General features: G+C 38.3%; 89 protein-coding genes. 57 read left to right on the top strand and 32 right to left on the bottom strand.

Going from position 1 to position 115,343, the window contains the following annotated elements; genetic code table 11:
• The first annotated feature begins 161 nt into the window (after window positions 1–161).
• From ACSQ6I_RS18400 to ACSQ6I_RS18370, 7 genes are all read left to right on the top strand, one after another.
• Window positions 162–362 carry a hypothetical protein gene (locus ACSQ6I_RS18400; RefSeq protein WP_015215709.1) on the top strand — a complete coding sequence of 67 codons (201 nt, stop codon included), beginning with the start codon at window positions 162–164 and terminating at the stop codon, window positions 360–362.
• A 347-nt stretch (window positions 363–709) separates the two neighbouring features.
• The gene (locus tag ACSQ6I_RS18395; protein WP_438891737.1) at window positions 710–1,942 is read left to right on the top strand and encodes a GNAT family N-acetyltransferase; all 1,233 of its coding nucleotides are present in this window, start codon (window positions 710–712) and stop codon (window positions 1,940–1,942) included.
• A gap of 1 nt (window position 1,943) precedes the next feature.
• A complete protein-coding gene (ruvX, locus tag ACSQ6I_RS18390; RefSeq protein ID WP_438891736.1) occupies window positions 1,944–2,420 on the top strand; it encodes a Holliday junction resolvase RuvX in 477 nt (158 codons plus the stop codon).
• Between the two features lie 131 nt (window positions 2,421–2,551).
• A complete protein-coding gene (locus tag ACSQ6I_RS18385; protein WP_438891735.1) occupies window positions 2,552–3,124 on the top strand; it encodes a DUF3727 domain-containing protein in 573 nt (190 codons plus the stop codon).
• A gap of 358 nt (window positions 3,125–3,482) precedes the next feature.
• Complete coding sequence (locus tag ACSQ6I_RS18380; RefSeq protein WP_438891734.1) at window positions 3,483–4,022, top strand: YqeG family HAD IIIA-type phosphatase; 540 nt, start codon at window positions 3,483–3,485, stop codon at window positions 4,020–4,022.
• Between the two features lie 260 nt (window positions 4,023–4,282).
• Window positions 4,283–5,392 (top strand): glutamate 5-kinase, encoded by a 1,110-nt coding sequence (proB, locus tag ACSQ6I_RS18375; protein WP_438891733.1) that lies wholly within the window; start codon window positions 4,283–4,285, stop codon window positions 5,390–5,392.
• A 73-nt stretch (window positions 5,393–5,465) separates the two neighbouring features.
• On the top strand, window positions 5,466–6,848 hold the full coding sequence (locus ACSQ6I_RS18370) for a hypothetical protein (protein ID WP_438891732.1): 1,383 nt from the start codon (window positions 5,466–5,468) through the stop codon (window positions 6,846–6,848).
• A 122-nt stretch (window positions 6,849–6,970) separates the two neighbouring features.
• On the opposite strand, the gene lysS is transcribed toward ACSQ6I_RS18370, so the two are convergent.
• Window positions 6,971–8,554, bottom strand: coding sequence for a lysine--tRNA ligase (gene lysS, locus ACSQ6I_RS18365; protein ID WP_438891731.1), 1,584 nt, complete (start codon window positions 8,552–8,554; stop codon window positions 6,971–6,973).
• Window positions 8,555–8,627: 73 nt separating this feature from the next.
• On the bottom strand, window positions 8,628–9,524 hold the full coding sequence (locus ACSQ6I_RS18360) for an MBL fold metallo-hydrolase (RefSeq protein ID WP_438891730.1): 897 nt from the start codon (window positions 9,522–9,524) through the stop codon (window positions 8,628–8,630).
• A gap of 236 nt (window positions 9,525–9,760) precedes the next feature.
• On the opposite strand from ACSQ6I_RS18360, the gene ACSQ6I_RS18355 reads away from it, so the two are divergent.
• Complete coding sequence (locus ACSQ6I_RS18355) at window positions 9,761–10,774, top strand: cyanophycinase (protein ID WP_438891729.1); 1,014 nt, start codon at window positions 9,761–9,763, stop codon at window positions 10,772–10,774.
• Window positions 10,775–11,161: 387 nt separating this feature from the next.
• Here ACSQ6I_RS18355 and ACSQ6I_RS18350 read toward each other — a convergent pair whose 3' ends face one another.
• The 7 genes from ACSQ6I_RS18350 to ACSQ6I_RS18320 all read right to left on the bottom strand — a co-directional run bounded on the left by ACSQ6I_RS18350 (window position 11,162) and on the right by ACSQ6I_RS18320 (window position 27,760).
• Window positions 11,162–11,965 (bottom strand): SDR family NAD(P)-dependent oxidoreductase, encoded by an 804-nt coding sequence (locus tag ACSQ6I_RS18350; RefSeq protein WP_438891728.1) that lies wholly within the window; start codon window positions 11,963–11,965, stop codon window positions 11,162–11,164.
• Window positions 11,966–12,124: 159 nt separating this feature from the next.
• Window positions 12,125–13,642: a thioester reductase domain-containing protein gene (locus ACSQ6I_RS18345; protein ID WP_438891727.1), complete on the bottom strand. Its 1,518-nt coding sequence runs from the start codon at window positions 13,640–13,642 to the stop codon at window positions 12,125–12,127.
• 2 nt (window positions 13,643–13,644) lie between these two features.
• Window positions 13,645–15,315 (bottom strand): PfaD family polyunsaturated fatty acid/polyketide biosynthesis protein, encoded by a 1,671-nt coding sequence (locus ACSQ6I_RS18340; protein WP_438891726.1) that lies wholly within the window; start codon window positions 15,313–15,315, stop codon window positions 13,645–13,647.
• Between the two features lie 117 nt (window positions 15,316–15,432).
• Window positions 15,433–18,774 (bottom strand): PfaB family protein, encoded by a 3,342-nt coding sequence (locus tag ACSQ6I_RS18335; protein ID WP_438891725.1) that lies wholly within the window; start codon window positions 18,772–18,774, stop codon window positions 15,433–15,435.
• Window positions 18,771–20,132, bottom strand: a complete 1,362-nt coding sequence (locus ACSQ6I_RS18330) for a polyketide synthase (protein ID WP_438891724.1) — start codon at window positions 20,130–20,132, stop codon at window positions 18,771–18,773. Before ACSQ6I_RS18330 ends, ACSQ6I_RS18335 begins: the two co-directional genes overlap by 4 nt.
• Window positions 20,133–20,489: 357 nt before the next feature.
• Window positions 20,490–22,220, bottom strand: a complete 1,731-nt coding sequence (locus tag ACSQ6I_RS18325) for an SDR family NAD(P)-dependent oxidoreductase (RefSeq protein ID WP_438891723.1) — start codon at window positions 22,218–22,220, stop codon at window positions 20,490–20,492.
• A gap of 122 nt (window positions 22,221–22,342) precedes the next feature.
• Window positions 22,343–27,760, bottom strand: coding sequence for a beta-ketoacyl synthase N-terminal-like domain-containing protein (locus tag ACSQ6I_RS18320; protein WP_438891722.1), 5,418 nt, complete (start codon window positions 27,758–27,760; stop codon window positions 22,343–22,345).
• A gap of 2,009 nt (window positions 27,761–29,769) precedes the next feature.
• On the opposite strand from ACSQ6I_RS18320, the gene ACSQ6I_RS18315 reads away from it, so the two are divergent.
• The 21 genes from ACSQ6I_RS18315 (at window position 29,770) to ACSQ6I_RS18215 (ending at window position 59,662) form a co-directional block, all read left to right on the top strand.
• Window positions 29,770–30,978, top strand: coding sequence for an ABC exporter membrane fusion protein (locus ACSQ6I_RS18315; RefSeq protein WP_438891721.1), 1,209 nt, complete (start codon window positions 29,770–29,772; stop codon window positions 30,976–30,978).
• A gap of 95 nt (window positions 30,979–31,073) precedes the next feature.
• Window positions 31,074–32,252: an ABC transporter permease DevC gene (devC, locus tag ACSQ6I_RS18310; protein ID WP_438891720.1), complete on the top strand. Its 1,179-nt coding sequence runs from the start codon at window positions 31,074–31,076 to the stop codon at window positions 32,250–32,252.
• Between the two features lie 58 nt (window positions 32,253–32,310).
• Window positions 32,311–33,315 (top strand): NAD-dependent epimerase/dehydratase family protein, encoded by a 1,005-nt coding sequence (locus tag ACSQ6I_RS18305; protein WP_438891719.1) that lies wholly within the window; start codon window positions 32,311–32,313, stop codon window positions 33,313–33,315.
• Between the two features lie 443 nt (window positions 33,316–33,758).
• Complete coding sequence (locus ACSQ6I_RS18300; RefSeq protein WP_438891718.1) at window positions 33,759–34,226, top strand: DUF2141 domain-containing protein; 468 nt, start codon at window positions 33,759–33,761, stop codon at window positions 34,224–34,226.
• Window positions 34,227–34,342: 116 nt separating this feature from the next.
• Window positions 34,343–35,602, top strand: coding sequence for a glycosyltransferase (locus ACSQ6I_RS18295; protein WP_438891717.1), 1,260 nt, complete (start codon window positions 34,343–34,345; stop codon window positions 35,600–35,602).
• A 242-nt stretch (window positions 35,603–35,844) separates the two neighbouring features.
• Entirely contained in the window at window positions 35,845–37,113 is a 1,269-nt protein-coding gene (locus ACSQ6I_RS18290; RefSeq protein WP_438891716.1) for a glycosyltransferase, read from the top strand.
• 1,386 nt (window positions 37,114–38,499) lie between these two features.
• Complete coding sequence (phnC, locus tag ACSQ6I_RS18285) at window positions 38,500–39,297, top strand: phosphonate ABC transporter ATP-binding protein (RefSeq protein ID WP_438891715.1); 798 nt, start codon at window positions 38,500–38,502, stop codon at window positions 39,295–39,297.
• A gap of 98 nt (window positions 39,298–39,395) precedes the next feature.
• Window positions 39,396–40,433 (top strand): phosphonate ABC transporter substrate-binding protein, encoded by a 1,038-nt coding sequence (gene phnD / locus ACSQ6I_RS18280; RefSeq protein ID WP_438891714.1) that lies wholly within the window; start codon window positions 39,396–39,398, stop codon window positions 40,431–40,433.
• Window positions 40,434–40,617: 184 nt separating this feature from the next.
• Window positions 40,618–41,457 (top strand): phosphonate ABC transporter, permease protein PhnE, encoded by an 840-nt coding sequence (gene phnE / locus ACSQ6I_RS18275; protein WP_438891713.1) that lies wholly within the window; start codon window positions 40,618–40,620, stop codon window positions 41,455–41,457.
• A gap of 24 nt (window positions 41,458–41,481) precedes the next feature.
• Complete coding sequence (gene phnG, locus ACSQ6I_RS18270; protein ID WP_438891712.1) at window positions 41,482–41,940, top strand: phosphonate C-P lyase system protein PhnG; 459 nt, start codon at window positions 41,482–41,484, stop codon at window positions 41,938–41,940.
• The gene (phnH, locus tag ACSQ6I_RS18265) at window positions 41,941–42,624 is read left to right on the top strand and encodes a phosphonate C-P lyase system protein PhnH (RefSeq protein WP_438891711.1); all 684 of its coding nucleotides are present in this window, start codon (window positions 41,941–41,943) and stop codon (window positions 42,622–42,624) included.
• Window positions 42,625–42,741: 117 nt separating this feature from the next.
• The gene (locus ACSQ6I_RS18260) at window positions 42,742–43,812 is read left to right on the top strand and encodes a carbon-phosphorus lyase complex subunit PhnI (RefSeq protein WP_438891710.1); all 1,071 of its coding nucleotides are present in this window, start codon (window positions 42,742–42,744) and stop codon (window positions 43,810–43,812) included.
• Between the two features lie 115 nt (window positions 43,813–43,927).
• Window positions 43,928–45,088 carry an alpha-D-ribose 1-methylphosphonate 5-triphosphate diphosphatase gene (locus ACSQ6I_RS18255; RefSeq protein ID WP_438891709.1) on the top strand — a complete coding sequence of 387 codons (1,161 nt, stop codon included), beginning with the start codon at window positions 43,928–43,930 and terminating at the stop codon, window positions 45,086–45,088.
• 51 nt (window positions 45,089–45,139) lie between these two features.
• Complete coding sequence (locus tag ACSQ6I_RS18250) at window positions 45,140–46,030, top strand: alpha-D-ribose 1-methylphosphonate 5-phosphate C-P-lyase PhnJ (RefSeq protein WP_438891708.1); 891 nt, start codon at window positions 45,140–45,142, stop codon at window positions 46,028–46,030.
• 86 nt (window positions 46,031–46,116) lie between these two features.
• Window positions 46,117–46,887 carry a phosphonate C-P lyase system protein PhnK gene (phnK, locus tag ACSQ6I_RS18245; protein WP_438891707.1) on the top strand — a complete coding sequence of 257 codons (771 nt, stop codon included), beginning with the start codon at window positions 46,117–46,119 and terminating at the stop codon, window positions 46,885–46,887.
• Window positions 46,884–47,600 carry a phosphonate C-P lyase system protein PhnL gene (gene phnL, locus ACSQ6I_RS18240; protein WP_438891706.1) on the top strand — a complete coding sequence of 239 codons (717 nt, stop codon included), beginning with the start codon at window positions 46,884–46,886 and terminating at the stop codon, window positions 47,598–47,600. Before phnK ends, phnL begins: the two co-directional genes overlap by 4 nt.
• Window positions 47,601–48,565: 965 nt before the next feature.
• Window positions 48,566–49,768: a response regulator gene (locus ACSQ6I_RS18235; protein WP_438891705.1), complete on the top strand. Its 1,203-nt coding sequence runs from the start codon at window positions 48,566–48,568 to the stop codon at window positions 49,766–49,768.
• Window positions 49,769–50,084: 316 nt separating this feature from the next.
• Window positions 50,085–50,450 (top strand): response regulator transcription factor, encoded by a 366-nt coding sequence (locus tag ACSQ6I_RS18230; RefSeq protein WP_438891704.1) that lies wholly within the window; start codon window positions 50,085–50,087, stop codon window positions 50,448–50,450.
• Between the two features lie 148 nt (window positions 50,451–50,598).
• The gene (locus ACSQ6I_RS18225; protein ID WP_438891797.1) at window positions 50,599–51,075 is read left to right on the top strand and encodes a chemotaxis protein CheW; all 477 of its coding nucleotides are present in this window, start codon (window positions 50,599–50,601) and stop codon (window positions 51,073–51,075) included.
• Between the two features lie 117 nt (window positions 51,076–51,192).
• Window positions 51,193–55,605, top strand: a complete 4,413-nt coding sequence (locus ACSQ6I_RS18220; RefSeq protein WP_438891703.1) for a GAF domain-containing protein — start codon at window positions 51,193–51,195, stop codon at window positions 55,603–55,605.
• A 361-nt stretch (window positions 55,606–55,966) separates the two neighbouring features.
• Window positions 55,967–59,662, top strand: a complete 3,696-nt coding sequence (locus ACSQ6I_RS18215) for a response regulator (RefSeq protein ID WP_438891702.1) — start codon at window positions 55,967–55,969, stop codon at window positions 59,660–59,662.
• A 35-nt stretch (window positions 59,663–59,697) separates the two neighbouring features.
• Here ACSQ6I_RS18215 and ACSQ6I_RS18210 read toward each other — a convergent pair whose 3' ends face one another.
• From ACSQ6I_RS18210 to ACSQ6I_RS18200, 3 genes are all read right to left on the bottom strand, one after another.
• Window positions 59,698–60,615: an ABC transporter permease gene (locus tag ACSQ6I_RS18210; protein WP_438891701.1), complete on the bottom strand. Its 918-nt coding sequence runs from the start codon at window positions 60,613–60,615 to the stop codon at window positions 59,698–59,700.
• 112 nt (window positions 60,616–60,727) lie between these two features.
• The gene (locus tag ACSQ6I_RS18205) at window positions 60,728–61,810 is read right to left on the bottom strand and encodes a polyamine ABC transporter substrate-binding protein (protein ID WP_438891796.1); all 1,083 of its coding nucleotides are present in this window, start codon (window positions 61,808–61,810) and stop codon (window positions 60,728–60,730) included.
• 8 nt (window positions 61,811–61,818) lie between these two features.
• Window positions 61,819–62,967, bottom strand: coding sequence for an ABC transporter ATP-binding protein (locus ACSQ6I_RS18200; RefSeq protein ID WP_438891700.1), 1,149 nt, complete (start codon window positions 62,965–62,967; stop codon window positions 61,819–61,821).
• 203 nt (window positions 62,968–63,170) lie between these two features.
• Here ACSQ6I_RS18200 and mrdA point away from each other — a divergent pair, with 203 nt between their 5' ends.
• Window positions 63,171–64,970 (top strand): penicillin-binding protein 2, encoded by a 1,800-nt coding sequence (gene mrdA / locus ACSQ6I_RS18195; protein WP_438891795.1) that lies wholly within the window; start codon window positions 63,171–63,173, stop codon window positions 64,968–64,970.
• 96 nt (window positions 64,971–65,066) lie between these two features.
• Here mrdA and ACSQ6I_RS18190 read toward each other — a convergent pair whose 3' ends face one another.
• Complete coding sequence (locus ACSQ6I_RS18190) at window positions 65,067–65,861, bottom strand: M15 family metallopeptidase (RefSeq protein WP_438891699.1); 795 nt, start codon at window positions 65,859–65,861, stop codon at window positions 65,067–65,069.
• 106 nt (window positions 65,862–65,967) lie between these two features.
• Here ACSQ6I_RS18190 and ACSQ6I_RS18185 point away from each other — a divergent pair, with 106 nt between their 5' ends.
• Window positions 65,968–66,885: an AEC family transporter gene (locus ACSQ6I_RS18185; protein WP_438891698.1), complete on the top strand. Its 918-nt coding sequence runs from the start codon at window positions 65,968–65,970 to the stop codon at window positions 66,883–66,885.
• 153 nt (window positions 66,886–67,038) lie between these two features.
• Here the strand turns inward: ACSQ6I_RS18185 and ACSQ6I_RS18180 are convergent, their stop codons facing one another.
• Window positions 67,039–67,557, bottom strand: coding sequence for a phosphoribosyltransferase (locus ACSQ6I_RS18180; RefSeq protein ID WP_438891697.1), 519 nt, complete (start codon window positions 67,555–67,557; stop codon window positions 67,039–67,041).
• A 73-nt stretch (window positions 67,558–67,630) separates the two neighbouring features.
• Here ACSQ6I_RS18180 and ACSQ6I_RS18175 point away from each other — a divergent pair, with 73 nt between their 5' ends.
• The gene (locus tag ACSQ6I_RS18175) at window positions 67,631–69,088 is read left to right on the top strand and encodes an MFS transporter (protein ID WP_438891696.1); all 1,458 of its coding nucleotides are present in this window, start codon (window positions 67,631–67,633) and stop codon (window positions 69,086–69,088) included.
• 41 nt (window positions 69,089–69,129) lie between these two features.
• Window positions 69,130–69,564 (top strand): hypothetical protein, encoded by a 435-nt coding sequence (locus ACSQ6I_RS18170; protein WP_438891695.1) that lies wholly within the window; start codon window positions 69,130–69,132, stop codon window positions 69,562–69,564.
• Window positions 69,565–69,896: 332 nt separating this feature from the next.
• On the opposite strand, the gene ACSQ6I_RS18165 is transcribed toward ACSQ6I_RS18170, so the two are convergent.
• On the bottom strand, window positions 69,897–71,147 hold the full coding sequence (locus ACSQ6I_RS18165) for a hypothetical protein (protein ID WP_438891694.1): 1,251 nt from the start codon (window positions 71,145–71,147) through the stop codon (window positions 69,897–69,899).
• Window positions 71,148–71,490: 343 nt separating this feature from the next.
• Here ACSQ6I_RS18165 and ACSQ6I_RS18160 point away from each other — a divergent pair, with 343 nt between their 5' ends.
• Window positions 71,491–71,787, top strand: a complete 297-nt coding sequence (locus tag ACSQ6I_RS18160; protein ID WP_438891693.1) for a hypothetical protein — start codon at window positions 71,491–71,493, stop codon at window positions 71,785–71,787.
• 27 nt (window positions 71,788–71,814) lie between these two features.
• Here ACSQ6I_RS18160 and chrA read toward each other — a convergent pair whose 3' ends face one another.
• Window positions 71,815–73,008 carry a chromate efflux transporter gene (chrA, locus tag ACSQ6I_RS18155; RefSeq protein WP_438891692.1) on the bottom strand — a complete coding sequence of 398 codons (1,194 nt, stop codon included), beginning with the start codon at window positions 73,006–73,008 and terminating at the stop codon, window positions 71,815–71,817.
• 317 nt (window positions 73,009–73,325) lie between these two features.
• Here chrA and ACSQ6I_RS18150 point away from each other — a divergent pair, with 317 nt between their 5' ends.
• Genes ACSQ6I_RS18150 through ACSQ6I_RS18140 form a run of 3 tightly spaced genes read left to right on the top strand, consistent with a single transcriptional unit; the run spans window position 73,326 to window position 73,962 of the window.
• Window positions 73,326–73,565 carry a hypothetical protein gene (locus ACSQ6I_RS18150; protein WP_438891691.1) on the top strand — a complete coding sequence of 80 codons (240 nt, stop codon included), beginning with the start codon at window positions 73,326–73,328 and terminating at the stop codon, window positions 73,563–73,565.
• Window positions 73,549–73,683 carry a hypothetical protein gene (locus ACSQ6I_RS18145; protein WP_438891690.1) on the top strand — a complete coding sequence of 45 codons (135 nt, stop codon included), beginning with the start codon at window positions 73,549–73,551 and terminating at the stop codon, window positions 73,681–73,683. Before ACSQ6I_RS18150 ends, ACSQ6I_RS18145 begins: the two co-directional genes overlap by 17 nt.
• Before the next feature lie 6 nt (window positions 73,684–73,689).
• Window positions 73,690–73,962, top strand: a complete 273-nt coding sequence (locus ACSQ6I_RS18140; protein ID WP_438891794.1) for a putative toxin-antitoxin system toxin component, PIN family — start codon at window positions 73,690–73,692, stop codon at window positions 73,960–73,962.
• Between the two features lie 174 nt (window positions 73,963–74,136).
• Here the strand turns inward: ACSQ6I_RS18140 and ACSQ6I_RS18135 are convergent, their stop codons facing one another.
• Together ACSQ6I_RS18135 and ACSQ6I_RS18130 are read right to left on the bottom strand one after the other, a co-directional pair.
• Window positions 74,137–74,727 carry a pentapeptide repeat-containing protein gene (locus ACSQ6I_RS18135; protein ID WP_438891689.1) on the bottom strand — a complete coding sequence of 197 codons (591 nt, stop codon included), beginning with the start codon at window positions 74,725–74,727 and terminating at the stop codon, window positions 74,137–74,139.
• A 163-nt stretch (window positions 74,728–74,890) separates the two neighbouring features.
• Entirely contained in the window at window positions 74,891–75,871 is a 981-nt protein-coding gene (locus ACSQ6I_RS18130) for a glycerophosphodiester phosphodiesterase (protein WP_438891688.1), read from the bottom strand.
• 966 nt (window positions 75,872–76,837) lie between these two features.
• Between ACSQ6I_RS18130 and psaC the strand changes: the two genes are divergently transcribed.
• The 15 genes from psaC (at window position 76,838) to gatC (ending at window position 93,843) form a co-directional block, all read left to right on the top strand.
• Window positions 76,838–77,083, top strand: a complete 246-nt coding sequence (gene psaC, locus ACSQ6I_RS18125; protein ID WP_015215228.1) for a photosystem I iron-sulfur center protein PsaC — start codon at window positions 76,838–76,840, stop codon at window positions 77,081–77,083.
• Between the two features lie 421 nt (window positions 77,084–77,504).
• On the top strand, window positions 77,505–79,400 hold the full coding sequence (gene glmS, locus ACSQ6I_RS18120) for a glutamine--fructose-6-phosphate transaminase (isomerizing) (RefSeq protein WP_438891687.1): 1,896 nt from the start codon (window positions 77,505–77,507) through the stop codon (window positions 79,398–79,400).
• A gap of 141 nt (window positions 79,401–79,541) precedes the next feature.
• Window positions 79,542–80,435 (top strand): Rpn family recombination-promoting nuclease/putative transposase, encoded by an 894-nt coding sequence (locus ACSQ6I_RS18115; protein WP_438891686.1) that lies wholly within the window; start codon window positions 79,542–79,544, stop codon window positions 80,433–80,435.
• A gap of 305 nt (window positions 80,436–80,740) precedes the next feature.
• Window positions 80,741–82,072 carry an ATP-binding protein gene (locus ACSQ6I_RS18110; protein ID WP_438891685.1) on the top strand — a complete coding sequence of 444 codons (1,332 nt, stop codon included), beginning with the start codon at window positions 80,741–80,743 and terminating at the stop codon, window positions 82,070–82,072.
• A gap of 5 nt (window positions 82,073–82,077) precedes the next feature.
• A complete protein-coding gene (locus ACSQ6I_RS18105) occupies window positions 82,078–83,049 on the top strand; it encodes an O-methyltransferase (protein WP_438891684.1) in 972 nt (323 codons plus the stop codon).
• A 704-nt stretch (window positions 83,050–83,753) separates the two neighbouring features.
• Complete coding sequence (locus ACSQ6I_RS18100) at window positions 83,754–85,031, top strand: glycosyltransferase (protein WP_438891683.1); 1,278 nt, start codon at window positions 83,754–83,756, stop codon at window positions 85,029–85,031.
• 95 nt (window positions 85,032–85,126) lie between these two features.
• A complete protein-coding gene (locus ACSQ6I_RS18095) occupies window positions 85,127–86,134 on the top strand; it encodes a glycosyltransferase family 2 protein (RefSeq protein WP_438891682.1) in 1,008 nt (335 codons plus the stop codon).
• A gap of 172 nt (window positions 86,135–86,306) precedes the next feature.
• Window positions 86,307–87,161: an ABC transporter permease gene (locus ACSQ6I_RS18090; protein WP_438891681.1), complete on the top strand. Its 855-nt coding sequence runs from the start codon at window positions 86,307–86,309 to the stop codon at window positions 87,159–87,161.
• Between the two features lie 2 nt (window positions 87,162–87,163).
• On the top strand, window positions 87,164–88,441 hold the full coding sequence (locus tag ACSQ6I_RS18085) for an ABC transporter ATP-binding protein (RefSeq protein ID WP_438891680.1): 1,278 nt from the start codon (window positions 87,164–87,166) through the stop codon (window positions 88,439–88,441).
• Between the two features lie 15 nt (window positions 88,442–88,456).
• Window positions 88,457–89,362, top strand: coding sequence for a glycosyltransferase family 2 protein (locus ACSQ6I_RS18080; RefSeq protein WP_438891679.1), 906 nt, complete (start codon window positions 88,457–88,459; stop codon window positions 89,360–89,362).
• Window positions 89,363–89,879: 517 nt separating this feature from the next.
• Window positions 89,880–90,851, top strand: a complete 972-nt coding sequence (locus ACSQ6I_RS18075) for a glycosyltransferase family 2 protein (RefSeq protein ID WP_438891678.1) — start codon at window positions 89,880–89,882, stop codon at window positions 90,849–90,851.
• 114 nt (window positions 90,852–90,965) lie between these two features.
• Window positions 90,966–91,253 (top strand): glutaredoxin family protein, encoded by a 288-nt coding sequence (locus ACSQ6I_RS18070; RefSeq protein ID WP_438891677.1) that lies wholly within the window; start codon window positions 90,966–90,968, stop codon window positions 91,251–91,253.
• A gap of 32 nt (window positions 91,254–91,285) precedes the next feature.
• The gene (locus ACSQ6I_RS18065; RefSeq protein WP_438891676.1) at window positions 91,286–92,773 is read left to right on the top strand and encodes a UDP-N-acetylmuramoyl-L-alanyl-D-glutamate--2,6-diaminopimelate ligase; all 1,488 of its coding nucleotides are present in this window, start codon (window positions 91,286–91,288) and stop codon (window positions 92,771–92,773) included.
• A gap of 193 nt (window positions 92,774–92,966) precedes the next feature.
• Window positions 92,967–93,488 carry a photosystem I assembly protein Ycf3 gene (locus tag ACSQ6I_RS18060; protein ID WP_323311307.1) on the top strand — a complete coding sequence of 174 codons (522 nt, stop codon included), beginning with the start codon at window positions 92,967–92,969 and terminating at the stop codon, window positions 93,486–93,488.
• A gap of 64 nt (window positions 93,489–93,552) precedes the next feature.
• The gene (gatC, locus tag ACSQ6I_RS18055) at window positions 93,553–93,843 is read left to right on the top strand and encodes an Asp-tRNA(Asn)/Glu-tRNA(Gln) amidotransferase subunit GatC (protein WP_323311308.1); all 291 of its coding nucleotides are present in this window, start codon (window positions 93,553–93,555) and stop codon (window positions 93,841–93,843) included.
• Between the two features lie 152 nt (window positions 93,844–93,995).
• Here the strand turns inward: gatC and ACSQ6I_RS18050 are convergent, their stop codons facing one another.
• From ACSQ6I_RS18050 to ACSQ6I_RS18035, 4 genes are all read right to left on the bottom strand, one after another.
• Window positions 93,996–94,961 (bottom strand): DUF4351 domain-containing protein, encoded by a 966-nt coding sequence (locus ACSQ6I_RS18050; protein WP_438891675.1) that lies wholly within the window; start codon window positions 94,959–94,961, stop codon window positions 93,996–93,998.
• Between the two features lie 183 nt (window positions 94,962–95,144).
• Window positions 95,145–96,146 carry a pentapeptide repeat-containing protein gene (locus tag ACSQ6I_RS18045; RefSeq protein WP_438891674.1) on the bottom strand — a complete coding sequence of 334 codons (1,002 nt, stop codon included), beginning with the start codon at window positions 96,144–96,146 and terminating at the stop codon, window positions 95,145–95,147.
• 228 nt (window positions 96,147–96,374) lie between these two features.
• Window positions 96,375–97,442 carry a YwqG family protein gene (locus ACSQ6I_RS18040; protein WP_438891673.1) on the bottom strand — a complete coding sequence of 356 codons (1,068 nt, stop codon included), beginning with the start codon at window positions 97,440–97,442 and terminating at the stop codon, window positions 96,375–96,377.
• A gap of 324 nt (window positions 97,443–97,766) precedes the next feature.
• Entirely contained in the window at window positions 97,767–99,050 is a 1,284-nt protein-coding gene (locus ACSQ6I_RS18035; protein ID WP_438891672.1) for an aspartate aminotransferase family protein, read from the bottom strand.
• 156 nt (window positions 99,051–99,206) lie between these two features.
• Between ACSQ6I_RS18035 and ACSQ6I_RS18030 the strand changes: the two genes are divergently transcribed.
• Window positions 99,207–100,271 carry a potassium channel family protein gene (locus ACSQ6I_RS18030; RefSeq protein ID WP_438891671.1) on the top strand — a complete coding sequence of 355 codons (1,065 nt, stop codon included), beginning with the start codon at window positions 99,207–99,209 and terminating at the stop codon, window positions 100,269–100,271.
• Between the two features lie 79 nt (window positions 100,272–100,350).
• Here ACSQ6I_RS18030 and ACSQ6I_RS18025 read toward each other — a convergent pair whose 3' ends face one another.
• Together ACSQ6I_RS18025 and ACSQ6I_RS18020 are read right to left on the bottom strand one after the other, a co-directional pair.
• Entirely contained in the window at window positions 100,351–101,016 is a 666-nt protein-coding gene (locus ACSQ6I_RS18025) for a response regulator (protein WP_438891670.1), read from the bottom strand.
• Between the two features lie 9 nt (window positions 101,017–101,025).
• A complete protein-coding gene (locus ACSQ6I_RS18020) occupies window positions 101,026–102,120 on the bottom strand; it encodes a sensor histidine kinase (RefSeq protein ID WP_438891669.1) in 1,095 nt (364 codons plus the stop codon).
• A 1,041-nt stretch (window positions 102,121–103,161) separates the two neighbouring features.
• On the opposite strand from ACSQ6I_RS18020, the gene kdpA reads away from it, so the two are divergent.
• From kdpA to kdpC, 4 genes are all read left to right on the top strand, one after another.
• Window positions 103,162–104,847 carry a potassium-transporting ATPase subunit KdpA gene (kdpA, locus tag ACSQ6I_RS18015; protein WP_438891668.1) on the top strand — a complete coding sequence of 562 codons (1,686 nt, stop codon included), beginning with the start codon at window positions 103,162–103,164 and terminating at the stop codon, window positions 104,845–104,847.
• Window positions 104,848–104,916: 69 nt separating this feature from the next.
• Window positions 104,917–106,983, top strand: coding sequence for a potassium-transporting ATPase subunit KdpB (gene kdpB, locus ACSQ6I_RS18010; protein WP_438891667.1), 2,067 nt, complete (start codon window positions 104,917–104,919; stop codon window positions 106,981–106,983).
• A 182-nt stretch (window positions 106,984–107,165) separates the two neighbouring features.
• Window positions 107,166–107,396: a K(+)-transporting ATPase subunit F gene (kdpF, locus tag ACSQ6I_RS18005; RefSeq protein ID WP_438891666.1), complete on the top strand. Its 231-nt coding sequence runs from the start codon at window positions 107,166–107,168 to the stop codon at window positions 107,394–107,396.
• A gap of 271 nt (window positions 107,397–107,667) precedes the next feature.
• Window positions 107,668–108,276 (top strand): K(+)-transporting ATPase subunit C, encoded by a 609-nt coding sequence (gene kdpC / locus ACSQ6I_RS18000; protein WP_438891665.1) that lies wholly within the window; start codon window positions 107,668–107,670, stop codon window positions 108,274–108,276.
• Here kdpC and ACSQ6I_RS17995 read toward each other — a convergent pair.
• The 8 genes from ACSQ6I_RS17995 to ACSQ6I_RS17960 all read right to left on the bottom strand — a co-directional run bounded on the left by ACSQ6I_RS17995 (window position 108,273) and on the right by ACSQ6I_RS17960 (window position 115,038).
• Window positions 108,273–108,836, bottom strand: coding sequence for a methylmalonic aciduria and homocystinuria type D protein (locus ACSQ6I_RS17995; RefSeq protein WP_438891664.1), 564 nt, complete (start codon window positions 108,834–108,836; stop codon window positions 108,273–108,275). The genes kdpC and ACSQ6I_RS17995 overlap by 4 nt on opposite strands.
• 155 nt (window positions 108,837–108,991) lie before the next feature.
• Complete coding sequence (locus tag ACSQ6I_RS17990; protein WP_438891663.1) at window positions 108,992–109,198, bottom strand: glycogen debranching protein; 207 nt, start codon at window positions 109,196–109,198, stop codon at window positions 108,992–108,994.
• Between the two features lie 214 nt (window positions 109,199–109,412).
• Window positions 109,413–109,820, bottom strand: a complete 408-nt coding sequence (locus tag ACSQ6I_RS17985) for an ExbD/TolR family protein (protein WP_438891662.1) — start codon at window positions 109,818–109,820, stop codon at window positions 109,413–109,415.
• A 436-nt stretch (window positions 109,821–110,256) separates the two neighbouring features.
• Window positions 110,257–110,817 (bottom strand): hypothetical protein, encoded by a 561-nt coding sequence (locus ACSQ6I_RS17980; protein WP_438891661.1) that lies wholly within the window; start codon window positions 110,815–110,817, stop codon window positions 110,257–110,259.
• Window positions 110,810–110,956, bottom strand: a complete 147-nt coding sequence (locus tag ACSQ6I_RS17975; RefSeq protein ID WP_438891660.1) for a hypothetical protein — start codon at window positions 110,954–110,956, stop codon at window positions 110,810–110,812. Before ACSQ6I_RS17975 ends, ACSQ6I_RS17980 begins: the two co-directional genes overlap by 8 nt.
• A gap of 135 nt (window positions 110,957–111,091) precedes the next feature.
• Window positions 111,092–111,274: a CsbD family protein gene (locus ACSQ6I_RS17970; RefSeq protein ID WP_438891793.1), complete on the bottom strand. Its 183-nt coding sequence runs from the start codon at window positions 111,272–111,274 to the stop codon at window positions 111,092–111,094.
• 865 nt (window positions 111,275–112,139) lie between these two features.
• Window positions 112,140–114,191 (bottom strand): HAMP domain-containing sensor histidine kinase, encoded by a 2,052-nt coding sequence (locus ACSQ6I_RS17965; protein ID WP_438891659.1) that lies wholly within the window; start codon window positions 114,189–114,191, stop codon window positions 112,140–112,142.
• Window positions 114,172–115,038, bottom strand: coding sequence for a substrate-binding domain-containing protein (locus ACSQ6I_RS17960; RefSeq protein ID WP_438891658.1), 867 nt, complete (start codon window positions 115,036–115,038; stop codon window positions 114,172–114,174). Before ACSQ6I_RS17960 ends, ACSQ6I_RS17965 begins: the two co-directional genes overlap by 20 nt.
• Between the last annotated feature and the right edge of the window lie 305 nt (window positions 115,039–115,343).

Raw genomic sequence — 115,343 nt, 5'->3', positions numbered from 1 at the left:
TTCTAGCAGGGGGAAAAAGGGTTTTAGCCTTGTTTACTTTTCTTTACACTGTAAACAACCGTTACACTTCATTGCAAATTAACAAGCTAGACGCAACAACATGATAAGTTTTGATCATGTTATAAATTTGTACAAAATTTATCAAGGGGAAAAAAGTGGCAATGGAATCCAACTTACTAACGGGCGCAGTTGTAGAAAACCAAGATATCAGCGAATACGTAGCTCATCTACAGCTGCACATGACGCTTCAAGCTCGCAACCTGGTTCCAACCCTCAAACAGACAATAGAAGATAGTCGCCAGCAACTACTCCATCAAACCCAAGCTAACTTTGAGAAGCTAGTTTCTCGGCAAGGTTTATAGAAGCAGTAGCCATTAGACATTAGGAGTGGAAAAGCATTAGGGACAATTCGTGTAGCCATTTCCGAAGGGTATTTTCCCTACAAATGGTTTCCAGCAAGACATGATTATTTCTCACTCCTGTGTCTATTACACGGAAATTCAACCGGAATTCCCATAAAATAGAAGCAGATATTGTTGTCTCTACACCAATGGTGTACTCACAATCTCTGCTTTTTATGCTTTTTTGGTATTAAGTTACAAAAATCACTCTTTTGGAGCAATAGCTAGGAGCAGAAAGCCGTTAAGATGATTGCAGCAGTAACTCACCAATCGCAATTAGTAAAGGCTAAATGGCGGCTTGAATCAAAATGAATTCACTACTTCCTCGAAACCTCAGCGTTATAATTCGACCAGTTCAATACCGAGATCTGGACGGTATTGAACGCCTAACTCAAGATTCATTCGCAGCCCTCTCTCCTAAGAGAGCTTCTTGCACGATGGAATGGCTGCGCCATTGGTTTGGGTTACTCAAGTTTTTGAGTTGGTTCCCTAATCCATTACAATATCGCTTCTGTGGTTACGTAGCAGAACAAGGGCGGATGCTTTTGGGGATGATTCAAGTGTCACCATTTAACCGCACCCGCAGCACTTGGCGAATTGATAGGGTGATGTTAGACCAGACTGCTGACAAGCAAGGTGTAGGCTCTCAACTTCTGCGCCATTGCTTTGAATCAATTTTAGAAGCTCGCACCTGGCTACTAGAAGTTAATATTAATGATATTGAAGCATTAGCGCTGTATCGGCAAAATGGATTTCAGCGGTTAGCAGAAATGACATACTGGGAAATTAGCCCAGAATTGTTGGTTGAATTAGCACTAGCAGAACCAGACTTACCTAATCTTTTACCAGTAAGTAATGCTGATGCTCCATTGCTATATCAATTAGATACAGCATCAATGCCGCCTTTGGTTCGTCAGGTGTTTGATCGACACACCCATGACTTTAAAACCAGTTTATTTGGCGTTCTTTCTGATGCTGTCAAACAGTGGATGACTAAAACTGAGGTGGTTAGTGGCTATGTTTTTGAACCCCAACGCAAAGCCGCAATTGGTCATTTTCAAGTGCAACTTGACCGTAAGGGCGAAAATCCTCATGTAGCAACTTTGACGGTTCACCCAGCTTATACTTGGTTGTATCCAGAAATGTTGTCTCAACTAGCCCGTATTGCTCAAGATTTTCCCCAACAAAGTTTGCAACTGGCTTCTTCCGATTATCAACCAGAACGTGAAGAATATTTAGAGAGAATCGGGGCCAAGCGGATAGAACATACGCTGATTATGTCGCGCTCGGTTTGGCATAAAATCCGGGAATCAAAATTGGTATCTTTGGAAGGAATTCAGTGGCCGGAAGTACTCCAAGGACTACAACCAGCACGTAAGCCGATACCAGGTGGGATGTCATGGGTTCCCAAACAACAGCAGCCCAAGTCAGATAGACCAATACCAGTCAAGTCAGAAATTGTTCCTTTTGGCAGCCATAACTTTAATATGGACGCATCTAGCCAATCTGAACAAACTGACCCAGTACAGGAGAACAATTAGCGTGATACCTCAGCAGCAATCAAAGTCTTTTATATCAGCCTTGGGATTAGATGTCGGTAGCAAACGCATTGGTCTAGCAGGGTGTGATGGTACTGGTTTGATTGCTACAGGTATTATGACGATTGAGCGCAGATCCTTTAAAGAGGATGTTGAGCAAATACAACAAATAGTTAATGAGCGCCAAGTGCAACTTTTAGTTATTGGGCTACCATATTCAATGGATGGCTCTTTAGGTTTTCAGGCTCGTCATGTGCAGAAATTTGCTAAAAGACTGGCTGACTCTCTGCAATTGCCTATGGAATATATGGATGAGCGATTAACTTCTTATCAAGCAGAACAACTGATTATTGCTGAAAATCGTTCTCCGTCACGGAATAAGGGACTGATTGATCGCAAGGCTGCTGCTTTGATTTTGCAACAATGGTTAGATGCTAGACGTAGTACGACCAACAGATCAGTAGCATTTGTTGAGGATTGATACCTTTTAACATGGTATTCTGAAAACTATTACTCAGCTGCATATCCAGATTTTTGGTTGACATTGACTGCCATATCACAGTTCAATAAATGCCATAGTTAGGGATATTGATAAATTTACATAATGTGACTATGTATTCCTCTGAATTTTCTGAAGAAAATGATCACGCTAATTCTGGTTCTATCACTTTGACAGATGACAAAGAGCGATCGCTCGAATGTTATATTGAGCATTCGCTCTCGGTAGATGAACAAGAATATGTTTTACTTCTACCAGTAGATTCACCTATCGAAATCTTTGCTTGGCAAGATGAGGGTGAAGAGGAAGAAGCTATTTTGGTGGAAGATGATGCCACAATTGACAAAATTTTTAGCACCGCCCAAGCTGTCCTCTCTGAGCAAAACCTGATCATTAAAAACACTGCCTATGCTTTGACAGTGGCAGGTGAGTTACCTCCGGTAGAAGAATCAGAACTCTTCACTTTAGAAATCGAAGATGATGAGGCTGATTTAGAACCAGAACAACTTCAGTTACTCGCCAGCTTCTATCATGAAAACCAGGAGTATGCGATTTATACTCCTCTTGATCCGCTGTTATTTTTTGCCCGGATCACTAATACTGGCAAGCCTGAATTGCTCTCTCCTGAAGAGTTTCGCAAAGTTCAACCGCTGTTAGAAGAACATCTATTTAATGAGGTTGAATAATCAGAGTTGAAATTTAAACCCTCAGAATTAAAAAGAGCAATCTTTAATTAAGGAAGTTTCAATTTTTAATTTTTCCATTGCTAATCTGACTGCTCACGTTATGTGAATTGGCTTGATTAGTAGTGGAATTTTATTCGTTAAGATGTCGCATTTATTAGAGGGTGTTTGAAAAGTTTTGAGTAGTGATTTTAGACACTGGCTGATAGCTTGCGTGGCGAAGCCATTCCCCCCTAATCCCCTTAAAAAGGAGTATTTAGGAGGATCTAAGGTTTTTAATACATCAGCAACCCCTTTTCAAACATCCTCTTAGGGTAAGTATTTCCAATTCAAAATCCAAAATCCAAAATCTAAAATTATTATGACTTGGAACAATGTCTTACAGCCTGACTTGATTTTAGAGGGTTCAGTATTGAACTTGACTCCAGGTATTATCCAACAATATGGGCTAAAAGGGCTGGTTTTGGATGTGGATGAAACTTTAGTACCAATTACAGTTAAGGAGGCTTCCTCGGAACTGCGAGATTGGGTAGAAGAAATCCGCGCTTGTGCTGCACTGTGTTTAGTCAGCAATAACCTGAGTGAATCCCGAATTGGGAGTATTGCCCGTTCCCTTAACTTACCTTATTACCTGGGTGCTGCTAAACCTTCACGACGCAAAATTCGAGCTGCACTTCAAGGAATGAATTTACCTGTCAATCAAGTGGGTATGGTAGGCGATCGCTTGTTTACTGATGTGATCGCAGGTAATCGTCTGGGTATGTTTACTATTTTAGTCGAACCGATTGTCCATGCTGATGCCGCCCTCCGTTCTCATCCCATCCGTAACTTTGAAGTCTGGATATCGGAGATATTAGGCGCATCTATTATTCCCAAGCAAGAAAAGGTTCACAAAGATTAACAATCATCAGGAAACTAAATCTAAAGAAATTCTTAAGAAATCTTAAGGTTTCCTGAAAATCAGAGAATATATATATTGATAATATCAGGGTCAGCTAACAAAGACCCTAGCAGATAACAGATAAATATAAACCCGTACAGCGTCAGCCTTCACTATAGAGGGATTGGCGCTGTACAATTTTTAGTACTGAGTACCGAGTACTGAGTAAAGGGTGTAGGAGGAAAATAACCTCTTGCCCCATCCCCCATGTCCTATGCCCCATGACTAAAACAATAGTTGTTAAAATCGGTACTTCTAGCCTTACTCAACCAGAAACAGGACAACTCGCCCTTTCCACCATTGCTACTTTGACGGAAACTCTGTGCTATTTGAGGCATCAAGGGCATCGCGTGATTTTGGTTTCCTCTGGTGCTGTGGGTGTGGGTTGTGCGCGTCTGGGTTTAACAGAACGTCCGAAAGCGATCGCTCTCAAACAAGCTGTAGCAGCCGTTGGCCAAGGTCGGCTCATGCGTATTTATGATGATTTATTTAGTACTTTAGAACAACCTATAGCACAAGTATTATTAACTAGGGCGGATTTAGTACAGCGTAGTCGTTATCTCAATGCCTATAATACTTTTCAGGAATTATTAGGTCTGGGTGTAATTCCAGTGGTGAATGAAAATGATACAGTAGCGGTAGAGGAATTAAAATTTGGTGATAACGACACCCTTTCCGCTTTAGTTGCTAGTTTAGTCGAAGCAGATTGGTTATTTTTGCTGACAGATGTGGATAGATTGTATTCAGCAGATCCTCGTACTGTACCAGATGCCCGTCCTATTTCTTTAATTAGTAATATGAAAGAATTGGCAGAATTACAAATCCAAACGGGGGGACAGGGTTCACAGTGGGGTACTGGGGGGATGGTGACAAAGATTTCGGCTGCGAGAATTGCGATCGCAGCTGGTGTGAGAACTGTAATTACTCAAGGACGTTTTCCGCGCAATATTGAAAAAATTATTCAAGGGGAAGCTATAGGAACGCATTTTGAACCCCAACCAGAACCAACTTCAGCGAGGAAACGCTGGATAGCTTATGGTTTGGTTCCTACGGGTAAATTATATTTAGATGATGGGGCAATAAATGCCATTTTACAAGCGGGAAAATCTTTGTTAGCGGCGGGAATTAAGGCTGTAGAAGGGAAGTTTGAGAATCAGGAAGCAGTGCAGTTGTGCGATCGCAGTGGTAACGAAATTGCCAGAGGATTAGTTAACTATAACAGCGAAGATTTGCAAAAAATTCGTGGTTGTCATTCACGGGATATTGCGGGGATTTTGGGTTATGGGGGTGCGGAAACTGTGATTCACCGGGATAATTTAGTTTTGATTTAAGCATATATACGCCATAACCTTATTTAGCAGTGTGATAAAATCAACACAGTTAAAATAATGTTATTAGCATTTTATGCACGGAAATTTTATTGACCTAGATGAATTAATAGTTCTTTGTCGAGATAAGTCAACAAAAAAATTTATTCAAGAAGCTGTCGCTTGCTATCGTGCAGGAGCATATCGCTCTTGTATAGTTTCAACATGGAATGCAGTTGTATTCGATTTTCTCCACAAATTGAGACAATTAGAACAGTTAGGAGACGGTCAAGCGACTGAGATATTAAAAGATTTTGAAAAGAAGAGTTTAAATTCAGACTTTAAAGGACTGTGGGAGTTTGAATCAAATATTCCAAAAGAAGCTCTTGGAAAGTTTGAATTAATATCACCCGTAGAACAAAAAGATATTATCAGGCTATTTGAAGATAGAAGTCGATGCGCTCACCCTTCTATGACATCTTTAGAAGAACCTTTTGAGGCTACAGCAGAACTAGCACGTTATCACTTGAGAAGTGCGGTAATGCAATTTTTACAATATCCTCCTGTTCAAGGAAGAGCAGCGAAAGAAAGAATTTTTCTAGACATAAAATCAGAGCATTTTCCTCCCGATCCAGAACGTGCAGTTGAATACTTTAAGAAAGGACCACTTGCTCACGCACGATTTGCTTTAATTAAAGATATTGTTACTGGATTGACTGTCAGTTTATTAACTAAGGATTATTCAGAAAATGAAATAAGCCGTCAGTTTTCTGCTCTTCAAGCTGTATCTATGATGTATTATCGAGAAACCAACCAAGTTTTAAATGAAAAATTATCAAATATTATTCTTGATAAAGTTACGGATGGAAATTGGTCTAAAGTAATAATTTATCTTGCAAAAATAACAGTTTGGGAAAGTTTAAGTGAACCCTGTAAGTTAAAAGCAAATACTTTCATAGAAAATTTTGATACATCTATAAGATCTAATAATCTTGATATCTTAGTAGATGCTGCTCATATAGACTTTTTGAAAGATGCTGTAAGGAAGAAACTTAGAGGTATTTCTCTAGAGAAACTATTTGAGATACAAGATATTTCTGCTTTAACTGAATTAGTAGAACCTGCGTTAAAAGAGCAGATATCAAAATCTATACAACTTTACATAGACAATTTTATCGAATCTAAAAATTATCGGAATGCTGAAGCTAATGCTCGGAAATTAAGTACAATAGCTTCTTGGTTAAAACCAGAGCAGTGGAAATATTTACTAGATGGATTTTGTACTAATGATCAAATTTACGACGCAACTGATTGTCCAGAGATTATTGCTTCTTTGTTCCAAGATTCTGTCAATCAGAATGGTTCTATTCAGCCATACTGGATAAATTTTAGACAAAAATTAGATGAGGAAGAATTTAATGATATTTCTGCTATTGACAAACTTAAGCAATTAATTGATTATCGCTCATCATTACAGTAGAGTATTTAGTTAGAAAGTTGTAGGGTGCGTTACGCTGTCGCTAACGCACCATCTTTGTATATAACGGTGCGTTACGGTGTTCCACCTAACACACCCTACAAGTTGTTTGATCTGGGAATTACCTAAACTTCCGCCTTTTCCTTATCTGCATTCAAAGCCACAACATCTTGCAACCTTGAAATCACAAATGACTTCTCTAAATAAGACAACAAACCGCCGGCTTTTGGACCCCTTTCTTTATTTAAAAACGATAGATACAAAGCCTTAAAAGCATTAGCTTGTTGAATCTGTAACTCCTTAGTAGTTGAGAAAATCAAAGTTTGCAATTCCTCAGCTTCCCAATTAGAAATATTCTGCAAATTCTCTATCAATTTTTGCAAATAAGCAACTTGTTCTTCAGTCAATTCATTTGCTTTTTCTGGGACTTGTTCCAAATAGAGAACTAACTTTTCTTCCTCATCTGCATAGTCTTGTAACCACAATTGTGCAGCAGCAATTCTTTGATTAACAATTTGCTGATCATACTCAGTTAAAGTCTGTGGACTACGTTGTTTAACCTCTTCTTGAATATTCAAACGAGGAACTTGCAACAGTGAAATCAGCGTACTAAAATCAAAAGGTTGGAAAGTTTTAACTTCATCCCCTAATTGCGCGTAAAATAACGGCATTAATTCCTCAGTTAATTCAGGAGAATTAGAATACTTGTTTATTAAAGTATCGTAGTCTCTGAATAAACGAGTCACAGTTTCATAATTTGGCGCAAAATTAATTACTGATCTTGGCTGAGTCCGCAACATCAAAAAGCGCAATAATTCAGGAGGAAGTAAAGCCGCAATTTCCTTTGCACTCGAACCCACTCCTTTAGAAGAACTCATTTTTGTGCCATTCACAAGAATAAATTCATAGGGAGAATGGAAAGGAGGTTGCTTTTGTAAAACTTTGCGAGTTATAGAATTAGCAACATCTCTAGAACCACCTTTTTGAGAGTGGTCTTTACCTGCCATTTCGATAGTTACACCCAATACATCCCACTTAGCAACCCATTCAACCTTCCAAGGTAATTTACCATTACCATCAAAAGGAGAAACCCAACCCGAATGACCACAACCTTTTACATAGTCGGTTGCATTTGGATTACAAGTGTAAAAAACTTCTGAACCGTTGTAATCTGTAGTTACAGTTGTGGCGATTTTGCCGCAATTTTCACAAATAACTTGAAAAGGATACCAGTTATTGGGACGATCTGCTTTACTTACCTCTTTATATGCTTCTCTAACGAGGTGAGCATTTTTCAAGAAAGTGTCGATATAGGAATTTAGTTTTCCAGTCCGATATAAATCCCGTAAAAAATAAGTCTCTGGTTTAATTCCTAAATACTCAAAAACCTCAAAAAATTCGCCAATGAAATACTTAGCGTAATCACTAGCTGTATCTTCTGGAGATGGAACATTACACAACGGAAAACCAAGATAAGGAGCAAACTTTTCTTGATCTAAATATTTAGGAACAGTATCCAATGCGTCATAATCATCCACACCGTATAAGAATTTCACGGGCTTACCTGCGTGTTTCAAGGCACGGTAAATAACGTCATGGATAACCACACCCCGCAAAGACCCTACGTGTACTCTACCTGAAGGAGTCTTGGAATCATTAACTACCTGGTAGCCTTGTGCATCAGCAGCGATTTTATCAGCCCAAAACATTTGCCATATTTATTTTCACAATCTCTCTATTCTACCTCTATGATTCGTCATCAGTGATGAGTTACATCAGCTATTAGCTTGTAACTGGCGCTTTAGCGTTAAAAGTTTCCATAAAATCAATACACCTGTGCATCTGCTGTTGCATAGTCTCAACATCAGTATGAAAGCGTCGTCCGTGACTGGGTAGCACCCACTCAAAGGAGTAATTAGCCAATTTACGCATTGATTGAATTTGTTCTGACCAGGAATACCAGCAGAATTCATGAAACGCCGCTAACTGGTGCAAGTCTTCTGACCAAGCAAGATGATCACCGGTGAAGAGAAATTTATTTTTGTAGAGTAAAGCCGTATGTCCTTTAGTGTGACCAGGAATAGGAATAATTAACAAATCTGGATTTAACTGCAATGGTTTGGAACCTGTTATATGTATTTCTATGTCGCGTGTTCCTGTATCAATATCATCAATATGCAAAATGCGAGAAGCGTGAAAATGCTCGGCGAATTTTTGATGATCTGCAAGATCATCTTTGTGAGTCAGGTACAGATAACGAATTCCTCCCAACTCTTCTAGACGCTTGACTAAAGGAGAGTTAAATCTGGGAGAACCTACTAAAATATTACTTTCTGGAATGAGAATTAAATAAGTAGTAGCAGCAAAAGATTTTTCTGAATGATAGCCACAATAGTAAATGTTTTCATCTATTAAAATTGGGAAACTTTGTTGCACAGATTTAATATCTTTCGGTGTTTCTACTGTACCAATCGAACTGGTAGGACAAGATAGAAGTGCTTGCAGTGCAGCTAATCTTCCTGTTTCGTTTGTTGGTTGATGATAAACCGCAGATTGTTCACCAATACGAGAAAATACTTGAGGAGCCATCCAGCGACAGGTATCACAATCAATACAAGTAGTATCAACGTAAAAATCGCCGTTCACATTTTCAGGACGACGTTGGTTTAAATGAGCCATTTTAAAACCTCTTAGCAGAAGTAATAAACTCTATCTAGATCATCACGCTAACAAAGATAATTCAGCTTCAAGACTACCAAAAGCTAGATGCTTACTAAGCAATTTGGCGTAAAAAATCAACCATATAAACTCATACCGCGACTTTCATTATTATTAATAATTTAGAAAACTGTATTTTTTGAACATAAAAGATGCTCGGAATTTGTCATTCTCAGTAAGTACCAAAGGTGATTTTTATGGTGAGACGAGAATTTGACTATATTAGAGAATGTGGAAAAGTCAATAGTACCTCTGCCAAACCAGTATTTAGCATTCTGTTAATTGGTGGAGCAGAAGGGGGAAAATCTGGAGAAGAGGCAGCCACTGAATGGTTCCTCAATAAAGCAGATCGAGGCAACTATTTAGTTCTTCGTTCCGGTGGAATTGGCAGACAAGCTGATTGGATTTGTGATCATTATAGAGATTTGATTACTTCATCTGCTGAACTTTCTATTGACAGTCGGGAAGCAGCTAATGATCCGAAAGTTATCGAATACATCCGCGAAGCTGATGCTCTATTTATAGCTGGTGGTGATCAGAATGCCTATGAAGATTATTGGGAAGGTAGCGCTGTAGAAGATGCAATTAATTTTTTGATTAATGAAAAAAAAGTTCCTGTTGCGGGAACTAGTGCTGGGATGGCGATTTTGGGAGATTATTATTATGCACCTTCCCATCGAGGAGTACAGAGTTCAGAAATTTTAAATGATCCTTTTCATCACAACACAAAGGATATTTATCGCAGTGACTTTATTAAAGTCCCATTTCTCAAAAATGTAATTACTGACACGCATTTAGACCGAATTAATAAAAATCATTCGGAAACAAGATATGGGAGACTTTTTGGATTACTGGCTAGAGTTGTTCATGATAGCAATCAACTTTCAGTTTTTGCTATTGGTTTAGAAGAAGGTGCATTTGTTGCCATTGATGAAAAGGGAATTGCTAAGGTATTTGGCAATGGTTCAGGTAAAGGAGAAGATGCCTATTTTCTGAAAACTAACGGTATAGTACCAGAACAAATTAAACATAATTTACCCTTAGTTTGGAATAATAACGGAAAAGCTGTTAAAGCTTATAAAATTGCAGGTACACCAGCAGGAAGTGGACAATTTGATCTCAATAATTGGTCAACTGCTTCTGGAGGAACTTGGGAATACTGGTTTACCAACGGTGGAAACTCTGGTTTTAAAAGAAACCCAATCAATTAATCTGAAATATTTAAGCTTAGGGAGTACCAAAAAATAAATTATCCAATTAATCTTTACCATATCTCGTTCCTAGTCAGAGACTAGGAATGCTATCACAGAGGCTCTGCCTCTACTCTCATTGATAGCGGGATTTCGCTGTAAGTAAGTAGGTACATATCTAGCGGGCAAGACTTCGACAGGATCAGTCCGAGGATGCCCGCACCACGAGAGTTTCATTATTAAAGTTTGTACTAAATGAAATCCGCTGTAATTAAATTGATGCCATCATTTTGTGCAGCCTTACATAAAATTGGTATTAGATAATTCAATAAAAAGAAATGCCCAATGTCATTCTGATAGCGCAGCATGGCATATAACAAGACAGGATCATTACTCTTAACTGAATACTTATTTATCTTCTTGCATAGTTCTCACAGTTCTTGTTACCAGATTTCTAGGGAAAAATCCGACAATTTTCGCCAGTATTTTATTTAGCAGTCCGGGAATTACAATTGTCTTCCCTTCCATTAAAGCATCATAACCAATTTGGGCAACAGTTTTAGCATCCATCATCTTCTGACCCTTCACTAGTTTAGAATCTGCCATTCCTGTTCGTTCATGAAAAGCAGAAACTGTTGAACCTGGACAAAGCACTGTCACCGTCACACCTGTTCCTTCTAATTCATTAGCTATAGCTTCAGAAAAGGATAATACATAAGCTTTAGTTGCAAAATAAACTGCCATTAAAGGTCCTGGTTGAAAAGCAGCAGCAGAGGAAACATTTAATATTTTTCCTTTGCCTTCCTTAACCATATTTTTGAGAAATAACTTAGTTAAATGGGTGAGACAAACCAAGTTTACCTGCAACATTTCTAGTTCAGTATTTAGGTTTGTTTCATTAAATAAGCCATGAGTACCAAAGCCGGCATTGTTCACCAGCACATCGACTTTAATATCTGCTTGTTGTAGTTCTGTAAAAATTTCTTCAGGAGATGTTGATATAGATAAATCTTTGACAATAGTTCTGATAATAAGCTGAAATTTTTCCTGAAATTCTATCGCAATTTCTAGTAATTTTAACTCGTTTCTATCTACTAAAACAAGATTATAATTCTCAGAAGCAAAAATACAGGCTAATTCGTAGCCAATTCCACTGGCAGCACCAGTAATAAGAGCAGTTTTTTTATACTGTCCTTGATCTTTGATTTTCATAGCAAAAGTTTGGTGAATTTCACCACAAGTAATATCAGTTGAGTCTTGCTGAGTAAAGAGTGATAAATCAATAAAAATAGGTTGACTAGAAATTAATTAATGTTCTGACAACTTATTTATTACTATCAACCACTCTTTCCCAGCATTGAATCACTATATTTAGGCAAGACTTAAGAAGCCAGTCTGCATTAAATAGGAAGTGTAAGTGATCAATAATTGAGAATCAATTGGTGGACAAACGATAGAACTTCCCTTCAATGCTTCTAGAGTTTTTTCACAGCTAATAATTGGTCTTCTAGCTTGCAAATACAAATCAGGAATGGTTATTTGCTCATCAGACCAACGTTCTAATAAAAATGGACGCAGAGTGTATAAAGGATTATCTTGAGAAGTGACATTATTGATTAACTCTGCTTGCCATTGTTCGTAGGGAATCATCTGAAGTGAAAAACCAAAAGTTCGTATCCATTCAACTAAAGACTTTAGAGAAGCTGGTTGGGGATGTTGTAAATGGAAAGCTTTACCAATTGATGTTTCTTGACGAGATAGATATACAACGGCTTTGCTTACATAGTCTACAGGAGACATATCTAACATATAATCTACATCAGGGAAATATCCCATTTGTAGACAGCCTTTGATCATCAAATTGATAAAATCGTGGGTATTACAAATCCCTGTTTTGCTATCTCCAGAAATTAAAGGTGGTCTGTAGATAGTAATAGGAAGCCCTCTATCACCAGCAATTTTGACTAATTTTTCTGCTACCCATTTAGTCTGAGAGTAACCGAGAAAAATACCTTGCCAATCATGAAAGTCATCCTGTTCTTTAACAACTTTACCAGCATAGGCAGTTGATTCAAAAACAGCGACACTGGAAACATAATGTACAGGCTTAACTTTGGTTTGACAAGCTAAACGCAAAACTTCTTGAGTTCCTAAAACATTAGCTGCTTTTAATGCTGAGTAAGGATACACATAATTCAGCAAAGCACCACTATGATAGATAACATCAATATTAGCAGCTAGATTTTGAAACTGTTCTGTACCAATACCCAAAAGTGGCTGTGCTAAATCACCAACAATTGGGATAATTCTAGAAGAATATTTATCATCCCAAAGTGCATACTGTTGGAGATTGTTTGCTAATTTGCTCTTACCTTCGGTAACATCAGTAGCACGCACTAAGCAATAGATATTTGCTTGAGTTGCTTCTAGCAGTTCCTTAATTACAAAAGCACCTAAATAACCTGTTCCCCCAGTTAAAAAGATATTTTTGGGGTTGCTGACAGATACAGCAGATATTGAACTGGGTTGAATAGTGGGGTCAAGAACAGCTTCAGCAGCTAAATCTAGAAAAGGAGGAGCAATATTTACAGCAGTAACTGTTCCAGTTTCTGAATCTTTTACCTGAGATTGTTTGGGAACTTCTTCAGCTAATCGTTCAGACAGTGAAGCAATAGTTGGGTAATGCCAAAGTAAAACAGGAGAAGGTTTAAAACCTAGTAATTGCTCCAATTTACTGATGATAATCATAGCTTGGGCTGAATCCAAACCATAATTTTCTAAATTTTCTTTGACATCAACTTCTTCAGGTGTGACTCCAATAACTTCAGCCAGATTAGACACCATGAATGCTTGAATATCTTCAGCATTATAAGCAGGTTTTAAATTCATTTTTAGATCTCCAATATAGAGTGAACTGGGTGATATTGACCGTAGTAATTAGGGATTTGCAAACCTTGAATTTTCAAGCTTTGAATGCGGTATAAAAAGGCTGTTCCCAACATGATGTGATATGCAACATCAACCACATGACGATTATTAGGCTCTGCTAGATAGGAACCACGCACCCAGTCATTGAAACCACCCATAGCGGGACCGCACCAAATTTGATAATCGACTTCTCTTCCTTTTTCACCAGAACTAGACCAACGAGAGGATAGTCCTAAATACCAGCGAAAAATTAAAGCCATTTTTAGCTTCGGATTATTGACTGCTTTACCCAACTTTTCAGGGTTTTTCTGGGATAAATAAGCAGCAGTTCCCTCCCAAACTTCAGCGATAGTTTTACGAAAGATTTGTTTTTCTAATTTTTCTCTTTCCGCAAGGGGAATATCTTCAATTGAGTCATAATTGCGGTATAATTCATATAGTTTCTGCGCCCGCATTGGGAACATTGTCCCGCGTTTGAGAACTTGCAATTTGACTCCCATTTCAAACATATCTGCTGCTGGAGCCATCATCATATCAGCCATTTCTGCTTGGGCTAATAATTTTTTGGTATAATCACAAGCTCCAGATTCAATACAGGATTGATTAATTGAACCAGTCACTATATAAGCAGCACCCATCATAAAAGCAGCTAAGGCTGATTCTGGTGTACCAATCCCTCCAGCTACTCCTACTCTAATCGGTTTTTGATAATTATATTGTGCTTGAATTTCATCTCGCAAAGTAATAATTGATGGTAGCAAGCAAACCAAAGGACGATTATCTGTATGACCACCGGAATCGGCTTCAACGGTAATATCATCAGCCATTGGTACTTTGCTGGCAAGACTTGCTTGAAATTCAGTAATTAATCCTTGCTGAATTAATTCTTTGAGAATTCTTGCAGGCGCTGGTTGCAAAAATTTAGTCGCAACTTCACGACGAGAAATTTTGGCAATGACTTTATTTTTAATTTCAATTTCATTGGCTGCATTTAAACTCAGTCCAGCAACTCGGTAATAAACGATGTTGGGAGTTAAGTCTAAAAATGCAGATGCTTCTACAGTTCTTACCTCATATTTGAGGTATAAATCTACTGCGCGGCGTTCAATGGCTGGTTCGTTGGGACTGTGAATTAAATTAAAGGCATAAGGGCCATTAGGTAAGGCTTCTTGAATACGGTTGATAGCAGTTTCTATCCGGTCTGGAGTTAAACCACCTGCACCAAAAGAACCTAAAAGCTGCTCTTTTCCTAGTGCAATTACCATTTCTTCGGAAGCAATACCACCTGCCATTGCACCTGTCATGTAGGCAGATTTCACACCATGAACGGCAAGAAAGTTAGGGTCGCCAAATTGTTGCAGTCGCAATGGTGGAAGTGAGATTAAAAGTTCCGCTTGTGCTGAGAAACCGTTATCAGCAGATGCTAAATAACCATCGTTAGTAACGCCAATGTTACTAGCTACTTTAAGAATGTAACAAGGTTGATCTAATGATAAAAATTTATCAATGATGGCTTTTTGTTCAAAAGCAATACAATCTAATGAACCTTTCCAAACTTGATTTTGATTATTGGATAAGGTAGAAAAAACAAGACCATTATCGTATTTATTTAGTACCGTATCGAGTGTTGTCACGGTAATTGTTCCTCAATTTGTAAGCAATGGATTTGGGACGAGGAGTTTATCTCACGCAGAGACGCAGAAACACAGAGAAGGAGGTTTGATATTTCTACGTCTCGGTGTGATATTTTATTATTTATCTTCGCTGAGTAAGGTTTGAGCGCAAGCTAATTGTAGTTGGATGATTTCGCTCATTTGTTGACTGAAGTCTTGCCTGGCGTGTAAGAAGCTAGTGTGTGCTTGTGTTAATTTTGAATTATTGGCACTCAGTTTTTGATACTGAGAAAGTTTTAAATCATTCATACTAATTGTGTTACTAGTTTCTTGAGTGATTAGAGATGGGGTTAAGGTTGATGGGATATTTGGCTTTTGACTGCTAGTTAACTCTGAAGATTGTAATTGTTCTCTAGGTTTTAAACCGTTATCCATGATAGTTTTCATGGTGATTTTTTCTGGTTGAGAGTAAATATCACTAGGGGCAATTTTTCCTGGAGGTTGTAGGGAATTGATGATTTTATACTCTGGATAATTGGAAATTTTCTGCTGTTGCTTGATTTGACTAGCTTTTTGAAAAAGCTTACGGTTATCTTTATTCAAAATTGCAGCAGTTATGGAATTACCACCTAAGGTAATTTTTCTCAGAGTAGATTTATTTTGTTTTGCAGTGGCTGAGGATAGGTTATAAAGTGGAGATAAATCCAAATGTACGCCATGACTAAGCAATTTTGCTAGTGCTTTAACTAGTGAACTATGGTCATCTATTCCACGTCGGTTTAGGGATACGGTGATGTGTTCTTGATTGCTGAGATTTTTATCTATCCAGCGAGAGCAAATACCACCAGCACCTGCTTCAATAAATATTTTTGCTCCGTCAGCGTAGACGCGATTAACTAAGCGAGGAAAGTCGAGTTGCTGACATAATCCTTTGGCAATGTTGTGAGCAATTTCTTGGCTATCCAGTGTGGTTGGTTGATACTCAGCAGCGGAATAAAAAGTAATACCGGGGATAGTTTGTGCTGGTAAAGTGTAGAGTTTTTCCAGTTCTTGGGACTCTGAGGCCATTGCTTGACAATGAATCACATGATCAAAAGGAGCAGGAAAGGCGTTACAACCAAGTGTTTTAATGACTCGTTCGCAAGCTGCTGGTTCACCGGCGATTAATACTTCTTCTGATGTATTAATCTGTGTTAAGTAAACGCGAGTTTCATTTTTTAAACACTCTCTGACTTGTGCTGGAGTGGCCATGAGAACGTAATTGCTCCAGAAATTATTGTCTGAAGTTGCGGAATATTTTGGTAGTCCCCAATGCTCACGCACAGCATTTTTTGGGCCAGATAATCTGTCTCCAAACAAAGCTGATGAATTAAAAGTATTACTAACTTCATAAAAATTGCTCCATACTCCTTGAGCAACCATCATGCTAGTTTCACCTAAGCTATATCCAAAGATATATTTAGGTTTGATTTGAAAATCATCGGTGATAATTGTGGAGATGAGTCTGGTAAATAGCACTTCGGCTTCAAACATGGCCAGAGAATCATCAAACAATTTTTTTTCTAGAGTTTCCAGTTGTCGAGTTGACAATTTACTCAAGCTTCTGGGAAATACTAGCTTTTCAACATCCGCAGCACGTTCGTAAAGACTTTTGACAATTACATCATCGAAGGCTTTAGGAAATAGACGGAATAAGGTGCGACCAATACCGAGATAAGAATTGACAGCAGCGGGATAAATATAGGCAATTTCTCCATCTTTTCCTAGTGGTTTAGGTGTAAAATAACTACCTATAGGAGTTTGCCAATCTTTACCATTTTCAAAGGCATTAGCTACACCTTTTTTAGCTGAGTTAATTTCTTTGAGTAATTCTTTTTGGTTGCGTCCGGTGAGAGAAAGTGTATATTTGGCTTCGGAATGCTGTTGAAATTTGACAAATGTTTGACTAGCAACATCTTTGAGGGAATCAGCATTTTCAATTGTCTGTTGCAAATTATCCAGTGCTGCAAATAAGCTAGACTGGTCATTAGCTGCAATGGGTAAGAGATGAAAAGGTCTTGATTCTAAATATCTACTGCTGCGTTCTGTTTGTTGGGTTTCTTCGGATAAGATCACATGGGCAAAAGAACCGTCACAGCCGATACTATTAATGGCGGAAATTCTGCATTTGACCTCTTTTTGTGAGAACCAAGGTCTGGACTCGGTAGCGACGTAGAAGGGACTACCTTCCCATACTTGAGGTGTTTTGACACCAGACCAATTGGGAGTTCCGGGAATATATCTGTGGTAGAGACTCAGTGCGGTTTTAATTAAACTAGCTATTCCGGAAGCGACAAAAGTATGACCAATATTGGCTTTGACGCTACCAATAGCACAGTGTAAACCATCTCCCACTGCGGGATAAGCTTGGAGGATACCTTTAATTTCGGCTTCGTCTTCTGCAGGAATTCCACTACCGCAGACTTCTAAATAGTTGACTTCTGTGGGTTGAATACCTGCTTGTTGAAAGGCTTGTTTGCATACTTGAGTAATGGTGCCACTATCTATCGCCATTGAGGGGGATTGACCAATGCTAATACCATTAATTACTGCATAGATGCGTTGATTGTTCTGCAATGCTGTATCATGTCGTTTGATAACAACTGCACCTGCACCTTCTCCTACATTCCAACCGTCGGCTTTCTCGTCAAAACTTAAGGTATTGATTCCTGTATTTAGTTTTCCTAATTGACTGCGGAGTAAGACGTTTTCGACACCACCAGCTAAGTCAATTCCACCCACAACTACAGCATCAACTTCGTGGGTAGCTAGTAGCATTTCTGCTAATTCTAAGGCTTTAAAAGTTGCAGTTTCTACAGCACTAATAGTGAAGGAGGGTCCAGAGAAATTCCACAGGGAAGAAATGCGACTGGCCATAATGTTGGCAACATAACTGATAATTTCACCAAGATCAACTTGCGGGTGAATACTATCTTTAACTATGGTTTCTAGTTCGGCGATTTTTTCTGGTGGTAAGGCAATTTCTAAGCTATTTAAGCCGTCTTTAAGCTGCCAAGAGGAATTCCAACGTTGTTGTAATTGGTGTACAGATAATTCTGTATCGGCAGCGATAATTACTGCGACATTAGCACCTGGGGATATTTTGGCATCTTTGAGGGCGCGATCGCACACTTTCAATAATAAAAGTTGTTGCGGGTTGATTTTTTCAACTTCGTTGGGGGGAATTTTGTAAGCTAAGGTATCAACTTCAAAATCGCTAATATACGCGCCCTGTGGTGCTTTCCCGGCTTCTAAACCATACTTTTGCAGTAATTTTTCCTGCTCATTAATGCCATGCCATCTTTTTTCGGGGAGGGGAATAAAATGCTGTTTTCCGTCGTAAATGCTGCTCTCGAAAGCATCTAAATCGCCACATTCACCAAAAAAGGCATCCATACCGACGATAGCCATTTTTGCAGTCATATCTTTTTGAATACTCATTTGCTGACTTCCCCCTGTTCCAAAATTAAATGAGAGTTGGTTCCACCAAATCCAAATGCGCTTAAAGCTACGCGCTTAGTTCCTTTACTCGGCCAAGGTGTGGCAGTTCTGACAATGTTTTGAGGCGAAATAACATTATGCTCAGAACCCATAGGTTCACTGATATCTATAGTCGCAGGGATAACACCGTGTGACATACTTAAAATCGTCTTTGTTATCCCCACCATGCCAGCAGCAACGAGTAAATGACCAACGTTAGTTTTAGCCGAACCCACCAAAGGCGTTGCTTGGTGTTGACCAAAAAAGCCTTCAACTGAGTTGCATTCTGTGGTATCTCCCAACAGAGTGCCGGTCGCGTGACACTCTAAATAATCAATAGTTTGGGGGTTAAGGTTAGCCTCAGCGTATGCTCTTTTGTACGCGAGAGTTTGTCCTTGAGCATTAGGGCTGAGGAGGTGCTTACCTTTACCATCATTAGATAGACCATTACCGCAGATTGTTGCTAAAATGCGATCGCCATCTCGAACAGCATCACTGTATCTTTTCAGCATTACCATCCCAATTCCTTCGGAGGTAATTAACCCGCGTGATGCCTTATCTAGAGGACGACTAATGCCATTTTCGGGATATCCTTGAATACCTGAAAACAACATTCTTAAAAACAACGGATCTGAACAACTAATAGCACCAGCTAACATCAAATCAGCTTTACCAGATTGTAGATAATGGGATGCTAATTTAATGGCATAAAATGCCGATGAACAGGCAGCATCTATACAGCAATGAGTTCCAGAAAGAGAAAATGCACGGGAAATTATAGCAGCAGGTAAGCCGCTCACCATAGCATTATATGGAGATGCTTTAGCAGCAGTTAATGCACCTCCTAAACGGAAGTCTTTTTCCTGTAAAAGTTCACCAATTGCAGGTTCAATTGTTTGCTGATAAAGAGGAGCAAATAATTGATTAGAAGCTTTGGTTGGTAAAGCCAGAGTTCCTAAAATTACGCCACATTTTGAGAGTGCAGTTTTATTTCCCCAATAACCACTTTGGATAATGGCTTGTTTGGCAGCATACAATGACCATTTAAAGGTATTGTCTAAGCTTTCTACAAATACCCCAGGTAAATTGTACTCACTAGCATCAAACTTAAAGTCACGGATAAATCCACCTTTAAGAAAGTAGAATTTTTCCGGTTTACCTTTGTCAGAATCGTAGAATATAGCAGGATCTATTCCCAAATCCGCTACACTTAAAGATGAGATAGCATCTTTCTCTTCAGTGAGATTCTGCCAAAATTCTTCAGGATTTTTAGCATCGGGAAAGAGGCAAGATAACCCGATAATAGCTATTTTTTCCACTCTTGAAATCCTCGTTGGGGCATAAGACGTTGTTCAGGATTTACGCTATTCCCCCAATCGCGGTAGTGTAGGTTGGGTTGACGCAAGGAAACCCAACATTTTAATTTTAGTGAATTTGTTGAGTTGTGCTGTCGTTTAACCCAACCTACTATTACTTCCAATTTAACAATGTAGGTTAGATTGATGTAAGGAAACCCAACATTTTGATTTTAGTGAATTTGTTGAGTTGTGCTGTCGCTTAACCCAACCTACTATTACTTCCAATTTAACAATGTAGGTTAGATTGATGTAAGGAAACCCAATATTTTGATTTTGGTGAATTTGTTGGGTTGCGCCGTCGCTTAACCCAACCTACTATTACTTCTTATTTAACATTTTCATTGGCCAAATGACTGCTTTTGCTCCTAAGATGCGTGAATATATTTTTCCTTCACGATCATGGATAATAAAATTGACAGTTGCACCAGTATCTGTTTTAGCTTTGACTTCACAGGAAACATAAAATGGGATGTTGAATGGCACAGATAAATATTGTTCACAGTAAGTTAATTGTCCTGGTAAACAAACTTCTTGATGCACATGATTTAACCATAACCATAGGGTTTGGGTACTCAAATCAATGATATAAGGATTGTGCCATTTAACGGGAAATTGTCCTTGTTGTTTAGCCGAAATTTCTTGCCAACAACATTCGGCTGTCAGCTTTTCTGAGCTAATGTTTAAAATTCTGGTTATTTCTTGAAAAGCTGGGCCATGAAATAAGGACAAATCGCCATTTTGATAAAATCCTTTGCCAGTGGTAGTGACGATATTATCTTCTCTGAGATCCATTGATTCATAAATGGGTGCTTCTGGCATATTTTTTACCAGTTTGATCAGAGAACTGAAATGATAGAGAGTTCTTCCTTCAGGAGTTTTACTCAATATTTTGGTTTGAAATTCAACAAAGTCACCCTCGCTTTTAGCTACTTCTTTTATTTCTAGAATATGTTCATTAGCCAGAGTTGAGTTAAAAGTAATGCCTTTCAAAACTTTGAAGTCTTGGCAACTGAAATATGTATAACCCGGATAAATTTCTTCACAACCATTAACCATCCATGATTTAGCGCAGGTAGCTGGTAATACTGGTGAACCTGCAATTGTATGATCATACAAAAATGGATTTTCTGCTAATGTCATCCGTCGTCGAATGCGGTAGCTGCGGAGTTCGGAGCCTAAAGGCATCGCCGGGGGAATCATGGTGCTACCAATGACAATTTGTGTATTATCTTGATAAGCAGGATACAGTTCATTAACTAACATTTGTGTACCAACTTCTAGAGGAATAATGCTAATTCCTCTTTCGGCAAATGCTTTTTTTAATTGTGGTGTCACCATACCACTATCCCAACCACCCCAATTAATTGCGACTACATGACATTGAGGATAATTTTGCTTGATTTGATGGGCTGATTTGTTGAGAATTTCGTTAGCAATGGCATAATCACTTTGACCGATATTGCCATAAAAACCAGTCACAGAAGAAAATAACACTAAATGCTGTAATTGCTGAAGATTAACACAAGAGAGTAAATTTTGTAATCCTTTAACTTTGGCGTTGTAAACCTTTTCAAAGTCTTCTTGTGTTTTCTTTTCAATTAATTTATCAGCTAAATTACCAGCACCGTGAATAATGCCTGTAATTTTTCCAAGTTTTTGAGATACACTATTGAGTTTTTCTTGCAAAGCTACTGTATCAGTGACATCAACGCTGATATATTCTGCCTTTGCACCTGCTGCTGCAATTGCCTCTAAGGTCTTTTTGATTTCTCGGCTAGAATTAATTTCATTAAATATCTTTTGTACCATCATGGGTGTTGGTTTCTCGCCTTGAGAAATCAGATTTTCCATGATGCGTTTTTTCAAGGCAGAATCGTCTAAACAATCACGAGCATATTCTGGTTCTGTGGTGATTTCAGAGCGACCAAGCAGAATAAATTTACAAGGTTGGTTTTGTGCTAATTTAATGGTGCATTGTGCAGTAATTCCCTTGGCTCCACCACTGACGACGAAGACAGATGATGGGCTAATTTGAAGTGTTGCTGTCATATTTCAACTTTATAATTGATTCTATTTTGATGAATAAGTTTATGAATGTCTCACGCAGAGGCGCAGAGACGCAAAGAGGAAGAGAAGAGTTTTTGTGAGGTGGGCAATGCCCACCCTACAAGTTATTCAGGTTTAGCTACGAGGGTGACTCTTCCTTGAGAACCATAGCCAACTTCACCTATATATCTGTTGGAATCATGCAGTTCGGCAACTATATATTCTGCTGATTGGTGAGGATCTAAGGTTGGGCTTAAGTCTATTGCTCTGAAGAAAACTTTTGGCCATTCCCATCTCAAACTTTTGGTTAATCCAAATAATCCAGCGCCGATAATGCCAAAGTTTTCTTTGTGTTCTAAACCAAATGCTCCGTCGAGATGGGCTACTGTGCAGAAGCTAACTCTTCCTTCTAAATCAGCGGCTGCATTCAAGGTTGGTTTGAGATGTTTGGCTATCAAGAAGACTTGTTTAACGATCGCTTTCTCGGCTTCTAGATAGGAGATTTTACCTGTGTTTTCGCCTGGAAATTGAGGATGAAGATGTATGAATGCACCAATTTTTCCATGTTTGGCGGTGATGCTTTGTAGTAGTAGTTGCAGATGTTCTTCACTCATGTTCGCCAAGGTAAGGCGGGTAACGCCTACTGGTAATGGCAATTGCGATGCAACTAATGTTTGTGGGAAACTCAGAACTACTACTTTCCAACTTTGTTCTATGAGGGCGTGAGCTAGTTTGGTGGTAGTGAGGGAACCATCATCGGTGATTAAGGCGATGTGTCCCTCTGGTAATTTGCATTCCCAAAAATCAGGTCGTGGTAGGCTTTTGAGTTTGGCGGGACGACGGGGAAGATTTGGGTCTACTATTGGCGGTGGAGTTAAATCCACTACCATTTCTGGGAGGGTAAGAGGACAGGGAGATTCTAGAGGGCGGGGAGACACCGCCCCTACCGGGTTAAAATCAGGGTTTTTTTTTTCACCTCCCGCCAGCTTTTGGAGGTAGTCTACAATTTGTCCAATTGTTCGTAGGTCGCCTAGTTCTTCTATGTTTGGTTTGGGTAAGTCGGGGTATGTTTCTTGCATTGCACCCAAGATTTCTACCCGTTTGATGGAATCAATCCCTAAGTCGGCTTCCATGTCCATGTCGAGTTCGAGCATTTCGACTGGGTAGCCTGTTTTTTCGCTGGTGATGTTTAACAGGGTTTGTCCTAAGTCGGCGTATTCGTTACTGGGGACACTTCGGCGTAGCTCAGTGACCACTGGAGATTGGGGACTGGGAAGAGGTAATTCTTCCCTTGTTTCCTCTACTTTCTTCTCTGTCACCTGTAACCTGTCACCTGTCACCTGTATTTCTTCTGTCACCTGTAACCTGTCACCTGTCACCTGTTTTTGCAGATACTCGACGACTTGACCAATGGTGCGTTTTTCAGATAGTTCTTCTAAGTTTGGTTTGGGTAAGTTGGGGTATAACTCTTGCAACCCTCCTAAGATTTCTACCCGTTTGATGGAATCAATCCCTAAGTCGGCTTCCATGTCCATGTCGAGTTCGAGCATTTCGATGGGATAGCCTGTTTTTTCGCTGGTGATGGCTAGGAGGTTTTTACCTATGTCTTCAATATTCAGGTTGGTGGTTGCTGGTTCGGGAATTAATGCTACAGGTGCTACTGGCTCAGGTTGAGTTTCAATAACTGGGGTAGGTTCTGCAATTTGAGGGGTGGAAATGGCTGCGATTACAGGTGCAGCTTTTTCAACTACTGGTTCAACTACTGGCTGAGTTTCTACTATTTTGACGGTGGGAGGAACAACTGTTTCTGTAATAGTTGGTTCTGGGGACATCAACTCCCGCAGACTGTTGGTGTGTGTCTCTGTGAGTTGGGGAGGAATTACAGGTTGTGTTGTGTCTGTACCAGCAATTAGTAGTGAGTATTCTTGTTGTATGAGTTGGAAAAAGTTTTTGGTGTATTCTACTTGTTCTTGTAGATATTGTTCATGAATGCGGAGGGTTTCACCTTGTTGGTTGTGAAACTGCATCATGCTGCGCTCGAAGGTTTCCATCACAACTTGTTTAAGTTGGGCGGTTTCTGAAGTTTGATTATTTGTAAATAGGGCGTTTTGTTGTTGCATCAGTTGGAAAAACGTTTTGGCGTATTCCATTTGATGACTTAGGTAAGTTCCGTGAATTTGTAAGTTATCACTTTGGTTGTGTTGAAACTGGTTCAGGAGGTTTTCTAGACTTTCCAGAACCTGTTGGAAGTTCATATTTTTATCTGGTGTTTCCATTTTCCCTCCTGGACGCTGTGCAACTGCATAACGTGCTGTAGTAGGTAATAATTCTTGAATTGCTTGATTTGAACGGGGCGCAGGAATCATCTGGGGCTGTTGGGGGGTACTAATTACAGGTGTTTTTTTGTGTCCGTTACCGTTTCCATTTCCGTTATGACTGTTAGTAGGAGTGGGGAGTGAGGAGTGTTGAACTTCTAAATCTTTTGACTCCTGAACTTCTGAACTCCTGTGTTCCTGAACTCCTTTGATTTTGAAACCATCCTGTAGGGCTTCGGTGAAGGCGTTTCTGGTTTTTTCGGAAACGTAGTTAATACCGTTTAATTTGACGCTTAAGGTCTTTTTGGTGGGAGTTGGGGGGATGATTGGGGGTAGTTGGTAGGGGTCAAGATTGCTCAAAGCCATACCAATGACGCGCAGTTGGATTGCGGCTTCTCTGAGGGAGCGATCGCTATTCTTTTGAGTACTCGGATTCAGAGATACGGTAAGATGAGGGCGATCGCCTAAGATATCTTTGACTAAGTTGGTGAGAATCCGTTTTGGTCCAAATTCTACAAAGCAATAACCACCAGCAGCGTAGATATTTTCAATCTCTTGTTTAAACATCACTGAACTCGAAAGATGTCCTTCCAGAACTCTTTGGATTCCTGATGGTTCTTGGGGATATTGTTTGCCGGTGACGTTGCTGAAAACAGGAACTTTGGGATTTTGGAAATCGACTGACTTGGTAGCGATCGCAAATGATTTTTGAGCAAATGCAATCAAAGGTGTATGGAAAGCAGCGGAAACTGGCAACAACACCGCACCATAGCCCAATTCTTGGAACTTTTGCTGAATTTTCTTAATTTCCGCCGTTGGTCCCGCGAGGACAACTTGCGTGGGAGAATTAAAGTTAGCGATCGCAACTTGGGGAAAATGCCTCAGCACCGCTTCCACCTTAGTAATATCTTCCTTCACCGCTAACATACTACCTGCATCATGGTCTGGGTCTTTCGGTGCAGCCATCGCTTGACCTCTAGACTTAACCAAGAACAAATAATCCTCTTCAGTCAGCACTCCCGCCGCCCACAAAGCCGTCAATTCACCAAAACTATGTCCGGCAGCAAAATCTGATTTAAACCCAGCTTCTTGGAAGATGGAATATAACCCGGCACTAAAAACCCCAATTGCAGGTTGAGCATATTCAGTTCTTTGCAAAGCTGCAATTTGAGCAGTTTTTTCTTCTTCTTCAAAAGTTGGATTGGGGAAAACTATTTGCGAAATTGGTTGCAAATTATCCTTAATTAACAACCCGTCCATTTGTCCATACAGACGACGCAAAGCCGGGAAATTCATCACCGCTTCTCTACCCATTTCTAGGTATTGAGAACCTTGGCCAGAGAATAAAGCCACAACTTTTCCGCCTAATTCCATCCCCGCAGCCCGGTAATAAATACCTTGAGGATGTTCCCAAGAAACTGCTGACGGCTTATTTTTTAGTAAATCAATACTAACTTTTAGCAACTTACAAGCTTCTTGCAGACTCTCAGCGACAAACCCAATTCTCGCTGCATTTTGGGGAATAGTTAGAGCTTGAGATTCTTGGATTAATTGCGAGTAATGTCTTTCTCCTTCGTTAGATTGCAAATTATTTAAAGTTGCTTCTAACTTAGTAATCAATTCTGCTGGATTAGAACCAAATAACAACACTTCACTCGCCGCATTATGTAAACGATAAGCTTGTTTTTGTTCCGCTTCGTATTCTTCCAAAACAACGTGATAATTAGTTCCACCAAAACCAAAGGAACTCACTCCAGCACGTCTTGGTGCTTCCCCTTCTGCCTTGATCCAAGGTCTAGTTTCAGTGTTTAAGTAAAACGAAGAATTTTGAATATCTAGTTTAGGATTTGGCTCAGTAATATTGATAGTTGGTGGCAAAATCTTATGATGTAAAGCCAAGGCAGTTTTAATCAAACTTGCTGCACCTGCGGCAGCTTTTGTATGTCCAATTTGTGATTTTACACTACCCAAAGCAATATGCTGTTTTTTGTCATCATATTGAGTAAAGAAATCTCGCAAAGACCCAAATTCTGTAGGATCTCCAGCCATTGTTCCTGTCCCATGTGCTTCCATCAAACCCACAGTAGCAGGAGAAAAACCAGCATCATTGTAAGCACGTTCTAAAGCTTTAACTTGTCCTTCTTTGCGAGGAGCATAAATACTCTTATAACGTCCATCGCTAGAAGTGCCAATACCTTTAATAACTGCATAGATTTTATCACCATCTCGTTCTGCATCTTCGAGACGTTTTAACACAATCATGCCGATACCTTCACCTAACATCATGCCGTCAGATTTAGCATCGAAAGGTTTGACATTTTCGCTAGGAGTAACAGCAGGAGTTTTGCTAAAAGAAATATAAGCCATGATGGTGTTATCAGTATCAACACCACCAGTCAGCATCATATCGCTACGATATTCAATTAGCTCACTAATTGCCATCTTCAAAGCACCGAAGGAACTAGCGCAAGCAGCATCAACTACGCAGTTTGTACCACCAAAGTTGAGCCGATTAGCAATTCTGCCAGCAACCACATTTGCTAACATTCCAGGGAAAGCATTCTCATCCCATTTCACATAAGCAGTTTTGATTTTATCGACGATTACTTTAGTATCTTCGTCAGATAAACCACTACTTTTGAGAACTTTTTCCCAAATCGGATATTCTAACCTTGCAGATAGAGGTATACCTAATTGCTTGGCTTGCGCTACACCTAAAATTACCCCCACATTCTCGCGGTTAAATTCACGAGATTCACTATAACCAGCATCTTCCATTGCTTCTTTCGCAACTACTAAACTTAATAGTTGTGATACATCAGTAACCTCTAAAATGCTGGGAGGGATACCAAATTCCATCGGATTAAAATCAACTTCGGGGATAAATCCACCGCGTTTACAATAAGTTTTATCTTCTGGTGTTCTGGGGTTAGGATCGTAGTAATCTTTGACGCTCCAATGTGTATCAGGAACATCAGTAATACAGTCAGTTTTATTAACAATATTGCGCCAGTATTCCCGTAAGTTTCTGGCTTTTGGTAATAAAGATGCCATACCGACAATCGCAATCGGATTTTGTTGCAGTTGTCTGTTAATTTTGTTAGTAGATATTGACGTTTCTGATTTCATTTGTTTTTCCTCTATAAACCTAATCAAATCCTTTTCACAACTGTTAATAAGGCTCTCTAACTCCGACAAGGCAGTATTAATTGAAGAAGCAGATATCATGGCATAGACTAATTTTGAGTACTGTGAATTGTTTAGTTACAGTAAATTCTGTTGCCTAGAAGTGATGAAGCCACATCTTTTTATCAGCAGTTAGCTATCCTATCTGCGTAATAACGAAGGTTGTTCCCAATCAACACCACACAGTAAATACTGCCTTAACTGAAAATCTAAATAATTGGTATTTTGGGTTTTTGAGGCGATTTGGAAACACTGTAATGCTGTAAAAATACTATACAAAGTTGTCTTCCCTTTTCTTCTTTTGTCAGAGACGCTATGCTTAAAGCCTGTGGCATATCACAAAGGATGAGTCTATCTACAGGACTTACAAAACGCTACACAAACAACTCTTGATATTGTGGAAGCTGGTAAAAAATTCTGGACTTGTTTTAGGTACTAAATTAGTGAATCGTATCCAATCATCATGGTAAGGATTTTGAGTGATTTTACGCCATTGGCATAAAAGAAAGTGAGGAGTAGGGTTGAAAATAGAAATGTGTATTTTTCTCACCGTTTGGATGATCTAGCTTCACTACAGAAACGTAACTAGTGTTAATCACAACGTTATCTGTCTTGATAAATACCATAGCCAGTTTCACCGTCCAGGATAATATATTGTATGCGATTCAACCAATAAAAGCTGCCAAGTTCGTTACAGAAAGAACACCATATTTAATCTCAAACTATGCAACCTGAAAAAATACTTAAATGTTTTTCTTGTCATCATCATGTAGCTCTGTTTTAGTATTTTTTCCTTTTTACTTTCCATTAATTGACTAATGCCTTGGAGCTTTTAAACATTGAATTAATACAAAGACTAGCACAGCTTATAGAAATTGAATAGTTCATTTAAAGTAAGTTTAGGAAAAAATATTTTGTTAATTTACTCGATTTTTAAAGACTAATCCATATAATCGTATAATCTTTGACTAGGTTTTGTGCAGTTTGAGTTTTGGCGATTCCGTGTGTTCTAGCGGTTTTTCATTGAAAAATAAAGCTTTATAGATAGATTGTCTAGGAAATCACAAATCATTAAATACACATTCGATGCGTTTGAACATAAATATCTTTTTTTCAGAGAAACATCATAATTTGGGTTAAGTTTTTGATGAATTTATAAGATAACTCAGTTTAATACTCAAAGTAGTTATTTATAAAGCAAATATTAATTTAGCGGATGTGATGACTTCAACACCAATGATGTAACTTGTGAGGAAATCTCTATATTTAAGCATTATCAAGCATTATTTGCTAAGAAAAATACAGATTTAATAGTTGATTTATGAGCTTTTAATGTAATACCCCATCAGCAATAGATAGTTTTCGTTGAGTTTTTGAGTACAAATATGATTTCTATTCATATGTCAAGGTATTTCGATTTATTTAGTTGACAAAATCAAAATTTTTGGGCAAAATTAAATATAAGTTTATCCCGATTTTTCTAGATTATTACAACAGAGCTTCATTACATCTAGAAATTGAAATTTTAAGTTAGCGCTAAGGTATTTTACGCTACTTTATAAAATTCCCATTAAGGATAAAACTAAGGATACTTGGAAGTAATATTACTGTTGATTTAGCTGCTGTTCATGTTATCTTTGGCAGCTACTCAGTCTAACAACAATTCATAACCTAAGAATTCAGGAGTCAGAAGTCAGAATGCTTATGAAATGAAGAATAGAGAGCAGTGAGATTTTATCAAAATCATCAAATTTGACTAAAAAGCCTTTATTCTCCTGACTTGGAGTATTCTCTATCCTGAATACTTACTACAAAACTAATTAGGCTTATCCACTTGCGGACACTAAAAATATTCAGGATAAGTTTTTTAGGTAATCTGCGGAGCAGTCTATGATCAATGACTCCTTGATGATACAGACACCTAGATTTATCCGTGCAATCAATCCAAAATCGTTCGACTGAGCGCTCACGACGAAGTCTAAAATTATCTGACATTGAATTGATATAGGTATCACAACTATCCCTGAGCAGAAAATACTTGGAATAAAAATATGGCAGAAAACAAAGAAAGCCAATTATTGAAAAAAACTGCTATGAAATGGAAAATAATTTTGGCTGCGTCCATTACATTAGCTGCTGGTTTAGCATCTTTTTACAGTTTTTCTCAATTGAAGATGCAACCTAATTCTCAAATGCATTCTTCCTCAGTTGATTCTCCTCAAACAACTCCTGGCAAAGTTGCTGTCACTGCTTTGGGAAGATTGCAACCAAAAGGTAAAATTACTTATTTATCTGCTCCTAATTCTATCAACGGTGTGCGTGTAGAAAAACTGTTGATAGCTGAAGGAGACGAAGTTAAACAGGGACAAATATTAGCTTATTTAGATGACTATGCTCGTTCTAAAACTGCTATCAAACAAGCTTTTGACAGACTACTAATTGCTAAGTCTAAACTAACACAGGTAAAAGCTGGCGCTAAACCAGGTGATATTAATGCTCAAAAAGCCACCATTACTCGTTTAGATTCACAATTAAAAGGTGATATTGCGGCTCAAGTAGCAGCAATTAACCGCATCCAAGCTGAAGTAGATAATGCTCAAACTGAGAGCGATCGCTATCAACAATTATATCAAGACGGTGCAGTTTCTGCTTCCATAGCTGATACTAAGGCTTTACAACTCAAAATAACACAACAACAGTTAACAGAAGCCAAAGCCTCTCTTATACGTACTCAAGACACCCTGAAAGATCAAATTAAGGAAGCAAACGCTAGACTCAACAGCATTAAAGAAGTACGTAGTGTAGATGTTCAGTTAGCAGAAAGTGAAGTCAAAAGTGCTAACACTGCTATTCAACAAGCTAAAGCAGACCACGATTTAACTTACATTAAATCCCCCATAGATGCCAGAGTCTTGAAAATTCATGCCAAAAATGGTGAAGTAATCGCTACATCTGGTTTTGCTGAACTTGGTAAAATATCAGAAATGAATGTGATTGCTGAAGTTTATCAAACCGATATTCAAAAAGTACGGCTTGGTCAAAAAGCTATGATCACTAGCACAGCTTTTCCTGAAAAAATACAGGGAACAGTGAAGGAAGTTGGTTGGCAAGTTGACAAACAAAGCATCTTTAGCATTAACCCCTATTCAGATACAGACCGCAGAATCATTGAAGTCAAAATATCAATTGATAACCCTGCTGATATTGAAAAGGTATCTCGTTTCACCAACTTGCAAGTAGACGTTGCTATTCAAATCTAGTCATTAGTAATAGATGGAATAAAGAAAGATGGAGATATGGGTAGATAAATAACCCAAATACCACTTACTAATGATTAACAACTAAAGACAAATATATGAATATCAAAATTCCTTTAGCATGGCTACAGTTAGTCCAGCAAAAAGTACGTTTTGTCGTAGCTGTAGCCGGGATTGCTTTTATTGTGCTGCTGATGTTTATTCAACTAGGGTTTCAAGATGCACTCTATTCTAGCGCTACAGCATTACATCAAAACCTCAAAGGTGATTTATTTTTAGTCAGTTCTCAATATAAATCTCTGACCTCAAATCAAAGCTTTTCTCGGATTCGGTTACATCAAACATTAGGATTTGATGGTGTAGAGTCTGTGAGTCCAATGTATTTACAATTTGCCAAATTAAAAAATCCTGCAACTGGTGAAAAATATTCAATATATGTAATTGGTTTTGATCCGGGAAAACCAGTCATGAATATCCCTGAACTTGAGCAGAATTTAGATAAACTGAAAATTCCTGATGTCATGCTATTTGACAGAGATTCTCGACCAGAATTTGGGCCAATAGCAGAAAAATTTCAGCGCGGTGACACGGAACAAACAATTGAAATCTTTCCCTTTGATGCCGCAAGAGGTTATCGAGTTCGAGTAGGTGGTTTATTCAGTTTAGGGCCTTCCTTTGGTGTAGATGGCAATTTAATTGTGAGTGACTCAACTTTTTTGAGGATAAATCCCAATAGTCGTCCTGTAGAAAAGATAGATGTAGGTATTATTAAACTCAAATCTGGCGTTGATACAAATAAGATTTTAGCAAATTTGAAAGCAAGTTTACCTAGTGATGTGCAGATTTTCACTCGTCAAAGCTTTATTGACTTTGAAAAAAAATATTGGTCTGTAAGAACTCCTATTGGTTTCATTCTTAACCTCATGTTAACAATGGCTTCTGTGGTTGGTGTAGTGATAGTTTATCAAATTCTATATAGTAATATAGCCACTCAATTTATTGCCTACGCAACCTTAAAAGCTATTGGTTATGCCAATAGTTATTTATTAAATGTAGTTTTTCAACAGGCGTTAATCTTGGCAATATTATCTTATATACCAGGATTTATTGTTTCCTTGATGCTATATGATTTTGCGATGAAATCGACTAAGTTACCCATCATTATGACTCCTAATAATGCCTTAATAGTCTTAACCTCTACGGTTTTAATTTGTATAACTTCTGGAGCATTAGCTATTAATAAACTTCGCTCCGCAGATCCGGCTGATATTTTCTAGTCAATCTAGCATAAATTCAGTAATTTAAGTCAACATATTTACCTATCAATATCGTACTATGAATCTTCACAGCAAAACTCTTCTAATCACCGGCATTGATGAATTTATCGGCTTACGTGCAGCCGAGTTAGCAATTGCTCAAGGGATGAAAGTACGAGGCTTACAAAGTTCTTCAGTGCAGAATAAAAATCTCCAAAATTTGGGAGTTGAAATCATTGTTGGTAGTATCACTGATGCAAAAGTTGCTCAACAGGCTTGTCAAGGAGTAGATATTGTTTTACATACAACTCAACTTGCTGAAGAAGCTGGAGAACTGAAGAATTTTCGTGACATAAATGTTGGTGGGACTCTCAACATAGCTAAAGCTGCAAAGCAATTTGGGGTCAAAACATTTGTACATCTTTCTAGTGTTTTAGTTTATGGCTTTGACTATGCCGATAATGTTACAGAATCAGGGTTACTATCTGGAGATAATAATCCTTATTGTCAGACAAAAATTGAAGCAGAGACAGAACTATTAAAATTAAATTCACCATCAGATTTTGGTGTTATTATTATCCGTCCTGGAGATGTTTATGGGCCAGGAAGTATTCCTTGGATAGTACGACCAGTTTTGATGATGCGACAAAAATTATTTGCTTATGCAAATGATGGTAAGGGAGTCATGAATCATCTATATATAGATAATTTGATTGATGCCATTTTCTTAGCTATGGAAAAAGAAAGCTATGGCGAAATTTTTAATATCACAGATGGAGAAAAAACTTCCTGGAAAGAGTATTTTATTCACTTAGCAGCAATGGAAAATTTACCTGCACCGATGTCTCTTCCTAAAGAAGAAATGAAGTTGTTTCTTCGTGTGCGTCACCAAGGACAAAAGCTGTTTCGTAAAAAAGCCGATATTCTTCCTGAGTCTGTTGATTTCATGAGTCGTCCCCATGCTTATTCTATTGCTAAAGCTGAAAATATCTTAAACTATAAACCCAAAGTTGATCTAGAAGAGGGAATGCGACGTACACATGAGTGGTTGCAAAAAACTGATCTTCAAAAATTGATGAAATAGTTTTTTGTTTATCAGATAATGCATCTACATTTTTTACATCTAACACACCCGACAAGAGACTAAAACCCATTCCTCATATTTGGTGTTTTCCATCAATGCGTAATCGTGATGTTTGAAAAATATATGGTTATATTGATATCTCTCTAATCCACCTAAAAAAAAGGGGGTAATAACCTTCTTAAAGTCCTCCTTTATAAGCGATGCCCTGAGCTTGCCGAAGGGGAGGATTTAGGAGGATCTAAAATTTTTAATACATCAGCCATCACTTTTCAAATATCTTCTAATTCCTATACATAATTATGCTTGAGAAATAATACCTCCTCAGGATAGTTATCGAAATGTAGATGGAATTTTATGATTAAGAGTTGATGTGGGATTTCTCTATGTAGCTTTTATTCAAGTACTTAAGTATATCAATCTTACCTGGATATAACTATCGGCTTATGTTGAAGCTAACGCGCCTTTCTTATCTATTGTTTGCAACTCTATTAACTCTCAGTTGTGCTAAAACAGTTCATGCAGAACCAAACATGAAACTGACTGTAGTAGTGAATAATATACGTCACAAAACGGGTGAGGTTTGCTTGAGAATTTATGCTTCTGAAAAAGGATTTCCTACAAATAATTCTAGTGAAGTCCAAAGTGGCTGTACTAAGATCACTGGAAAATCTGTAACGAAGGTATTTTCTGGTGTAAAACCTGGGACTTATGCTGTTGCTGTAGTTGATGATCAAAATGGCGACCGCAAACTTAATAAAGATTTTTTTGGGATTCCGCAAGAAGGTTTTGGTGTTTCCAAAAATCCCACTGTTTCTATCCAAACTGGTACACCAAAATTCCGCGATGCTAGTTTTAAAATGACCAAAAATACAACTATCAATATCAATATTAAATATTCTCTTGATCCCTAGAAAACAAGGGACAGGAAATAGGGAGGAGATAGAAGTAAAGATCAAAATTCTCCTTACCTCCCCACCTCTTCATCTCCCCATCTCCAATCCCTCATCCTCCCGGAGACGATAGATTCATGCAAGATTTGATGACATTTTTGTCTAACTCTTTGATGGGTTGGCTGGTTATTCAGGTAGGTTTAACGCTAGTATTCTTATGGTATCTGCGCTCATACAAACAACCCTTATTATCAGATGAGCAGTTACCCAAAACGGCAGTAATTCTGTGTTTACGAGGTGCAGATCCATTTTTACCTAATTGTGTGCGATCGCTCTTACAGCAAAACTACCCGCAGTATGATTTAAAGCTGATCGTTGACAGTCCAGAAGATCCAGCGTTTAAAATTGCCAAAGAAGCGATCGCAGAATCTGCTGCAACTAATGTCCAAATTAGCACTTTGAGAACAGTCCGCCACAATTGTAGTCTCAAATGTAGTTCTTTAGTCCAAGCCGTCTCTGACTTAGATGACTCTTACAAAGTAGTTGCTTTAGTAGACGCAGATACCATAGTTCACCCCAATTGGTTGCGAGAATTAGTTAGTCCCCTCACCGATAACAAAGTTGGACTAACCACAGGAAACCGTTGGTACTTACCCACAGGTAGTTATTGGGGTTCTTTAGTGCGCTATGCCGGCAACGTCTCCACTGTCGTGCAAATGTTCCTATTTCAAGTTCCTTGGGGTGGGAGTTTAGCAATCAAAACAGAACTCCTGCACAAAACAGAACTACTTGAAAAGTGGGGAGAAGCTTTCGGTGACGATATGCTCATGCATAAAGTCATCAAAAAACACAAATTGCAAATCAAGTTTGTGCCTTCTCTATTAATGGTTAATCGAGAAGAATGCGATTTGCCGAATTTATTTGCATCTCTCAAACGCTTAATACTTTGTTCACGACTTTATCATCCCAATTGGTTAGCTTTAGTCAGTGATGCTGTTTCTAGTATTCTATTTCCTACTCTAGTTATCATCTTAAGTCTAGGATTTTTGTTAGCAGCAGAATGGAAAGATGCAGCTTTCTTATTGAAGTCTTATAGCGTCTATACCATCGGATTACTCTTGCTCATGTTGGTCATGGAACTAGGAGTACAGGAAGTAATTCGCTCTCAAGGTCAAACAATTGCTCAAGTGTCACTGGCTACAATCATGAAAATGTTAATTGCCATTCCTTTGACACAATGGGTTTATGGATTAGCAATGATATCTTCTCTCTGGATGTCAACAGTTACCTGGCGTGGTCTTACCTATCGAGTCCAAGGCCCCTGGAATATTCGCCTAGTTGAATATCATCCTTATCAATGGTTAGATCAACCAATTGATGGCAAACTTTCTCTGTAATTTCATGTTGGTATTTAGTTGACATAAAAATCCCAACACCAGCATTTTCATCAAATACAGCAGATTGCAGATAAATGAGGCTGGCTTGAACTTAGGGACTTCCAATTAAAAAAATACTCAAAAGTTTCTTAAAGTTTCTTGTGGTGTGGGCATCTTGCCCGCAAATTATCAAGGTCTGAATTCTGCTGTATTTATTGCCTCATTTCTAACTATATCATTTTCATGAAATATTTACTTTAACCATGAAAAACAAACCTCTCCGCATAGCATTATTTACAGGATTATTCGCTCCATTTTTAACAGGAGTTTCAGTTGCAGTACATCAACGAGTGCGTTGGTTACTGGAACAAGGACATGAAGTTTTTCTCATTCACCCAGAAATCAATAATCTGTATCCGAAACAAGTTGGTAATCGTCCCATGCCGGGACTAGAAGAACTAGAAACTTTCCCTAATTTCTCATCATTTGCCTTTCCTACAAAACCACTAATTTTATACAAATCTCTACCCCAACCATTAAACTATCGGCATTGGAACGATACTAAGTTACTAGAACGATTCCAGCCGGACATCATCATAGTTGAAGAAGCGGCGCAAATGAGAGGATTATACTCATTTTACTTACAAGGTTACGGCCGTCCTGTGGGAGTTAAATACGCCAAAAAAACTAAAACTCCTATTATTTCAGTTTTTCATACGGATATTGTTGCCTATATCCGATATTACCTAGGAGATGTATTCTTCAAGTTAGTCAATCCCATTATTCCACTTTTAGTTAAGCAATTTAGTCAGTCTTATAACCTCAATTTATTTCCTTCAAGAGAACAATTATCTAAATACCAAAAACTAAAATGTCAAACTGCTGAATACCTTCCCTATCAAGGGATTAATTGTGAAAAATTTCACCCTCGTAACATTTGTTATGATCCAATTCCTGAAGATAAGCGACCGACTATTCTTTTTGTCGGACGTATTACCGCAGAAAAAAATGTTACTCAACTTTTAGATGCATATCCATTGATTGCAGCTAAAATTCCTGATGTTCATATGGTCATTATTGGTAGTGGTCCTTTAGATCAAGAAATTCGTCGTCGCGCTCAAAATTATCCATCTGGTGTGACTATTTGGGGTGAGTCTCACGGCACAGAACTTTTAGGATGGTTTGCTAGAGCAGATGTATTTATTAACCCTTCAGTTACCGAAAACTTCTGTACTACAAATAATGAAGCTTTAGCTTCAGGAACTCCTTTAGTTGCTGCGATCGCTCCCTCAACGGCAGAACAAGTAATACCCGGTCATAATGGCTTTCTCGCTCAACCAAATAACCCCAAAGATTTTGCGGAAAAGATTATTACTATTCTCGAAAATCCTGAACTCAAAGCACAATTATCTCACCAAGCTCGTCCTTCTATATTGGAATTTGATTGGTCAGTATGTACCCAAAAGTTTGAAGATAGGCTCTATCAGCTAGTGGAAATACCCACAAAAGTTGAGTTAGGGACTTCCAAATAAAAAATAGCCAATTTGGCTACATAACTTTAATTATCTCTGATAGAGTGTGGAAATAATTGACCTGTGGGCTTTTAGGTTCCAAGTTTGAGATATTAGCAACCTCTGCCAGAGTTTTATCAATGGAGGAATGACCTGCTCTAATTGATAAAATGATTGGTAATATCCTCAACTGTGCCTAAAATCTTTAGACCTCATAAATATTGATTTATGGGGTCTTTTATTTTCAACTAATATGGACAAAATCTCCTGCATTATGTCTAATCTTTAGACTAATTAAATTAGGCATTACAGATAAATAAGCAAAAATCCATGATAATATTTATTTGCATTTGCCTCTTTTCAGTCACCATATAAAATTTATATTTTTATTAATCCCCCCCAAGCAGTAAATAAATATGTTGGGGAAAATTTAAATCAGTAATTTAGCCAGACAAAACTCCTTTTATTATGTCCTGAAAATTACATTTATAGACTTGATTTTTTTGATTAGGTCAGCAAAAATACAAACAAGTCTAACATCTTGTAGGCTCTCTTGGTGACAACTTAACCTTATCCAATGTCCAAAGTCCGCAGAAGCGGACTTTTTTTTATCACTGAATTTAACAGATTTAAGGATTTCACGGACGGGCAGGACTTGTACTGAGCTTGTCGATAGCGTAGCGTGGCGTTAGCCATAAGTAATTGGACAAAAATATTTACAGTCATTGCGAGCGAAGCGAAGCAATCCCAGCCCCTGCGATTGCGTCATTCCACTTCGTTCCATTCGCAATGACATTGTGTAATTAATTCTGTCCAGGTACTTAGTATGCCCATCCCACAAGATTGGATAATTTATTTTCTGGTGTTCCCTAAGTCTTGTTGATCAGAAAATATCCTGAAAACCCTGTGACACTAAGAGGTGGCATCCCAAACGTGTAAGTTTACTGTCATGCTGTAGCTTGCGTAGAGTAGGGTGTGAAGCGTATCCCTTGGAGAGGTTTCCCTATCAAAATGACAATTTGCGCTGTTTTTGCAAAATTGGGATGCTCCCCTTTACAAAACGAAGTGTATACTACTATCACCTACGCATTGTATAGTAGATCAATATTAGATCATCGAAATACGCAGATTGTAACTTAGTGAGGCGCAAATTATAGCGTTTCTCGGTTGAGTGAGATACAAGAACCCCACCCCCAACCCCCTCCTCCTTCGGATTCACCAGTCGCCTACGGTGGGAAACCCGCCTACAGCGCTGGTTCACCGCAAGCGATGAGGGGGCTATGATGTACCTCATGTGATGAGGAAACGCTATATCGTAGGGTGAACAACCGTTTTATTCTCATCTTAGTTATTTCTTAACCAAGTGGGATTACAGTTTTATGCACAGGTGTATTTAAATGTCAGAAAATGACCACTATAGCGACAATTGAAGTTACTCAACTATCAAAAAGCTTCAAAGGTAAATCAGCACTGAATCAGCTATCTTGTACAATTCATGCAGGAGAAATGGTGGCACTTTTAGGTGCATCGGGTTCTGGTAAATCTACCTTATTGCGGCATCTCAATGGTTTGCAGAATGCAGATAAAGGATCAGTTTCAATTTTTGGCAGCATTCTACAAGCAGACGGAAAATTACATTCCCAAATTCGGGCTTTGCGGAGTCAAATAGGCTGCATTTTTCAACAGTTCAATCTTGTAAACCGATTGACAGTGATTGAAAATGTTCTTGTTGGTAACTTAGCGAAGTTATCTCTGGCACGTTCAGCATTACATTTATTTACAAAAGCCGAAAAAATTCGAGCATTATCTGCATTAGAAAGAGTAGGAATTTTAGAACAAGCTTATAAGCGAGCTTCGATGTTATCCGGTGGACAACAACAACGAGTTGCGATCGCACGTTGTCTGATGCAAGGAGCAAAAATCATCCTCGCAGATGAACCCATAGCATCCCTAGATCCTGAATCTGCACGTAAAGTCATGGAGTTGTTGGTTGAACTCAATCAACAAAATGGCATCACCATCGTAGCTTCATTACACCAAATCCAAATTGTTCGCAATTACTTCCATCGTGTCATTGCTTTAAGAGATGGAGAAGTAATGTTTGATGGTGCAATCTCAGAAATAAATGACAACAAGCTCAATGAAATTTATGGTGCAGCAACAGAAGAACTTGTCATGAAAGGGCATGGAGAACTTTTAGCGTAATACATATAAAGTCTGCATTACCAGAAATTATAATTACAAAAATATTGAAGTTTAGAGTATTATCAACACACAATTAACTACAAAAGACGGAGGAAAAAATGGACAGACGGTTATTTATTCAACAAACTTCTTTGTTTACCTTAACTTTAGTAAGTGCTAAGATCCTTTCAGCTTGTACTGCTACTGATACTAATTCAGAAAATGCAAGCAGCACTTCATCAACTAGCAAAGCCGAAATTAAAGAGATTAACTTTGGCATTCTTTCTACAGAATCTCAAGCTAACCAAAAGCCGCTTTGGGAACCAATGATTGCTGCAATGTCTAAAGAAATAGGCATTCCCATTAAACCCTTCTTTGTCACCCAATATGCAGCAGTTGTAGAAGCAATGCGCTTTGGTAAAGTTCAAGCAGCTTGGTTAGGTGGTAAGTCCTACATTGAAGCTACAAAAAATGCTAATGCTGAAGTGTTTGCTCAAGTTGTTGCTAAAGATGGAACAAAAGGTTATTATTCTCATCTAATTACTAACAAAAATAATCCTATTCTGAATGCTGCTAAAGCTGAAGGTGGGGATAAATACGTCATCAAAAATGCAAGTAAACTCACCTTTGCATTTAACGATCCTAGTTCTACATCTGGATTTTTAGTACCTAGTTATTACATCTTTACTAAAAATAATATAGATCCTAAAAAAGCATTCAAACGGCTGATTTTTGCGGGTAATCATGAAGCTTGCGCTCTAGCTGTTGCTAATCAACAAATAGATGTAGCTACAATTAGTGATGAAGCTTTAGAAAAACTAGTACTCAACAATCCTCAAGCTAGAGAAAAACTGGAAATTATCTGGAAATCACCCATAATTCCTAGTGATCCTCTGGTATATCGTCGAGATTTACCAGAAGATATTAAAAAGAAGTTGCAAAATTTCTTCTATAACTACAAAGATGAAAAAGTTTTAGATCCCTTTCAAGTTTCTGGTTTTGATCCCGCTGAAGATAAAATGTGGAATCCAATTAGAGAACTTGAAATTTCTAAGCAAATTCAAGAAACCACATCTCAAGATAATCTTAGTGCGGAAGAGAAAAAAACAAAAATAGATGAATTAAATAAACAACTCAAAGAAATTCAATCCAAGTAATTTAATCATTTGATCAAACTAACATTTGCTTATAGCGGTTCTCGATTGAGTGAGATACAAAATTACCTCTCACCTTGCTAAGGGAAGGGTGCGCGACAGCGCGGGTGTGATGTATTTCATGAGCTTGGGAATTGCTATATTAAGAAGCATTGAATGTGACACACAGTTTTAGTCCTCATTAACAATGGCAGAAATAAGAAATATCCACGACAATCATCAAAGTTTTACCACATCTCCTGTGGTAATAGAGATGCTAAACCAAGAAAAAAAACTAGTAACTACAAATAGAGTATTTTTCACAATCATTATTGTTGCTGCTTTAATTTTTTCCTATATTCAGAGCGAAATTAATTTGACTGCTTTATCTGGGAGTGGTAGAAATATGGCAGAATATATCCGTGCCTACTTTCCACCAGATTTTAGTGATTGGAAATATTATCTATCAGAGACTTTGATTACAATATCAATGGGAATTTGGGGAACATTAATGGCAACAATTGTAGCTGTTCCTTTGTCCATACTAGCATCAGAAAATATGTGTCCAGTCTGGATTGTCCAACCAACACGACGTTTATTAGATGCTATGCGGGCAATCAATGAAATTGTCTTTGCACTTATTTTCGTCGTCGCTGTTGGATTGGGTCCTTTTGCTGGAGTTTTAGCTTTATTTATTAACACTTTAGGTATTTTAGGTAAACTATTTTCTGAAACTGTAGAAGCAATTGAACCAGGTCAAGTAGATGGCATTAAAGCTACAGGTGCTAACAAAATTCAAGAAGTTATATTTGGTGTGATTCCCCAAGTTATGCCTTTATGGACTTCCTTTGCACTTTATAGATTTGAAGCCAATGTTCGTGCAGCTTCGGTATTAGGAATTGTTGGTGCTGGTGGGATTGGAATTGCTTTATATCAGAGTTTTGGCTCTTTTGAGTACCAAAAAATTTGTGCAATTCTCATTATTTTGGTTTCAGCTACAAGCATTATTGATGTACTATCAGCTAGGGTAAGAAATTGGTTGGTTTAGGAATGAATTATCAAAAACTTATTTATGACAACTGTAACGCAAAGACAGGAATGGATAGCAACATTAGCTAAAGCGAACTTAGAAAGTTTAGAAAAACTTGTCAACCAATTAGGAACATTACCAAATTATAGTTTTTTACGATCGCCTGAAATTGGTTTAGCGATGGTGCGAGGACGCGCAGGAGGGACAGGAGAGGCATTTAATCTCGGAGAAATGACAATTACTCGCTGTGTAGTGCAGCTAGAAAGCCACGGAAACGATGCTGTGAGTGGGTTTGGTTATGTTGGAGGGCGATCGCGCCGTCATGCTGAACTAGCAGCCCTATGTGATGCCTTATTACAATGCCCCGATTGGTATGCACAGATTCACACTCAAGTAATTCAACCCCTGCAAACAGAAATTCAACATCAACAAGAACTCAAACAGCGTCAAACATCTGCCACAAAAGTTGATTTCTTCACCATGATGAGAGGGGAATCATAGATGAATCAAATCACACATTTACCAGGTTTTCAAGATCCTATTCATGACTCACAGAGGACTTTTCGAGCATTACTAGATGCCCATGCTAGACCGGGAACACCATATTTAATCACGGCTAATTTAACTATTCCTCAAGGATTAAATTCTGGTTGTGCAGCAGCTTGTTTAACATTATTTGATTTGGATGTGCAAGTATGGCTTCAGCCTAGTTTTGAACCTCAAGTAAAAGCTTGGTTGTTATTTCATACAGGTTGCCGTTTTACGACACAACCAGAACAGGCAGATTTCGCTGTAATTCAAAATCTTGATAAGTTTACAGAATTATCTAATTTCAATTCTGGTACACCAGAAAAGCCAGAAAATTCAACAACATTATTAATCCAAATAGAAAGTTTTTCAGCAGGAAGAACAGTAGTATTAACAGCCCCAGGGATTTTAGAACAACAAATTATTTCTCCCCAAGTTCATCTGGATTTTTGGGATTTTTGGACAAAAAATAATCAAAGTTACCCTTTAGGATTAGATGCCTTTTTATTTGCAGAAAATTCTGTAATTGGTCTACCACGTACCGTAAAATCAGGACTTATGCAAAATCATAGAGAAACGAACCGCGAAGGCGCGAAGAACGCGAAGGAAGAAGGAAGAAGGGTTTTAGAGAGTTATTGCGTAAGTCCTGAAAATTAAGAAATTTAGCTTTGATTAGTCCAAATTAAAAAAATACATAAAATTAATAAATCTATAAAAATTAAGATTTGAACAGATAATTGGAGTTTTAAATGTGTAGTAGGGAAATAGAAAAATATGCCTTATGTTGCAGTTAAGGGTGGGGAAAAAGCAATTGAGAATGCCGAAGCTTTACTTCAAAGTAAACGCCGGGGTGATCCGACAATTCCCGAATTAAGTATAGAACAAATTGAACAACAATTAACCCTAGCAGTAGATAGAGTCATGTGTGAGGGTAGCTTATATGATCGGGAATTAGCCGCCCTAGCAGTGAAACAATCTTGGGGTGATTTAGTCGAAGCAATTTTCTTAGTTAGAGCCTATCGAGCCACACTACCACGCTTTTACTATAGCCAACCAATAGACACTAGTAAAATGCAAATTCAGAGGCGAATATCTGCAATTTTTAAAGATGTCCCAGGAGGGCAAAAATTAGGTGCGACTTTTGACTATATTCACCGTCTTTTAGACTTTAAATTAATGGCTGAAGGAGAAGCACCGACAACACCAGAAGCAGAAGCAATTACCGAACCGATACCCCGTGTAATTGACACATTAGATCAAGAAGATTTAATGCAGTCAGAAATTGCAGAAAAAGACGAAACAGAACCCTTTGATTTAACACGTCAACCGTTAACTTTTCCTGCCGAAAGAGATGCAAGACTGCAAAATTTAGCCCGTGCAGATGAAGGATTTTTATTATCCTTAGCATATTCTACCCAACGAGGTTACGGCAGAAACCATCCTTTTGCGGGAGAAATTCGCATGGGAGAAGTAGAAGTAGTGATATTTCCAGAAGAATTAGGATTTGAAATTGCGATCGCTGATATCACTATAACCGAAGTCCAAATGGTCAATCAATTTAAAGGTAACAAAGAAATACCTGCTCAATTTACCCGTGGATATGGACTCACCTTTGGTTACAACGAACGCAAAGCCATGTCCATGTCACTCGTAGATCGAGCAATGCGCGCTAAAGAATTAGGTGAAATAGTAGAAAATCCCGCTCAAAATATCGAATTTGTTCTTTATCACTCCGACAACGTAGAAGCACAAGGATTTGTCCAACATCTCAAACTCCCCCACTACATCGACTTTCAAGCAGAATTAAACCTAGTCAGAAAAATGAGAACCCAATCAAAAGAATAATAACTCATCCTCTCCGCGCGCCAGTTGCTTCAAGTCGGGGAACCCGCCCAACGCACTGGCTTGCCTCTGCGTCTCTGCGTGCAAAAATCCATATTCTCAAAAACGAGGTAAATCAGTGCTACCAACAACCAAAATTGCTATTCAAGCAGTCGATGTCCTAACTCCAAACGGTTGGATTCCAGATGCAACAGTATTAATTGAAAATGGAAAATTCATCAAAATAGATCAGACAATTACTCCCTCTGAATTTCCTGTAATCAATGCCAAAGGACTGCAAATGTTACCGGGAATAATTGATTTACACGGTGATGCTTTTGAGAGAATGATTTGCCCCCGTCCAGGGGTTAACTTTCCATTAGCAATCGCAATTGCTGATAATGATCGTAACCTAATCGCATCGGGAATTACCACCTTTTTCTGTTCCATTACAGATTCCTATGAACCAGGTTTAAGAAGTCGAGATTCTGCACGTTCCTTAATTGATTTTATTTTAGGAATCGGAAAACAGGTTTTAAGTTGTAATCATCAAATTCATATTCGACATGAAGAAGCTAACACTAAAAATCATGATGAGTTATGTAATTGGCTAGAATCTGGAAAAATAAATCTCATATCCATTAATGATCACCTACCACCCGCAGGAGATGAAGCGAAATTAAAGCGACTTCTCAAAGGTTTACGGCAAAGAGTAGCCCTTTCTGAACAAGAAATAACCGAATTACTAACTCAAACAGAAAAAAACAGACATCAAGGATATGAACAAGTAGAAGAATTAATTGCAATTGCCCATAGTCGTAAAATTCCCGTAGCTTCCCATGATGATGATTGTGAAGAAAAAGTAGCTTTAAGTCAACGCCGTCAAATTGCGATTGCCGAATTTCCTGCCAGTATCCCATTAGCTGAAAAATCCCGTGATTACGGTGCAGCAGTCCTCATGGGTGCGCCTAATTTAGTGCGGGGTGGTTCCCATGTCGGCTATATGAGTGTAGCTGAAGCGGCTAAATATGGGGTTTTAGATTGCCTTTGCTCAGACTATCATTACCCTTCCTTATTTCATGCTCCTTTTAAATTACAAGAATTAGGTTTAATGTCTTTTGAGGAAGCTTGGAAATTGGTTTCTAGTCATCCAGCAGCAGCAGCGGGAATTGGTAATCATAAAGGTAAAATTTCCCCCGGTTTAGATGCTGATTTTTTATTGATATCTCCCCATAATTCCCTCCATTCAGCAATTTCTTCTGTTTATATAGGTGGCAAAGAAGTTGCAAAATATCAGTAATAGCGTATTACAATATGCCCCTACAATCACACTATTTTGTAATATTTAATAATGGCAAATCTTCCATTACCTAATTACCAATCTCCAAATACTGGCTTTAATTTTGCTTATTTAGATGAGCAAACTAAGCGTTCAATTCGTCGCGCTTTATTAAAAGCAGTAGCTATTCCTGGTCATCAAATCCCCTTTTCTTCTAGGGAAATGCCCATGTCCTATGGTTGGGGTACAGGGGGAATTCAGGTCACATCTGCTGTAATTGGTCAAAGTGATGTTTTAAAAGTAATTGACCAAGGTGCAGATGATACAACTAATGCTGTGAATATTCGGCGATTTTTCAAAAAAGTTTGTGATGTTAAAACCACCGAAAAAACCGAGGAAGCAACACTAATTCAAACTCGTCACCGTATTCCTGAAACTCCATTACAAGATGGACAAATTATGGTTTACCAAGTTCCTATTCCTGAACCCTTACGCTGGTTAGAATCATCAGCAATTGAAACCAGCAAAATGCACGCTTATCAGGAATATGGAGGTATGTATGTCAAGTTGTATGAGGATATTACTAAACATGGATATATAGCTACAGCTTACGATTATCCAGTGATGGTAAATGATCACTATTTGATGAGTCCTAGTCCCATTCCCCGTTTTGATAATCCCAAATTGAATATGAGTCCAGCATTGCAATTATTTGGTGCAGGAAGAGAAAAGCGAATTTATGCCATTCCACCTTATACAAAAGTGAAAAGTCTGGATTTTGAAGATCATCCTTTCAGTGTGGAAAAATGGGATAAAGCTTGTGAATTTTGTGGTTCTCAAGAAAGCTTTTTAGATGAAGTTGTAATTGATGACCAAGGTGGAAGAATGTGGATTTGTTCAGATACAGATTACTGCAATCATCGACAACAGAAGAGATACAGCAGAATTCAGGAGTCAAAATAATTCGTAATTCGTAATTCGTAATTGCAATCAGTGGAGGCTTGAACCTACCACACTCCTGAACTCCTGACTCCTGTAATTAACAACTGATGAAACCTATTTTACAAGTTCAACAACTAAGCAAATCTTACGGTAATATCAAAGCGTGCGATCGCATCTCCTTTGATCTCTATCCCGGTCAAGTTCTCGGTATTGTGGGAGAATCGGGTTCCGGTAAGTCCACTTTACTCCAAGCAATTGCCCATAATCTATCTATTGACTCAGGTAATGTAATTTACTCAACTCGCAGTGGCGAAAACTTAGATATTGCCCAAATCCCTGAACCTAAACGCCGTTGGTTAATGCGAACCGAATGGGGCTTTGTCCAACAAAATCCCCGTGATGGTTTACGCATGAAGGTGAGTGCTGGGGCAAATATCGGCGAACGTCTCCTAGATGTTGGTATCCGTAATTACAGTCATATTCGCCAAGAAGCCACCCATTGGTTGCAACAGGTAGAAATCGATCCTCAGCGAATGGATGACCTACCAATAACATTTTCAGGCGGTATGCAGCAACGTTTACAGCTTGCCCGTGTCTTAGTTACAAAACCCCAATTGATATTAATGGATGAACCAACGGGAGGATTAGATGTATCAGTGCAAGCAAAATTGTTAGACTTATTGCGATCGCTCGTGCGAAACTTTCACCTCAGCGTTATTTTAGTCACCCATGATATCGGTGTTGTCAGGCTTTTAGCACATCGTCTCCTCGTCATGCAACAAGGACAGGTAGTGGAATCAGGTTTAACAGACCAGGTACTTGATGATCCTCAACATCCCTATACCCAATTATTGGTGAGTGCCGCTTTAACACCATGAGTTTATTAACTACAACACCAACTAATATTTCTACAAACACCCTCCTGAAAGTTGAAAACTTGCAAAAAAGCTTTACTTTACATCAGCAAGGAGGTGTGAATCTACCTGTTTTAAAAGCAGTATCCCTAAATGTAAATGCGGGAGAATGTGTAGCCCTATCTGGAGAATCAGGTGCAGGGAAATCTACATTTATGCGTTGTTTATATGGCAACTATCGTGCTAATAGCGGCTCAATATGGGTAAAACATCAAGATAATTGGCTGGATTTATGTCAACTTCCACCCCATGAATTGTTAATAGTACGACAGAAAACAATTGGTTATGTTAGCCAATTTTTACGAGTCATTCCTAGAGTACCAGCCTTAGAAGTTGCCGCAGAACCACTGTTAGAACTAGGCGAAACCACAGCAACCGCTGCTGAAAAAGTACGCAACTTATTTCATCGTCTCAACCTACCAGAAAGATTATGGCATCTCTCCCCCACCACTTTTTCAGGAGGAGAAAAACAGAGAGTTAACATTGCCCGTACCCTAGCTGTACACTATCCAATTTTGCTACTAGATGAACCAACCTCCGCCCTAGATGCTAAAAATCGCCAAATAGTCGTGGAACTCCTCAAAGAATGTCAAGCTAGAGGTTCTGCCTTAATTGGTATTTTTCATGACGAAGAGGTGCGAAATCAACTATGTAACCGAGAATTAATTTTTGGCTAGGTGGTTCTCATGCTGGTAATATTGGCAATTCTTAAATTCTTTTATAAAAACGCGTTTAATCAAGACGGATCATATATAAAATTGTTTGAATTTCTACAAAATTTAATTGTTCGCTCACAATTAGTAAATATTAAGAAGTTTAATTTTATTTGAAAGTTCCGATAATTAATTTACACTGTATGAACAGTACTAATTTTGAGTCAATCAAAATTTTTTTTACTCAAGCATATAAAGTTTAGGTCACAAATTTGCTATGCTTTTCAGCAAACCTGGTAAAATAATGTGGTCTTTTGCAAATTTTCTGCAAAAAAATCTCAAAAATACGGTTATTTCTCCAGAAAAAATTCTGAAAATACCGATAAATTACGATTTTGGAAAATTTAAAATCAGCATTTATACGGATAGTCTACAAGTAAATAACCAGTAAAATAGAGCTTCACTGGTAAATACTTTTAAATACCTAAATACTGCTGGATAGCTAACCTAGCTAACATTCAAAAAATATCAACAAAGGGTAATTTTTTTTAAAAAATCCTCTATCAACTCATGTTTAATGATGCTTTCATTCAAGCCTAACAAATTCTATATAGCAATCAGATACAGCAGAATATGGCTTACGCCACGCTTCGCTATCAGGAGTCAGGAGTAAAACTAGCTTGGTGTCTAGGTTTCAATTTTAATTCTGTACCGTTCGGCTGACGCTCACGGCGAAGCCTCATTAATCTGCAATCTGCTGTAGGACATCAATGAATGCTATTCATATTGTTTATATCTCAGACATTTTTGTCAATTTCCAAAATAACACTCATTTGGATCTGCTTAGTATAGATTTGATAGAAACTGACTGAATTAATTACAAATAACTAATGTAAAACTAACAAAGTTAATTTTGAAAACATTACATTCTAAAGTACACTTAGCATAGATTTGATAGAGGCTGAATTATTGATTATCAGGAAAAAAGTATGACCAACTCAGAACTCATAGAATCTCATAGCTTACTCAATGAGTTTAAAACCTGTACTCAAGTCCAATACAATGGAAAGTTAAATATTAAAAGTTCTAAAGGGCGACAATGGACTTTCTATTATCGTCTCGGCAGAATCGTATGGGCTACAGGTGGCACTCATCCCTTTCGACGTTGGCGGAGACACATGACTCAATATTGTCCCAATATTGACGTAGATAAAATCCGCTGCCGAACTGAGGATATTGCTATTGATTACTGGGACTACAACCTCTTAAACATTTTACACAAAAGACAAAAAATCCAACGAGAACAAATTCAAACTATTGTCGAAAGCACAATTGCAGAACTATTTTTTGATCTAGCACAGGAAGTAGACTTTGCTTCTGTGAGTTGTGATCTAAACCAGGAAGTAATATTAGAAATGCCAATGAGTTTTACAAGTGCAGATATGTCGATCAAGCATATGCAAGACTCGTGGGCAATTTGGTCAAAAGTCGGTTTAGCAAATATTTCTCCTAATTCATCACCAGTCTTGAGGAAAGCAGAACAACTCCAGCAAATGGTTAGTCCATCTGTATATAAAAACTTTGTCAGTTTAATTAATGGCAAATACACTTTGCGGGAACTGGCACTGAAAATGAAACAGGATGTTATGCCTGTTTCTCGTTCCTTACTTCCCTATATTCTCAAAGGTATTATTGAGTTAGTCGAAATACCTGACTTACCTTTACAAGTCAGTGATGCAGAGAAACCTACCCCCAGACAACCAAGAAAAATTGAGCGGAGAAATTCACCACTCATAGCTTGTGTGGATGATAGTCCTCTGGTCTGTAAAATGTTAGAGGATATTATTACCAGAAGTGGTATGAGGTTTACTAAAGTTCAAGAGGCTGTACAAGCTTTACCTATTTTGATTCAAGAGAAACCAGATTTAATTTTCTTAGATTTGGTTATGCCTGTAGCTAGTGGATATGAAATCTGCACTCAATTACGACGCATTCCTGCCTTTGCTAATACACCAATAATTATCTTAACTGGCAACGATGGTCTCTTAGATCGGGTTCGTGCTAAGGTAGTTGGCTCGACAGATTTTATCTCTAAACCAATAGTAGCTGATCGAGTTATAGCTGTAATACGTAAATATTTACCTGTACAGGCTAACTCAGTAGTTAGAAATACGACCAACCTCGAAACTTAATTAGGGTAATATATTTCGTTAATACTCAAGACGCAGCTGTCATAAAACTATTCATCAGAAAACACTTGTATGTAGTTTTTTGTTCTCAGATAGAACTTTTTGAATGTTATAAAAAGGACATCAAATAACCAGTTACGTATGTTAACTTATGTTGAATACGTAGATTAACGGTTGAAAATATCTATACAATGATTGAAGATAGAATAACAATGCAGAGTAGTATATGTTTTGTATAATATTTATTCTGTCTGATCGCACATCTAAGTCTTTGCTTTCAGGTTGAAATTAGTTGGAATTAATTTAAAAGGTAATTGCTATGAGTACTGTTTTAGTTGTTGAAGATGGAGTGACTGATATGGAAATTATCAGTCGTTACTTGCAACAAGCCGGCTATTCTGTAATTTCTGCCACCAGTAGCGAAGAAGCACAAATAAAAATAGATGCTAATAAGCCTGATGTCATATTACTGGATGTAATTTTGCCTGGTAAAAGTGGTTATGAAATTTGTAGAGAACTACAAAACAATCCTAATACTAGCCAGATACCCGTAGTTTTTTGTTCTACCAAAAATAGTGAAGTCGATAAAATTTGGGGTAATATGTTGGGCGCTAAAGCTTACTTATCAAAACCAGTAGATAGGGAAGAACTAGAAAATACTTTGAAAAATCTGATCAAAAAATAAATCAAATTACAGTGAAAAAACTATCCCCTAAAAAAGCTGATTAAACAAGCTTTATTCCCTCCTGAATTGTTATACTAGTCACTATTTATCAATTAGTTTTAATTACTGAGTAGTGACTAAAAAAATAGCTGATGATAAAGGAAAATTAATGTTGGATACTAAACAAAAATATTTAAGTTTTCATTTGGGAGTAAGAGATCAAGCAGTAATTTCATTGCAGCACATTACAGAAGTATTAAGAATTTCATTGACAGAAATATGTGGAGTTCCACAGATGCCCAATTGTGTACTGGGTATTTATAGCTGGCGTGGCGAAATGCTTTGGTTGGTTGATTTAGAAGAAATGTTAGGTTATCCACCTCTTTTACAAAGTTCAAATGCACTTTCAAAAATGATGGCAATTGTGTTAGAACATGAGGGTAAATACCTGGGACTATTGGTGCGACAATTGACAGATATTGAATCCCTAGATACCCAGAAAATGAAATTTTCACCTCCTGACTTATTTTTTCCAGCCATGTCACCTTTTTTGCATGGATACTTCACAAATGATTCAGAAGAAATGATTTTCAATTTAGATGCCCTAGCAATTATTCAATCACCTATGTGGGGGAGTCACAACTAAAAAATCTGATTGTAAATAGTAATTAAACAGGTAATTTGCATCTTAATCATTTAACATTTTCTGGCTCTAAAGTTCAAGTTATTACTAACTAAAAAAATAGGATTGAAGGTAAAAAAAATGACAACTTTATATCAAAGTAACGAAGACAGAGGAAATATTTTTGCTGAAGTAGAGAAATCAGATAAACACAATGGTAACACAGTCGTAAATGTTACCCATAATGATACCTCTACAGCTAATGCTATTACTCAGGAATTTAAAATCTGGCGGCAACGATTTCAATACATAACAACCCAGATGCGTCAAGTTCCCGACATGGATACTTTATTAAAAGTAACTGTAGCCGAAGTTAGGGATAAAATTGGTGGTGATCGCGCCTTAATTTATAAATTTACTAACTCTGATTTTGGAACTGTGTCAGCAGAATCAAGAACTAGCGGTTGGACTCCATCTTTAGGTGAAAATCTGCCAGCTATTTTGTTTGGTTTATATACCGATCAAGACTATATTGAAGCCGTAGTAATTGACGACATTAATCAAATTCAAGCTACCCCCTATCAAAAACAACTACTTGATAAATTTCAAGTTAAAGCTAGTTTAAGTCTGCCTATCTTTGTTGATAGTAAAGTATGGGGCTTATTGGTAGTTCACAGTTGTGGATCAGAACGGCAGTGGCAAGAAACAGAAACTACCTTATTGGCGCAAATAACCACAGAAATCACCTACAGATTGCAGAACTTCAAATTACAGAAAGAACTACAGCAGTCTACCTTAGCCAAGCAATCAGCAGCTAAAGTCATCACTAAAATTTTACAGCAACCTGATGTAGATAAAATCTTTCAAACTACTACTCAAGAAGTCCGTCAATTACTAAAATGCGATCGCGTCGGTGTCTATCGCTTTAATCCAGACTGGAGTGGCCAATTTGTCTCCGAGGCTGTAGGTAATAATTGGACAAAAATCGTTACCCCTGACTTCAAAATGGTCTGGGAAGATACGCATCTCCAAGAAACCAAAGGTGGTCGTTATGCCAAAGGCGAAACATTTATCGTCAATGATACCTACAAAATAGGTCTAGCTCAGTGCCACATTGAGATATTAGAACAGTTTGAAGCCAAAGCTTATGTCATTGCTCCCATCTTCTCAGGGGAAAAATTGTGGGGTTTACTAGCAGCTTATCAAAATACCGGGGCGCGGGAATGGCAAGACTGGGAAGTTAGCTTTTTAACTCAGATTGGTTTGCAATTTGGTGTGGCTATCTCCCAAGGAGAATATTTAGAACAAGTCCGAAAACAATCTGAACAACTAGCGCAGATTGCAAAACAAGAAAAAGCCTTAACTAAGATAGTTAATCGCATTCGTCAATCCTCAGATTTAGAAGAAATCTTCAAAACCACCGCTCAAGAGTCTCGTCAGGCTCTCAAGTGCGATCGCATTGCTATCTATCGTTTCAACTCAGACTGGAGTGGCAATTTCGTTGCTGAATCAGTAGGATCTGGGTGGGTAAAACTGGTTGGTTCTGATATCAATACCTTGGTGGAAGACACCTTTTTACAAGAAACCAAGGGAGCTAGGTTTGGAAAAGGTGAAAGCATATGGGTAAATGATATCTATCAAGAAAATATTACCCCTTGCTACCTAGAACTGTTAGAGCAATTTGAAGCCAAAGCTTATATCAACGTTCCTATCTTCTTTGGGGAAAAATTATGGGGATTGTTGGCAGCTTATCAAAATACCGAGGCGCGGGAATGGCAAACCTCAGAAGTCAACTTTTTGACTCAAATTGCCTTGCAGTTTAACCTTGCAAAATCCCAAATAGACTATCTAGACACAGTCCGCTCAAAAACTGAAGAATTAGCGCAGATAGCCGAACAAGAAAAAACTATCAACAAAATAGTCAACCGTATTCGTCAATCTTTAGACGTAGAAGAAATCTTCAGAACTACTACTCACGAAGTCCGTCAGGCTCTCAAATGCGATCGCGTCGCCGTTTATAAATTTAATCCAGATTGGGGTGGGGAATTTGTATCAGAATCTGTAGGGAATGGTTGGATAAAACTAGTTGGACCAAATATCAAAACCGTCGTAGATGATACCCACTTACAAGACACAAAAGGTGGTAGATATGCCAAAGGCGAAACCTTCGTGGTTAACGACACCTATGCCATAGGTCTAGCCCCTTGCCACATTGCCATCCTAGAGCAATTTGAAGCCAAGTCTTACATCATTGTGCCGATCTTCTTTGGCGATCAACTCTGGGGTTTGTTGGCAGCTTATCAAAATACTGGGACTCGTGAATGGAAAGAATCAGAAATCAACTTTTTACAACAGATTGGACTGCAATTTAGTCTGGCTAAATCACAGTTAGATTACATAGAACAAGTACAGTTGCAATCTCAGGAAATCAGTCAACTGGCTGAACAAGAGAAAACTGTTAACAAAATAGTCAACCGCATCCGTCAATCTTTAGACTTAGAAGACATCTTCAAAACCGCTACACAGGAAGTCCGTCAATCACTAAGATGCGATCGCGTCGCTGTTTACTGCTTCTACCCAGATTGGAGTGGGCAATTTGTAGCAGAATCCGTAGGTGCTGGATGGGTAAAGGTTGCCACTGCTGACTTCAAAATGGTCTGGGAAGATAGCCACTTGCAAGAAACCCAAGGAGGGAGATATGCCAAGGGTGAAAGCTTCGTCGTCAATGACATCTATCAAGCTGGTCATGCTCAATGTCACCTAGAAATTTTAGAGCAAGTTGAAGTAAAAGCTTACATGATAGTTCCCATCTTCTACGGAGAAAAACTATGGGGATTACTAGCTGCTTATCAAAACTCAGGAACTCGTCAATGGCAACCCAGAGAAGTCAACTTCTTAGAGCAGATAGGCTTGCAAATTAGTCTGGCAAAATCTCAGATAGATTACATAGAACAAGTACAGTCCAAATCTGAGAAACTCGCTCAAATAGCTGAACAAGAAAAAGCCATCACCAAGATAGTCAACCGCATCCGTCAATCTTTAGATGTAGAAGAAATCTTCAAAATCACCACGCAAGAAGTCCGCCTACTACTAAAATGCGATCGCGCAGCTGTCTATCAATTCACATCTGATTGGGGTGGCGAATTTGTCGCCGAATCTGTAGTTAGTGGTTGGGTGAAACTAGTCGGACCTGGTATCAAAACCATCTTAAACGACCCTTGCTTACAAAATAACGAAGGCGGGCGCTATAAAAAAGGTGACACTCTGATAGTCAACGACATTTATACAGCCACCCTTGATCCATGCTACATAGAGATCATCGAAAAATATGAAGCCAGAGCTTACATCATTACTCCCATCGTATTTGGGGAAAAACTCTGGGGCTTACTCGCAGCTTATCAAAACTCAGGAACTCGTGAGTGGGAAGAATCAGAAACTAACTTGTTATCACGTATCAGCGACCAGTTAGGACTAGTTTTACAACAAACAGAATACTTACAACAAGTACAAGCTCAATCATCCAAACTAGCAGAAGCAGCCCAACGGGAAAAAGCAGCTAAAGAATTACTGCAACAACGTTCTATTCAACTACTCAGAGCCATTGGACCTGCGCTCAGTGGTGATTTAACAGTCCGCGCCCCCATTACAGAAGATGAATTAGGCACAATTGCCGATGCCTATAATGGGACTCTGCAAGCATTACAACAAATCGTAATTCAAGTACAAACCGCATCTCAACAAGTCGCTCAAACCTCTATCAATAGCAATTCTTCTCTAGTAGGATTGACTGATTTAGCAAAAGAACAATCTGAGGAAATCACCCAAGCCTTAAGCGATATTCAACAGATGGTAGATTCTACCCAAGCGGTAGTAACAAACGCTCAATTAGTGCAATTAGCCTTACAACAAGCCAACAAAACTGTAGATTCTGGTGATATCGCCATGAATCAAACAGTAAACGCCATTCAAGCCATTCGGGAAACTGTTGCCCAAACCAGCAAAAAGATTAAACGCCTAAGTGAATCATCACAAAAAATCTCTAAAGTGGTGAACTTAATCAGCAACTTTGCCACACAAACAAACGTACTCGCACTCAATGCCGCCATTGAAGCGACTCGTGCAGGAGAATATGGCAAAGGCTTTGCGGTGGTAGCCGATGAAGTGCGTTCTTTATCACGCCAATCAGCAGCAGCTACTATCGAAATTGAAAAACTAGTTCAAGAGATTCAAACTGAAACTGGGGAAGTTGCAGTAGCAATGGAAATGGGTATTCAGCAAGTCGTCGAAGGCACAAACCTAGTTAGTGAAACCCGCCAAAACTTGAACGCCATCGTTTTAGCCACGGCTGAAATTAGTCAACTAATTGAGCGTATTACTGAAGCAACTCAAAAACAAATGAGCCAATCAGTAACAGTAACAACATCAATGAATGATGTAGCCTCAATAGCAAATAAGACCTTTGGTGAATCTCAAGAAATAGCTACTGTTTTCCAAAATTTGTCAGGAATGGCACAAGATTTATTAACAACAGCTAGTAAATTCAAAGTCAAATAATCCCCATTTGCACTCCTAAATGTGCATGAAAACAGGTAATATTTACCTACTACTGGCAGGCTAATCACCTGCCCTCCCAATTTTATCCATCTGTAGGAATCAGAAATTTGAAGAAGAATACATCCGTCAAAATGCAATCAGTGGAGGATTCAGACCCGTCACTGATTGTAGACCACCAAATTGAGGTCTTAAACCCGATTATTCATCCGCCAGTCGGACAAAATTCATTCTGACTCCTGACTCCTGACTCCTGACTCCTGACTCCTGACTCCTGACTCCTGAATTCTGTTCGATAAAATATAAAATTCAAGACTAGTATGAATTAACATCATCCAAAACCTAAAATATCAAACAAAAAATTATGATTACAGATAATGAAATTCGCCAACAAGGCTATGCCTATTTTTTAGCCGAAACTCCAGAACTATTGCAAACAATTGAACAGGATTTATTTACTCTATTAGAAAGTTGCAATATTGCTAAAGTTCATAACTTAATGCGAGCAACTCACACCATTAAGGGTGGAGCGGCTACTGTTGGGTTAGATACTATCAAAATCATAGCCCATTCTCTAGAAGATGTATTTAAGGCTTTATATAGTCCAGATGTAGTTATAAATTCCGAACTGCAAACACTGCTATTAGCAGCTTATGAGTGCCTTGAGTTAGCCGTCACCACAGAACTGACAGCCAGTAATATTAATAGCGAAGAACTGCTTCAGAGAGCAAGTACAGTATTTGCACAACTACAAACAACATTAGGTGATGCTTTTGGGGCTGAATCTCATATTCCTACTTCAGAAGAATTAGGATTTGATATTGTCCAGTCTATCTTTGAAGTAGGAGTAAAACAACGCTTAGAAAGTATTGCTGAAGCTCTACTTGATTCACTCAGCAATGAAGAATTAGTAGAGGTTTTACACTCTCAACTTGATGTATTTCTCGGTTTAGCAGAATCTTTGAATTTACCTGGTTTAAAAGAACTAGCTTGCACAATTATGTCTGCTTTGGAAGCTAATCCCCACAAAGCACGCCAAATTGCCGAAATTGCTTTAGCTGATTTACAAGAGTCACAAAAAGCAGTTTTAGCAGGTGATCGCACTTCCGGGGGTTCACCTTCTTTAGCTTTGCAAACACTCATAAAAGTAACAGAAGATGATTCACCTAGCACACCCACTATCACTAGTAGTTCATTAGCTACAGTCCCCAAGGTTGAATCATCCATCATCCATGCAAATCAAAGTTTTGCTACAGTATTTTTCAACATTACTACCAAATTTTACCAGTTTTTGATTACATCTGGCGACAAGAATAACGAGCCTTTAAGACCAGCAAATGCTAAATTTTATTTAAAAGCGATTCGCTATATTTTTGGCTGGTTTAATCACTATAGAGAAATACCAGAAACAAAACTGAGTTTAAAGTTATTAATTTTTCCAGATGGTCAAGAAAATTCAGAACATTATATAGAAACTTGGCTCAATGAATTTCTAGATTTCATTGTCGATAAAAGAGATCAGCCGAACCTTCATGTTTATCGCCAAGGTGTGATTTTAATCATTCTTTTATCTATTGCCCAATTTCAGTATTTAGTTAACAAAGATGATGATGCTATCTCAGTTATCAGCACACTCAGAAAGCAAATCCGTAAATTAGGAAAAGAATATAAAAATTACCCTCCAGTCACCGAACAAGAAAAAAAATGGCTTGACAATCCTAAACTTCAAGAATTACTAGTTATCAAAGAAATATCTACCTTTGTAGCTGCTCCTAATGACTTTAATCTATTAGAGGAAATCTGGGGAGGAGAAACTACTTTTGATTCTGAAACAGTAGAGCAAGCCGTCATCACCCATACTGTAGAAGACATTAAAAATGACAATTATTTAGGAAGTGTAACTTCATCAGTTGTCAGTGATCAGGTATTTACAAACGTTTCTGAATCAATCCTAGAAATGATTCCTGATGAACCTGTAATCAACAATAAAGAAGTAACAGATAATTCCCTACCTGCCAAAAATAATAATTCTCGACAACCTTCCTTTGTACGTGTAAATGTAGATGGATTGCAACATCTCAATTATTTGGCAGGAGAATTACTGATTTATCAAAAACGACGCACTTTATATGATGACCAAATTATAGAACTAATTGACAGATTAACTCAAAAACTGAGTCAACATCAAGCAATTTTGAATCAATTGCGTGATTTGTCTTTACAGGGAAATAATGTTTCTATCGAAACTATGCAAAAAGTTTCTGCTGTGCAGTTTGATGCTTTAGAAATGGATATATATACAGAATTTAATTTGACATTACATGAAGCATTAGAAGACACACTGCAATTACAAGAAACATCTGAGTCTCTGGACTTATTAATGAAACAATCTTCTCAAATTGGTGATAAAAAATATAATTTAACTCTAAATATTATAGATAACCTGGTAGAGGCCAGAATGCTGCCTTTGGGAACAATTTTAAACCGCTTTCCTCAAATGGTGCAGAAGCTAGGAAATGTTTATGCGAAACTTGTAGAATTAAAACTTATTGGCACACAAGTTCTCATAGATAAAGCCATTGCTGAAAAACTCTATGATCCGTTATTACAATTAGTGCGGAATGCTTTTGATCATGGTATTGAAACTCCAGAAATTCGCCGTGGACTTGGTAAAGAAGAAACAGGTTTAATAGAAATCTGTGCTTATCATCAAGGAAGCCAAACTATTATCGAAATCCGAGATGATGGTCAGGGTATAAATTTAGAAAAAATTAGAGAAAGAGCGATCGCACTTAATCTCATCCCAGATGATCATCATGGTCAAGGCTATGTTCATAATCTGACTGAATCTGAATTGATAGAATTCATGTTTTCACCTGGATTTTCCACCGCTGGTAAGGTAAGTGAAATTTCTGGACGTGGGATGGGTTTAGATATTGTTCGTACTCAGTTACAAGCTCTTAATGGCTTGGTTTCAGTGCAATCATCTCCTTCTCAAGGAACAACATTCATACTCAAAATACCTTTTTCTATGACTACAGATAAACTAATGCTAGTCCAAGCAGGGGGTGTTGTTTATGCCTTATTGCTAGATAGTATCGAGAAAATATTAATTCCCTCTGATCAACAAATCAAAGAATTTGAAGGTAAACAAATTTTACATTGGCATTCGGGTGAGGATGAACTTCTAGTCAACCTCTTAAAACTTGCAAATTTGATGTATTACAATGGTTCATTTATTGGCGGTACTTATTTAAACAAAATACCCAGTCATGCTGATACAGAAAGCATGAAAACCCCTGTGCTTTTGCTCAGACATAATCAAGGAATTTTGGGTTTAGAAGTCGATCAAATTATTGGTGAACAAGAATTAGTAATCAGACCTTTAGGAAGTGCCATTGCTCCACCAAAATACATCTATGGTTGTAGTAGTTTAGCTAATGGCAATCTTGTTTTAGTAATTGACGGAACTCTCCTGGTAGATTCTCAACAGATGCAGGCGACACTTGATGTGAGAAGACTACCAAGCAGTTCTATATCTTCTCAACAGACCCTGTTAATGTCCGAGGATGAGATTCAATCTACACCCCTGCTGGCTGCATCTGCTCCTTTAAATACTATCAAACCTCAACTCCCTTCTTCTGTAGGGATCGCTAATAAATTACCAAAAGTAGTTTTGGTTATAGATGATGCAATTAGTGTCCGACAAACTATTTCTCTGACTTTGCAAAAATGCGGCTATCAAGTATTGTCAGCGCAAAATGGAGTAGAAGCTCTTGAACAATTGGAGGTACATCCAGAAGTAGAAGTGATCATTTCTGATTTGGAGATGCCACGGATGAATGGATTTGAATTATTAAGTCATATTCGTCAGAATCCTGATTTGGCTAAAAAACCTGTGGTGATTCTCACTTCTCGTAGTTCCGAAAAACATCGTCAGTTAGCTCAAGAATTAGGTGCAACGGCTTATTTCACTAAGCCTTATTTGGAGCATGAGTTCCTTTCTACTGTTGATAGTTTGGCTAACAGAGGTCAGAAGGCAGAAAACATCCAAGCTTAAAATAATAATTTTTGTAGAGACGTTCTATATAACGTCTATTTTTTCGGTTTGACTTCACCGAATTTAATCACGAGTGCGATCGCAATACTCACAAACAAAATTAACGTCATACTCAGCGCTGAACCAAATCCCCAATTTTGGGTAGCACCGAGAAACTGGTTATAAACTAACCGTGCCGCTGTCATACTAGAAGCACCACCAAGTAATTCTGGATCGATAAAGTCCCCTAATGCGATAATAAATACCAGCAAAGAACCAGCAGCTATACCTGGTAAAACTTGGGGTACAGTGACGCGCAAAAAGGTTTGTCTTGGGTTTGCACCCAAATCGGCTGCTGCTTCTAGCAACTGCTTGTCTAGCTTTTCCAAAGAGGCATACAACACTAAAACCATATAAGGTAGTAAGCTGTAACTCATGCCAATTAATACCGCTGGACTGCGGTTAAGCAATTCTAATGCAGGTAAGCCGACACTGGTGAGTAAACTATTCAACAATCCAGTTGGACGCAAAATAGTAATCCAAGCATAAGAACGCAGCAATGAGGAAGTCCATAAAGGCAAAACAAACCCTAATAGCAGCAAATTCCGCCAGCGCTTTGGTGCTATTTGAGCAATCCAATAAGCAACCGGAAAACCTAAAATTAAACAAATAATTGTCGTATTAATTGCCAAAAAAAGAGAATTAAATATTACTCGTAAGTAAAGTGGTTCCAGAATACGAATATAGTTTTGAAAGCCATTAGGATTGACAATATCACCTGGTCGAATATTGGTGACTAAACTCAATTCAAAAATTATTAATGTTGGCAGTAACAATAACAGTAATAACCAAATCCCAGATGGTGCAAGCAATGCCATAGGAGCAAGCCATTGGATTTGATAGCGATTCAATTGCGGCTTTTCTGCAATATCGCTGGGAGATTCTAGCGCCGAATTAGGAATTTTAATAGACACAGCCTGATACCAATTTTGGATTTGAGATTTTAGGTTGTCAATATTGAAAATAATACAATAACCAATTACCCATTTTCAGCACGAAATATATGATCATCAGTATTAATTGAAATTAAGCTAGTAATTGAGTCCAATAGCGTTCATAAATTTCTTCAAATTCACCTATAGGAGTAGAGCGTTCACATTTTGCTAACAAGGATTCTGGAGGAAATAAATTAGTATTTTCTTGAATTTGCTTTGGTAATTGCTCGAATCCAGCACGATTAGGAGTACTAATATTTAGTCTTTCACTGAGCTTGGCTGCTACATCTGGTTGTAAAATTAAGTTAATCCAGGCATAAGAACCAGCCAAATTAGCGGCTGTTTTGGGAATGACCATAGTATCTGTCCATAGTGAAGAACCACTGCTAGGAATCACATATTTGAATTTGGGGTTTTCTTTCGATATATTGACTGCATCGGTAGAATAACACATAGCTAATAATAAATCTCCTGCTAGAAGTTGGTTTTGCCAAGCATCAGTATCAAAAGCGGCAATTGCAGGTTTTAATATCTTCAACTTCTCATAAGCTTGTTTAACTTCTGTTTCATTTTGCGAATTGTAAGAATAACCTAACATCTTTAAGGTTGCACCCATTACCTCCCGCACATCATTGAGTAAAGTCATCCGCTTATAAAGTTTGTCTTGGTTTTGCCAAAGATATTCCCAATCTTCTGGTGGATTTTCTAGCTTTTCGGAGTTGTAAAGTAAACCAGTTGTTCCCCAATTGAAGGGAATACTATAACGGTTCTCAGGATCATAGCTAGGATTCTTAAATTGGGTAAATAAATTGTCTAACCCAATTAAGCTTTCATGATTGATTTGGGTTAACAAATTTTTCTCTACCATCTTCTGCACCATATAGTCAGATGGATAGATAATGCTATAAGTGGCAGCACCTCCAGCTTGTAATTTAGCCAGCATCACATCGTTGGAGTCATAAAAATCGGCTAACACTTTTATCCCAGTTTGGGTAGTAAAAGTGGAAAGTAATTCTGAATCAGTATATTGAGTCCATGTATATATCTGTAGGTTGTCACTTTGAGCAGAACTCGTATGGTTTGAACTCACATTAGCTAGTTTCCAGCCACAACTACTTAAAGACAAGCTAGAAACCGCTACCATGTTTTTTAGAAATTGCCTTCTGTTAGTCATTTTAGTCATTATGGATTTTTGAGTCTTGGTGCTTGACTAATAGCTAAACAGTCAGTTTCTGCCCAACAAATGTAGATTGGTGTGTCACGATCTGGTAAGCTGCCAAAGGTATTCGGTTGTAAAACATTGATATTTATGCCGTTGGCTAATTCCACAACATAATTAACATGAGTACCCAAATACATAATATTAACTAACCTGCCTTCAAAGCAGTTCGTTGGTAGGTTTGGTTGATAAAGGGAAATCTGAATTTTTTCTGGACGGACACTTAAGACTACTGCTTGCAATAATTCCGTTGGTGTATCGTCTGTACGTCTAGCGACTATTGACAATCCAGTTTTGGTCAAAATTTTCACATACTCTGAGTCCACATGGGTGATTTCACCGCTGAATAAATTTGTATCACCAATAAAATCAGCGACAAAGGCTGTTTGAGGACGTTCGTAAATTTCGCTAGGAGTACCGATTTGTTCAATTTTGCCTTGATTCATCACCGCGATGCGATCAGATAAGCATAGTGCTTCTTCTTGATCGTGTGTCACCATGACAAAGGTTAATCCTAAATCTTTGTGGAGATTGCATAGTTCAACCTGCATTTCCTTACGCAGTTTTAAATCTAAGGCTCCCAAGGGTTCATCTAGGAGTAAGACTGCGGGACGATTAACTAAAGCCCTAGCTAAGGCTACTCGTTGCTGTTGACCACCAGAGAGTTGAGAAGGTAAGCGCGATCGCAAACTTTCCATTTTTACTAGCTTCAAAGCTTCTGTGACTCTGCTCTCCAGTTCTGATTTAGATATTTTTTTTAACCGGAGTCCAAAAGCAATGTTATCCCACACATTGAGATGATGAAACAGAGCATAGCTTTGAAATACAGTATTGACAGGTCTACGATAAGGAGGAACATTGGTCATAGACTGTCCTTGAATCAGCAACTTGCCTGCGTCAACCCTTTCAAACCCAGCAATTAAGCGGAGTGTGGTTGTTTTACCACAACCAGAAGGGCCTAAAATACTAAAAAACTCTCCTTGTCTAACATCCAAGTCCACACCATGTACGGCTGGTTCTTGGTTGAAAAACTTGAAGACGTTACGCAGTTCAACATCAAGCGGCTGAAAAGTCGTTAAACTCTTCTGATTTTGCATCACAGTTTGAGCCATAGTCTTTAGTAGAATGCCGTGATCTGACTAAACTTGGTTAAGCAATGTAGGCTATTAATATATAGACTACAATTAACACTTTGGTTTATTGTATCTGGCAACAACACTCTGATGAAAAATATACTTGCCATTGTTTTATCCTAAATGCCGGGCAGCAGCTGCAAAGCATTGATAATATTAATTTCATGCCTACTTTTAATTTTATGGCTATATTACCACCACTACTCAGTAATCAAAAAAATACACGTACCGTTGGACGTGGTTCCCAATCAGTATTTTTAATACTATTCACGTTATTGATGACATCTGGAATCGGCGCTCGTTTAGCTTATTTGCAGATTATTGAAGGGCCAAAACTCCGACAAAGGGCAGAAGCTAACCGGATTCGAGTCATTCCTAAACAACCAGAACGAGGCAATATTTTTGATAGGAATGGCAAACTGTTAGCTACTACTCGCTATCCTCGCTCTGTTTATTTGTGGCCAATGGCACATACCAAGCCATCCTGGTCAGTTGTGGGGCCTCGTCTGTCCAAAATCCTCGATATCCCTCCAGAGGAAATGGAAAAAAAACTAGAAGAAGCAGGGGCTAATTCTTCTTCTCTGATTCGCATTGCTCGTGACGTAAATGAAGCTCAAGTTACAGCCTTGAAAGAATATGAAACCGAACTCATAGATGTAGAAATAAATACGGAAGCTGTGCGTTATTACCCACAAGGGATGAAATTAGCTCATCTACTTGGCTATACCCGTGAACTGACAGCCGAACAGCTAAAAAAAAGGAAATCTGAAGGCTATCGTCTAGGAGATGTAATTGGTCAAATGGGCGTGGAAAAAGCCTATGAGAAAACACTGCGGGGTGAATGGGGTGGACAGCAAGTAGAAGTAGATGGTGCGGGTAGACCGCTGCGGGTATTGGGAGAAAAACAGGCAAAAGCTGGTAATGATTTACACTTAACAATAGATTTAGAACTGCAAAAAACTGCCGAAAAAGCTTTAGGTAAACGCAATGGGGCAATTGTGGCACTTAACCCCAACAATGGTGAAGTCTTAGGAATGGTATCTCATCCTACCTTTGACCCCAATATTTTTTCTAAACAAAAACTCTCCGAAAAAGACTGGACAAGTGTCCAAGGTGAGGAGCATCCTTTGGTCAATCGTGCTTTAAGTGCCTTTCCACCGGCGAGTACCTTTAAAATTGTCACTACCACTGCTGGATTAGAATCGGGGAAATTTTCTCCCAGTACAGTGCTACAAACCTATGGTTCTTTAACTATTGGTGGCACAAGGTTTGGTGAGTGGAACCATGCAGGATTTGGTCCATTGGGTTTTGTCGGTGCAATGCAGTGGAGTAGTGATACTTTCTTTTATCAAATTGGTAAAGGCGTAGGGGGTCCTAAATTGATTGAATGGACTCGCAAATATGGCTTTGGTGAAAAAACTGGCTTTGAGTTCTCCACAGAAGAAGTCAAAGGTTTGGTTCCCGATGAAAACTGGAAACGCAAAGTTTGGAAAATGCCTTGGACTGTAGGCGACTCTATTAATATGTCTATTGGTCAAGGTGCTTTACAAACATCACCTCTACAAGTCGCAGTGATGTTTGCTGTCCCTGCTAATGGTGGTTATCGAGTGCAGCCACATTTGCTCAAAGACAATGCGGACGCACAAAAATGGCGCGAATCTTTAAATATGAAACCAAGTACTATTAAAGTTTTACGCGAGGGATTGCGGAAGGTGATATCTGAAGGTACTGGTAAGGCTTTGAATAAACCAACTATTCCCCCAACGGCTGGTAAGAGTGGTACAGCGGAAGCTTGGAACCGTGGAGTGAAGGAGAATCATGCTTGGTTTGGCGCTTATGCACCTGCTGATAAACCAGAACTTTTGATTGTGGCTTTTGCTGAACATTCTGGTGGTGGTGGTGGTAGTGTGGCTGCACCAATGATTTTAGAAATCATGGAAGAATATTATTCTCGTAAATATCCAGGGAAGTATAAAAAATAGGAGGCAGGCTTGCCCTGAGCGTAGTCGAAGGGGTGCAGGGGGAAGGGGGAAGTTTAGTAATTACCAATTATCAATTACCAATTACCCAATCCCCAATCACTTCAACGGTTTGAGATTTCTAGCTTTGTAGAATGTTTCTAAACTATTGCGATCGCCTACAAAACGCCAATGCCACGGTTCATAACTCACACCTTGAGAGTTATCCTTGGGAAAAGATAGCTCAAAGCTAAAACGGGCAGCATTAGCTTGTAGCCACTGATAAGCTTTGGTATTTTCAAAATTGGCTTGGAGATTAGTCGCTGGTACTGCTCCATCTCCTATATCCACTGCATATCCTGTGTGATGTTCGCTATGACCAGGAGGAGCGCTGAGAGCCGCTCTTTGGGCAGGTGTCTGATTACGCTGGGCCCCTACATCAAAAAATAACTGCTCTTGGTCTTTGACTGAACGAAAACCAGAAATCGGTGTTAAAATCACACCCGCACTTCTGGCCGCTTGTACCATTGCCGTAAACTTTTGGGCTGCTGCTTGTCGCATTTTTATCCGTCCATCAGCGGTAATTGCCAATAGTTCTGACTCTGGAGCTTCAGGATATACCAAATGCCCTAAAACACTATCATTAGCAGCCGGGGTATTAGTCGGTGTCGGTACAGAATTAGCACCTACTGGTTGAGAATCTACTGTTTTTTTGGGGGGTGCTATAACGGAAAACAAGAAACCACTAATTACAGCCAGCAACACAAATCCTGCTATTCCCCCAATAACTAAAACTAACGGTTGTAGGCGTAGCTTAGACCCTGGATCAGGAGTATCGCGTAAAGCCGCTGGAATATCATCCCCAGGGACAGCCGATGAGTTTTGCGGTTTTTCTGAAAAACCAGCCTTATTCAAGTTTCCGCTCCTGCTTGTGTTCAATAATGTAATTACTAAAAATTCTAGACTAGAAAAAAATAGGCACAATAAGTATTATTTTACATCCCTATCTTTAAGTAAAATCTTGATAAATCTTTTAGAACTATACGTCAAGTTAGTAGGATTAGTACTAGTAGGAGTTATGTTAGGACGGAAATTACCTGCCATATTTCCTAACTATTTGGGTCAATTTCTTTTCTGGGTTGGAGTACCCATCAGCATTATTGCTTTTTTGCGTCAAACAGACCTATCAGGGCAGATTTGGATTGCACCTGCGATCGCTCACTTAGCAATCTTACTAGGGGCATTTTTAGCTTGGTTAGGGATCAAAGGTCAAGCCTATTTGACAAAATCTATTCCTCAACCATCAACCCAAGGTAGTTTAATTCTAGCGGCAATGGTTGGTAACACAGGTTATCTAGGCTTTCCCATCACCTTAGCAATGGTCGGCAAAGAATACTTCGCCTGGGCATTATTCTACGATTTATTGGGGTCACTGTTCGGAGCTTATGGCTTGGGTGTCTTACTAGCAGCCCGTTTTGGCAACACAGTCCAAAATCATAGGCAGATGGCTAAAGCAATTTTAATCAATCCTGCCCTCTGGAGTTTTGGATTTGGGTTGTTATTTCGTCAAGTGACAATTTCCAATGTAGTAGAAATTGGCCTAGATAAATTAGCTTGGTGTGCTGTAGCCTCATCCTTAATTTTAATTGGCATGAGACTTTCACGACTGAACTCTTGGCACAAACTAAAACCAGCAGGAAGCAGTATAGTCATCAAAATGCTGTTAGTTCCTCTAATTTTAGGCAGTACCTTACCACTTTTTGGTGTCACTGGTGACGCAGCACAGGTCATAGTCTTACAAATGGCCATGCCTCCAGCTTTTGCCACACTGGTAATAGCCGAAACCTTTAATTTAGACCGTGATTTGGCAGTAACTGCTTTAGCAATGGGGACTATGGTATTGTTATTTACTCTCCCAGTTTGGCTGTGGCTGTTTTAGGAAAGGTGACAGAAGAAAGATCCAGGACTCACGCACTGAAACGGAAAACTGTCATTCTGAGCGCAGCGAAGAATCTCTCCAGAAGTTGAAACGCCTATTCTACCGTTCTCAACTTGGCTGAGTGCGTAAGTCCTAGTCCCTTATTCCCCCACTTCAACAAGGTTGGCTCACCTTTTCTAGTATTTGTGCGGGGTTAATCAGTTCATATTTTTCAAAAGGTTGATGAATCCAGGGGTTATCAGGTAGATAATCAACGTAGTAGTCTGGTGCAATAACTGAACAGGCTTTATACCAAATTACAGCAGTGCGAATTTCCTCAATTGGGAACTCACTATGTTTTTTTAGCCAAGGTACAGTTTGCTGGATGGTAATTCCAGAATCGACTAAATCATCTACTAGGAGAATCCGGGAACCTAATTTATCACTAGTCATCGTCAAGTGACTAGAAACTATTAAACCTCCTCTTTCATGCTTACCAGCACCGCTGTAAGATGAAGTAGCTAAAATCGCCAGAGGTTGATTGTATATTCTAGAAAGAATATCTCCCACTCTTAGTCCCCCTCTAGCAAGACAAACAATTTGGTTAAATTGCCAACCTGATTGATAAATCTTGACAGCCAATTGTTCAATTTTGTGATGATAATCTGACCAAGAAACGTAAAGGTCTGACATAAAACGCAGGAAAGTGATTTTTAGTTAGTACTGAAGGCAAACCCAAACTATCTTAATATGAGCGCAAGTGATCATGAATGATTCTACTGCTGATGGTGATGTTAAAAAAAATCCGACTAGTGAAAAATTAGATATTAAAACTAAACTGGCTTATGGTGCTGGTGATTTAGGCCCAGCAATTACTTCCAATATTGCTATATTTTTTCTACTTGTATTCTTTACCAACGTCGCTGGTATTCCCGCAGGTTTAGCAGGCAGCATTTTAATGATTGGCAAAATTTGGGATGCTGTCAACGATCCGGTGGTGGGATGGCTGACTGACAAAACTAAATCTCGTCGCTGGGGTCGTCGTTTACCTTGGATGTTATATGGTGCAGTTCCCTTTGGGATTTTCTTTTTCTTACAGTGGATTGTACCGCAATTTAGTGCTGAACCTAGTAATAATATTTGGCCGTTGTTTTGGTATTATGTAGGCATTGGAGTCGTATCACAAGCATTTTTTACTGTTGTTAATTTGCCTTACACGGCAATGACTCCAGAACTATCTCAAGATTATGATGAACGTACTAGCCTGAATAGCTTTCGGTTTACTTTTTCTATTGGTGGCAGTATTTTATCGCTGATTTTAGCGCAAATTGTTTTTTCTCAGATTGCAGATCCTCAACAACAATATCTAGTTTTAGCAGCTATTTGTACTGTAATTTCGGTTTTAGCCTTGTATTGGTGTGTTTTTGGGACACGCGATCGCATTATGGCTTTTGAAGCCAAACGTATCCAACTTGAGGAACCACCAGAAATTCCCTTCATCGAACAGCTAAAAATTGTCTTTACTAACAAACCTTTTCTGTTTGTGATCGCCATCTATCTTTTTTCTTGGTTAGGTGTACAAATCACAGCCAGCATTATTCCCTACTTTGTCATCTACTGTATGGGGCTAAAAAATTCAGACGTTCCCACCGTCATGATTGCAGTACAAGCAACTGCTTTAATAATGTTATTTGTCTGGAGTTATTTAAGTAAAAAAATTGGTAAAAAACTTGTTTATTTTATGGGAATGAGTATATGGATTATCGCCGCTGCTGGGCTATTTTTCTTGCAATCTAATCAAATTGGATTGATGTATCTCATGGCGATTATGGCAGGTGTTGGCGTTTCTACAGCTTATCTAATCCCTTGGTCAATGATTCCTGATGTCATTGAGTTAGATGAATTGCAAACCGGACAAAGACGGGAAGGAATTTTCTATGGATTTATGGTTTTATTACAAAAATTTGGTTTAGCTTTTGGGCTATTTATAGTCGGTAATGCTTTACAAGCATCTGGATTTAAAGAAGTTGTAGCTGGACAAACTGCATTACCCATACAACCTGATTCAGCACTATTAGCAATCCGTATTGCAGTTGGGCCTATACCTACAATTTGTTTAATTATTGGCTTAATTTTGACTTTTTTCTATCCCATTACCCGCGAAATGCACGCAGAAATTATGTTAAAACTGCAAGAAAGAAGGGAGAAGATGGAAGAAAGCTGATAAGCTATTTAGATAATTAAAGAAACCAACACAAATCGACAATGGATAATTTTTCGTTTTTAACCCAAGTGTTCCCATCAGTTGATATTTTTGTAGGATTGAAACCAGCTTTAAAAAGAAATACAAAAGGTAAAACAATTTTTAGTTTTTTTGATGCTGATGACAATTTAATAGGTAATCGGGTATTAAAGGAAGCAAGAGGTCTAAAAAGACTTGCGGTTCCTTCAATAACTAATAAAATACATATTAAATCATTCAATGAAGATTACTATCTTGCTGATGTTAAATCAATGATTGAGGACTGCATTAAAGATAAAATTGCCTACGTTAAAAGAGATTATGGATTAACACCTGAAGAATATTATCAAGAAATCCTAGAAAGTCGTGCAAAAGCAAGTTTAATTAAAGAAGCAGCTTTAAAAATTGATAAGTTAGATTTTCCATCTGGTGAGGAATTAGAAGTTGAGAGTGAGTAAATCAAAAAAACCTCTATAACTAAATATAGAGGCTTTTTGGCTATTTTTTGACATCTAATACCAATTTTATATGAGGCTGCATAGAATAATGACATCAATTGAATTATCCGTCTTTATCTGTGTTAATCTGCGTTTATCTGCGGTCAATTATTCTTGACATCTTATAGCGGTTCTCGGTTGAGTGAGATACAAGAACCCCACCCCCAACCCCCTCCCCGCAAGCGATGAGGGGGCTATGATGTATTTTATTCAAATGCATACCGCTATATTCTCTGCAACTTCATATCAATTTGGTATAAACTGTGAAAGACTTAGTGATTTCCACATTATTTTTATCTTTTGTGGACAAGTCCACTAGAACTTTGCACAGTTCCACAATGTTTACAATATGGTAAAGCTTTATAAGTAAGCTCGTGACAATTTTCGCATTCAACAAATTGATCATAACCGCAGTGTGGGCAATAAATATCATTATGCCGAATTTTTTTAGCGCAATTAATGCAGCGTGATTTTTGCACTCTGCTAACTGCTTGGACTTTAGCATTAAAAACAATTCTCTGAAAAAATTTGATAATGCCAAAACCAACCAGCGGAACTATCAAGATGTAGACATAACTGATTAAAAATAGCAAGCCTCCCAAAAGTGTGCCAACGATATCAAAGATAAACTTAAATATTGCACCAACTTGCAGAAATTCAAAGATTTTCAGAACTAGCGGAATCAAAAATATAACCAACAAATGCCAACTAATTAGAGCAATGAGTCCATATCCTTTACGTTGAGAAATATTATGAACTAATAAAGCTATGAAAATTAACGGCAACAGAAATAAAGCTTGAAAACTAAGTTGGATACTGGGATACCAAAATGATGCTTTTTTATAGCCTGTTTCTACTTCTCTAAATGTATTTTCATTTTTAAGAAAGGCTAGGAAATTAGTACTTTCTGGCTTGGTAAGTAGTTCATTTTTAAGTTGAGAAATTTCCTTGGTAATTGTAGAAATTTGGATTTTATTTTGCTCTAACGTCTGTTTAGCTTTTTCAGCACTGACTTGATTAATTGATTTATCGCTAGACTGACCTGCAATTTTTTCTAAAAGCGTTGAATCATATTGAGCGCGAATATTTTTATTACTTTGCTCAAGGTTACTAACTTTGTTTTGTTGCTGTTCAATGGTTTTTATAGTTTGCAAATTTTGGGAATTTTTAACTTTATCTTTGTACTCAGCATACTGCAAGCATATTGGAGAAACTTTGCCCAGATGACCTTCTTCAGCTTGTTGATATATTTGTCTATTGAGTTGATTGTTAGAGTAATTTGGTAATGCCAAATTAATCATTTGATAGTCTTTATCTTTGTTATTTTTTGTCCGGTAATTGTCCCATTCGGAATAACATGGATAAGCTTGATTAGGACTAAGATGCCATCCACTAATATCATTAAGTCCTGTGAAAACATTGACTAAGATAAAAATATCAATCAAGATAATGACAATCAAGCTTACTTTATTTAGAGGTTCGTTATTGACTGTCCTTGATTTACTAAATAATTGACCCAAGAAATGGCGTATTTTGGCAAACATATTATTTTTCTAACTTGGTGATAATTATTGAAGATAACCTAAAATTGAAGTACTTCAACTACTTCACCAACCACCTTGGTTTATTGGCATAATTTAATACGAAGCTTTATCATGATACATAGACAGGTGGATTATGCTTTGTATTTTGCGATACTTGTAATTTACGGCATAGCTGAATAATGTAACAAAGCATAACAAGTATATTAAGATATATATATATTTCTAATGTAAAACTAAATAATATTTTATTATGAAAAGTATAAGAACCATTAATATGCTGATTTTTGTTGTTTGGTCTTGATTTCAGGTTAAAAAATCAATTTTAATCAAGGAAAATTAATTCATGAATAAATATTTGATGAAAACGATCAATTATAAAGAATGGAAAATTGAGATATATCAATTTTTTGCTAGAAACAGATTTGAAGTGATTTGCTACAGCCCAAGTGGTAGCAAACTAGACTATTCAAAAACTTCTATGAGATGTTGGTTTAAAGAAGAGTTTGCTATTGAGGAAGCTCAAGAATTTATAGACTCAATTATGACTAATAAAAATTCTGATCCAATGCCCGTTACAAATTGGGAGTATTTTGAATTAGCCAAAACTCAGCAAGTAGATTTATCACAGTTGGCAAGTTAAGGTTTAATCTTTAAACTCGGTGTTTAGTTATTGAACATAGCCCAAAACTGAAGCAACCCAACCAATTAAACTCCCACCCAAAACCAGCCAAGCGGCATTGATACTGTAGCGAATGGCTAAAATTGCAGAAATGAGTGCGATCGCTAAACCGAACAAATCTACATAAGGGAATTGTGATAAAGTTAACGTTGCGACTCCCAATTGCAGTGTAGTTACTACCATCAGCGCCACAGCACTCACATTGACAGCATCTAAAAAAGCCCTTGTCCAAGATGAGGCACGTAGGCGGGGAATCAGGGGATTTAAGGCAGCAACAAAGACAAAAGAAGGGAGAAAAATTCCCAAAGTAGCGACAATTGCACCAGGCATACCAGCGATAATATAACCTATAAAGGTTGCAGTAGACAGGACTGGGCCAGGAGTAAATTGACCGATTGCGATCGCATCTAGTAACTGCTGTTGTGTCAACCAACCATATTCTTCAACTAATCCACCTTGTAAAAAAGCTACCAGTAAATATCCCCCACCAAACAACACACTACCAACCTTCAAGAAAAACCAACCTAATTGCCACAAAGGCACAGATACAGCATTTACTGATATTACTTGCGAAGTTACACTAATAGTTAAACCTGCGATTAACAAGTTAGTCTGATTTCCTGGTGGATTATTTTGATTACCACGATTTAACCAAACCATCCCCAATAATCCACCTAATAAAAGTGCAATTACTTCACTTACTTTCGCGACTAAAGTCACCATCCCAACAGCAACGGCAATTATTAGTAACTGACGCGATTTTACTGCCTTTTTTGCTAAACGCCAAAGGGCATTAAAGATAACAGCTAAAACAGCAGGTTTAATTCCATAAAGTAAAGGTGAAACTTGCGGTAAAGTTCCATAATTGACATAAACCCAAGCAAATATACCTGTAATTAAAACCGCAGGTAAAATAAAACAAACACCTGCTACAATTAGCCCTAGCCATCCTGCATAAATGTATCCAATATGAATTGCCATTTCTGTAGAATTGGGACCGGGAATTAAGTTAGTTGCACCTAACAAATCCAGAAAATGCTCCTGTGTCAGCCACTGACGACGCTTAACTACTTCATCTTCAATCATGGCAATATGGGCAACTGGCCCACCAAAACCAATTACACCTAGTTGAAAAAAGAGTTTAGCGACTTCACTCAAACGACTTAGCTGCACATTATTCATTTTTTTGAGGTAATTATTGTGCAGCTTGATTGTATAATATAAAAATTAAATGTCATAAAATCTAATATCTAATTCACACATTCATCAATAATTGAGGCGGATGTTGATGATGTACAATTATTTTTACAGTTAACTATAGTTGATTGATGTTGGCTTTTGTTCCATTGCTCCGCAACGCTAACGCGAACAACCCACGCTACGAGGAATTGTGATTCCACTGACAAGTCAGGGCTTGTGCGATGCCTGCTGCGAGCGTAGCGATCGCACCATCCTCTTTATTCCGATATAATAACAAATACTATTAACAGGTTTTGACTATGCAAATTAGCGAAGAGATCACAATTAAAGTTAGTCCTAACGTTGCTCAAGCCTATCAAAAAGCAACAGAACGTAAAAAGCAATCTCTGGCAACACTGGTTAGTGTATTTTTAAGAGAGGAGATGAATGAAGAAGTTGATTTTCTCGGTAAATTGATGGATAAAATTAGTGATAGAGCAGTTTCCAGAGGCTTGACACCAGAAATTTTGGAGACGATTCTAAATGAAGACTCCCCCTAACTATGTGTTGGATACCAATATTGTTGTTATTGCTTTGCTTTTCAAAAATAGTCAACCGCGTCAAGCCTTAGATAAAGCTCGGCATCAAGGAACTATTTTGATGTCTCAATTCATTTAGTAAGAAATAACAAAGGTTTTGACAAGACCAAAGTTTGAGAAGTATGTTACTGCAATTGAGAGAGATTTATTTCTAGGTTGGTTGGCTGAATCAGTTAATTTTATTGAAATTAGCAAGACTATTGTTGCTTGTCGAGATGCTAAAGATGATAAATTTTTAGAGTTAGCTGTTAATGGCGATGCAAAATTAATCGTGAGTGGAGATCAAGATTTATTAATTCTGAATCCTTTTAATGGAATTTCTATTGTTACAGTTAGACAGTTTTTAGAGATGGAATAATCTGGATTGATATTGAGTTTTATATTTCAACCGAACCTATAAGATCAGGGAACTGAAAAATACTTTCTAGTATCCAAAGAAACATCGCTGGTGCGATGCCTGCGGAGAGTGTAGCGAACTGACAAGTCAGCGCTTACGCGATGCCTGCGGCGAGCGAAGCTATCGCACTGAAACTCAATTTTCATCACTTTTCTCTCTACTCCACTTTCGGTCAATGAACTCCCAAGTGGCTTCGAGGAACTCTCCATTGGGCAAAATAATACCAACTCCAATGAAATCGCCAAGGTCAAGCTCCCCGATAGCCCCAGTCAAATCAACGTCAAACAGCCCTCCGACATCAAGCATATCCCAAGCGGCTCCTTCCAAGTTGACGTTTCTCATATTGCAGCGATCAAAGAGGGCATTACTCATCTCAGCGCCTCGGAAAGTAGCTCCTTCCAGATCAACAGAGAAAAGGCTAGTTACTTGCAAGAAAGCACCATCCAAATTGACTCCTCTCCAGTTGGCTTCCTCAGAAACAACAGAAGTCAAATCAGTTTTGGACAAGTTAGCCCCTTCCAAGTTAACTCGATGAAGCCTAGCGTCCCTCAATTTGGCTCCAGACAAATTAGCCCTACTCAGGTTGGACTCAGCCAAATTAGCTTGATTCAAGTTAATTCCGGGCAAATTAGCTCCACTCAAATCAATCCCCTTGAGGGTAGTGCTTCTAAAATCTCGCTCCCCAGCAGCATACCGTTGAAGCAATTCCTCGACAGTTATTTTCATACCTCAACTCCTGCATCAATTCACACATTCAAAGATAACTCACTCAATCTCTAGCAAACCCTTTTCAACCCCACCTTTAACATCACCTTCTAAATAACCGACCTCCCTACCGGACAACTAGCAGAAGCCCAAATCATCTAATACGACCAACCCAACGGTGGCATTAACTAAGGAAATTTCTCGCAGAGACAGCAGTATCTGTAAAGTCACTGAAAACACCATCTATACCTAAGTCAAAAAATAGTTGATATTCATCTTGGGGATTTTCTTGAAAATCTAAAGGTAAGAACAAATTTTCATTGCGGAATGTCCAAACATGAACTTGTAAACCAGTTTGATGTGCATCATTAACTAAGGATGTCGGAGATAGTAATTTACCATTGCTATCTTTGGGAACTACTAAATTTTTATTTACTCCTATCGCTTGTGCATATTTAGCAATTTCTATTAACTCTGTTGGATTTACTAAATATTGATATGTGCGATGATCACCATTAACTACAAAATCATAAGGTTTTCCAGAATCATTAATTAATTGTACTAAAGGTAAATCTGTTTTTTTAGATAATTCTTGCAGATTACCAACTTCAAATGATTGAATAAATATAGGTAAATTAATTTTGTGTAAAGCTGTGAGTAACTTATCTTCTAATGGTAAACCAATTGATTTAAAGTAAGTTGGATGTTTCGTTTCTGGGTAAATTCCAATCATTCGACCTATTTCCAAACTTTTGCGTTTTGCTAAATCAATAATTTCATTTAGAGTAGGAATCGTAAAAATTCCATTATATGCTATGTTTTGAGGACGAATTTGAGGAATACGTTCTTTAGCTGTTAATGTTTTTAATTCCGCCAAAGTAAAATCTTCTGTAAACCAACCTATTTTAACTTCACCATCAATTATTTTAGTAGTTTTCAGGTGAGTAAATTCTGCATGAATAGCAACATCAGTAGTTTCGGAAATTTCATTTTCATGACGAGCAATCAAAATACCATCTTTGGTAATTACTAAATCTGGTTCAATATAGTCAGTACCTAAATCAATTGCTAATTCATAAGCAGCTAAAGTATGTTCAGGACGGTAGCCACTTGCACCACGGTGAGCAATGATAATAGGACTTTGGTTTGTGAATGTTTTAGCCATATTCTTAATGGTTATATACAAATATACTGCAAAAGGGTGAAATCTGAACTTATGTCATACGCCATGCTGCGCTATCATAATGACACTTTTATACTGCAAAAGGGTAAAACCTGAACTTATGTCATACTGAGCGTAACGTAGTGCAGCGTTCGCGGAGCGTCTCGTAGAGAAGTATCTCGGAGATTCTTCACTTCGTTCAGAATGACATTTTTAAACCGTTTTTAGTATAGTATAGGACTTACGCATTGATAAAATCTATCAAATATGGATTATGGATTTTATCTCTTGTAGGGTGCGTCAGACCTGATAACTTAGCACACAACAGATTTTCTCTATCTGACGCACCGCACTAATATGCGATGCCAAAAGCTTGAAACTAGGCAATTTCCTTCATACATATCATGTGCAGTTTTTACAGTGCGTAAGTCCTATAGTATTTGAATTTTGAAAAAATATAAGTATTTGTAGAGTGTGTTACGTTATTGCTCTAAGCGTAGGTATACCCAAAATAGCTTTACACAGCTACATATGTTCTTGTCTTATTGTACTAATATGGATATTAATGCAAATCTACTTGTCTTGAACAGAAACGACAAGCTATGATCATCACATATCTGAAAACCGTCGCTAAATAGTTAACATTTCGTCACAACCAGTCAAAAGTTTAGCCTAGCCTAGCTGCTAACTGATAGGTACTATAGATAACCCCAAAAGCCGGGCTGCAAATTTACACATCTTTACAATCAGCGGTTTAGAGAATTGAGTCATTCGGGTAAACACTTGATAGCCATGTTGCTGATTAAAGCTGAATAGGAGCGATATTGACAGATAAATTGTTCAGAGAGCTTATTACAATGTTTAAAGTTATGTAGCCTTTTACTTACAGGCTATCAAGCCCTGCGGTAAACTATGCCTTGATTATGATTCCTTCGCAGAGAAGAACACTCGAAAGGAGCAGTTTTTTCCATGTCTCATACCGTAAAAATCTACGATACCTGCATCGGCTGCACCCAATGCGTCCGCGCTTGTCCCACAGACGTACTAGAGATGGTTCCTTGGGATGGCTGTAAAGCCTCTCAAATCGCCTCTTCACCCCGCACAGAAGACTGCGTAGGCTGCAAGCGTTGCGAAACTGCTTGCCCCACCGACTTTTTGAGCATCCGGGTTTATCTAGGCGCTGAAACAACTCGCAGTATGGGTTTAGCATACTGAGGATTTTAAAAAACTCAGTAATTTAGTGCTGAGGACTGAGTAAAGGAGAAACAAGAAGCAAATTATCTAAAAGCATTCTTGATTCTTCTCTCAGCACTCAGCACCCTAATTTTTTTCAATTATCTGCATAGCAAATGTCTTTAAGCTTTGAGGTCGGCATTTCTGCCCGACAAAGTTGTTTTTTTAGAGTAAAATTCCAAAATCCATAACACAACCTAGTGATAATGGGAGCAACTTGCTCCTTTTTATTTTTTATTTGCTAAAATAACCATTCTGTGATGGCAAGTATCATTTATTAAATTTCAATGAACAGCAAATAGTTGTTTAGCCGATAGTGAGATATTTAAACCCATTGCTAAAGCATTAGACCTTCTTAGAAGGGAATTAAATCGAGAGTAACTGATAACCAGTGGTATAAAAAATGTGTGGAATTGTTGGATATATAGGAACTCAAGCGGCAACAGATATTTTATTGGCTGGACTAGAAAAATTAGAATATAGAGGTTATGACTCGGCAGGAATTGCCACAATTTGGGAAGGTGACGTTCACTGTGTACGGGCTAAAGGTAAGCTGCTGAATTTGCGTTCTAAACTGGAACAAATAGAAAATCCTGCTCAAATTGGTATTGGTCACACTCGCTGGGCAACTCATGGTAAACCAGAAGAACATAATGCCCATCCTCACATGGATACAGCACTGCGGGTGGCGGTGGTGCAGAATGGCATTATTGAGAATTACCGCGAGTTACGGGAACAATTAAAAGCATTAGGACATGAATTTCGTTCAGAAACAGATACAGAGGTAATACCTCATTTAATTGCTGAGTGTTTAAAGCATTGTGATCAAAATTCTCCTTCCCCTTCGGTTTTTTTAGACGCGGTGCGGGAAGCGGTGAGTAAGTTGGAGGGGGCTTATGCTATTGCGGCGATTTCTGCTGACTACCCCGATGAATTGATTGTAGTCCGGCAACAAGCACCTTTAGTTATTGGTTTTGGTCAAGGTGAGTTTTTCTGTGCTTCTGACACCCCGGCAATTGTTCCCTATACCCGCGCTGTGTTGCCCCTAGAAAACGGCGAAATTGCTCGTTTGACTCCTTTGGGGGTGGAGGTTTATAACTTTGCTGGACATCGCTTGAAAAAGCATCCCCGCACCATCAACTGGAATCCCATCATGGTGGAAAAACAGGGATTCAAGCATTTTATGCTCAAAGAAATCTATGAGCAACCGGGGGTAGTGAGGGATTGTTTAGAAGCTTATTTCCCAACGGAATTGAATGGCAACTCAACTGCACAATCACCGGTGAGACTAGGTTTAGCTGATGATTTTTACGCAGACTTAGAACAAATTCAAGTTGTTGCCTGTGGTACAAGCTGGCACGCTGCTTTAGTCGGTAAATACTTGTTAGAACAATTAGCGGGAATTCCCACCCAGGTACAATATGCTTCTGAGTTTCGCTATTCACCATCCCCGTTAACTGCTAATACTCTGACTATTGGTGTTACACAATCGGGGGAGACTGCTGATACTTTAGCAGCTTTAGCAATGGAAAAAGAACGTCGTCAGGGCAAAGAAAGCAAGTATCAAGCGCGACTTTTAGGAATAACTAATCGTCCAGAAAGTACTTTGGGCAACATGGTTGCAAATATCATCAATACTCATGGGGGAATTGAAATTGGTGTTGCTGCGACAAAGACTTTTATTGCTCAATTGATGGCGTTTTATGCTTTGGCTTTAGATATAGCTTATCGTCGCCATGAGATTACTGTGGAAAGATTTGAGGAAATTCTCACAGGTTTACGCCAGCTACCAGGGGAAATTGAAGCGATTTTAGAAACTCAAGAACGTTATATTGAGCAATTAGTACATGACTTTGCGGAAACGAAGGATTTTATCTTTATTGGCAGAGGAATTAATTTCCCCATTGCGTTAGAAGGGGCTTTGAAGTTAAAAGAGATTAGCTATATTCATGCTGAAGGATATCCGGCTGGGGAAATGAAGCATGGCCCCATTGCTTTATTAGATGCGAAAGTCCCTGTAGTTGCGATCGCAGTTCGGGGTAGTGTATATGAAAAAGTGATCTCTAACGCCCAGGAAGCAAAAGCTCGTGATTCCCGGTTAATTGGTGTTAGTTCTGTCAAAGATGGGGAAGCAGGGGAGATATTTAATGATTTAATTCCTGTTGCAGAGGTTGAGGAAATCCTTTCACCCATTCTCACAGTTATACCGTTGCAATTGTTAGCTTATCACATTGCAGCACGACGAGGTTTGGATGTAGATCAGCCGAGAAATTTAGCAAAATCGGTAACAGTTGAATAACTTAATATTTGTGGGAAAATAAAAATTGTGGAGGAATAAAAAAGTTAGGAAATAAATAAAAAACTTGTATAATTTCTCCTATGGGTGTGTGTAATAATCATCCACAGGAGAATTTTTTGTAGTTAGGATTAATTAGATTATATGCGGCGGGACTCAATTTTTTATTATTTATTTCAAAAATATCCAACACTACTTTTTGAATTATTGGAAAATGCCCCAGCCAATGCGGCTAATTATCGCTTCGATTCGGTAGCGGTGAAAGAGCCAAAGTTTGAAATTGATGGGGTGTTTTTGCCACCAGAAACGGAAATACCAGGGGTGGTTTATTTCTGTGAGGTGCAGTTTCAAAGAGATGAGCGACTGTATGAGCGGTTATTTGGGGAGTTATTTCTCTATTTTTACAGAAATAGAGAGCGTTTTCAAGATTGGCAAGCTGTGTTAATTTATCCAACTCGGAGTATGGAACAAGGGGATATTCACCCCTATCGCGCACTTTTGAGTTCGGAACAAGTACATCGAGTATATTTGGATGAGTTGGGAGAAATTGAGCAATTACCCCTTGATGTGAGTTTATTGGTATTGACTACTCTAAACCAAGACAAAGCACCAGCAGCAGCGCGGTATTTAGTCAACCGTTGTCAGCAGGAGTTACAAGAACCGGCAGCTAGTCGTGCAATAATGGAAATAATTACCACGATTATGTCTTATCGGTTTACTCGTTTAAGTCGTGTGGAGATAGAAGCAATGTTAGGTATAACTTTTGAGCAAACTCGCTTATATCAAGAACTAAGAGAAGAAGCGACAGAAATAGGTAGAGAAGAAGGCAGACAAGAAGGTAGACAGGAGGGAGAAGTAAATCTTATTCTGCGGTTATTATCTAAAAAATTTGGGGAAGTTCCTAGTCAGCTAAAAATGCAAATTGAGAAGTTATCTCTAGAACAATTGGAAGCTTTAGCTGAGGTGTTGTTAGATTTTTCTAATTTAGATGATTTAGTTGTTTTGCTGGAAAATTTGGGAACTACTGCTGAGAAGTAGATTTGTGTGCAGAGTGCGATCGCTTTTTTCAATCAACTCGAAGTGTGAAGCGATCGCTGTTCGGGGTAGTGTATATGAAAAGGTGATCTCTAACGCCCAGGTGTAGGAGGATAATTCGGTTCAACAAATATAAAACGGTTGAACAATAACCTCTAAGGGAGTACTATTCTACTAAGTAGATAAGCGATCGCTGTCAGGGGTTATTTTTATGGTTAGGGGCAGAGAGAAATGGACGGAAGCCAAATTTGAGCGGTACATGAAAGAAGATCGTCCAAAAAGCTTATCTCATAAAGAAGTTAAATCAGATGAGTGATAATCAACGGGTAATTCATGCTGAACCTACTAAAGATTTATTCATATATATGTTGGTGCGAGATATACCGCTTATTCGTGCGATTATAGATCTTGTTGACAACTCAGTAGATGGTGCAACTCATTTACAAAGCAATGAGAATTATGAAGGGCTTTGGATAAAAATTTTAGCGAAAAATGAGTACTTTGAAATTCAAGATAATTGTGGAGGAATAACAATCAAGGAAGCAGAGGAGTATGCTTTCAAATTTGGAAGAGCTAATGATGCCGCAGTAACACCAAAATCAATTGGAAGATTCGGAATTGGAATGAAGCGGGCTTTTTTCAAGATCGGAAAAAAATTTACAGTTGAATCAACTACATCTAGTTCTAAATTTACAGTTTCAGAAGACGTAGAGGAATGGAAAGATCAAGCTGAATGGACATTTGAATTTTCAAATGTTCAAGAAGCTAGTGATTCCGAATTCAGTGAGATTGGCACTCGAATATTAATTGAAAAATTGCATGAAACTGTGTCAGAAGACTTAGGATTAGAAAATTTCATATCGGAATTAAAGCAAGAATTAACAATTGCATATTCATTAAAACTAAAAAAGGGATTAAGCATTAGTATAAATGATGAGGATCTTTGTCCAACTCCCCTTAATTTTCGTACTTCTGACAATATTAAAGTTGCAAAATTTGAAAAGGAATATAAGTACTTTGGAAGTCGTGAAATAGAAACACCAGTGCGGGTTAGGTTGTATGCTGGTGTATCTGATAGAAGTATAAAGGAAGGAGGATGGTATGTATTCTGCAATGAACGCATGGTTCTTGAAGCTGACCAAACTGAAATAATGGGCTGGGGTACAAAAAGTGGTTTTCCACAATATCATGCTGATTTTGCATTCTTTAGAGGCTATGCTTTCTTCGAGTCTGATGATGCTGCTAATTTGCCTTGGACAACGACGAAAACAGGGATTGACTACGACTCACCAATCTACAAATCAATCAAACAAGAAGTATCTCAACTAACGGTTCCCGTTCTTACATTCTTAAGAAAAATGGCAGATGAAAAAAGCCTTGTAGAGCGTGGTGAGATAACTGAGAGTTTACTTGAGCAAGCGTATTTGCAAACTTCACTTTCTTCTGTATTTGAAGCAGAGACAAGTAATACATTTCTAATCCCTGATCAATCAGCAATTCCCCCTCGTCAAAAACGTGGCACTATACAATATAGTAAACCAATTGAAGAAATTGAGCAAGTCAAAGAATTATTAAATGTTACATCGAATAAAGAGGTTGGTGAAAAAACCTTTGATTACTATTTAAACAACGAAGGATAAGGATAATGGCTGGTAGCTATTCAAAAATTAATTACAGTCTTCGTCCTGCAAAAGCAGTTGAAAGAAGGATGATATGCGATTCTCTCCGATGCTTAAGTCCGTTCGGAGAACTGACAACTTATAGATATGTAGGTTTTGGCTCAACTTACTTTAGTGACTTTATTCTATTTCATAAATCCTTACATATTGAGGACATGATAAGTATAGAAAAAGATACGAACGCTAAAGTTCGTTTTGAATATAATAAACCTTTTGGATGTATTGAAATCAAGTATGGAGACTCCTCTGAAGTTCTTCCGACAATTGAATGGAATAAGAAATCAATTGTATGGCTTGATTATGATATCCCATTAGAAAAAACAATTTTAGATGATATTGATACTCTTATAAGCAAATTAGTATCGGGAAGCGTTTTAATTGTTACAGTTAGTGCAGCGCAAGAACGACCCCCAACAGAAGGTTGGGATATAAAAGAAATAAACAAATTTAGAGAAGATAAGTTACGAGAAAGGCTTCCTAATGAGAAAATTCCTATAAGTCTAAAGTCGATTGATTTAACTGCGAAGAATATAGGAAATCTGTATAAAAAAATAATTGATAATCAACTTAAACAAAGTGTTAGTAACGCTAATTCAGCACGTTCGGAAGACGAAAAGCTCAATTATAAGCAAATTTTTGATTTTCGTTATGATGATGGTTGTCGTATGTTAACAGTTGGATGGCTCCTTTTTGAACAGAACTACTGTAATCTTGCTGAACAATGTAAGTTTAGTAAGAATTTTAATCCAACAGAATTAGATAATCCTTATGAAATAAAAGTGCCAAATCTGACACTTAAGGAAATTCAACATCTAGATAGTCAAATGCCTACAGATGATTGTGATGCTGTGAAACGAATTTGTATCCCCCTCAAGGATGTTAAATCCTATGCAGAATTGTATAAATACTTTCCTTCTTTTGTGGAAATGATCATGTAGCTATGACCTAACTTTTCTGTTTTTCGATGTCGCTATAAGCTTTTGGTGTATACATATCGTATTTAGTTCATTATTTCATAGGGGTTTAGCAATGCTGAACCTTTGCTGAGGTATATTTTTTGTTTACTTGCAAGCGATCGCACCTATTCCTAGTAACAGTTGTTCCCATAGCGTCTCGTAGAGAAAGTGGGGATTCCAATCCTACCTGAATCACTCATTTTCTGACACCTTACAAATCCCTTAATTTTAATTATGGGGATTTCTCTGTTGCTCATTTCCTGTTCTCTTTTATGTATATTTTTGTATTGATTGTTTGATTTTTTTCGCGTATATTTATTTTTTTGGTTTCATTCCACAGGTTATTAAAATCGCTAAAGTACTTATCTATTCTTAGTTTCATATACTTTTAATGTTTGGCTAACTCTTTATTGATAGTTTGTTTATTTACTAGATTTATTACCAATAAAACTACTAATTATTGTTTCATGGCTTGATCTTAAATTAAAATCCCAGTTTTAATTTTTACTAATTATTTTTTTAAATATGTCCAAGGAAGTATTTTAATTTTTTATATTGAATAACCGAAAAAGTTAATCTATACTGTTTCTTGTTATTTGTCGAAATAAACGAAAAAATATTTTTTATGGTTGTAATTTGTGAATAGAAAATGTGTTGATAAATCTAGTAAACTCTTGAGTAATTTCATGAAAATTGCCATTATCGTTGATAAATTTCCTAGTTTATCAGAAACATTTATTGTTAATCAAATTATAGGTTTGATAGATCGAGGAAATGAAGTAAATATTTATGCCACACCACCGGATAATACTTCTAAAATTCATCCCAAAGTAGCAAATTATCATTTACTTAATCATACATATTATCAACCCAAGATTCATCAAAATTATTTTTTACGCTTCTTAAAAGGAATAAAATTAATTATTGGGAATTTTCATATAAATCCTTTAGTCATTTTGCGATCGCTCAACTTTTTTAACTATGGTAAACGGGCAGTTTCTTTGCGATTATTATACTCAGTTATACCATTATTAAAAGCTCCAACTTACGATATTATTCATTGCCAGTTCGGTACATTAGCATTAGAAGGAATGATTTTACGGAATATAGGTGCTATCAAAGGTAAATTAATTACTTCATTTAGAGGCTACGATATCAGTTGGTTTGTTCAAGAAAATGGAGAAAATGTTTATGAATCACTCTTTGCTCAAGGTGATTTTTTCTTAACCAACTGTGAATTTTTTAAGACAAAAGCTATCAAACTAGGCTGTGATGCAAATAAAATTGTAGTGCATGGTTCAGGAATAGATTGTATTCACTTTCCTTTTAAAGAAAGGTATCCTCATGCAGATAGTAAAATTCGCATCGCTACCACTGGTCGTTTAATTGAAAAGAAAGGTATAGAATACGCAATTTTAGCTGTTGCTCAGGTGAGCGAACTTTATCAAAATATCGAGTATAACATCATTGGCGATGGTGAATTGAAAGAACACTTCCAGCAGCTTATACAATCATTGAATATTGCTGATAAAGTCAAGCTACTTGGATGGAAAACCCAGCCGGAAATTGTTGCAATTCTCGACCAAACAGATATTTTTGTTGCTCCTAGTGTGACAGCAAAAGATGGCAATCAAGATGCACCAGTTAATACTTTAAAAGAAGCAATGATTATGGGTTTACCAGTAATTGCTACTACTCATGGTGGTATTCCTGAACTTGTACAAGATGGTATTTCTGGTTTTCTAGTTCCAGAGCGAAATGCTAATGCTATAGCTGAAAAATTAATTTATCTCATTGAGCATCCACAAATTTGGTCAACAATGGGTTACTCTGGTCATTCTTATGTCCAATCACATTATGATATGAACAAACTTAATGATGAGTTAGTGCAAATTTATCGCCAAGTTATCACTGATGATTTACCTCTTCAAAAATCAGCCTTAGCTCCGGCAATTACTGTGTAATATCTAGCAAAAAAAAGGCTCTCCATAATTTATTATTTCTTACCTTAATGATTCACAAAAAATCAGTTTTAAATTCTGAAAGGATATTGATTGAAATGAAAAACTCATTAGCGCTCGCTACCCCAGATGTAACCCTTATTGTTTCTCCCAGAGAACGTTTCAGTTGTACCCGTGAAGCCTTAGAAAGCATTTATGAACATACACATTATCCCTTCCAGTTAATTTATATAGATGGTGGTTCCCCACGTCACATTAGGGATTATTTAGCAGAACAATCACAACAAAAGCAATTTCAACTGATTCGCACAAATTACTATCTCTCCCCCAACAGTGCGCGAAACATGGGTTTGCGTCAAGTTACTAGTAAGTATGTTGTCTTTATTGATAATGATGTTGTTGTCACCCCAGGTTGGCTCAAGCCTTTAGTCGAATGTGCAGAAGAAACAGATGCAACTATAGTTAGTCCTCTCATTTGTCAGGGTACACCTTTACACACAGAAATACACTGTGCCGGAGGGGAATCTGGAATCAAGGTGGAGATTAAAGACGAAACCAGCAGAAAGCGCATGATTGAAAAGATATATAAACAAGGTCGCAAAATTGCAGATATTCAAACTCAGTTACAACGCCAAAAAACTGGGTTAGCCGAGTTTCACTGCATGATGGTACGAACAGAGATATTTCAACAAATTGGGTTATTAGATGAAGCACTGTTGAACACCAAAGAACACGTTGATTTGTGCATCTTGGTAGCAGAAGCTGGTGGCACAGTTTACCTAGAACCTGAATCTCTGATGACTTATGTAACAAGCAAACCACTAGAACCAACAGATATACATTACTATATGCTGCGTTGGAGTGATGCTTGGGAAATAGCCAGCCTTAAACGCCTGTGTGAAAAGTGGAATCTCACTGAAGATGAATACTTTGAAAATAAGTATAAACGATTGGGATGGCGGCGACAAATGGCAATTATTAATCCCCTTGTGCGTAAATTGCCTATTAACAAATTTGGCTGGCGAGTAGCTGGGAAAACTCTATCGTATATAGACAAGATAGCCAACCGTTACATTACTAGCCGCTATGCACAAACACACCTATAGAACTCATATTTCATATTTGATTTTCATGAATACAGGACTTACACAAAATCATGAAAAAACGAACCACAAAAGACAGGAAGTAAAGAGGGTTTTTGAGAGTTCTCTCGTTGTTCCCTAGAATACTTGCAATTTCTTGGACAAAGGATAAAAAATATTGAAGCGACATCAAAAATTGAATTCTCAGCTACCTCAAATCATTTATACACCAGAGAGTCAACTGAGATATCCCCTAGACTTAGTGCGACAAATGTGGCGAGACTTGTTAGCTTCTCGTGAACTAGCTTGGCGGTTAATGGTGCGAGATATCAACGCCCAATATCGACAATCTTTTTTAGGTATAGCCTGGGCTTTTTTACCACCAATTGTCTTGGCTGTAAGTTTAACCCTTGCGAAAGATGCCAAAGTCATTAATGTGGGAGCTACTGATTTACCCTATCCAGCTTATGTCATGTTTAGCACTGCATTATGGCAAACTTTTGTAGAAGCTTTAAATGGTCCAGTACAAGCGGTAACAGTAGCAAAACCCATGTTAGCCAGGGTAAATTTTCCACGGGAAGCATTAATTTTGGCCAAAGTAGGGGAAGTTTTTTTTAATTTTGCTATCAAGCTAATTCTCCTAGTGGGATTGTTTATTTGGTTTCGTATTCCTATTAATTGGACAGTAATTGTAACTCCAGTTCCATTAATTCATTTAGTTTTATTGGGAACATTTATTGGTATTTTCTTAGCTCCCTTGGGAGTGTTGTATCAAGATATTTCCAAAGGACTAACTTTGATAACAGGATTTTGGTTATTTCTCACGCCTGTAATTTATCCAGTTCCCAAAGAAGGAATATTTGGGTTGTTAGTAAAGTTGAATCCTGTCACCCCTTTGTTAGTAACAGTAAGAGATTTAGCTACCACAGGAGTAGTCTCAGAACCTTTTAGTTTTTGGTTGGTGAGTACAATTACTTTAGTAGGATTACTACTAACCTGGATTGTATTCCGTCTGGCGATGCCTTTTGTGGTTGAGAGGGTAAGTTCTTAATAATGACTGAATTAATAGATAAAAAGATTTCTGTTCATTCTCAAGATGCTGAAGTGCTGATTGCAGTTGATAGTGTTTCTAAAAAATTCTGTAGGAATTTAAAACAGTCTTTATTCTATGGTGTACAAGATATTGCCACAGAATTATTAGGAGGAAATAGGAAAAGTGATACTTTACGCCGCCTAGAATTTTGGGCTTTGAACGATGTCAGTTTTCAATTAAAGCGGGGAGAAGCTCTTGGTTTAGTTGGCTCAAATGGTTCAGGAAAAAGTACACTACTACGCATCATTAGTGGGTTGATAAAACCTGACACTGGCTGTATAAAAGTTAGAGGTAGGGTAGCTCCATTAATTGCCTTAGGGGCAGGATTTAATCCCATACTGACAGGGCGAGAAAATATTTATGCAAATATGTCAATTTTGGGTTTATCAACCAAAAAAATCACGGAGAGATTTCAAGAAGTAATAGATTTTTCTGAGATTGGTAATGCTATTGATGCACCTGTACAAACTTATAGTTCTGGTATGGCAGCTAGACTAGGTTTTGCTTGTGCAGTTCATGTAGAACCAGATGTTTTACTAATTGATGAAGTTCTAGCTGTAGGAGACATCAAATTTAGAATGAAGTGCCACAGAAAGTTAGCACAACTGCGGACAAATGGCACAGCTTTTATATTGGTTTCTCACAACTCCCATAGCATCCTTAATGTTTGTGATTCATCAATTTATTTATCAAAAGGTGAAGTGATTACATCGGGTAAAACAGAAACAGTAATTCGCAAATATGAAGAAGACCTCTGTTTGAGTGGCTCAGAAAGTGCTTTAGGAAAAATGATTTTGTCGGAAAAGCCAGAAGCGGAGAGTTTAGGTTTAGATATTACTGCTGTATTTTTTAGAGATGAACAGGGTGATTTTCTAGAAGCACCGCTTTCTGGTGAACCAGCTTATTTATGTGTGGAATGTAAATCTTACCAAAAAATTACCCAAGCTAATTTAGGTATTTTAGTCACAGCTTTATCAGGAGAAAATGGACTGGTTCAGTACATAACTTCTAATTCTGATCAAGAGCTTTTAACTATCCTGCCAGGAAAGTCAGAAATCCAAATGTATATGCCATATTGTTCTTTTATTCCTGGTGTATATAGCGCCAAAATATATATCAGAAGAGGCGTGCAATCTTTTGATATTGTTGAATCTTTTAGATTTACTGTGAAGACCAATAAAACTATCAGTCGATGTTTATTTTATCAACCACGTAAATGGCAAGTTATTAATCAATAAATTAAGGTATTGAAAATGAGTAATCCTCTACTCAGCATCATTATTCCCACTCGCAACCGACCTCACTTAGTAAATCATGCAGTTAAAAGTGCGCTTGATCAAAATATGTCAGATTTGGAAGTGATTGTGGTTGATGATGCTTCTACAAAGCCGATAGATTTACCCAGTCATCCTCAATTGCGGTTGATTCACCTATCACATTCTCATGGTGGTGCGGGAACTCGTAATGTTGGACTAGAAGCTGCACTCGGTCGATGGGTGACATTTCTGGACGATGACGATCGCTATCTTCCCCACATGGCAGAGGTATCATTAGAGGCATTATCTCAAACATACTTACCTGAATCGGTAGCGGTGATCTCCGGTTTAGAGGAAGTCAACTCTCAAGGTCAAGTCCTGGGTAAGCGTTTACCGCCTCTAGTCCGTCCACGCGGCGCTCATTTCTTTCTCGAAGAACTGGAACCTGGTAAATCTTATAATACCAAGCAAACCCTCGTAGTTGAGCGAGAAATGCTACAAAAAATTGGGGGTTGGGACAACCAAATGCGATCGCGCGTTCACTCAGAACTCTTTTTAAGACTCAACCCCGTTTGCTCTATTATTGGTCTACCCATCATTACCTACCAGTTATATAACCATGAGGGGCTAAGAGTTTCACGAAATCCCATACTCCGCCAAGAAAGTTTTTTACGCTTAGTGCATAAACATAAATCACTTTTTCAAGCCCATCCACAAATGTTTGCTAAGTTTATTTATGAACACGCTCATAGATGTTATGAACTTGGTTTAAAGCGTGAAGCTTTTTACAATTTATGCTGGTCTATGCAACAAGATCCACTACAAATAGTTCCTCTTGTTGTTTCTAGATTTTATCAATTAGGACTAAAATTCGTAATTACAAATTTCAACAATAATTACTAAGCTATCGCGCTTTTAATTTGCACATTAATAGCCTACACCACAAAATTTGTATTAATAGTATGCAAGTTATAGAATTTTTAGCTTCTTACAGATGAAATAAGAGAAATTTTATCTATTAAGAGTAAGCCACAAAATAAATGATCCTGTCTTGTCATGCTGAGTGTAGCGAAGCGAAACGAAGCATCTCGGAGGATTCTTCACTACACTTCGTTCCGTTCAGAATGACATTGGGCATTTCTTTTTGTGGAGTTCTCTAAGTGTTTATCTCAGAGGATGATTGAAAAGTCTACCGTTGTATCAACATCCCTCTTAAAAGGAGAGAATAACCTTCTCAATTTCCTCCTTTCTAAGCAGGATTTAGGAAGACCTCAAGCTTTTAATACATCAAATACCACTTTTCAAGTATCCTCTAAAATCTCAAATACAAAATCGTATGAGTTTGTAATTTGCTAGAAAATATTTGCTTTAGCTTAGGAATTTATATACACCTCTGTTTTACTATTTAGGATTAGTATATATGCCCAATAAAGTTTCGGTAATCATACCATGTTTTAATTCTGGAAAATGGTTAGTGGAAGCAATTGATAAATGCTTGCAGCAGACCTATCCCCATATTGAAATCATTGTTATTGATGATGGTTCGACGGATAATTCTCTAGATATTATCAAAGGCTATGGTGATAAAATTATCTGGCGAAGTTTATCCCATAAAGGAGGCAATTATGCCCGAAATTTAGGCTTTAATTTATCTCAAGGAAAATATATTCAATACCTAGATGCAGATGATTATATTTTACCTGAAAAGATAGAAAGACAAATCAATTTTTTAGAAGCAACAGGTGCAGATGTTGTGTATGGTGACTGGAGACATCAGCATCATTTAGCTAATGGTTCTAGTTTTCTGGATAAGATAGAAGTTTCTGAAAATCAAGATGATATTTTAGCGGCTTTATTAGCTAATTGGTGGGTGGCTTTGGCTGCTTTAATGTATAAAAGAAATGTAGTAGAAAATAGCGGTGGATGGGATGAAAATTTACTTGCAGCCCAGGATAGAGATTTTTTTCTATCAGTGGCCATGACTGGAGCTAAAGTTGTATATCAACCAGGCTGTTATGCTATTTATAGGCGTTATGGTTCTGTCACAGTTTCTACTTCTTCTAAAGCACGCTGGTTAAAAAGCCACTATCTAGTATTAAAGAAAGCAGAGCAGCAACTATTGCAGAAAAACCAACTTTCGATGATATATCGTCAGGCTTTAGCTAAATCATATTTTGAACTTGCGAGAGAAGCTCTATTATTTGACTATGAACAATATTTGATGTTTTTAGAAGAGGCTTTTGTGATGTTTCCAGAGTTTAAAGCCAATAGTAAAAGAAAATTTTATCGGCTGGTGCAAAATATTGTAGGCTTTCGGCAAACTGAACGAATTGCTTGTGGCATTTTGTTTTTCAAAAAGTTTGTTACCAAAACGATGCTTAGTGCCGAGTAAAAAAGTAAAATTATAGCGGTATTAGCTTCTGAATTCTGCTTCCCAGTTGTTTGACTATTTAGATGGATTCTGTAGATAATAGAAACGGAGTAAAAAAAATTATATAATGGCAAAATGCGATTGATTCTCTACAGTAAACCCGGTTGTCATCTCTGTGAAGGCTTACAAGAAAAGCTAGAACAAATCCAAAATCTTAGTTTAAAGTTAGAAATTCGGGATATTACTACCCGTGAAGATTGGTTTGCGGCGTATCAGTATGAAATACCTGTAATGTATCTAGTACTAGATGATGCAGAGGTTGAACAACCTTTACCCCGTCCTTCTCCCCGTGCAAGTGTCAAGCAATTGGAACAAATGCTCCACAAGTATCTGTCCAATCCAGAAAAAAATAATGCAGAATAGGCGCAGAGAAAGCTTGTGGAAAGGTGTAGTCAATGAAATTGCAAGAATTATTAGCAACGGTGGAAGGTCTGGTAAATCCTAATTTGGCGGATGTGGAAGTTAAGGGAATCAAGACTAATTCCCATGCTTGCGGTGTGGGTGATTTGTTTATTGGGATGCCTGGTACAAGGGTAGATGGTGGGGATTTTTGGCCGAGTGCTTTGGCTGCTGGTGCAGTTGCAGCGGTTGTTTCTCCCCAAGTGATTGAGAAAAATCCGCCTAAATCGACAGATGTGGTGATTAGCGCCGATAATATGAATCGAGCTTGCGCCCAAATCGCCGCCGCTTTTTATGGTTATCCAGGACAAAAACTCCAGTTGGTGGGTGTGACTGGGACAAATGGTAAAACGACTACTACTCATTTGATTGAATATTTTCTCACGAAAGCTAGTTTACCTACGGCTTTGCTGGGAACTCTCTACACTCGTTGGCCGGGTTTTGAACAAACTGCTGTTCACACCACGCCTTTTGCGGTGGAATTACAACAACAGTTAGCTACAGCGGTTGATGCAGGTTGTGAGTTTGGGGTGATGGAAGTCAGTTCCCACGCTTTAGCACAGGGTAGGGTTTTGGGTTGTCCGTTTGAGGTGGGGGTGTTTAGCAATCTCACCCAAGACCATTTGGACTATCACACGGATATGGAGGATTATTTTGCAGCGAAGGCGCTGTTATTTAGTCCTGATTATCTCCAAGGAAGGGCAGTTATTAACGCTGATGATGAATATGGAAAACGGTTAATTGCGTCTTTGAGTGGAGAACGGGTTTGGAGTTATAGCGTTAATGATAATAATGCTGATTTTTGGATGAGTGGTTTAAGTTATCAACCAAATGGTGTGAGTGGAATGTTGCATACACCAAAGGGTGATATTGCTTTTAATTCGCCTTTGGTTGGTCAATATAATTTAGAAAATTTGTTGGCTGCGGTGGGTGCAGTTTTACATTTGGGGTTAGATTTGCACTTGGTAGCAAATGCCATTTCTGATTTTCCTGGTGTTCCTGGCAGGATGGAACGGGTACAAATTAGTGATGACCAAGATGTGAGCGTGATTGTAGATTATGCCCACACTCCTGATAGTTTGGAGAACTTGCTCAAAGCTGCACGGCCGTTTATCCCTGGAAAGATGATTTGTGTGTTTGGTTGTGGGGGCGATCGCGATCGCACTAAACGTCCTAAAATGGGAAAAATCGCCGCCCAGTTAGCTGATGTAGCTGTAGTAACTTCAGATAATCCTCGCACTGAAGACCCGGAAAAGATTCTACAAGATGTGTTAGCAGGGATTCCTGAGACTGTTACACCAATGGTAATTTGCGATCGCGCAACTGCCATTCACACCGCTATTTTACAAGCTCAACCCGGTGATGGCATATTGTTAGCTGGTAAAGGTCACGAAGATTACCAAATTCTCGGTACAGAAAAAATCCACTTTGACGACCGAGAACAGGCACGGGAAGCTTTACAAAAGAGGGCAGGTGATAGGTGACAGGTTACAGGGAGCAGGGGGAAATTTATTTAAACCCAATCCCCACCCAGTTCAATCTAATAATCGAGCGTCAGAAAGGTGAGAAGTTGTCATAAATCAGTTAAATTAACTATGGAGTTGCTGATTGTAAAACACCAGTCGCCAAGAATTTAGTTCCTAAATCTGCTTCCTTTGAGCCACCATAGAGGCCAATATGCCAAGAACACAGAAAAACGATAACTTTGTTGACAAATCCTTCACCGTCATGGCAGACCTGATCCTCAAACTGCTGCCAGCTAACAGAAAAGCTAAAGAAGCATTTGTCTATTACCGAGATGGAATGTCCGCTCAGGCAGAAGGGGAATATGCCGAAGCACTGGATTACTATGAAGAAGCTCTCACACTAGAGGAAGACTCCAATGATCAGAGTTATATTCTCTACAATATGGGGCTGATTTACGCTAGTAATGGCGACCACACCAAGGCTTTAGAATATTATCACCAGGCTGTTGAGTTAAATCCTCGTCTACCCCAAGCTTTGAATAACATCGCGGTAATTTATCACTTCCAAGGTGAAAAAGCCAAAGAAGAGGGAGATAACGACGCTGGAGAAGCTTTGTTTGACCAAGCCGCAGATTATTGGATTAGAGCAGTTCGCATGGCTCCTAATAATTACATTGAAGCCCAAAACTGGTTAAAGACCACAGGGCGATCGCAAATTGACGTATTCTTTTAACTCCGGATCAAAAACCTGTTAGGGTGTATTGCCATACGCCCCTACTATTGACTATTTACAAACCATGATTGATCGTGAACAAGTTCGCAAAGTTGCTAATCTCGCTCGTTTAGAATTGACACCAGACGAAGAAGAGCAATTTACCACCCAACTGGGCAGCATTCTGGAGTATATCGAACAACTGAGTGAACTTGATGTCACCGATGTTCCCCCAACAACTAGAGCTATTGATGTCAGCAATGTGACAAGAGAAGATCGCCTACAGCCCTACCCTGACCGAGAAGCCATCCTCCGCAGCGCCCCTGAGCAGGAAGGTGACTTTTTCAGAGTACCAAAAATCCTGAATGCTGATTAGAACTGCCAGAGATTCTGTCGCAAAAAATAAAAAATGGACATTTTGATAATCCCTTGGGCTTGAACCAGGGGATTATTTGTAAGCGTTTTTAGAAAAATCTGGTGTCCTCTCAGCAATTTCCAATATTTCTCTTCATACTCTTGGTAAACGTCTTACTCTGCTTGATTGGTTGCCAACCAGTTAAACAAATCCTCAATAGCTGTAAAATCTAACAACGCTTCACCCAGTGCTTCCAACTGATTTAGAGAAAGAGTTTGGATTTGCTTCCTAATTTCTTCTGGTAATTTTCCAAAGCGTTTTTTTAGTTGTCGTACCACAAGATTTTGCTCACCTTCTTGTTTACCTTCTGCCATGCCTCGTTCGTAGCCAATGCGCTCACCTGTAGTAATGTAGGTCATACTCCGCTCCTGTTCAAATTGTTTAAATTCTTGCCAAAACTCCGCTTCTAATGCTTTTGGTAACATCATAACCCAGTCGATAAAGCGGTAAAGGTTACGAATATCCTTTTCTTGCAAACCTTGCTCATACAATCGTCGAATTAAGCTAAATTTCCAGTTTTTGCGTTCTTGTGGTTTTTTACTGGTTTGTTGTGTCTTTAAATGTGCCATTACCACCGTTGCAAAAGGATTATCGCTGGCTTCTAATTCTGCCCAACGGTTTTGGTAATCTAGCAGTTTGACTGTGCCAAATTCAAAGTTTAATCTGGTATCAGGATAATTATAACTGTATTGGTTTGGTCGCCATTTGGGGTCTGAATCGCATAAAATAGCAAGACTAATGGCAGGTTTGCCAAAACGGTCAAAAATACGCAGGTTGTAGGAGAACATCCTTTGAGGAAAGATTTCTTCTGGTTTACCTTGGATTTCTAAATGTATCAACAGCCAAATTTCTTCTCCTTGGTGTTGCCAGGCTTTGACTAATTTATCTGCATATCTTCTTCCTTGTTCTGCGTCACGGGCTATTTGTTGAAATTCTTTATCGAGAAATTCGTGGGGACGTTCCCAGTTGATTAATGCGGCTGTTTGCGGGAAGAAAAATTGCATTGCTTGGGGAAAGTATGCTTCTAATATTTCTTTCCACGGGCTATCTTGGTCGGCTCTTTGGCGTTCTTTGGTCATGTGTTAATTGGTAAATGGTAAGGTTATTCTATATTGTTATTGATGGGTTAAGAAAGTCTGTTTACAGGGATTTTTAGATAAATGAACTACATTTTTTTATCTCACGCAGAGACGCAGAGGCGCAAAGGAAGAGAGAAACAAGAGTTTGATGTAAATAGATGAAAAATTCTGTCGCAAGTAAATTCACCATTCAAATCGGATTACTTCTTCAATATGAGCAGGTAATTTAGTATCTTGATCGATATTTGCTGATTCAATCTGGTGTAATTCTAGATTTTTGGTTTCAGACAAGTCTACTTTTTGCAAGTTTGCTTCAGAAAGGTTTGTAAAGTGCAAGTTAGTTCCTGCTAAAGGAAAGGACTCTTGTAGGGTTGTTTGATAAAGATTTGCCTGGTACAAGTTAGCTCCCGCAAGGTTCACTTTTTGCAAAATTGCTTCCGAAAGATTTACCCATTGGATACTAGAACCCCAGAAACATACATCTTGCAACCTAGCTTTTTGGAACGAAGTACCGTCCAAGTTGCTGCAAATGAAGTCAACTCTCTTTAAGTTTGCTCTATCAAGATTTGCTCCTCTGATATCAATCCAATTTAAATCCAACCTCTGATTTTCCTGCTCATTTTCGCAGTTACGTCGTCCTATAACAGTAAGGGCTGCTTGAATATCTATCCGAAGTTTTAGTATTTTCTCCTTCTCTCCTTCCTCTTCTTTCTTCAAAGGTGCATTTTCTCTCACAAAAGCAGTGAGGACTTCCATAATTGTCCAATGGTATTTTTCTGGGGAATCTTTAGCAATTTGTTCTAGGGCATAAATTCCGCCTAATTTTACTTCAATCTCTTTATTACCAAGCAATTCAATTGCTTTAGAAAAGCGTTCTGTAATTTGTTTATCTTCTGCTGCTTGTGCATTTTTATTTGCAGCTTTAGCATTTTCATTAGCAGCGTTAGCACTTCTCGATGCTTGGTAAGCATTAAAAAAAACTGCTATTCCAGCAAAAATAGTTCCTGTAGTTGTTACGGCTGAAATACCATACTGTAATCTCTTCTCTATTTCTAAACCTTTAGGATTTAAAAACGCAAAATCCGAAAAACAAAATATAAAGATAACAGTAAAAAAGAAGATAGAAAAAATAATTCCTAGAATTATCAACAAACTCTTGAAACCTTCTGTATTATTCTCAGACATAAAATTAATTTTTCTCCTCACATTTCAACAACAAGTATAGATGTAAAGTAAAACAACATTTATTGTAGGTTGGGTTGAGAAACGAAACCCAATACCCCTTGTGATCCTACCGCTAATGTTGGGTTTCACTTCGTACCCTTCGGGAAGCAAGCTACGACCCAACCTACAAAAATTGAATTTTTCACCATAAGGGGAACGCTAGAACCGATAAATATAACTCACATTCTCTCAACTACAAGCATAGGTGTAAAGAACCTTAGAAAAATCCAAACGTTTGAGTGCAGAAGGCTGAATAAAAAAGTTACCAACTCCCATATCTCCCCAAATAATTGAGTTATCATTATCAGAGTCCATTTGGAATAACAGAAAATCGTAACCTTCCCCTTCCAATAAACTTTGGCGCTCATCTTCTTGTACAAATTGGGGATACCCACCTAAACGGTGTCCTTCTAGTGAGTATTCATATTTTTCTATATATTCTTCTATGAAATCATCTGCCAGTTCTTCTAAAGAATTCTCTATTGTCTCAGTGAGATTATTCTGTTGGAAAATGGCATAAAAATAGCTTTTAAGTAAGGATGAAAACCTATAATCCCATGTACTCATAGGAGTTGATTGCACGGAAAAATTCAAGGCTAAACAGAGTTTTATTTGTAATGGAAAACATCTAGGTTCAGGTAAAAAGTCAAAATCGTTTAATAGATTATCAATATTTAAATCTGGTTCAGGAAAGTAAAGAACTCGGAAAGTTGTTTGTGCCAATGGGAGAGCATAATCTATTCCATAGGCTGTTTTACCTGATGTTTCAATATAAAACTGAAGAATACCTTTTTCTGGTAAGTCTTCTAAATTAGGGGTTTCTGCAAAGTTGATTTGTGCTAAAAGATTCAGGGGAGTACCATCTGGGGCTGTGGGATAGGTAAGATGTTTAGGAAAATATGGTAAACCACCAAATTTACTTTGCCATAAGGTAGTTTCTGTTGTTGAATATGGAGTAATTTTGATATGGGGTTTGGCAGTTGCAGTGACAAATTCATCTACACGAGATTTTAAGTCTAAGAACATCTCATATAATTCATCTGGGGTAAAATCTTTGTCATTTTCGTCTACTGGGATAGATTCGCTATCACACCAACCTTGTGTGAGTAGTTCTTGAATACTTTGATTGAAAAAAGCTTCTGCTTCAGCTTCAGAAGAGAATTCATGAAGTTGTTGATCATGTGTAACATTGCAGCCGTCTAGGTGAATGGAAGTTCTGTATCTGGAGTTTAGACGAAATATTTTATTGCGTTTCATGATAATTAACCTCAGATTATGATAAAAAATGATATTTGTAAGCTTTTATGCATTCAATTGGCATAATTTGGACAGGCAGGATGCCCGTCCCACAAGATATATAATAGACATAGGAGTGAAAAAGAATGTAGAGCCGAGAATCCCTACCCAGATCACGTCTCTACAAGAGTTCTGGAAAACGCATATTTAAATTCGGTCGATGTCTAATACAGTTTCTAGTATTTTTATCAAAACTCTATTCCAAATTGGAAATAAAAAAATTCGTAATTGATAATTCTTAAATTACGAATTACGAATTACGAATTACGAATTACGAATTACGAATTATGCTGTGACTTTAGCTAATGCTTTTTCTACAGCTTTTAATGCTTGATTGATTTCTGCTTCTGTGACAATGAGAGGAGGTACAAATCGGACGACTTTTGGCCCAGCGGGTACGAGTAATAAACCCTCATTTATGGCAGCATTAACAATCTCAGGTGCGGTTAGCGGGGAGTCTGCTTTGATTTCCATGCCGTTAATTAAGCCCCAGCCGCGCACTTCTGAGATATGCTGTGGATATTTGAGAGCGATCGCTCTTAATCCTTCTCGCAAGTGTGCGCCCTGTTCTTCCACATTCTGCAAAATGTTCTCTTTTTCCAAGGTTTGGCAGACACTCAAAGCCACACCGCAGACAAAAGGATTACCTCCAAATGTACTCGCGTGTTCCCCTGGTTGGAAAATATCGCAGAACTTCTTACTCATCATTGCACCGATAGGAATACCCCCACCTAGTCCCTTCGCACTAGTGAAAATATCCGGTTCTACACCCAGATGTTCATATCCCCATAACTTCCCACTGCGTCCCATTCCCACTTGCACTTCATCGAACACCAATAAAATGCCGATTTCATCGCAAATTTGACGCAACCTCTTGAAGTATGCAACATCCCCAGGGCGTACACCACCTTCTCCCTGCAATGGTTCAATCAAAATTGCCGCAACACGATAATTACCTTCATCTAATTCGGTAACGGCTGCTTCTACTGCTCTGATATCGTTGTAATCTACATAGTAGAAACCAGGCACTAGAGGATCAAAATACTTTTGATACTTTGGCTGTCCAGTGGCAGTGACAGTGGCTAAAGTCCGCCCGTGAAAACTGGCATTGGCAGTTAAAATGATCGGGTTAGCAATCTCTAAAACTGTGTGGGCATATTTCCGTACTAGTTTAATAGCTGCTTCGTTGGCTTCAGCGCCAGAGTTGCAGAAAAATACCCTATCAGCACAGGAATGATCAACAATCCATTTGGCTAATTCACCTTGTTCGGGAATATAGTACAAATTAGAAACATGGTGCAGTTTCTGGATTTGGCGTGTTACCGCTTCTACCATTGCTGGGTGGGCGTGTCCCAAAGTACAAGTAGCTATGCCGGCAACAAAATCCAGATATTCCTTGCCCTGGGTATCCCACACACGGCAGCCCGCACCCCGTTCTAAAGCCAATGGAAACCGGGCGTATGTGGACATGACAGCCTCGTTGAAGCTATCCGCATCGAAAGGTGTAGATGGCATAATACCTGACTCTGGGGGGATCGTGGCTTGTTCAACTAGAGTTTGGAAACTCACTACCGCTCCTCCTGAAAATCCTTTATCGTTTACTGTACTAGTTTTTTATAAATAATTAAAAATTTCTGAAAATTTCTAATTATTTCCCGCAAATAACTCTTTCTCTTAGCTTAACGCTCAGATATCCTCAAACGAGTGTCAGCAGTAAAAAAATTTGTGTATTCTACCCTTGAGCAAAAATATAAACGGATTCAACAAGAATTAATGGCTGGGGCAGTGGCCCTTGGCTTTGTGTTCCTCATTGGGACTTTATGGTATTGGTTGGTGGAGGGCTGGTCATGGGAAGATGCAGCTTACATGACTGTAATTACCTTGGCAACTGTAGGTTATGGCGAGACTCACCCGCTAGGTAGTCGCGGCAGGTTATTTACAATTGCTCTGATTTTGATGGGTGTAGTCAATATCGGTTACATTGTCAATAGATTTACAGAAGCTGTAATTCAAGGCTATTTTCAAGAAGGAATTCGACTACGGCAACAAAGGCGCTTAATGGAATCCCTTTCTGGACATTACATCATTTGTGGTTTCAGCCGAACTGGGCGACAAATTGCCAAGGAGTTTCGAGCCGAAGGGGTGACTTTTGTTGTCATTGATGCGGAGATGGAATCGGTACAAAGGGCGCAGGCAGAGGGTTACACGGCATATCAAGGTGATGCGACCTTAGATGATACGCTGTTGAAAGTTGGCATTGAACGAGCAATTTGTATTGTGGCTGCACTTCCTTCTGATGCTGAAAATTTATATATAGTTTTATCTGTAAAAACATTAAATCCTGGTATTCGAGCGATCGCACGGGCAAGTACAGAGGAGGCTTTGAAAAAGTTACAACGAGGCGGTGCAGACGCGGTGATTTCCCCTTATATTACCGGCGGTAAGCGAATGGCAGCAGCAGCCCTTAGACCTCAAGTTTTGGACTTTGTGGATGGGATTTTGACTGGTGCAGACCGCCAGTTATATATGGAAGAATTTTTACTTGACCCGACTATGTGTCCTTTTGTAGGACAAAGTTTGCAAAAAGCGAAATTGCGATCGCAATCTGGGGCTTTAGTTTTAGCTATTCGCCGTACTGATGGCAATCTGATCGGTGGACCAACTGGAGATACAGTTTTAATGCCAGGAGATACCTTAATTTGTATGGGTACGGCTGAACAATTGCAGAGTCTCAACCAAATTCTTGGCCCGATTAATTCTCAGCAACTACGAAAACCGAAGAATAGTTAGGGGATAGGAGGCAGGGGAGCAGGGAGCAGGGAGCGGGGAGCAGGGGGAAAATAAATAATTACGAATTACGAATTACGAATTAATTTATCAGTCGTTTTTGTAAAGCGACAACAACGGCTTGAGAGCGATCGCTAACTTCTAGTTTTTGCAAAATTGCATGGACGTGTACCCTAACTGTTCCTGGCGTAATGTAGAGTGACAGGGCAATTTCTTGATTTGTTTTTCTGGCTGCTAACAGTGTGAGAATTTCTCTTTCTCTTTGGGTAAGTGGATTAGCAGGTTTTGAGCTATTTTCTGAGTCAATTTGACTAGAATCAGATGTAAAATTAGACCGAATTTCTTTCGTTGCCGTTTCATCCCACCAAGATGCCCCAGTTGCAACAGAACGAAGTGCTAAAATTAATTTTTCAGCAGGAATTCCTTTGAGACAATAGCCTTGAGCGCCTGCGGCAATTAACTGCGTAATCAAGGATTTTTGAGAATGGGAAGTTAATATCAGAACTGGTAAATAGGGATATTTCTGTTTAATTTGCTGACAGGCTTCAATTCCCCCAATTCCTGGTAATCCTACATCTAAAAGCACTACATCAAGAGAATGTTGGTTGACTAACTCAATAGCTGTTTCTCCATCTTCAGCCTCAGCGATAATTTCTAACCCTGTTTCCTGTTGCAATCGCACGCGTAACCCTAAGCGAAAGAGTTCATCATCCTCAACTAGGAGAATTTTGATTGGAGTAGATACCATCTGGCACAGTTAAAGAGGACTAAAATGGTTAACAGGGAGTTTGAAAGCAAACATAGCACCGATGGGTATTCTGTTCTCTGCCCAAATTATACCGTTATGAGCTTCAATAATTTGCCGAGATAGATAAAGTCCTAATCCAGAACCTTTTGCTTGACGATTGCTATGTCCTTGATAAAATCGTTCAAATAAATGGGGGAACTGTTCAGGTTGAATACCTCCACCTGTATCCAAGATTTTCACCACTTGATAGGAAGCTTGGGATTCTAACACCACTTCAACACGTTCACTACGTCGAGAATGATTGATAGCATTGATGAGAAGATTGGTAAAAACTCGTTGCAGTTGGAGGGCATCACCTTTAACCCAAAGCGATTGTCGCCAATCAGAGTCACCATAGTTAAGTGAGAGATAAACGCGACGACTAGAAGCTAACTCAGAGAGAGTAGCAGCGGTATCTTCTGCCAAGATAGCTAAATCCACAGGTGCTAAGACTAGTTTTAAACCTTCAGTATCATTGCGATAAATATCTAATAAAGTTTCTAGCAATTGTAGGGAAGTTTGATGACTGCGTGTCATTGTCGCCAAAACTTTTTGCTGTGCTGGTAAAACGACACCAAACTTTTCTTGTTCAAAAGCTTTGAGAGTTTCAATTGCGCCTAATAGGGGCGTTTTTAAATCATGGGTGAGAGTAGAAGCAAAGTCTTCTCGCACTCTAGATAACTCCTCTTGAGCTTCCAACTTAGCATGGGTGATAGCGATCGCATCTTCCGAACGACGCAAGCGATCGCTCAAAACACCTGTAACAATCAAAGCCATTCCTGCGATCGCTCTACTGGCTATAGTAGAAATCTTCATCTCTTCACCTCCTGGCACTACAAGATTGAGCATAGTTAAGCACACAGCAATAAAGGTCGCTTGAAAGTTTCCACGCCTTCCCAACCAGGAGTTTGCTAACAAAATTGGCCCCGTGTAGAGGTAGCCAAACACATATTCAGTTGGTGTAGAGTACTCCAAAACTAGCGCAATTATAAATAAAACAGCGATGAGCAAATATTTGCCTAAAGACGATTCTTGATCAGGTAATTTAGCTTGGAAATATACCATTTAAAAAACAATAACTATTATTTATTGTGTGAACTAAAAAAGTAAGAATTCAGGAGTCAAAATAATTCGTAATTCGTAATTCGTAATTGCAAGCAGTGGATGCTTGAACCTACCACTAATTGTAGACCACTAAATCTTGTATTTAGTGGGGGCTTGTACCCTCTTTAATTACGAATTACGAATTACGAATTAGTAATTATTTGGTCAGGAGGAACAAAGAAAGAAGAAGGAAATTTCTCCCCCTGACTGTTAAGAGTTCCCTGCTATATCAAACATTTTGTATCCTGAATCCTTACTAAAAAAATTATATAGCAATTCCAAATTCAGATGTGAACGCTCAAGCGTGCCGTAAACAAACATCTCTTTTTCTCTAGCTCTGCGCTCTCTGCGTCTCTGCGGTTCGTCTTCCAGCACGATACAGGAACACAATTTAATCTTACACTGATTAATGCCCAATTATTTACCATCCTCAAAGAGTTTATCTAAAAAATAAACAGTTGATATAGATATTAACTAAACGCACTAAACATTTATATATAAAAAATAAACTCTGTTTTATATCCCTCTATTACTTGTTTTAGTTCATAAAATAATTGATGATACAAATTATTACAACTTAGAGAAGTAAGAATTCAGGAGTCAGCCCTATGGCTAACGCCACGCTCCGCTATCGACTTGTCTTCGACACACTACGTGAACGCTCAGGGCAAGGAGTCAGAATGCTTATGAAATGAAGAATAGAGAGAAGAGAGATTTTATCAAAATCATCAAAGTTGACTAAAAAAGCTTTATGGGACTTCCAAATAAAAAAATGTACAAAAATTTCTTGTGGTGCGGGCATCTTGCCCGCAAATTATCAAGGACGGGCAGGATGCCCATCCCACAAGACTGGATAATTTATTTTCTGGTGTTCCCTATTCTCCTGACTTTTGTATTCTCTATCCTGAATACTTACCTTAGAGAATATTATCGAACAGAATTCTGACTTCTGAATTCTTCTTCAATCAGCACTCATTACTCTCCAGGAGATTTTCTAAAACAATGTTACAAGGATGGATACAAATTGCATTGACATTACTAATAGTCATAGCAACAACTCCCTTACTTGGGAAATATATAGCACAGGTTTTTCTAGGAGAAAAAACACTCCTTGATAGAGTTTTAAATCCCCTAGAAAAAGTAATTTACACCTTAAGCGGAGTGCGTCCCCATGATGAAATGACAGGCTGGCAATATACCCAAGCGGTGCTGTATAGCAACCTCATCATGGGGATTTTAGTTTATTTAATCTTGATGCTTCAGGGATGGCTACCATTAAATCCCACAGGGCTAAATGCGCCGAATTGGCATTTAGCACTGCACACCACACTTTCCTTTCTTACCAACACAGACCAACAACATTATTCTGGTGAAACAACCTACAGTTATGCCAGCCAAACATTTGCTTTAGGTTTTTTAATGTTTACCTCAGCAGCCACAGGATTAGCGGTGGGAATCGCCTTTATTCGCGGTTTAACTGGTAGGACTTTAGGCAACTTTTATATTGATTTAAGCAAATCAATCACCCGAATTTTGCTACCTATGTCTGTTGTAGGGGGATTGTTGTTAATGATGGCAGGAGTACCCGAAACCCTTGCAGGAGTGGAAACAGCGACCACATTAGAAGGAGCAACACAAGCGATCGCACGAGGACCCGTTGCCCACTATGAAATTATCAAACAAATTGGCGAAAACGGTGGTGGCTTCTTTGGCATTAACTCAGCCCATCCTTATGAAAATCCCAATGGATTTACAAACTTATTAGAAACCTGGGCAATGATATCCATTCCCTCAGCATTTATTTACACATACGGCGTATTTGCTAACAATATTAAACAATCCTGGTTAGTCTTCTGGATGGTTTTTATCATCTTCATCATTTTAGTAGGTGTAGCCGCAATTGGTGAATACCAAGGAAATCCCCTCGTTAACAACCTATTAGGAGAACAACAACCCAACTTAGAAGGCAAAGAAGTCAGATTTGGTTGGGCGCAAACAGCACTATGGGCAGTAATGACCACAGCCACCATGTGCGGTGCTGTCAATGGAATGCACGACTCCCTCATGCCACCAGGAGGATTTGCCACTCTTTTTAACCTCTTCCTACAAATTATTTGGGGAGGACAAGGAACCGGGACAGCATATTTATTTCTCTACTTAATTTTGGCAGTCTTCCTAACAGGGTTAATGGTAGGACGCACCCCAGAATTTTTAGGACGCAAAATAGAGAAAAAAGAAATTGTTCTAGCCAGCGTAGTTTTATTAATTCACCCCTTCGCCATTTTAATTCCTTGGTCAATTGTATTTGCTTTTCCTGATGCACTAGGAGGAATTACTAACCCAGGTTTTCATGGAGTTTCCCAAGTAGTTTATGAATATGCTTCCGCCGCAGCTAACAACGGTTCTGGTTTTGAAGGATTGGGAGATGGAACTTTGTGGTGGAACCTCAGCACCAGCGTCAGCATTTTAGCAGGGCGTTATATCTCCATAATTGCTCTACTACTGTTAGCAGATAGTATGTCTCGCAAGCAACTTGTGCCTATCAGCGCAGGTACTTTGAGAACCGATACCAGACTATTTACTGGCATCACCGGAGGAGTGATTTTAATTCTTGGGGCGCTCACCTTCTTCCCCGTACTAGTTTTAGGCCCCATTGCCGAAGCATTTTTGATTAGCAGAGGTGGGTAGGATAAAACCTCCGCGTACCTCTGCGCTGACCTCCGCGACCCTCTGCGTTACAAAAACAACTAAAATTCCATGACAACTACAAAAACTCGACAACAACGCAAACATACACCCAAAGCCAAAACTGCGGGACTCTACTCCAGGGCATTTAAACAAGCATTTATCAAACTCAACCCACGCAATATGCTGAAAAATCCAGTCATGTTCCTGGTGTGGGTAGGTACGATTATTACAGCCTTAGTGACAATTGACCCCAATTTATTTGGAACTACAACTGGTAACAACCCGCGACTTTTTAACGGACTAATTACCATAATTCTGTTCTTCACCGTTGTTTTTGCTAACTTTGCTGAAGCTGTGGCAGAAGGAAGAGGTAAAGCTCAAGCTGACTCTCTCCGCGCCACAAAAGCTGATGTTACAGCCCGAAAAATTCTCCCTGATGGTTCTATTCAAGAAGTTAATTCCACTAGCTTAGGTCGTGGCGACCAAATTAAAGTTATCTCTGGTGATTTTATTCCCGCAGACGGAGAAGTAATTGCTGGTTTGGCCTCTGTTGATGAATCAGCTATTACTGGAGAATCAGCACCAGTCTTAAAACAACCGGGGACTGATATTGCTAGTTCTGTGACTGGAGGAACTCGCATTATTTCTGATGAACTGATTATTAGAATTACATCAGAACCAGGTCAAGGTTTTATTGACCGAATGATTGCTTTGGTAGAAGGCGCTTCCCGCAGTAAAACCCCCAATGAAATTGCTTTAACTGTACTTTTAGCAGTTTTAACTCAAGTTTTTTTAGTGGTAATTGTCACCTTGCCTACAGTTTCAGTTTATGTCAAGTCACCCGTCAGTATTGCAGTATTAATCGCCTTATTAGTGGCGTTAATTCCGACTACGATTGGGGGATTATTAAGCGCAATTGGAATTGCGGGAATGGATAGAGTAGCTCAATTTAACGTCATTGCTACCTCTGGAAGGGCTGTAGAAGCTTGCGGAGATATTAACACTTTAGTTTTAGATAAAACAGGAACGATTACTTTAGGAAACCGTATGGCGGAGGAATTTATTCCTGTTCAAGGTCACTCACTCCAGGAAGTTGCTCAAATTTCCCTTGATTCTAGTGTGTTTGATGAAACACCAGAAGGAAAATCAATCATTAAGTTAGCAGAAAAATTAGGTGCAAAATTAAATTTCGACTCGAAACAAGCAGAAGGTATTGAATTTTCAGCCAAAACCCGTATGAGTGGTATTGATTTAGCAAATGGAGTGCAAATTCGCAAAGGTGCTGTAGATGCAATTAAAGGATTTGTCCGTTCTCGGAATGGAAAATTAACCCCAGAACTAGATGTAGCTTATGAACGAATTTCTAGATTAGGTGGAACGCCATTAGCAGTCTGTCAAGATGGTGATATTTTTGGTGTAATTTACCTCAAAGATATTATCAAACCAGGCATTCAAGAAAGATTTGGTCAAATGCGCCGGATGGGTATTAAAACCATTATGCTCACAGGAGATAATCGCATTACTGCTTCTGTTATCGCCAAAGAAGCAGGTGTAGATGACTTTATTGCCGAGGCAACTCCAGAAGATAAAATTGAAGTAATTCGTAACGAACAAGCCCAAGGAAAATTGGTGGCAATGACTGGAGATGGTACTAATGATGCTCCAGCTTTAGCTCAGGCAAATGTCGGAGTGGCAATGAATTCTGGTACACAAGCCGCAAAGGAAGCGGCTAATATGGTTGATCTAGATTCTGACCCAACCAAATTAATAGATATCGTCACTATTGGTAAACAATTACTAATTACTCGTGGCGCATTGACTACTTTCTCTATTGCTAATGATGTGGCTAAATACTTTGCCATTATTCCGGCTATTTTCCCAGGGATTGGTGTTAGTAGTCTCAATATTATGGGTTTAGTAAGTACCCAATCTGCTGTTTTATCAGCTTTGATTTACAATGCTTTAATCATTCCGGCTTTGATTCCCTTGGCATTAACTGGTGTAAAATTTAGATCCCTAACGGCTGATCAACTTTTACAACGCAATATTTTTATCTATGGATTAGGTGGTGTGGTTGCTCCTTTTATCGCTATCAAAATCATTGATGTTCTGATTTCATCTGTAGGACTAGCTTAAAATATGAACAGGACGGGCAAGACTTGTACTGAGCTTGTCGAAGTATGCCCATCCCACAAGAATTGTATGAAACTATGACGGGCAAATTATAGATTTTTGAACTTAATACCAAATAAACTCCGCGTTACTCTGCGCTAACCTCAGCGTCCCTTTGCGTTTAAACTCCATAAACCTCTAAAATCATGAACGAATTATCAGAAATATTTGCATTTGCAACTTGTCAACGCAATCGCATTCCTGTAAATCTCTTTTTACTGCTTTGTTTAAATGTATTACTAGCACCAGCAGTACAAGCGGCGACACCAGGATCAGAATCAAGGTTTCCAGCTTACACGATCACTTTGTTAGGACTTGTTACCCTGTCCCTTTGTATTTATTTATTTGTTGTGATTTTTCAACCTGAGAGATTTTAATTACGTATTATTAAATTGGGTGAAAACAATAGCGCAGTTCAAGAGAATCAGGACTTACGCAACTGGCAGATTAGCTGGTGCGTCAGATGTTGAAAATCTGTTCATTATCACCAAATAATCCAATCTGACGTGGTTGGTGAGCTTGCCGAACCACACCCTACAAAAGACTAGGACTTACGCAAAAACTCTCCCAATCCCTTATTTCTCTGTGTCCTCTGCGGTTCGTTAGTCCTAAAAATATTGAATATTTTGTAAATGGAGAAATTTTCAAATGAGTCAGAGATATCAAATTAGTAAAGCGATTCGTTCAACTTTAGTTTTGTGGTTGTTAACAGCTTTTATCTATCCGTTATTTATGTTGATTTCGGGACAAATCGCGTTTTCTAATCAAGTTAACGGTAGCTTAATTACAAATTCCCAAGGAACGGTAATTGGTTCAGCGTTAATTGGTCAACCATTTACAAGCGAAAAGTATTTCTGGAGTCGTCCCAGTACTACTAACTACAGCACTGCAAACCCAAAAAATGATGATGCTAGTATTTTGAAAACTGGGGTATCTGGTGCTAGTAACCTCGCTCCCAGTAATCCAGAATTGTTAAAACGCATTAACGGGACTGACGGTGAAATCAATCGTCTGAAAAGAGCGGGTGTACAACCTACTGCTGATTTAGTTTACACTTCTGGTTCTAGTCTTGACCCCCACATTACTCCTGAAGGTGCGAAGGTGCAAATTGCCAGGGTAGCCAAAGCGCGAGGAGTTCAGCCACAGAAGTTGGAAACTTTGATTTTGCAAAACACTGATGGTCGGTTTTTGGGTATTTTTGGTGAACCTGGGGTGAATGTTTTCAAGCTAAATCTAGCACTGGATAAAATGAGTTAGGTAATTCCAACCTCCATCCAACCATGCAGAGGTGCGATCGCTTTTGTGACTGACTCAATCATTTCTGGGGGTGCTTCGGAAAGCAAAATACTGGGATAAACCGCAGTACCCCATTGAGGATGAACCAGTACACAACATTGATTTTTAATAACTGCATAATCTAGTAAAGCTTTAGCTACTGCTGTGTCATCGTGGGGAACTGGGCCAGGATGGGAAAGCAAGGGATAGCCAGTGCGGGGATCAATGATGTCTGTTAAATAACCGCGATCGCGCAAATTAAATGCCACATCACAACCAAACCGCATAAATTTTTCCCGCAATCTTTCTTTTTCTGTTTCTATTTGTGCTGTCTTTTCCTCTAGTTGATATCTTGATTGCTGCAATACAACCACTACCCACAAAAACTGTTGCTGTTTCCAATCTGGTAAAATCTGTTCGCAGTTGGCACAGATATACTGACTGGGATTATGAATAGAAATTTGAACAGCTTGTCCCGTTTTGCCAACTAAATTAATGGGATAGTTTTGCTCTGAAGTGCAAACGCTGGGATAATTCACCACATTTATGCGGGTTTTGCAAGTTTATGATTTTATTCTTTGAATATGATGATAACCCTGAAAACTTCCAAAAAATCATCCCATTTTGTTGATATTTAAAGTTGAGCAAAACAAACATCCAAATTTCATCCAATTTTCATAACCAATTTTATACCGATTTAACTGAGCTTTAAAGCATTAACTGGAACCTCATCCCAAGAATTGACTAACCGTAATTGTGCAACCCAACCATCTGCTTTTTGCTTCTCGGTTAAACCTTTTTGAAATGATTCATGACAATCTTGAGCTTGAGACTCATTACAACAAGCAATACAGGCATAAATCATTCCCGACGGATCAATTTGCTCATTTACCCAAATTGCCATAGACTTTTCCTTCAATATCTTTTGCTAAAACGGTGATTTGTAAACAGAATACAGAATACAGAATGCAGGAGTCAGGAGTCAGGAGTCAGGAGTCAGGAGTCAGGGTCAGAATGAATTAATGAATTGGAGAATCATTTCTCATCAATTGTAGAGTCTCCTGGTAGTTTAGGAAAAATCGGTAATGAGTAAAGGTAAAATCTCATTACCAATTATCTCATTCAGGTTTTTGAGTTGCGATCGCTAATTTGGCTCCTTGCACCTGACGCAAACGATCCATAACTCCCACTACCTGACCGTGAGTAGCATTCTGATCAGCGTTAATAATGACTACTACTTCTGTATTAGTACCCATTAATTCCCGCACGTTTTCAGGCAAACTTTTCAGGGTTACTTCTTGACGATTTAGACTAATTTTGCCACCTTGGTCTACCGTTACCGTAATTGGTACTGCTGCTGCTTGTGATTTTGCTGTTGCTGCTTTTGGTAAATTAACTGGTAATCCTTCCGACCGGGTTAAAAATAAAGTTGACATGATGAAAAATGTCAAAATTGCAAAGATGACATCAATCATCGGCACAATATTAATTTGGGCTGGCAAATCTGGTTCGTCGGGTAAACGCATAGAACTTATCAGAAAATGGGCTAAAAACTCCGGAATTGACCCCTAAAAACCGTTGAAATGACGATCACGGAAGCTCAAAAACTTTTTAGAGTTTAATGTCTTTTAAGCCGGAGATGTACGCGGAGCATTACTGCAAGGTAAGCTGATTAAGCAGTTTAATGCTCAACGACTTGATAATATATTAACCCAAGTTACTATTTATCTAAATTAAGGCTGGTAATTGGTAATTGGTGATAAAATCCCAGACTTCATCCTGTTCATCCTTAAATCCTGGAAATCCTGTTAGCGTAGCTTGGCGTTAGCCATATCTGACAGTTTCCCTAACTAGCAACTTACGTTAGTACAAACCGACGCAAGTAAACCCACCATTAAAGTGGGTGTAAAATCACTGCTTTGAAACCCTTGTGAAAGGTATGGGTATTTACGCCGTGTTGTACTAGGGATTTGAACTCGTATCTGGGCTAGAGGTCGGTTGTGGAGTTGGAACCTTGGTGGACGATTCAGGAGGAGCTACGTTAATCGTCGTGTTCTGTGGAGCAGTAGCAGGCTGTGAATTATTAGGGACAATCACATTAACATCTGTCTTGCCTTCTCTAGGTGCTTGCGACTTTGGAACGTCAACTTTAACATTGATATTAGGCGCATTTTGTGGAGGAGCAGGAACAGCCACTGGTACTGGAACACGCTCAACAGTATTCGTCCTTTCAATGATAGTTGTCTGTTTAGCTGGCTGTTGAGGAGCCGCAGGAGCAGGTGTAACAATTACCGGATTGCTTGGTGGCCGCCCCCAGAGATAGAAAGCAATTCCACTCAGTCCTAACAAAGCGGTAATACCGATACCAATTAACAAGCCACCAGCAGCATTATTTTGATCGCGTACTTTTAGCGTTTCGTTCTTGAGATTTGTTCCAGAAACACGACCATCAGAGAAACCGTCTCCATAAGAAGTCACTTTATCTTCACGGTTATCAGGATTAGGATTTTTGGGGTTAGTCATAGTCGCTACCAGAAATAATGGGTGGAATTAAAATACAAACGAATAGAATTTCTGCAAATGTCACACGCAATGTTTTTAAAATTTCTCCTTTAGGGTGAACCAGACTCAAAAATTCGGCAATAATACAGATTTTTGACATCTGATGCACCCAATATGCCAGTTGCATAAGTCTTGAAGAATTTAAAAAATCTGCCTCTGAATCAGTTAAATTTAGCAATGACTGATCAGCTTTTAAATTTCGGGTTTTGAATGTGAACCCGATATTTTTCAGACCTTAATTGAGGATGTTTTGAATATTATCTTTTACATCTTCTATCGTGTTACGAACTTGGCTTTCTACTTGTTTAGCTTTGCCAGCAGCTTGGTCTTTGAGGTCGCCTGTAATATTGCCAGCAGCTTCTTGACTTTTGCCTTCAATATTCTTAGAAACGGCTTTTGCTCTTCCTGATAAATTCAGATTACTTTTCACGTCTTCTATCGTGTTACGAACTTGGCTTTCTCCTTGTTTAGCTTTGCCAGCAATTTGGTCTTTTCGGTTGCCTGTAATATTGCCGACTGCTTCTTGACTTTGCCCTTCAATATTCTTAGAAACGGCTTTTGCTCTATCCATTGTTGCTATTTGAATAGGCTGTTGACTGATTATATCTGTGAGTGGAGTTGCAGCCAAGCTATCTCCAGAACCTAAACCCAATCCTATAGAAGTTGAAACTAATACAACTAGGCTAATGGTTAGCAATATTTTACGAAATGCTTGAAGTAAAATCATTCTAAATTCCAAAATCTTTGATTTTGCAGGTGTGGACTTGACTATTAACGAAGGGTGTAAAATTAAAAAGTGTAGATAATTAAATTTCTACTTATACTTTCTATAAAACAATACCTTCGCTAAATTGAAAAAAGCAGATAGAATTGGCGGCAACACAAATTAATTCCACATAAGCTGACTAATCTCAGCTTGCGGAGGTAGACTTTATGTGTGTAGCTCCAGATTTCTATTTTGAGGACATTCTGCACATTTAGGATGCTGCCTCTATGGGTAGGCAAGAAGTCTTCATTTTCTAATATGTCTTCCTTCAATCCTGTGGCTCGGAAAGAGAAAGAGGGAATTAAATACTGATGATTACGAAGCTCTTAAGATTATACTTAACTAGTTATCCTCAGTATTTCTAATCTTTAAAACTGAACGAAGTTACTTTTTTTCATTCTTCTACTTTAGCACAAATAATTAGTTTATTTTTATACCTGAAGATATAGTTTTTTATACCTAAAGACATAGTTAAGCTGTTACTAATATCAGTACTTCTGGGGATTTTGCAAAAGGTCTAATGAATAGGGATGGCAATTACAAACTCTGTACCCTGACCTGGTGATGAAATGCAACGCAAGGAACCACCATGTTTTTCAGTAATAATCTGGTAGCTAATTGATAATCCTATACCAGTACCTTTGCCAACTGGTTTTGTAGTGAAAAAGGGGTCAAATAGATGAGGCTGGATTTCTTCTGGAATCCCTGTGCCATTATCAGCAATATGAACAACGACATTTTCATTCACCTGCTCTGAAGAAATACGAATTACGGGTTCTGGACAACAACCATTTTGGAAAGCTTCTTCTAAAGCATCAATGGCATTTACCAAGATGTTCATAAATACTTGATTTAATTGTCCTGGAAAGCACTTGATTTTAGGGATTTTAGCATACTCTTTGATCACTGTAATTTGAGGGCGGGGTTGATCAACAAGCCTGTTTGCATCTACACTTTGGGATTTGAGGCGGTGTTGTAAAATTAACAGGGTGCTATCAATTCCTTCATGGAGATCGGCAATTTTAAACTCGGCTTCATCCAAACGAGAAAAGATTCGTAAACTGAGGACGATTTCTCGTATGCGACTGGCTCCAATCTTCATAGAAGTGAAGATTTTCGGAAAATCTTCCATTAAAAATTTAAGATCAGCTTCTTCTTGAGCATTTTGAATTTCTGATCCTGGGTAGGGGTAATATTTTTGATAAAGTTTAATTAACCATAGTAACTGTTGAGCATAATCTTCAGTGTGCTTGAGATTGCCATAGATAAAATTAACAGGGTTATTAATTTCATGGGCAATACCAGCAATCATCTGTCCCAAAGAAGACATTTTTTCATTTTGAATTAATTGGGACTGGGTAAGTTTGAGTTCATGTAGAGTGTGATTGAGGTCTATATTTTTTTGCCGCAGTGCTTGCGTGCGTTCTTCTACTTTTTGTTCTAGTATTTGGCTGTAAACCTCTAGTTTTTGGTTGGCTTCGTATTGTTCTATTAACAGTTGCTTTACCTGTTGAATTAACTGGTTAAAAGAAATGGCTAATATTCCCACTTCGTCTTGAGTTGTGACAGGAGCTTGGAGATCAAAATTTGATTCTTGGGTGACTTGTTGTGCAATCTGTGTAACAACTTTTAGGGGACGAGTAATTGTTTGCACCGTTAAAAATCCGGCAATTGCCACAATCGCACTACCCAACAAGTATAAGAATCCTAAATGTTGCCATAGTCTCCATTGCTCCATTTTTAGTGTTGATGTGGGAAACAACACTGTAGTGGTCAAAGCCTGACTATTTCCAGAAACTAAGATGCTTTTGGCTAAATAGTTCTGGTTGTCAATCATAATTTGTGTCACTGGCAATTTAGGATCTGGCAACTTCCAATTATCATGCTGTGCCATTACTAAAGATGTCGCAATTATATGATTGTTTTTTTGGGTAATCAGGTGTTTGGAAGAACCAGCCACAACTCTTTTCAGTAGGTTATCATCTACTAAGTTGCCAATAATAATTCCGCCTATTAATCCTGTTGGTGTTTTGATTGAATAAGTCACACTCTGGAGAATTTTTTGCCCACCTTCCACATCAACGAAATCAATTAATTGCGCTCCACTGCTGGCACTACTGCTAATTAATTGATCTGATACTTTCATTTGAGATAGTGCAATGCTACGCAAGTCGGTGAGGATGTTTCCTTTAGTATCAACTACTTTCAGCCAATCCAATTTTAATACTGTCTTCAGTGGCAATAATACCTGTAACAGTAATACTCGATCTCCTTGCTCAATAGCTTGTTGAAGTTTATCTTGATAAGCAATTAGTTCGATTTTAGTTTGTAGAGCTTGCTGTTCATACTGAAAATCTTGATCAACTCGTTCAGTAAATCTCTCCAAATCTTGACGAAAATTTCTCTCTAAATTTTCCGTAAACCAATTTCCTATTACTACTAAGCCCAATGTGAATACGCTCAAGTAAACTATGAGTAGTGGTATGACAATTTTTTGGCTCAGGTTCAGCCGCCTAAAAAATCTCTGCATAGTAATGTTATTTAATTGATTAATTTGGGATAAAACCATTGTTTTGCAGAATTTTCTTACCTTTCTCGCTGAAGATAAAATTAATAAAATCCTGAGTAGGGGCTGAAGGCTTTTTATGCCAATTTATGCCGATGTAACGTACCATTTGGTATTTTCCACTTCTGAAATTTTCTACTGTGGGTTCAACACCATTGAGACTGAGGCGATTGACTGGTAATTGATTGATCACAGAATATGCTAAAGAAAAAGCACCAATGGAATTAGGTGTATTTTGTAAGGTTTCAATTAATTGTCCTTCTTTATTCAAAATAATGGCTTTAGTGGTAGTCTTGTCTGCGCCTAAATAGTATTTTCGCAATAATTTTTTTGCTGACTCGTCTTCAGGTCTATCCAACAAAATAATTTTAGCATTGGCTCCACCCAATTCTTGCCAATTGGTAATTTCACTTTGATAAATGGCTTTTAATTGCTTAGTAGATAAATTAGTAACACCTTTAACGCTGTTGTTGGTAGCAACTAATAACATATCTTTTGCCAATTCACGATCTTGAATTTGACCATTATTTTCTTCTGGTTTGAGTTTGTGACTGCTACTGGCAATATCAATGATGTCGTTTTTTAAAGCAGCGATCGCTCCTTCTGACTGAGTATTAGAGATAAACTCAATTTTAATGTTGTTGTTTTGGGCTTGGTAAGCTTGTGCCAATAGTTTTAAAACTGTTGTCGTGGAACTGGAACCACCAATTTTGATGATCTTTTGGTTTGGAGAATTTGTGGAACTGGCAGATGGACTAGAGGCTGTTGGCGTAGTTGAGTTGATTGACGCGCAACTGCTCAACCCTAAAACTATACATCCGATGGTCATTGAGTGAGCAATCTTTTTCATGGGTGAGTCTCCAAATCTCTCTAAACCGATATTCATATCTAAGATGTTGTTATTAGCAAACTTCTATCCATCATAATGAAATTGGGTATCAACTGCATCTACTTTATATAAACTACATCTATCTTCAGGATGACACCTTTTTTTACGCATTGTATTGATTGAATTAGTATATTTACTTATCAAAACAATTGCTTATACTATCACAGGATAAGCTAATGCAGCCAAAAATACGGCATCACTAAGTACCTGGACAGAATTAATTACACAATGTCATTGCGAATGGAACGAAGTGGAATGACGCAATC

The sequence above is a fragment of the Anabaena sp. WFMT genome, assembly GCF_051781005.1.
Taxonomy (GTDB): Bacteria; Cyanobacteriota; Cyanobacteriia; order Cyanobacteriales; family Nostocaceae; genus Anabaena.
The sequence above is the reverse complement of the archived record's forward strand: the minus strand, read 5'-3'. Positions and strand labels throughout refer to the sequence as shown.

Bases quoted from the DNA above. Each gene is read 5' to 3' on its own strand.
- ACSQ6I_RS18400 (WP_015215709.1), top strand. From the start codon at position 162: ATGGAATCCAACTTACTAACGGGCGCAGTTGTAGAAAACCAAGATATC.
- ACSQ6I_RS18395 (WP_438891737.1), top strand. From the start codon at position 710: ATGAATTCACTACTTCCTCGAAACCTCAGCGTTATAATTCGACCAGTT.
- ACSQ6I_RS18385 (WP_438891735.1), top strand. From the start codon at position 2,552: ATGTATTCCTCTGAATTTTCTGAAGAAAATGATCACGCTAATTCTGGT.
- ACSQ6I_RS18380 (WP_438891734.1), top strand. From the start codon at position 3,483: ATGACTTGGAACAATGTCTTACAGCCTGACTTGATTTTAGAGGGTTCA.
- proB (WP_438891733.1), top strand. From the start codon at position 4,283: ATGACTAAAACAATAGTTGTTAAAATCGGTACTTCTAGCCTTACTCAA.
- ACSQ6I_RS18370 (WP_438891732.1), top strand. From the start codon at position 5,466: ATGCACGGAAATTTTATTGACCTAGATGAATTAATAGTTCTTTGTCGA.
- lysS (WP_438891731.1), bottom strand. From the start codon at position 8,554: ATGTTTTGGGCTGATAAAATCGCTGCTGATGCACAAGGCTACCAGGTA.
- ACSQ6I_RS18360 (WP_438891730.1), bottom strand. From the start codon at position 9,524: ATGGCTCATTTAAACCAACGTCGTCCTGAAAATGTGAACGGCGATTTT.
- ACSQ6I_RS18355 (WP_438891729.1), top strand. From the start codon at position 9,761: ATGGTGAGACGAGAATTTGACTATATTAGAGAATGTGGAAAAGTCAAT.
- ACSQ6I_RS18350 (WP_438891728.1), bottom strand. From the start codon at position 11,965: ATGAAAATCAAAGATCAAGGACAGTATAAAAAAACTGCTCTTATTACT.
- ACSQ6I_RS18345 (WP_438891727.1), bottom strand. From the start codon at position 13,642: ATGAATTTAAAACCTGCTTATAATGCTGAAGATATTCAAGCATTCATG.
- ACSQ6I_RS18335 (WP_438891725.1), bottom strand. From the start codon at position 18,774: ATGAGTATTCAAAAAGATATGACTGCAAAAATGGCTATCGTCGGTATG.
- ACSQ6I_RS18325 (WP_438891723.1), bottom strand. From the start codon at position 22,220: ATGACAGCAACACTTCAAATTAGCCCATCATCTGTCTTCGTCGTCAGT.
- ACSQ6I_RS18320 (WP_438891722.1), bottom strand. From the start codon at position 27,760: ATGATATCTGCTTCTTCAATTAATACTGCCTTGTCGGAGTTAGAGAGC.
- ACSQ6I_RS18315 (WP_438891721.1), top strand. From the start codon at position 29,770: ATGGCAGAAAACAAAGAAAGCCAATTATTGAAAAAAACTGCTATGAAA.
- devC (WP_438891720.1), top strand. From the start codon at position 31,074: ATGAATATCAAAATTCCTTTAGCATGGCTACAGTTAGTCCAGCAAAAA.
- ACSQ6I_RS18305 (WP_438891719.1), top strand. From the start codon at position 32,311: ATGAATCTTCACAGCAAAACTCTTCTAATCACCGGCATTGATGAATTT.
- ACSQ6I_RS18300 (WP_438891718.1), top strand. From the start codon at position 33,759: ATGTTGAAGCTAACGCGCCTTTCTTATCTATTGTTTGCAACTCTATTA.
- ACSQ6I_RS18295 (WP_438891717.1), top strand. From the start codon at position 34,343: ATGCAAGATTTGATGACATTTTTGTCTAACTCTTTGATGGGTTGGCTG.
- ACSQ6I_RS18290 (WP_438891716.1), top strand. From the start codon at position 35,845: ATGAAAAACAAACCTCTCCGCATAGCATTATTTACAGGATTATTCGCT.
- phnC (WP_438891715.1), top strand. From the start codon at position 38,500: ATGACCACTATAGCGACAATTGAAGTTACTCAACTATCAAAAAGCTTC.
- phnD (WP_438891714.1), top strand. From the start codon at position 39,396: ATGGACAGACGGTTATTTATTCAACAAACTTCTTTGTTTACCTTAACT.
- phnE (WP_438891713.1), top strand. From the start codon at position 40,618: ATGGCAGAAATAAGAAATATCCACGACAATCATCAAAGTTTTACCACA.
- phnG (WP_438891712.1), top strand. From the start codon at position 41,482: ATGACAACTGTAACGCAAAGACAGGAATGGATAGCAACATTAGCTAAA.
- phnH (WP_438891711.1), top strand. From the start codon at position 41,941: ATGAATCAAATCACACATTTACCAGGTTTTCAAGATCCTATTCATGAC.
- ACSQ6I_RS18260 (WP_438891710.1), top strand. From the start codon at position 42,742: ATGCCTTATGTTGCAGTTAAGGGTGGGGAAAAAGCAATTGAGAATGCC.
- ACSQ6I_RS18250 (WP_438891708.1), top strand. From the start codon at position 45,140: ATGGCAAATCTTCCATTACCTAATTACCAATCTCCAAATACTGGCTTT.
- phnK (WP_438891707.1), top strand. From the start codon at position 46,117: ATGAAACCTATTTTACAAGTTCAACAACTAAGCAAATCTTACGGTAAT.
- phnL (WP_438891706.1), top strand. From the start codon at position 46,884: ATGAGTTTATTAACTACAACACCAACTAATATTTCTACAAACACCCTC.
- ACSQ6I_RS18235 (WP_438891705.1), top strand. From the start codon at position 48,566: ATGACCAACTCAGAACTCATAGAATCTCATAGCTTACTCAATGAGTTT.
- ACSQ6I_RS18230 (WP_438891704.1), top strand. From the start codon at position 50,085: ATGAGTACTGTTTTAGTTGTTGAAGATGGAGTGACTGATATGGAAATT.
- ACSQ6I_RS18225 (WP_438891797.1), top strand. From the start codon at position 50,599: ATGTTGGATACTAAACAAAAATATTTAAGTTTTCATTTGGGAGTAAGA.
- ACSQ6I_RS18220 (WP_438891703.1), top strand. From the start codon at position 51,193: ATGACAACTTTATATCAAAGTAACGAAGACAGAGGAAATATTTTTGCT.
- ACSQ6I_RS18215 (WP_438891702.1), top strand. From the start codon at position 55,967: ATGATTACAGATAATGAAATTCGCCAACAAGGCTATGCCTATTTTTTA.
- ACSQ6I_RS18205 (WP_438891796.1), bottom strand. From the start codon at position 61,810: ATGACTAACAGAAGGCAATTTCTAAAAAACATGGTAGCGGTTTCTAGC.
- ACSQ6I_RS18200 (WP_438891700.1), bottom strand. From the start codon at position 62,967: ATGGCTCAAACTGTGATGCAAAATCAGAAGAGTTTAACGACTTTTCAG.
- mrdA (WP_438891795.1), top strand. From the start codon at position 63,171: ATGGCTATATTACCACCACTACTCAGTAATCAAAAAAATACACGTACC.
- ACSQ6I_RS18180 (WP_438891697.1), bottom strand. From the start codon at position 67,557: ATGTCAGACCTTTACGTTTCTTGGTCAGATTATCATCACAAAATTGAA.
- ACSQ6I_RS18175 (WP_438891696.1), top strand. From the start codon at position 67,631: ATGAATGATTCTACTGCTGATGGTGATGTTAAAAAAAATCCGACTAGT.
- ACSQ6I_RS18170 (WP_438891695.1), top strand. From the start codon at position 69,130: ATGGATAATTTTTCGTTTTTAACCCAAGTGTTCCCATCAGTTGATATT.
- ACSQ6I_RS18165 (WP_438891694.1), bottom strand. From the start codon at position 71,147: ATGTTTGCCAAAATACGCCATTTCTTGGGTCAATTATTTAGTAAATCA.
- ACSQ6I_RS18160 (WP_438891693.1), top strand. From the start codon at position 71,491: ATGAATAAATATTTGATGAAAACGATCAATTATAAAGAATGGAAAATT.
- chrA (WP_438891692.1), bottom strand. From the start codon at position 73,008: ATGAATAATGTGCAGCTAAGTCGTTTGAGTGAAGTCGCTAAACTCTTT.
- ACSQ6I_RS18150 (WP_438891691.1), top strand. From the start codon at position 73,326: ATGCAAATTAGCGAAGAGATCACAATTAAAGTTAGTCCTAACGTTGCT.
- ACSQ6I_RS18145 (WP_438891690.1), top strand. From the start codon at position 73,549: ATGAAGACTCCCCCTAACTATGTGTTGGATACCAATATTGTTGTTATT.
- ACSQ6I_RS18135 (WP_438891689.1), bottom strand. From the start codon at position 74,727: ATGAAAATAACTGTCGAGGAATTGCTTCAACGGTATGCTGCTGGGGAG.
- ACSQ6I_RS18130 (WP_438891688.1), bottom strand. From the start codon at position 75,871: ATGGCTAAAACATTCACAAACCAAAGTCCTATTATCATTGCTCACCGT.
- psaC (WP_015215228.1), top strand. From the start codon at position 76,838: ATGTCTCATACCGTAAAAATCTACGATACCTGCATCGGCTGCACCCAA.
- glmS (WP_438891687.1), top strand. From the start codon at position 77,505: ATGTGTGGAATTGTTGGATATATAGGAACTCAAGCGGCAACAGATATT.
- ACSQ6I_RS18115 (WP_438891686.1), top strand. From the start codon at position 79,542: ATGCGGCGGGACTCAATTTTTTATTATTTATTTCAAAAATATCCAACA.
- ACSQ6I_RS18110 (WP_438891685.1), top strand. From the start codon at position 80,741: ATGAGTGATAATCAACGGGTAATTCATGCTGAACCTACTAAAGATTTA.
- ACSQ6I_RS18105 (WP_438891684.1), top strand. From the start codon at position 82,078: ATGGCTGGTAGCTATTCAAAAATTAATTACAGTCTTCGTCCTGCAAAA.
- ACSQ6I_RS18100 (WP_438891683.1), top strand. From the start codon at position 83,754: ATGAAAATTGCCATTATCGTTGATAAATTTCCTAGTTTATCAGAAACA.
- ACSQ6I_RS18095 (WP_438891682.1), top strand. From the start codon at position 85,127: ATGAAAAACTCATTAGCGCTCGCTACCCCAGATGTAACCCTTATTGTT.
- ACSQ6I_RS18085 (WP_438891680.1), top strand. From the start codon at position 87,164: ATGACTGAATTAATAGATAAAAAGATTTCTGTTCATTCTCAAGATGCT.
- ACSQ6I_RS18080 (WP_438891679.1), top strand. From the start codon at position 88,457: ATGAGTAATCCTCTACTCAGCATCATTATTCCCACTCGCAACCGACCT.
- ACSQ6I_RS18075 (WP_438891678.1), top strand. From the start codon at position 89,880: ATGCCCAATAAAGTTTCGGTAATCATACCATGTTTTAATTCTGGAAAA.
- ACSQ6I_RS18070 (WP_438891677.1), top strand. From the start codon at position 90,966: ATGCGATTGATTCTCTACAGTAAACCCGGTTGTCATCTCTGTGAAGGC.
- ACSQ6I_RS18065 (WP_438891676.1), top strand. From the start codon at position 91,286: ATGAAATTGCAAGAATTATTAGCAACGGTGGAAGGTCTGGTAAATCCT.
- ACSQ6I_RS18060 (WP_323311307.1), top strand. From the start codon at position 92,967: ATGCCAAGAACACAGAAAAACGATAACTTTGTTGACAAATCCTTCACC.
- gatC (WP_323311308.1), top strand. From the start codon at position 93,553: ATGATTGATCGTGAACAAGTTCGCAAAGTTGCTAATCTCGCTCGTTTA.
- ACSQ6I_RS18050 (WP_438891675.1), bottom strand. From the start codon at position 94,961: ATGACCAAAGAACGCCAAAGAGCCGACCAAGATAGCCCGTGGAAAGAA.
- ACSQ6I_RS18045 (WP_438891674.1), bottom strand. From the start codon at position 96,146: ATGTCTGAGAATAATACAGAAGGTTTCAAGAGTTTGTTGATAATTCTA.
- ACSQ6I_RS18040 (WP_438891673.1), bottom strand. From the start codon at position 97,442: ATGAAACGCAATAAAATATTTCGTCTAAACTCCAGATACAGAACTTCC.
- ACSQ6I_RS18025 (WP_438891670.1), bottom strand. From the start codon at position 101,016: ATGGTATCTACTCCAATCAAAATTCTCCTAGTTGAGGATGATGAACTC.
- ACSQ6I_RS18020 (WP_438891669.1), bottom strand. From the start codon at position 102,120: ATGGTATATTTCCAAGCTAAATTACCTGATCAAGAATCGTCTTTAGGC.
- kdpA (WP_438891668.1), top strand. From the start codon at position 103,162: ATGTTACAAGGATGGATACAAATTGCATTGACATTACTAATAGTCATA.
- kdpB (WP_438891667.1), top strand. From the start codon at position 104,917: ATGACAACTACAAAAACTCGACAACAACGCAAACATACACCCAAAGCC.
- kdpF (WP_438891666.1), top strand. From the start codon at position 107,166: ATGAACGAATTATCAGAAATATTTGCATTTGCAACTTGTCAACGCAAT.
- kdpC (WP_438891665.1), top strand. From the start codon at position 107,668: ATGAGTCAGAGATATCAAATTAGTAAAGCGATTCGTTCAACTTTAGTT.
- ACSQ6I_RS17990 (WP_438891663.1), bottom strand. From the start codon at position 109,198: ATGGCAATTTGGGTAAATGAGCAAATTGATCCGTCGGGAATGATTTAT.
- ACSQ6I_RS17985 (WP_438891662.1), bottom strand. From the start codon at position 109,820: ATGCGTTTACCCGACGAACCAGATTTGCCAGCCCAAATTAATATTGTG.
- ACSQ6I_RS17980 (WP_438891661.1), bottom strand. From the start codon at position 110,817: ATGACTAACCCCAAAAATCCTAATCCTGATAACCGTGAAGATAAAGTG.
- ACSQ6I_RS17975 (WP_438891660.1), bottom strand. From the start codon at position 110,956: ATGTCAAAAATCTGTATTATTGCCGAATTTTTGAGTCTGGTTCACCCT.
- ACSQ6I_RS17965 (WP_438891659.1), bottom strand. From the start codon at position 114,191: ATGGTTTTATCCCAAATTAATCAATTAAATAACATTACTATGCAGAGA.
- ACSQ6I_RS17960 (WP_438891658.1), bottom strand. From the start codon at position 115,038: ATGAAAAAGATTGCTCACTCAATGACCATCGGATGTATAGTTTTAGGG.